Source organism: Streptomyces sp. NPDC043176 (genome assembly GCF_056436715.1).
In genome coordinates this window covers 1-115343 of record NZ_JBWKCA010000021.1, presented here as the reverse complement: position 1 = coordinate 115343, position 115343 = coordinate 1, and the positions used below count along the sequence as shown (strand labels likewise).

97 protein-coding genes and 2 pseudogenes (1 of these 99 running past the window's edge) are annotated in these 115343 nt (G+C 73.8%); 58 read left to right on the top strand and 41 right to left on the bottom strand.

Annotated elements, in window-relative coordinates; all coding sequences use genetic code 11:
- Window positions 1-1355, bottom strand: partial view of a SpoIIE family protein phosphatase gene (locus AC067A_RS28975; protein WP_479245426.1) — the 5' portion only. Its footprint begins 1057 nt before the window's first position; the window shows 1355 of its 2412 coding nt (coding positions 1-1355); its start codon is at window positions 1353-1355; its stop codon lies off the left edge, out of view.
- 313 nt (window positions 1356-1668) lie between these two features.
- On the opposite strand from AC067A_RS28975, the gene AC067A_RS28970 reads away from it, so the two are divergent.
- The 4 genes from AC067A_RS28970 to AC067A_RS28955 all read left to right on the top strand — a co-directional run bounded on the left by AC067A_RS28970 (window position 1669) and on the right by AC067A_RS28955 (window position 4343).
- On the top strand, window positions 1669-2100 hold the full coding sequence (locus tag AC067A_RS28970) for a hypothetical protein (protein WP_479245425.1): 432 nt from the start codon (window positions 1669-1671) through the stop codon (window positions 2098-2100).
- 148 nt (window positions 2101-2248) lie between these two features.
- Window positions 2249-3016, top strand: coding sequence for a GAF and ANTAR domain-containing protein (locus tag AC067A_RS28965; protein ID WP_479245424.1), 768 nt, complete (start codon window positions 2249-2251; stop codon window positions 3014-3016).
- Window positions 3017-3056: 40 nt separating this feature from the next.
- Window positions 3057-3800 (top strand): GAF and ANTAR domain-containing protein, encoded by a 744-nt coding sequence (locus tag AC067A_RS28960; protein WP_479245423.1) that lies wholly within the window; start codon window positions 3057-3059, stop codon window positions 3798-3800.
- A gap of 96 nt (window positions 3801-3896) precedes the next feature.
- Window positions 3897-4343 (top strand): DUF4383 domain-containing protein, encoded by a 447-nt coding sequence (locus tag AC067A_RS28955; protein ID WP_479245422.1) that lies wholly within the window; start codon window positions 3897-3899, stop codon window positions 4341-4343.
- A 25-nt stretch (window positions 4344-4368) separates the two neighbouring features.
- On the opposite strand, the gene AC067A_RS28950 is transcribed toward AC067A_RS28955, so the two are convergent.
- On the bottom strand, window positions 4369-4698 hold the full coding sequence (locus AC067A_RS28950; protein WP_479245421.1) for a MarR family transcriptional regulator: 330 nt from the start codon (window positions 4696-4698) through the stop codon (window positions 4369-4371).
- A 126-nt stretch (window positions 4699-4824) separates the two neighbouring features.
- Here AC067A_RS28950 and AC067A_RS28945 point away from each other — a divergent pair, with 126 nt between their 5' ends.
- Entirely contained in the window at window positions 4825-5199 is a 375-nt protein-coding gene (locus AC067A_RS28945) for an STAS domain-containing protein (RefSeq protein WP_479245420.1), read from the top strand.
- A gap of 75 nt (window positions 5200-5274) precedes the next feature.
- Here AC067A_RS28945 and AC067A_RS28940 read toward each other — a convergent pair whose 3' ends face one another.
- On the bottom strand, window positions 5275-6846 hold the full coding sequence (locus tag AC067A_RS28940) for a carbohydrate-binding protein (RefSeq protein ID WP_479245419.1): 1572 nt from the start codon (window positions 6844-6846) through the stop codon (window positions 5275-5277).
- 784 nt (window positions 6847-7630) lie between these two features.
- On the opposite strand from AC067A_RS28940, the gene AC067A_RS28935 reads away from it, so the two are divergent.
- The 5 genes from AC067A_RS28935 to AC067A_RS28915 all read left to right on the top strand — a co-directional run bounded on the left by AC067A_RS28935 (window position 7631) and on the right by AC067A_RS28915 (window position 11864).
- Entirely contained in the window at window positions 7631-8725 is a 1095-nt protein-coding gene (locus AC067A_RS28935; protein WP_479245418.1) for a globin domain-containing protein, read from the top strand.
- Window positions 8722-9558: a pyridoxamine 5'-phosphate oxidase family protein gene (locus AC067A_RS28930; protein WP_479245417.1), complete on the top strand. Its 837-nt coding sequence runs from the start codon at window positions 8722-8724 to the stop codon at window positions 9556-9558. Before AC067A_RS28935 ends, AC067A_RS28930 begins: the two co-directional genes overlap by 4 nt.
- 284 nt (window positions 9559-9842) lie before the next feature.
- Window positions 9843-10481 (top strand): DNA alkylation repair protein, encoded by a 639-nt coding sequence (locus AC067A_RS28925; RefSeq protein ID WP_479245464.1) that lies wholly within the window; start codon window positions 9843-9845, stop codon window positions 10479-10481.
- Between the two features lie 44 nt (window positions 10482-10525).
- Window positions 10526-11143 (top strand): TOPRIM nucleotidyl transferase/hydrolase domain-containing protein, encoded by a 618-nt coding sequence (locus tag AC067A_RS28920; RefSeq protein ID WP_479245416.1) that lies wholly within the window; start codon window positions 10526-10528, stop codon window positions 11141-11143.
- A 73-nt stretch (window positions 11144-11216) separates the two neighbouring features.
- Window positions 11217-11864 carry an alpha-ketoglutarate-dependent dioxygenase AlkB family protein gene (locus AC067A_RS28915; RefSeq protein WP_479245415.1) on the top strand — a complete coding sequence of 216 codons (648 nt, stop codon included), beginning with the start codon at window positions 11217-11219 and terminating at the stop codon, window positions 11862-11864.
- A gap of 226 nt (window positions 11865-12090) precedes the next feature.
- Here the strand turns inward: AC067A_RS28915 and AC067A_RS28910 are convergent, their stop codons facing one another.
- Window positions 12091-13089: a LacI family DNA-binding transcriptional regulator gene (locus AC067A_RS28910; protein WP_479245414.1), complete on the bottom strand. Its 999-nt coding sequence runs from the start codon at window positions 13087-13089 to the stop codon at window positions 12091-12093.
- Window positions 13090-13325: 236 nt separating this feature from the next.
- On the opposite strand from AC067A_RS28910, the gene AC067A_RS28905 reads away from it, so the two are divergent.
- Entirely contained in the window at window positions 13326-15626 is a 2301-nt protein-coding gene (locus AC067A_RS28905; protein ID WP_479245413.1) for an RICIN domain-containing protein, read from the top strand.
- 26 nt (window positions 15627-15652) lie between these two features.
- Here the strand turns inward: AC067A_RS28905 and AC067A_RS28900 are convergent, their stop codons facing one another.
- The 3 genes from AC067A_RS28900 to AC067A_RS28890 all read right to left on the bottom strand — a co-directional run bounded on the left by AC067A_RS28900 (window position 15653) and on the right by AC067A_RS28890 (window position 19696).
- Window positions 15653-18055 (bottom strand): ATP-binding SpoIIE family protein phosphatase, encoded by a 2403-nt coding sequence (locus AC067A_RS28900; protein ID WP_479245412.1) that lies wholly within the window; start codon window positions 18053-18055, stop codon window positions 15653-15655.
- 140 nt (window positions 18056-18195) lie between these two features.
- The gene (locus AC067A_RS28895; protein WP_479245411.1) at window positions 18196-19179 is read right to left on the bottom strand and encodes an ROK family protein; all 984 of its coding nucleotides are present in this window, start codon (window positions 19177-19179) and stop codon (window positions 18196-18198) included.
- Window positions 19180-19465: 286 nt separating this feature from the next.
- On the bottom strand, window positions 19466-19696 hold the full coding sequence (locus AC067A_RS28890) for a hypothetical protein (protein WP_479245410.1): 231 nt from the start codon (window positions 19694-19696) through the stop codon (window positions 19466-19468).
- Between AC067A_RS28890 and AC067A_RS28885 the strand changes: the two are divergent.
- Together AC067A_RS28885 and AC067A_RS28880 are read left to right on the top strand one after the other, a co-directional pair.
- A pseudogene (locus tag AC067A_RS28885) lies at window positions 19617-19787 on the top strand (ABC transporter permease); the annotation flags it as partial. The gene AC067A_RS28890 and the pseudogene AC067A_RS28885 sit on opposite strands and share 80 nt — an antisense overlap.
- Entirely contained in the window at window positions 19735-20130 is a 396-nt protein-coding gene (locus AC067A_RS28880) for a hypothetical protein (RefSeq protein ID WP_479245409.1), read from the top strand. The pseudogene AC067A_RS28885 and the gene AC067A_RS28880, both read left to right, overlap by 53 nt.
- A gap of 77 nt (window positions 20131-20207) precedes the next feature.
- On the opposite strand, the gene AC067A_RS28875 is transcribed toward AC067A_RS28880, so the two are convergent.
- From AC067A_RS28875 to AC067A_RS28865, 3 genes are read right to left on the bottom strand one after another with little or no spacing between them, the layout of a single operon-like run.
- Window positions 20208-20648, bottom strand: coding sequence for an SRPBCC family protein (locus tag AC067A_RS28875; protein ID WP_479245408.1), 441 nt, complete (start codon window positions 20646-20648; stop codon window positions 20208-20210).
- Between the two features lie 41 nt (window positions 20649-20689).
- Window positions 20690-21025 carry an ArsR/SmtB family transcription factor gene (locus AC067A_RS28870; protein ID WP_479245407.1) on the bottom strand — a complete coding sequence of 112 codons (336 nt, stop codon included), beginning with the start codon at window positions 21023-21025 and terminating at the stop codon, window positions 20690-20692.
- Window positions 21022-21486, bottom strand: a complete 465-nt coding sequence (locus tag AC067A_RS28865) for an SRPBCC family protein (RefSeq protein WP_479245406.1) — start codon at window positions 21484-21486, stop codon at window positions 21022-21024. The genes AC067A_RS28870 and AC067A_RS28865 overlap by 4 nt, the downstream gene beginning before the upstream one ends.
- An 899-nt stretch (window positions 21487-22385) precedes the next feature.
- Here AC067A_RS28865 and AC067A_RS28860 point away from each other — a divergent pair.
- Together AC067A_RS28860 and AC067A_RS28855 are read left to right on the top strand one after the other, a co-directional pair.
- The gene (locus tag AC067A_RS28860; protein ID WP_479245463.1) at window positions 22386-23552 is read left to right on the top strand and encodes an FUSC family protein; all 1167 of its coding nucleotides are present in this window, start codon (window positions 22386-22388) and stop codon (window positions 23550-23552) included.
- Window positions 23553-23694: 142 nt separating this feature from the next.
- Entirely contained in the window at window positions 23695-24255 is a 561-nt protein-coding gene (locus AC067A_RS28855) for a hypothetical protein (protein WP_479245405.1), read from the top strand.
- A gap of 83 nt (window positions 24256-24338) precedes the next feature.
- On the opposite strand, the gene AC067A_RS28850 is transcribed toward AC067A_RS28855, so the two are convergent.
- The 4 genes and pseudogenes from AC067A_RS28850 to AC067A_RS28835 form a co-directional block, all read right to left on the bottom strand.
- Window positions 24339-25130 carry a thioesterase family protein gene (locus AC067A_RS28850; RefSeq protein ID WP_479245462.1) on the bottom strand — a complete coding sequence of 264 codons (792 nt, stop codon included), beginning with the start codon at window positions 25128-25130 and terminating at the stop codon, window positions 24339-24341.
- A 165-nt stretch (window positions 25131-25295) separates the two neighbouring features.
- Window positions 25296-25868 (bottom strand): antibiotic biosynthesis monooxygenase, encoded by a 573-nt coding sequence (locus tag AC067A_RS28845; protein WP_479245404.1) that lies wholly within the window; start codon window positions 25866-25868, stop codon window positions 25296-25298.
- Window positions 25869-25985: 117 nt separating this feature from the next.
- Entirely contained in the window at window positions 25986-26327 is a 342-nt protein-coding gene (locus tag AC067A_RS28840) for a GNAT family N-acetyltransferase (protein ID WP_479245461.1), read from the bottom strand.
- A 54-nt stretch (window positions 26328-26381) separates the two neighbouring features.
- Window positions 26382-27293: pseudogene (locus tag AC067A_RS28835) on the bottom strand (pirin family protein); the annotation flags it as partial.
- A gap of 87 nt (window positions 27294-27380) precedes the next feature.
- Here AC067A_RS28835 and AC067A_RS28830 point away from each other — a divergent pair.
- Window positions 27381-27881, top strand: a complete 501-nt coding sequence (locus AC067A_RS28830; RefSeq protein ID WP_479245403.1) for a carboxymuconolactone decarboxylase family protein — start codon at window positions 27381-27383, stop codon at window positions 27879-27881.
- Between the two features lie 48 nt (window positions 27882-27929).
- Here the strand turns inward: AC067A_RS28830 and AC067A_RS28825 are convergent, their stop codons facing one another.
- Both AC067A_RS28825 and AC067A_RS28820 read right to left on the bottom strand, forming a co-directional pair.
- Window positions 27930-29342, bottom strand: a complete 1413-nt coding sequence (locus tag AC067A_RS28825) for a CBM96 family carbohydrate-binding protein (protein WP_479245402.1) — start codon at window positions 29340-29342, stop codon at window positions 27930-27932.
- Window positions 29343-29417: 75 nt separating this feature from the next.
- Window positions 29418-29912 (bottom strand): Lrp/AsnC family transcriptional regulator, encoded by a 495-nt coding sequence (locus tag AC067A_RS28820; protein WP_479245401.1) that lies wholly within the window; start codon window positions 29910-29912, stop codon window positions 29418-29420.
- A gap of 158 nt (window positions 29913-30070) precedes the next feature.
- Between AC067A_RS28820 and AC067A_RS28815 the strand changes: the two genes are divergently transcribed.
- Window positions 30071-31078, top strand: a complete 1008-nt coding sequence (locus tag AC067A_RS28815) for a DMT family transporter (RefSeq protein WP_479245400.1) — start codon at window positions 30071-30073, stop codon at window positions 31076-31078.
- Window positions 31071-32267, top strand: a complete 1197-nt coding sequence (locus AC067A_RS28810) for an amino acid aminotransferase (RefSeq protein WP_479245399.1) — start codon at window positions 31071-31073, stop codon at window positions 32265-32267. Before AC067A_RS28815 ends, AC067A_RS28810 begins: the two co-directional genes overlap by 8 nt.
- A 278-nt stretch (window positions 32268-32545) precedes the next feature.
- Here the strand turns inward: AC067A_RS28810 and AC067A_RS28805 are convergent, their stop codons facing one another.
- Window positions 32546-35920, bottom strand: a complete 3375-nt coding sequence (locus AC067A_RS28805; protein WP_479245398.1) for a pyruvate carboxylase — start codon at window positions 35918-35920, stop codon at window positions 32546-32548.
- Window positions 35921-36282: 362 nt separating this feature from the next.
- On the opposite strand from AC067A_RS28805, the gene AC067A_RS28800 reads away from it, so the two are divergent.
- Window positions 36283-37473 carry a serine hydrolase domain-containing protein gene (locus AC067A_RS28800; RefSeq protein WP_479245397.1) on the top strand — a complete coding sequence of 397 codons (1191 nt, stop codon included), beginning with the start codon at window positions 36283-36285 and terminating at the stop codon, window positions 37471-37473.
- 218 nt (window positions 37474-37691) lie between these two features.
- Complete coding sequence (locus tag AC067A_RS28795; protein WP_479245396.1) at window positions 37692-38861, top strand: esterase-like activity of phytase family protein; 1170 nt, start codon at window positions 37692-37694, stop codon at window positions 38859-38861.
- 64 nt (window positions 38862-38925) lie between these two features.
- Here AC067A_RS28795 and puuE read toward each other — a convergent pair whose 3' ends face one another.
- Window positions 38926-39837: an allantoinase PuuE gene (gene puuE, locus AC067A_RS28790; protein WP_479245395.1), complete on the bottom strand. Its 912-nt coding sequence runs from the start codon at window positions 39835-39837 to the stop codon at window positions 38926-38928.
- Between the two features lie 286 nt (window positions 39838-40123).
- Between puuE and AC067A_RS28785 the strand changes: the two genes are divergently transcribed.
- From AC067A_RS28785 to AC067A_RS28770, 4 genes are all read left to right on the top strand, one after another.
- Entirely contained in the window at window positions 40124-41104 is a 981-nt protein-coding gene (locus tag AC067A_RS28785; protein WP_479245394.1) for a LysR family transcriptional regulator, read from the top strand.
- Window positions 41105-41283: 179 nt separating this feature from the next.
- Entirely contained in the window at window positions 41284-42885 is a 1602-nt protein-coding gene (locus AC067A_RS28780; protein WP_479245393.1) for a M4 family metallopeptidase, read from the top strand.
- Between the two features lie 192 nt (window positions 42886-43077).
- A complete protein-coding gene (locus AC067A_RS28775; protein ID WP_479245392.1) occupies window positions 43078-44268 on the top strand; it encodes a 4-hydroxybenzoate 3-monooxygenase in 1191 nt (396 codons plus the stop codon).
- A gap of 206 nt (window positions 44269-44474) precedes the next feature.
- On the top strand, window positions 44475-46301 hold the full coding sequence (locus tag AC067A_RS28770) for a methyltransferase (RefSeq protein WP_479245391.1): 1827 nt from the start codon (window positions 44475-44477) through the stop codon (window positions 46299-46301).
- 106 nt (window positions 46302-46407) lie between these two features.
- On the opposite strand, the gene AC067A_RS28765 is transcribed toward AC067A_RS28770, so the two are convergent.
- Window positions 46408-47154 (bottom strand): IPT/TIG domain-containing protein, encoded by a 747-nt coding sequence (locus AC067A_RS28765; protein WP_479245390.1) that lies wholly within the window; start codon window positions 47152-47154, stop codon window positions 46408-46410.
- Window positions 47155-47467: 313 nt separating this feature from the next.
- Between AC067A_RS28765 and AC067A_RS28760 the strand changes: the two genes are divergently transcribed.
- Window positions 47468-48145 (top strand): class I SAM-dependent methyltransferase, encoded by a 678-nt coding sequence (locus tag AC067A_RS28760; protein WP_479245389.1) that lies wholly within the window; start codon window positions 47468-47470, stop codon window positions 48143-48145.
- Window positions 48146-48439: 294 nt separating this feature from the next.
- The gene (locus AC067A_RS28755) at window positions 48440-49396 is read left to right on the top strand and encodes a nucleoside hydrolase (protein ID WP_479245388.1); all 957 of its coding nucleotides are present in this window, start codon (window positions 48440-48442) and stop codon (window positions 49394-49396) included.
- A 125-nt stretch (window positions 49397-49521) separates the two neighbouring features.
- Here AC067A_RS28755 and AC067A_RS28750 read toward each other — a convergent pair whose 3' ends face one another.
- Window positions 49522-51117, bottom strand: coding sequence for a hypothetical protein (locus tag AC067A_RS28750; protein ID WP_479245387.1), 1596 nt, complete (start codon window positions 51115-51117; stop codon window positions 49522-49524).
- A gap of 389 nt (window positions 51118-51506) precedes the next feature.
- Here AC067A_RS28750 and AC067A_RS28745 point away from each other — a divergent pair, with 389 nt between their 5' ends.
- Together AC067A_RS28745 and AC067A_RS28740 are read left to right on the top strand one after the other, a co-directional pair.
- On the top strand, window positions 51507-52697 hold the full coding sequence (locus AC067A_RS28745; protein WP_479245386.1) for an aminotransferase class V-fold PLP-dependent enzyme: 1191 nt from the start codon (window positions 51507-51509) through the stop codon (window positions 52695-52697).
- A gap of 167 nt (window positions 52698-52864) precedes the next feature.
- Entirely contained in the window at window positions 52865-53167 is a 303-nt protein-coding gene (locus tag AC067A_RS28740) for a hypothetical protein (RefSeq protein ID WP_479245385.1), read from the top strand.
- Here the strand turns inward: AC067A_RS28740 and AC067A_RS28735 are convergent.
- A complete protein-coding gene (locus AC067A_RS28735) occupies window positions 53164-53712 on the bottom strand; it encodes a GNAT family N-acetyltransferase (protein WP_479245384.1) in 549 nt (182 codons plus the stop codon). The genes AC067A_RS28740 and AC067A_RS28735 overlap by 4 nt on opposite strands.
- Window positions 53713-53916: 204 nt before the next feature.
- Here AC067A_RS28735 and AC067A_RS28730 point away from each other — a divergent pair, with 204 nt between their 5' ends.
- The 10 genes from AC067A_RS28730 (at window position 53917) to AC067A_RS28685 (ending at window position 65207) form a co-directional block, all read left to right on the top strand.
- Complete coding sequence (locus AC067A_RS28730) at window positions 53917-55173, top strand: ATP-grasp domain-containing protein (RefSeq protein WP_479245383.1); 1257 nt, start codon at window positions 53917-53919, stop codon at window positions 55171-55173.
- The gene (locus AC067A_RS28725) at window positions 55170-56003 is read left to right on the top strand and encodes a Rossmann-like domain-containing protein (protein WP_479245382.1); all 834 of its coding nucleotides are present in this window, start codon (window positions 55170-55172) and stop codon (window positions 56001-56003) included. Before AC067A_RS28730 ends, AC067A_RS28725 begins: the two co-directional genes overlap by 4 nt.
- Window positions 56000-57106 (top strand): PLP-dependent cysteine synthase family protein, encoded by a 1107-nt coding sequence (locus tag AC067A_RS28720; RefSeq protein ID WP_479245381.1) that lies wholly within the window; start codon window positions 56000-56002, stop codon window positions 57104-57106. Before AC067A_RS28725 ends, AC067A_RS28720 begins: the two co-directional genes overlap by 4 nt.
- On the top strand, window positions 57103-58161 hold the full coding sequence (locus tag AC067A_RS28715) for a dipeptide epimerase (protein WP_479245380.1): 1059 nt from the start codon (window positions 57103-57105) through the stop codon (window positions 58159-58161). The genes AC067A_RS28720 and AC067A_RS28715 overlap by 4 nt, the downstream gene beginning before the upstream one ends.
- Window positions 58158-59417, top strand: coding sequence for an MFS transporter (locus AC067A_RS28710; protein WP_479245379.1), 1260 nt, complete (start codon window positions 58158-58160; stop codon window positions 59415-59417). The genes AC067A_RS28715 and AC067A_RS28710 overlap by 4 nt, the downstream gene beginning before the upstream one ends.
- Window positions 59414-60247: a class I SAM-dependent methyltransferase gene (locus AC067A_RS28705; RefSeq protein WP_479245378.1), complete on the top strand. Its 834-nt coding sequence runs from the start codon at window positions 59414-59416 to the stop codon at window positions 60245-60247. The genes AC067A_RS28710 and AC067A_RS28705 overlap by 4 nt, the downstream gene beginning before the upstream one ends.
- A gap of 88 nt (window positions 60248-60335) precedes the next feature.
- The gene (locus AC067A_RS28700; protein ID WP_479245460.1) at window positions 60336-61955 is read left to right on the top strand and encodes an ABC transporter substrate-binding protein; all 1620 of its coding nucleotides are present in this window, start codon (window positions 60336-60338) and stop codon (window positions 61953-61955) included.
- A complete protein-coding gene (locus AC067A_RS28695) occupies window positions 61952-62905 on the top strand; it encodes an ABC transporter permease (RefSeq protein WP_479245377.1) in 954 nt (317 codons plus the stop codon). The genes AC067A_RS28700 and AC067A_RS28695 overlap by 4 nt, the downstream gene beginning before the upstream one ends.
- Window positions 62902-63696, top strand: a complete 795-nt coding sequence (locus AC067A_RS28690) for an ABC transporter permease subunit (RefSeq protein WP_479245376.1) — start codon at window positions 62902-62904, stop codon at window positions 63694-63696. Before AC067A_RS28695 ends, AC067A_RS28690 begins: the two co-directional genes overlap by 4 nt.
- Window positions 63684-65207 (top strand): ABC transporter ATP-binding protein, encoded by a 1524-nt coding sequence (locus tag AC067A_RS28685; RefSeq protein ID WP_479245375.1) that lies wholly within the window; start codon window positions 63684-63686, stop codon window positions 65205-65207. The genes AC067A_RS28690 and AC067A_RS28685 overlap by 13 nt, the downstream gene beginning before the upstream one ends.
- Here the strand turns inward: AC067A_RS28685 and AC067A_RS28680 are convergent.
- From AC067A_RS28680 to AC067A_RS28665, 4 genes are read right to left on the bottom strand one after another with little or no spacing between them, the layout of a single operon-like run.
- Window positions 65116-66189, bottom strand: coding sequence for an acyl-CoA dehydrogenase family protein (locus tag AC067A_RS28680; RefSeq protein WP_479245374.1), 1074 nt, complete (start codon window positions 66187-66189; stop codon window positions 65116-65118). The genes AC067A_RS28685 and AC067A_RS28680 overlap by 92 nt on opposite strands.
- 29 nt (window positions 66190-66218) lie before the next feature.
- The gene (locus tag AC067A_RS28675) at window positions 66219-67205 is read right to left on the bottom strand and encodes an acyl-CoA dehydrogenase family protein (protein ID WP_479245459.1); all 987 of its coding nucleotides are present in this window, start codon (window positions 67203-67205) and stop codon (window positions 66219-66221) included.
- Entirely contained in the window at window positions 67205-68374 is a 1170-nt protein-coding gene (locus AC067A_RS28670; RefSeq protein WP_479245373.1) for an acyl-CoA dehydrogenase family protein, read from the bottom strand. The genes AC067A_RS28675 and AC067A_RS28670 overlap by 1 nt, the downstream gene beginning before the upstream one ends.
- Before the next feature lies 1 nt (window position 68375).
- On the bottom strand, window positions 68376-68570 hold the full coding sequence (locus AC067A_RS28665; protein ID WP_479245372.1) for a hypothetical protein: 195 nt from the start codon (window positions 68568-68570) through the stop codon (window positions 68376-68378).
- A gap of 45 nt (window positions 68571-68615) precedes the next feature.
- On the opposite strand from AC067A_RS28665, the gene AC067A_RS28660 reads away from it, so the two are divergent.
- Genes AC067A_RS28660 through AC067A_RS28645 form a run of 4 tightly spaced genes read left to right on the top strand, consistent with a single transcriptional unit; the run spans window position 68616 to window position 72353 of the window.
- Window positions 68616-69782, top strand: coding sequence for an acyl-CoA dehydrogenase family protein (locus AC067A_RS28660; protein WP_479245371.1), 1167 nt, complete (start codon window positions 68616-68618; stop codon window positions 69780-69782).
- Window positions 69779-70573 carry an SDR family oxidoreductase gene (locus tag AC067A_RS28655; protein ID WP_479245370.1) on the top strand — a complete coding sequence of 265 codons (795 nt, stop codon included), beginning with the start codon at window positions 69779-69781 and terminating at the stop codon, window positions 70571-70573. Before AC067A_RS28660 ends, AC067A_RS28655 begins: the two co-directional genes overlap by 4 nt.
- Entirely contained in the window at window positions 70570-71193 is a 624-nt protein-coding gene (locus AC067A_RS28650) for a TetR/AcrR family transcriptional regulator (protein ID WP_479245369.1), read from the top strand. The genes AC067A_RS28655 and AC067A_RS28650 overlap by 4 nt, the downstream gene beginning before the upstream one ends.
- Before the next feature lie 2 nt (window positions 71194-71195).
- A complete protein-coding gene (locus AC067A_RS28645) occupies window positions 71196-72353 on the top strand; it encodes an acetyl-CoA C-acetyltransferase (RefSeq protein ID WP_479245368.1) in 1158 nt (385 codons plus the stop codon).
- Between the two features lie 79 nt (window positions 72354-72432).
- Here the strand turns inward: AC067A_RS28645 and AC067A_RS28640 are convergent, their stop codons facing one another.
- Genes AC067A_RS28640 through AC067A_RS28625 form a run of 4 tightly spaced genes read right to left on the bottom strand, consistent with a single transcriptional unit; the run spans window position 72433 to window position 75918 of the window.
- Window positions 72433-73497, bottom strand: coding sequence for an NAD(P)H-dependent flavin oxidoreductase (locus tag AC067A_RS28640; protein WP_479245367.1), 1065 nt, complete (start codon window positions 73495-73497; stop codon window positions 72433-72435).
- On the bottom strand, window positions 73494-74267 hold the full coding sequence (locus tag AC067A_RS28635; protein ID WP_479245366.1) for a CoA-transferase subunit beta: 774 nt from the start codon (window positions 74265-74267) through the stop codon (window positions 73494-73496). Before AC067A_RS28635 ends, AC067A_RS28640 begins: the two co-directional genes overlap by 4 nt.
- Window positions 74264-75112: a CoA transferase subunit A gene (locus AC067A_RS28630; RefSeq protein WP_479245458.1), complete on the bottom strand. Its 849-nt coding sequence runs from the start codon at window positions 75110-75112 to the stop codon at window positions 74264-74266. The genes AC067A_RS28635 and AC067A_RS28630 overlap by 4 nt, the downstream gene beginning before the upstream one ends.
- Before the next feature lie 14 nt (window positions 75113-75126).
- The gene (locus tag AC067A_RS28625) at window positions 75127-75918 is read right to left on the bottom strand and encodes an enoyl-CoA hydratase family protein (RefSeq protein WP_479245365.1); all 792 of its coding nucleotides are present in this window, start codon (window positions 75916-75918) and stop codon (window positions 75127-75129) included.
- A 78-nt stretch (window positions 75919-75996) separates the two neighbouring features.
- Between AC067A_RS28625 and AC067A_RS28620 the strand changes: the two genes are divergently transcribed.
- The 4 genes from AC067A_RS28620 (at window position 75997) to AC067A_RS28605 (ending at window position 82191) form a co-directional block, all read left to right on the top strand.
- A complete protein-coding gene (locus tag AC067A_RS28620; RefSeq protein WP_479245364.1) occupies window positions 75997-76773 on the top strand; it encodes an SDR family oxidoreductase in 777 nt (258 codons plus the stop codon).
- A 26-nt stretch (window positions 76774-76799) separates the two neighbouring features.
- Window positions 76800-77711, top strand: a complete 912-nt coding sequence (locus tag AC067A_RS28615) for an SDR family oxidoreductase (protein ID WP_479245363.1) — start codon at window positions 76800-76802, stop codon at window positions 77709-77711.
- 986 nt (window positions 77712-78697) lie between these two features.
- On the top strand, window positions 78698-81520 hold the full coding sequence (locus AC067A_RS28610; RefSeq protein WP_479245362.1) for a helix-turn-helix transcriptional regulator: 2823 nt from the start codon (window positions 78698-78700) through the stop codon (window positions 81518-81520).
- Between the two features lie 188 nt (window positions 81521-81708).
- Entirely contained in the window at window positions 81709-82191 is a 483-nt protein-coding gene (locus tag AC067A_RS28605; RefSeq protein WP_479245361.1) for an ATP-binding protein, read from the top strand.
- 72 nt (window positions 82192-82263) lie between these two features.
- Here AC067A_RS28605 and AC067A_RS28600 read toward each other — a convergent pair whose 3' ends face one another.
- The 4 genes from AC067A_RS28600 to AC067A_RS28585 form a co-directional block, all read right to left on the bottom strand.
- The gene (locus AC067A_RS28600; RefSeq protein ID WP_479245360.1) at window positions 82264-84537 is read right to left on the bottom strand and encodes a M9 family metallopeptidase; all 2274 of its coding nucleotides are present in this window, start codon (window positions 84535-84537) and stop codon (window positions 82264-82266) included.
- A 326-nt stretch (window positions 84538-84863) separates the two neighbouring features.
- Window positions 84864-86366: a SulP family inorganic anion transporter gene (locus AC067A_RS28595; RefSeq protein WP_479245359.1), complete on the bottom strand. Its 1503-nt coding sequence runs from the start codon at window positions 86364-86366 to the stop codon at window positions 84864-84866.
- 246 nt (window positions 86367-86612) lie between these two features.
- On the bottom strand, window positions 86613-87752 hold the full coding sequence (locus tag AC067A_RS28590) for a mechanosensitive ion channel family protein (protein WP_479245457.1): 1140 nt from the start codon (window positions 87750-87752) through the stop codon (window positions 86613-86615).
- 105 nt (window positions 87753-87857) lie between these two features.
- Window positions 87858-88364: a flavin reductase family protein gene (locus AC067A_RS28585; RefSeq protein ID WP_479245358.1), complete on the bottom strand. Its 507-nt coding sequence runs from the start codon at window positions 88362-88364 to the stop codon at window positions 87858-87860.
- A 290-nt stretch (window positions 88365-88654) separates the two neighbouring features.
- On the opposite strand from AC067A_RS28585, the gene AC067A_RS28580 reads away from it, so the two are divergent.
- The gene (locus tag AC067A_RS28580; protein ID WP_479245357.1) at window positions 88655-90043 is read left to right on the top strand and encodes a DUF5685 family protein; all 1389 of its coding nucleotides are present in this window, start codon (window positions 88655-88657) and stop codon (window positions 90041-90043) included.
- A gap of 232 nt (window positions 90044-90275) precedes the next feature.
- On the opposite strand, the gene AC067A_RS28575 is transcribed toward AC067A_RS28580, so the two are convergent.
- Both AC067A_RS28575 and AC067A_RS28570 read right to left on the bottom strand, forming a co-directional pair.
- Window positions 90276-91499 carry a tetratricopeptide repeat protein gene (locus tag AC067A_RS28575; RefSeq protein WP_479245356.1) on the bottom strand — a complete coding sequence of 408 codons (1224 nt, stop codon included), beginning with the start codon at window positions 91497-91499 and terminating at the stop codon, window positions 90276-90278.
- 32 nt (window positions 91500-91531) lie between these two features.
- Entirely contained in the window at window positions 91532-95059 is a 3528-nt protein-coding gene (locus AC067A_RS28570) for a CHAT domain-containing protein (protein ID WP_479245355.1), read from the bottom strand.
- Between the two features lie 222 nt (window positions 95060-95281).
- Between AC067A_RS28570 and AC067A_RS28565 the strand changes: the two genes are divergently transcribed.
- From AC067A_RS28565 to AC067A_RS28555, 3 genes are all read left to right on the top strand, one after another.
- Window positions 95282-95716 (top strand): hypothetical protein, encoded by a 435-nt coding sequence (locus tag AC067A_RS28565; protein WP_479245354.1) that lies wholly within the window; start codon window positions 95282-95284, stop codon window positions 95714-95716.
- A complete protein-coding gene (locus tag AC067A_RS28560; protein WP_479245353.1) occupies window positions 95713-96624 on the top strand; it encodes a hypothetical protein in 912 nt (303 codons plus the stop codon). The genes AC067A_RS28565 and AC067A_RS28560 overlap by 4 nt, the downstream gene beginning before the upstream one ends.
- 67 nt (window positions 96625-96691) lie before the next feature.
- Window positions 96692-96913, top strand: coding sequence for a DUF6458 family protein (locus AC067A_RS28555; RefSeq protein ID WP_479245352.1), 222 nt, complete (start codon window positions 96692-96694; stop codon window positions 96911-96913).
- 446 nt (window positions 96914-97359) lie between these two features.
- Here AC067A_RS28555 and AC067A_RS28550 read toward each other — a convergent pair whose 3' ends face one another.
- Complete coding sequence (locus tag AC067A_RS28550) at window positions 97360-98898, bottom strand: FAD-dependent oxidoreductase (protein WP_479245351.1); 1539 nt, start codon at window positions 98896-98898, stop codon at window positions 97360-97362.
- A 300-nt stretch (window positions 98899-99198) separates the two neighbouring features.
- On the opposite strand from AC067A_RS28550, the gene AC067A_RS28545 reads away from it, so the two are divergent.
- The 3 genes from AC067A_RS28545 to AC067A_RS28535 all read left to right on the top strand — a co-directional run bounded on the left by AC067A_RS28545 (window position 99199) and on the right by AC067A_RS28535 (window position 104554).
- Window positions 99199-100983: an N-acetylglutaminylglutamine amidotransferase gene (locus AC067A_RS28545; protein ID WP_479245350.1), complete on the top strand. Its 1785-nt coding sequence runs from the start codon at window positions 99199-99201 to the stop codon at window positions 100981-100983.
- A complete protein-coding gene (locus AC067A_RS28540) occupies window positions 100956-102989 on the top strand; it encodes a S9 family peptidase (protein ID WP_479245349.1) in 2034 nt (677 codons plus the stop codon). The genes AC067A_RS28545 and AC067A_RS28540 overlap by 28 nt, the downstream gene beginning before the upstream one ends.
- A 98-nt stretch (window positions 102990-103087) precedes the next feature.
- The gene (locus AC067A_RS28535) at window positions 103088-104554 is read left to right on the top strand and encodes an aminotransferase class I/II-fold pyridoxal phosphate-dependent enzyme (RefSeq protein WP_479245348.1); all 1467 of its coding nucleotides are present in this window, start codon (window positions 103088-103090) and stop codon (window positions 104552-104554) included.
- Between the two features lie 156 nt (window positions 104555-104710).
- Here the strand turns inward: AC067A_RS28535 and AC067A_RS28530 are convergent, their stop codons facing one another.
- On the bottom strand, window positions 104711-105997 hold the full coding sequence (locus tag AC067A_RS28530) for a peptidase dimerization domain-containing protein (RefSeq protein WP_479245347.1): 1287 nt from the start codon (window positions 105995-105997) through the stop codon (window positions 104711-104713).
- 220 nt (window positions 105998-106217) lie between these two features.
- Here AC067A_RS28530 and AC067A_RS28525 point away from each other — a divergent pair, with 220 nt between their 5' ends.
- A complete protein-coding gene (locus tag AC067A_RS28525) occupies window positions 106218-107111 on the top strand; it encodes an SDR family oxidoreductase (RefSeq protein WP_479245346.1) in 894 nt (297 codons plus the stop codon).
- A gap of 175 nt (window positions 107112-107286) precedes the next feature.
- Window positions 107287-107658 (top strand): PRC-barrel domain-containing protein, encoded by a 372-nt coding sequence (locus tag AC067A_RS28520; protein ID WP_479245345.1) that lies wholly within the window; start codon window positions 107287-107289, stop codon window positions 107656-107658.
- Window positions 107659-107822: 164 nt separating this feature from the next.
- Here the strand turns inward: AC067A_RS28520 and AC067A_RS28515 are convergent, their stop codons facing one another.
- Both AC067A_RS28515 and AC067A_RS28510 read right to left on the bottom strand, forming a co-directional pair.
- Window positions 107823-109553 (bottom strand): thiamine pyrophosphate-dependent enzyme, encoded by a 1731-nt coding sequence (locus tag AC067A_RS28515; RefSeq protein WP_479245344.1) that lies wholly within the window; start codon window positions 109551-109553, stop codon window positions 107823-107825.
- 183 nt (window positions 109554-109736) lie between these two features.
- Entirely contained in the window at window positions 109737-111323 is a 1587-nt protein-coding gene (locus tag AC067A_RS28510; RefSeq protein ID WP_479245456.1) for an FMN-binding glutamate synthase family protein, read from the bottom strand.
- 163 nt (window positions 111324-111486) lie between these two features.
- Here AC067A_RS28510 and AC067A_RS28505 point away from each other — a divergent pair, with 163 nt between their 5' ends.
- Window positions 111487-111945 (top strand): ATP-binding protein, encoded by a 459-nt coding sequence (locus AC067A_RS28505; protein ID WP_479245343.1) that lies wholly within the window; start codon window positions 111487-111489, stop codon window positions 111943-111945.
- 376 nt (window positions 111946-112321) lie between these two features.
- Here the strand turns inward: AC067A_RS28505 and AC067A_RS28500 are convergent, their stop codons facing one another.
- A complete protein-coding gene (locus AC067A_RS28500) occupies window positions 112322-112600 on the bottom strand; it encodes a WhiB family transcriptional regulator (RefSeq protein ID WP_479245342.1) in 279 nt (92 codons plus the stop codon).
- A 142-nt stretch (window positions 112601-112742) separates the two neighbouring features.
- Here AC067A_RS28500 and AC067A_RS28495 point away from each other — a divergent pair, with 142 nt between their 5' ends.
- Together AC067A_RS28495 and AC067A_RS28490 are read left to right on the top strand one after the other, a co-directional pair.
- Window positions 112743-113573 carry a DUF1206 domain-containing protein gene (locus tag AC067A_RS28495; protein ID WP_479245341.1) on the top strand — a complete coding sequence of 277 codons (831 nt, stop codon included), beginning with the start codon at window positions 112743-112745 and terminating at the stop codon, window positions 113571-113573.
- A 293-nt stretch (window positions 113574-113866) separates the two neighbouring features.
- The gene (locus AC067A_RS28490) at window positions 113867-114292 is read left to right on the top strand and encodes an SsgA family sporulation/cell division regulator (protein WP_479245340.1); all 426 of its coding nucleotides are present in this window, start codon (window positions 113867-113869) and stop codon (window positions 114290-114292) included.
- Between the two features lie 196 nt (window positions 114293-114488).
- On the opposite strand, the gene AC067A_RS28485 is transcribed toward AC067A_RS28490, so the two are convergent.
- Window positions 114489-114911, bottom strand: a complete 423-nt coding sequence (locus AC067A_RS28485; RefSeq protein ID WP_479245339.1) for an ATP-binding protein — start codon at window positions 114909-114911, stop codon at window positions 114489-114491.
- Window positions 114912-115343 lie beyond the last annotated feature (432 nt).

Genomic DNA, 115343 nt, shown 5'->3' with positions numbered 1-115343 from the left:
CAGGTGATCGTGTCGGTGACGAGGTTCCAGGACGCCCATCCCAGGTTCCCCAGCCGCTGCATGTCCGCGAGCCGCCGTGTCTCGCGCGCGCTGGTGTCGTGGCGGATCCACGACACCACGAGCCGGCCGCCGAGCCGGGAGGCGCGCACCGAGTACACGGACTCCTCCTGTACGCCGGCGCTGACCTCCACGTAGGTGAAGGGCTCGCCCTCGTAGACCTCCCCCGTCGCCAGCGTCTCCAGATAGCCGTTCCACAAGGCGGTGCCGGCGACCGTGGGGTACGTCTCCAGGATCCGCCGTCCCACCAGTTCCCCGCCCTGCCGCCCCGCCACGTCGACGGCCTCGCGCGTCGCCGCCTCGATCACGTAGTCCTCGACCTCACCGGTCTCCGACCGCAGGGGCGTGAGCAGCGCCGCCGCGCCCGACAGGGCGTCGAGGACCGTCTGGACGGACCTGACGTCCTCCTCCGCGGGCGCGGGGGCCCCGTGCGGCCGCCGGTCCTCCCGCAGGGGACCGCCGCACAGCCGGACGGCGCGCCGCAGCAGCGTCCGCGTCCGCGGGTCGAAGGGGCCCGGGACGTTCCGGAGGAAACCGACGACCGTCGTCCTGGGCGCACTGCCGGGCACGGGGATCCAGGCCCGCGAGGGCCACCGGTCCGGCGGGTCCCCGATCAGCAGGTGGTGGGCGGCGTCCCGTGCGGGTTCCTCGAGCCAGACCGCCTCCTGGACGTCCGCGGCCTCCAGAGGGGCGACGCCCGCCAGAGGAGGGACGTGGCTCCACTGTTCGGCGAGCGCGTCGTCGATGCCGGCACTGCCGACGAGTTCCAGGCTGCGGGCCGCCGTCAGCGTGTAGATCATCACGGCGTCGACGCCCTCCGTGTCGCCCAGCGTCGACCGGAGGAGCTCGGCGACGTCGTCCGGGGGGCGCGCGTGTGCCAGCCCGTGGGCCAGACGGGCGAGTGGCGCCGTCCGCTCCCCGCCCGCCGGGGAACCGCCGACGAGGTAGCGCCCGGCGTCGAAGGGGGAGGGGTTCCCCTCCTGGGGACTGCCGGGCGAGGTCGCCGCGGGCGCGGGGTCGGGGGGCACCCCGACGCGGCCCAGGGTGATCCAGCATTCCTCCAGGAGCGTCCGCCGGTGCTGTCCGGCGCGATCGAGCAGCAGCCGGTAGGCGGCGTCCGCCGACAGCCCCGCCCGCGCCATGACGACGCCCTTGGCCCGTTCGAGGACGGCCGTCATCGACGCGCCGCTCTCCAGGTCGACGACCTCGGCGCGGAGCCTGGCCACGACCTTGGCCAACGCCAAGACCTCGGAGGCCCTGCCTTCACCCGCGTCGGGCGTCACGGAATCGCCCTCCATACGTCCGAGCATGCCACGCCGGGCCCGGCCCGCATCCCCGGATGGGGGTAACGGTCCGCGCCGCCGCGTCCGTTCCCTGTCGATCCGTCCTGATCCGTGACTCGCGTGTACCCCGCGGCCCGGTCCGGTGTGGGATGGTGAAAGGGAGGAACCAGTCGGTCCCGACGCTCAGTGAACCCTCGGCGACCCGCCACCGCGGGACGCCCCCGTGGGTCGCGCGCCTCGCGGCTCGTCGAGCCGTATCACGCACGGCATGCACCGTGCTCCGGGCGGCCTGGCTGCCCTGGGCTCCACCCCTCCTAGGTAGAGCCCGATGAACTCCTACCGCGTACAGATCCAGATATTCGGTCCTCTCGCCGTCCTGACCCTGCGGGACGGGGAGGCGGGGAGGTCGCCGGACGAGTGCCGCCGCCTGCTCGCCCGGGACCTCGACGTGCTGCCCGGCCGCATCGCGTACGTCGTCCTGGACGCCGGCCCGCCGGGACCGGGGCTCGCGGGCCCGGGCGCGGTCGCCCAGGTACGCCGCTGGGCCCTGGACCGGTCCGTCCGCCTCGCGACGGTCGGTGACCGCGGCCCGTCGCGCGCGGTGCCGGTACAAGCCGGTTCCGCACCTCTGATCCACCGCGAAGCGGCCCTCCCCACCGCCGTGCGCCTGCGTCGCGCGCTGTCCGACCGGGCGGCGCTCCAGCGCGTGGACGGGGTCCGCCGGGCCTGGGAGGAGGGCCGTCCCCGCTCGACCGCCTGAGGCACGCCCGACCGGCCGTCCGGCGTTCCGTCGCCCGTCCCGGGGGACGCCCGTCGCCTGTCGGGTGACACACGATCGGGCCGGGGCCGAATCGACGGGCCGTATGCGGGAAGATGCCGGTGGGGACCGCCGGGCGGAGGTGAAGAGTGTGGGCGAGATCCAGCCGCAGGGCGACGGGCGGCACGCCGACCCCTGCGCGCTCTCCGGCACGGAGCGCACGAAGCACCTGTCGGACCTCTTCTCCGTCGAGGGTGTCGCCGCCACCGATGCCCCGGCCGTCCTGTGCCGGGCGTGCGTGGACCTGCTCGACGTCACCGGCGCCTCCATCTCCCTGTACGGCGGCGGGGACGCGGGGGCCGTCTGGTGGTCCAGCGACCAGGTGGCCGGTCAGCTGGCGGAGACGCAGTACACCCTGGGCGACGGCCCCTGTCGGACCGCGAGCAGCGCGGCGGCACCGGTGCTGGCGTCGGACCTGACCGAGGGGCCTGACGCCCGGCGGTGGCCGGTCTTCGCGCAGCTGGCCGTCGAACTCGGCGTGCGGGCCGTCTTCTCCCTGCCGCTGGGTGCGGGCGGACTCGCCATCGGCACCCTCGACCTGTACCGGGACAAGCCGGGTCCGCTCTCCGAACAGGACCAGTCGTTCGCGTTCCCGGTGTCCGAGGCCATCACGACCGCTCTGCTGTCCCTGCACAGCGCGCAGGAGGGCCCTGACGCCCCGTTCACACCGACCTGGCTGGACGGGGCGGAGAACGATCACGAAGAGGTCCACCAGGCCACTGGAATGATCATGGTTCACCTCGGGGTCGACCCCGAATACGCACTCGCCCGACTTCGGGCCCACGCCTTCGGCCATGCCCAGAGCGTGACCGAGGCGGCTCGCGACGTCATCGCCGGGAGAATCAGGTTCCATGAGTAGGCCCGCCATCCGGCCCGAGCAGAGAAGGGGTGATTCCGGTATGAATCGCGAACAGCAGCTGACCGAGGCCTTCGTGAGCCTCACCGACACCCTCTCCGAAGACGTCGATCCGCTCACCCTGCTGCGGCGGCTGGTCGACCACTGCGTCCGGCTCGGCCCGGTGGACGCCGCCGGGGTCATGCTCACCAACGCCCGGGGGCGACTGCGCCCGGTCGTGGCCACCGAGGACCGCGTCCAGATGGCCGAGCTCTTCCAGGCGCAGATCGCCGAGGGGCCGTGTGTCGACGCCTACCGGACGGGAAGTCAGGTCCACGCCGTCGACCTCGCCGCCGAGACGGAGCGCTGGCCCGCCTTCGTCCCCGTCGCCCGCGCCGCCGGCTACGCGAGCGCCCACGCCCTGCCGCTCCAGGTCCACGACCAGACCATCGGCGCGCTCAACCTCCTCGCCCGCGTCCCCACCCGGCTCGACCCGTCGGACACCCTCCTGCTGCGGGGCCTGGCGAGCGCCGCCATCGCCGCGGTCGTCACGTGGAACCGCGAAGCCCTGCGGCCCTCGGACGTCGTCACCCGCAGTCAGGCGGCGCTCTCCGCGAAGGCAGTCCTCGACACCGCCGCCGGCATGATCGCCGCCACCGAGGACATCACCCCGCGCGAGGCCGCCCGACACCTCCACGCCTACGCCGCCCGGCACCACCGGCGCCCCACCGACGTCGCCGAGGAGCTCGTGCGCCGCCGCCTCGCGGTCGCCTCGGTCACGGGCGAGACGCCGTCGGTTGCCCCGTGAACGCCGCCCGTCCCAGGTAGCCGGCCGGGCGATCCGGGGTAGACGCGGGGCGGACGGGCGTCCGCCCGTCACGGCGACCCTCCGGGAGGACCCGTCATGAATGCGACTCGACGCTCCGTCGCGGCCGCTGCGCCCGTGAGGGTGGCGGCGCTGCTGATCGGGGCCGCCTTCCTGGTGGTCGGCATCCTCGGCTTCGTGCCGGGCGTGACCACCGGCTACGACGCGATGACCTTCTCCGGCCACGACTCGGGGGCGGAGCTCTTCGGCGTCTTCCAGGTCTCCGTCCTGCACAACGTCGTCCACCTCCTCTTCGGGGTGGCCGGCCTCGCGATGTCCCGGACCGCGCTCGCCGCGCGTTCCTTCCTCGTGGGCGGCGGAGTGATCTACCTGGCGCTGTGGCTGTACGGCCTGGTGATCGACCGGGACGGCGACGCCAACTTCGTCCCGGTCGACAGCGCTGACAACTGGCTGCACTTCGGTCTCGGCATGGGGATGCTGGTCCTCGGTCTGCTGCTCGGTCGGGAGCGCCGCTCCCGGTGGTGAGGTGTCCGCGTGCGGTGGGGCGGGGTCACCGGTCGCCGGGCAAGGTGGCGCCGGGAGGGTCGGCGAGGAGCGCGAGGAGGCCGGCGATCTGGTGGTCCGATTCGGCGGGGTGCCGGAAGCGGGAGCCCCGGACGATGCCGTAGTGGTTGCGGCGTCCGTCGTCGGCGCGGCTGCGCACGAGGTAGCCGGCCGCTTCCAGGTCCGCGACGATGGCCTGCACGGTCCGCTCGGTCACCCCGCAGTTCGACGCGATGTCGCGGAGCCGTATGCCGGGGTCGCGGGAGATGGCCAGCAGGACGCGGGCGTGGCTGGTGAGGAACGTCCACCCCGAGTGGGGATCCCGGGTTTCACCCATGGATCCATCGTGCGCCCGAGCGGGAGGCCCCGCAATCACCCGAAGCGATTTTCCGGAGAATATTGACGCATAACTCTATGAAGTGGACAATTTCAGACGTAGTGTCGCCTCGGACGAGGAGGGCTCATGACTTCCTTTCCGGAAGCCCCGCGCGTCGTTTTCCCGTCGTTCGGGGCGGACGGCGCGGGCATCACCGTGTCCACGCGGTCGAACGCCGGCAGGACCGTCGTCAGCATCGGCGGAGAGCTCGACATCGCCGCGGCCATGGAGCTGAGGGCCGCACTGGCCCGGGCCATGGCGACGTGCGAGGCCGGCCGCGGGATCGCTCTGGACCTGTCCGAGGTCAGCTTCTGCGACTCGACCGGACTGAACACCCTTCTCCGCGCGCGCCAGCGGGCCCTCAGGGAGCACCGCGCCCTGACCATCACGGCCGCCAGCCCCCAGGTGATCCGCATCCTTGAGATCACGGGCGCCGCCCACCTCTTCGCCGAAGGAGCGTGACCTGCCCCGGTGACCCCCGCCGTCGGCCTCGGCACGGACCGCCGAGGCCGACGGCGGGGGTTCATCGGAGGGGGGTCACCAGGTGACCGTGCGGCCGCCGAACGCCGTGACGAGCCGTCCGTCCGCGGCGTAGGACCAGCTCAGGGCTCCGGAGTAGGAGGAGCAGCGGGAGCCGTTCGTACCGGACCAGAACTGGTTGGAACCGTCGACGTCTCCGACGAGGCGGTCGTTCGTGCCGCTGGAGCTGCGGCAGGAGGTGTTGCCCCGGAAGACCGAAGTGCCCGCGTCGAAGGAGAAGTTGCGCTGGGCGTTGTCGACGCTGATGTTGTTCGAGACCGCCATCCCGCCCGGGTTGCTGTTGTACGTGAAGCCGTGCTTGCCGTTGTGGAAGGCGATCGTGCGCCGGACCACGTGGTCGACCGCGATGTCCTCGCCGCCGAGCTTGAAGCCGTTGCGGTCGCCGGCGCCGGCCTGGGAGCCGTCGCTGAGGGTGCCGTTGTCGTAGGCGAGGGAGTCCTCGATGGTCACGACGCCGATGGGGCCGGTGTCGGGCTTGGTGTAGAGGTCCCAGCCGTCGTCGATGTTGTGGTGGGACACGGCGTACCGGAAGACGTTCCCGGAGCCGACGGTGAGCTTCGCGGCGAACCCGTCGGCGTCCTCGCCGTCGGAGTCGGCGTTGTCGTGCGACTCCGCGCTCAGCACCAGGTTGTTCGACGGCCACTGCTCCCGCGGCGTGGTGGAGGCGATGCGGCCGAGCTGGAGGCCGGTGTCGCGGTTGAAACGGGTGACCGTGCGCTCGATGACGTTGTTGCTGCCGCCGACGTAGATGCCGTTGTCGCCGGCGCGCTCGACGACGAGGCCGTTCACGTGCCAGTACGACCCGTTGAGGACGAGGCCGCGGTTGGCCGGGTCCTCCGTCATGGCGGAGAAGTTCAGCACCGGCGTCTCGCCGGGGTAGGCGGCGAGCCTCTTCGGGGCGCCGGGGGTCCCGCTGTTGCCGGCCGGGACGGTGACGGGCGTGGAGTGGCGGTAGGTGCCGCCCCGGAGGTGGATCGTCCCGCCGGCGGCGACACGGCTGATCGCCGAGGTCAACGTCGTCGGGTCGGACAGCGTCCCGGTCGCGCCGTCCGTGCCGTCGGGGGCGACGTACAGCGCGCTGCCCGTGGGCGGCGGCGCGTCGGTCGTCGTGACGTTCAGGGAGTCGACGTTGGGCAGGCCGGCGGCGGTGGTGGGCGTGAGCCGGACGGTGTTGGCGCCCGCGTTCAGCGACACGGTGAAGGTCTTCGTGGCCCAGGTGGACCAGGCGCCCGTGGCGTCGAACGACGGTGTCTGCACGGTGGAACCGTTGACGACGAGGCCGGCCGGTCGCGCCGTGGTCGTCCCGTTGGCGAACCGTACGGCGAGCGTGGCCGTACCGGCGGCGGAGGCGTTCACCGTGAACTGCGCGTACGCGCCGGTGGCGTTGGTGCCGTTGCAGAACCCGCTGCCGGAGTATCCGGACCAGTCCGAGTCGATGGTGCCGGTGCAGACGGCGGGGGAGGCCTCGGCCTCGTACGAGGTCGACGCGGCGTGCGCCGTGTTCACGGACAGCGCGACGAGCGTGCCTGCCAGCAGGCTCACGCAGGCGGTGACGGATCGCAGGTGCATCTGGGGGCTCCAGGAGGGGGATGGGCGGCGTTCCGGACTGGACGAGAAAGCGCTTTCTCGGGAAGCTAGAGGTGTCGTCGTGGACGCGTCAATGGTCAGGTAGGTGTCCGTTGTTCATATGGGTGAACATTTACGAGCCACCTTCGATTCCTTCCTCGCCCCCTCGCCGCGGCAGCCCGGCCGACGGCAGCAGGACTCCGCCCGCGCCCGACGCGCCCGCGCGGCGGCGCTCGTGAAGACCCGCTGGGCAAGTGTGGAGAAGTCCGGGGCGCCCGGTGAGCTTTCCGTCGGCGAATCATCGCCAGGCGCCGCGCCCGGCGCCCCCTCCCTCCTCCGATTCGCCGCGAAAACCCATCTGACCTGCAGAAACATGGCTCCTCAAGGAGCGGAAGCCGTCATTCTCCGAATTCATGAACCCGGGGTATGGTCGGCCCCGCTCACCCGGTCGGCACGCGTCCCACCCTGTCAGCGGTACGGGGAAACCCGGCGCGTGCGGACCCCGTGCGCCAAGACCGACCGCAGACGTCCGAGGCGAGGCAGACCGATGGAAGCTCCGACCACCCCGTCGGCCGCCGGCCACGGCTCCGGTTCCGAAGGTCAGCAGGGTGGCTGGTTCGCGCGAGATCACCAGGCGCCGGTGACAGGCCGCCGGCCGACGCCGCCGGAGGCTCCGCCTCCGCCCCACCACGGCCGGGCGGCACCACGGGAAGCCCCGTCTCCGCCTCGGCGCCACCCGGCGGACCCGCCGGAGGTCCCGTCCGACACCGAGCTGCTGCGCCGCACGATGGCCGAGATCGAGCCGATCGCCGACCGCGTCACCTCGTACTTCTACGCCCTCCTCTTCCTGCGCCACCCCGGCCTGCGGGAGCTCTTCCCGGCGGCGATGGACGCCCAGCGGGACCGGCTCTTCAGGGCGCTGCTCATCGCCGCGACCCACGCCGACGACACCGCCACGCTGACTGCGTACCTCACCCACCTCGGGCGCGGGCACCGCAAGTACGGCACCCTTCCGGAGCACTACCCGGCCGTCGGTGAGGCCCTGCTCGGTGCCCTCGCCCGCCACGCGCCGCTGAGCTGGGGACCGCGGACCGAGGCCGCGTGGGTGGGGGCGTACACCACGATCTCCCAGATCATGATCGACGCGGCGGCCGCCGACGAGCTCCGCGCCCCCGCCTGGTGGCAGGCGGAGGTGGTCGCCCACGACATGCGCACCCGGGACATCGCGGTCGTCACGGTCCGGCCCGACGGGCCCTACCCCTTCCGCGCCGGGCAGTACACGTCCCTGGAGACCCCCTGGTGGCCGAGGGTCTGGCGGCACTACTCCTTCGCCTCCGCGCCCCGGTCCGACGGACTGCTGTCCTTCCATGTCAAGGCGGTACCGGCCGGCTGGGTCTCCACGGCGCTCGTCCACCGCGCCCGCCCGGGCGACGTCATCCGGCTCGGTCCTCCCGCCGGTTCCATGACCGTGGACCACACCACCGGCACCGGGCTCCTGTGCCTCGGCGGCGGCACCGGCATCGCGCCCATCAAGGCCCTGGTCGAGGACGTGGCCCGGCACGGACGGCGCCGCTCCGTCGACGTCTTCTACGGGGCGCGCGGGAACCAGGGCCTGTACGACATCGACACGATGCTCCGGCTCCAGCGGACGCACCCCTGGCTGTCCGTCCGTCCGGTCGTGGACGACGACTGCGGCGGCCCGCTGTCCGGCGGACTCCCCGAGGCCGTACGGGAGTCCGGCCCCTGGCACACCCACGACGCGTACCTGTCGGGACCGGCGGGCATGATCCGCCGCGGCGTCGACACCCTGGTGGGGATCGGCGTCCCCGCCCACCGCATACGGCACGACTCCATCGAGGAACTGGTCGGGGCGACGAGTTGAGCACCTTCCCACCGGCCGGGCAGCGGCCGACCGAAGCGCCGCGGGTCCGCCCCGGCAGTGACGGCGAGCACCGGGTCCAGCGGCGCCTGGGCACCACCGGGCGCGCGGACCGCTTCTACGACGAGCAGGTCCTTGACCGGCTGAACCGCCGCATGCGCGAGTTCGTGGCCCGGCAGGAGATGTTCTTCCTCGCGACCGCCGACCGGCACGGGGCGTGCGACAACAGCTTCCGCGCCGGACCGCCCGGCTTCCTCCACGTCCTGGACGACACCACGCTCGCCTACCCCGAGTACCGGGGCAACGGCGTCCACGCCAGCCTCGGCAACATCGAGGAGAACCCCCACGTCGGCCTCCTCATGGTCGACTTCCTCCGGGACCGCGTGGGCCTCCACGTCAACGGCCGGGCCGGCAGCGTCGCCGACGACGAGATCCGCCGTGCCCACCCCCGCCTGCCGGCCGACGAGGTGCCCGGCCGGAAGGCCCTGGTCTGGGTGGTGATCACCGTCGAAGAGGCCTACATCCACTGCGCCAAGCACATCCCCCGCCTCCAGAAGGCCCCCGCCCGCGGTACCGGCCGTCCCTGGGGAACGGACGACGCCAAGCGCAAGGGCGGCGACTTCTTCGGAGCCGCCGCCGAAGCGCCCGACCGCGGCCCCCTCCCGCCGGCGCCCCGCCCCGACGCCACCGCGCGGCGGGCCGACGCCAGCCCGTGGCGCGCCGAGGCCGAGAGGGCGCTGGCGAGGGCCGAGCGGTACGACTCCGTCGGCGCGGGCGGGGTCGTCGGGGCGGAGGCGTTCAGCGGCTGGTTCACCAGGAGCGCCACCCCCGCCTGACCACCGACCGGCTGCAACGGACCCGCGTCCGCCACCGTGTTCCGGGTCCGTCGCCGTGACGGCGTGGGCCGCCGTGGCCCGCGTACGTCATCGCGCCCGCATGGGCTGTCGTGTTCCGGGTCCGTCGCCGTACCGTGTGGCCGCCGTGTTCCGCGTACGTCACCATGACGGCGAGGGCCGCCGCCGTGACCCGCGTACGCTGCCGGCCGCCCGCGCGTCGTACGCTGAAGCCCGCACGTGACGGACGGGAGGCCGAGGTGGCCGAGACGGTGTTGGCCGAGGTGATGGCCGAGCTGGCCGCGCTGGAGGACCCGAGGGCGCGGGCCGTGAACGAGCGGCACGGCGACGACCACGGCGTGAACCTCGGCAAGCTCCGCGCGCTCGCGAAACGACTGAAGACGCGGCAGGACCTCGCCGACGAGCTGTGGGACACGGACGACACCGCGGCGCGCCTGCTCGGCCTCCTCGTCTGCCGGCCGAAGGCCTTCGGCCGGGACCGGCTCGACGCCATGGTGCGCGAGGCGCGTGCCCCCAAGGTCCACGACTGGTTCGTGAACTACGTGGTGAAGAAGAACCCGCACGCCGAGGAACTCCGGGTCGCCTGGTCCGCCGACCCCGACCCCGTGGTCGCGAGCGCCGGCTGGGCGCTCACCACCGAACGCGTGACCAGGAAGCCCGACGGCCTCGACCTCTCGGGGCTGCTCGACGTCATCGAGGCCGAGATGAAGGACGCCCCGGACCGCCTCCAGTGGGCCATGAACCACTGCCTGGCCCGGATCGGCATCGACCACCCCGAACACCGCACGCGCGCGATCGCCGTCGGCGAGCGCCTGGAGGTGCTCAAGGACTACCCGACCTCCCCGGGCTGCACCTCCCCGTTCGCGCCCGTATGGATCACGGAGACGGTCCGCCGGCAGGGGTGATTAATTCCGTACCGCGCCGGTCGCCGGACGTGCAGACTCGCCCCATGGCAGACATGACGGCGTTCCACGACCAGATCGGCGACTGGGCGGCAGGCGGGTCCGGCGACACCGCGAGGGACCTGGCCGTGGGCCTGGAGCTGCGTACCGCCGTCCTCCTGGAGGGCCCGAGCGACCTCGCGGCCGTGCGGACGCTCGCCGCGATGCGGGGCCGGGACCTCGCGGCCGAAGGCGTGTGCGTCGTCTCGATGGGCGGCGCGATGAACGTCGCCCGGTACGCCTCGCTGCTCGGCCCGCCCGGACTCGGCCTGCGCCTGACCGGTCTCTGCGACGCCCGCGAACAGCCGTACTACGACCGCGGCCTCCGGCGCGCCGGCGCATCCCCCGAGGACGTCTTCGTCTGCACGGCGGACCTGGAGGACGAACTCATCCGCGCCCTCGGCCCGCCCGCCGTCGAGGAGATCATCCGCGTCGAGGGCGACCTCCGTCCCTGGCAGACCTTCCTCCACCAGCCCGCCCAGCACGGCCGGCCCCGCCACCGGCAGCTGCGGCGCTTCCTCGGCACGAAGAAGGGCCGCAAGATCCGCTACGGCACCCTCCTGGTCGAAGCCCTCGACCCGAGCCGCCCGCCGGCCCCCCTCGCCGACCTCCTGGACAGCCTCTGACCCCGCGGACACCGCAGGAGCCCCCACTCTCCGGATTCGCTCATGTGTTCGGTTTATTGATTATGCTGGCCCCGTGACCGCAGCACGATCCGACCTGCCCGGACTCCAGGGATCCCTCTTCGACCAGGGCGACGACATCCGGTTCGGGCCGCTGGACGGGATCCGGCGGACCGGGCTGGACGGCGGCGCCTGGATCGACCACCTCCCCGGGTGGCTGCACGGGGCCGACGCGCTGTTCGAGGAGCTGGCCGCCCGGGTGCCGTGGCGGGCCGAGGAGCGGCCGATGTACGACGACGTGGTCGCCGTACCCCGACTGCTCGCCCACTACCGCGAGGGTGCGCCACCCCCGCACCCCGCCCTGACGGAGGCGCGGGAGGCGCTCGGCGCGCACTACGCCGCCGAACTCGGCGAACCGTTCGCCACCGCCGGCCTCTGCCTCTACCGCGACGGGCGCGACAGCGTCGCCTGGCACGGGGACCGCACCGGGCGCTCCGCCACCCACGACACGATGGTCGCCATCCTCTCCCTCGGCGACCCCCGCGACCTCGCCTTCCGTCCCCGGTCCGGCGGCCCGACCGCCCTCCGGCTCCCGCTCGGCCACGGCGACCTCGTCGTGATGGGCGGTTCCTGCCAGCGCACCTGGGAACACGCCGTCCCCAAGACGACCCGCGCCGTCGGACCGAGGATCAGCGTCCAGTTCCGGCCGCGTGGGGTGCGCTGAGGGCGCGGTGCGCGAGCGGTGCGCCCTCAGCGGGCGACGAAGGCGATGCGGCCCGCCGGCGGCCTGCCGCACCGGCGCCGCGAGGAGGGTTGCCACGGGGCCTGCGAGGAAGGTTGCCACGGGGCCCGCGCGGAAGGTCGCCACGGAGCCCGCGCGGAGGCCCGATCGACGCGACACCCTCCATCCCTGTCCGGAACGTCCGGCAGGGCCCTGAGGCGGACACTTCCTAAGCCGCGGGCCCGGTGCTGTCGCGGACGACGAGTTCGGGGCGCAGGAGCCTGCGGGGGACCGGGGAGGGGCCGGGGGCCGTGCGGTCGCGCAGGAGCAGCTCGATGGCCTGCCGGGCCATCTCGCGCTTGGGCAGGGCCACGCTGGTGAGCGCGGGCCGCGACAGGAGGCCCTCGGGGCTGTCGTCGAGTCCGACCACCGAAAGGCCCCGCGGCACGGGCCGGCCCGCCTCGCGGGCCGCCACGAGGGCTCCGGCGGCGAGGACGTCATGGGTGGCGAAGAGCGCGGTCGTCTCCGGCGCCGCCGCGAGCGCCGCGTGCGCGGCGGCGATGCCGCCCCGGAACGACGGTTCGGGCGCCAGGTGGACCGCCCGGTCCGGGACGGTCACCCCGTCGACGGCGAAGGCGCGCCGGAACCCCTCCACGCGCACGGAGTGGGCGGGGCTGGCCAGGACGGCCACCCGCTCGTGCCCGAGTTCGCGCAGATGGCGCCCGGCGAGGTAGCCGCTGTGCTCGTAGTCGATGGTGACCACGGGGAACCGCTCGGGCACGTCCGTCTCCCACGCGCAGAGGACGACGGGGAAGCGGGCGTGGGCCAGCAGCGGCAGGTGGTCGATCAGGTCCTGGTCGCCCGCGATGAGGAGGGCGTCCACCGACCGGCTCGTCAGACCGGCCAGATGGCGCCGGGCCCGCTCCCCGTCCCGGCGGGTGGTGCAGAGCAGCAGACGGTGACCGTGCTCCTCCAGGACGTCCTCGACCGCCTCCACCAGGTCCGCGTAGAAGGCGGTGACGACGGTGGGGACGAAGAGGCCCACCGTTCTCGTGCTGCCGGTCGCCAGCGAGCGGGCCACCAGGTTCGGCAGGTACCCGAGCTCGTCGATCGCCGCGCGCACCCGCGCCTCTGTGGACGGCCGGACCGCGACCCTGCCGCTGATGACGTTGGAGACGGTCTGCTTCGTGACGCCCGCCCGCTCGGCCACGTCCTGCATCGTCACCATGGCGCGCCCTCGTTCTGCCGATCAAAGACCAGGGCACCGTAACCGCGCCTGATCGGCTGGTCAAGGGCGTGATCGGCCGGTCAGGGGTGTGAACGCGCTGCGCACAGGGGGCGGTTGATGCTCGGTACGGAACGAGCGAATTCTGCTCCACATCTTGTTTTACCGGTCAAATGAGCCGTACGTTCTGCGCCGAGCTGCTCGCTGCCACGCGGTCCCCCCACCCCTAAGGAGCACCTGTGCCAGGCACCCGGAGGAGACTGGTCGGCGCCCTCGCCGCCACGACCATGGCCATGGCGGGCGGCGGCGCTCTCACAGCGCCGCCGGCGTCCGCCGACGCGTCCGCCGCCATGCACCACGTCGCCGACGCGTCCCCCGTCCCCACGTACCACGTCGCCGACGCGTCCGCCGTCCCCGCCTACACCGTCACCGTCGGTTCGAAGGGTTCGTGGACCCGTCCGGACGACACGCCCGCCGCCCCCTACATCGACAAGGACGGCACGTTCTACTTCCAGCAGGCGCACGCCCTGTACGCCGCGAACGACCCCCGCAAGTGGACCTTCTACACCGGCACGGACTTCGACACCGCCACCCGGTCCGGCGCGATCAGCGACGCGGTGAACCCCGCCAACTCGGCGGACAGGAACAACGACACCACCTGGCGGTGCAACAACAGCCCCACCGGCGTCGAGGCCACCGCCGCGCCCGCGGGCTCGTCGTACGCCCACCGGAACTACTGCGACCTGGCGGGCGTGTGGGTCGATCCGGACACCGGCGACTGGTACGGCCTCGTGCACAACGAGTTCACCCCCCAGCCGTTCGGCGACGGCGTCCACTACGACGGGATCGACACCGCCGTCTCCAAGGACCAGGGCCGGACGTGGACCGTCAAGGGCCACGCCATCACCTCGCCGTACAGCACCGAGCGGGGCGACACCGCCGCCTTCCCGCAGCAGACCTACCACTACGGCGACGGCGACCAGCGGCTGTTCGCCGACACGGCGTCGGGCTACTTCTACGCCTTCTACGGTTCGCGCGTCGTGGAGAAGGGCGGCGGCTGGAAGGCCTTCCACGCGCACGTCGCCCGCTCACCGATGTCCGCCAAGCTGGCCCCCGGCTCCTGGCAGAAGTGGTACGACGGAGCCTGGTCCCAGCCCGGCGTCGGCGGCCGGGAGAGCAACATGGTGCCGGTCGGCGCCACCGGCACCACCGGCTACACCCCGGTGTCCGGCGAGTACGACCCCGCCACCGCCGGCACGGTCGGCCAGCAGGTCGCGGCCGGCAGGATGCCGCCCACGTCACCGCTCTTCGTCATGGACATCACCTACAACGCGTACCTGGGTCTCTACATCGGCCAGCCGCAGGCCGTCGACCAGAGCGGCAAGGCGCCCCAGCAGATCTACGCCACCACCGACCTCACCACCCAGAAGTGGTTCCTGCTCGGGGACACCGGCAGCCACACCAACGCCTCCTGGTACCGCTGGTTCCTCGACAGCGTGAACAAGACCGGCTCCGGCATCGTCGGCAGGAACTTCCGCTCCTACTGCTCGTTCGGCTGCTCGGGCGGATCGTCCGGCGAATACGTCAACCTCACGGTCGGCTCCTCCGCCCCCGCCGCACCCGTCGACACGAGCAGGACGTACCGGATCTCCGGCGCCGGCGGCCGCGTCCTCGCCCAGGTCTCCGGCGGCACCGCCACGACCTCCGTGGCCACCGCCACCGGATCCGCCCTGGAATCATGGGTGTTCAACGCCAACGGCGACGGCTCGCACCGCATCTCCAACGCCTCCACCGGACAGCTCCTCGGCGTCGACTCCACCACCACCGGCCAGCGCGCCTGGGGCACCAGGCCCACCGTCACCGCCATGCCGCCCGGCGGACCGAGCGTCGGTCAGCAGTGGTTCGTCATCCCCGGCGCCTCCGCCGCCGACGGCACCGCGACCGGCGCGTACCGGCTCGTCAACCGCTACAGCGGACTCGTGATCGGCCTGTCCTCCGACGCGGCACGCCTCGCCGAGACCGTCCCCACCCGCAGCTGGACCAACACCACCGGCAACGCCGTGGGCGGGACCCGCGGAGCCGCCGAACAGACCCTGACCCTCACCCCGACCGGCGCGGCCCCCGGCGGCGTCGCCGACGGTCCCCACACCCTGGTCACCGGCGGCAAGGCCCTCGACGACCCCGACCACAGCACCACGGCGGGCACCCAGCTCATCACCTGGACCCCGACCGGCAACGCCAACCAGACGTGGAACCTCACCCGGAACTCCGACGGCTCCCACACGCTCGTCAACGCCGAGTCGGGACTCTGCGCGGACGTCGAGAGCGGCTCCACCGCGGCGGGCGCCAAGGTGATCCAGTGGACCTGCACCGGCGGACAGAACCAGCGCTGGAGCCTCACCCCACTGGCCAACGGCACCTACACGGTCGCTTCCCGCAAGAGCGGCCTGCTGCTCACGACGGCCTCGACCGGCAACGGCTCCGCGGTGACCCAGCAGCCGGACACCGGCACACCGCGGCAGCAGTGGACGATCACCTGACGTGACGGCGGGGCCCCGCCGCCGCGTCAACCGCGCGGCGGCAGGGCCTGCTCGGTCCAGATCGTCTTGCCCGAACGCGTGTACCGGCTGCCCCACCGGTCGGTGAGCTGGGCGATCAGGAAGAGACCCCGGCCCCCCTCCTCCGTGGCGTGGGCCCGGCGCATCCGGGGCTGGGTGCCGCTGCCGTCGGAGACCTCGCAGATCAGTGACGCCGCCCGGATCAGACGCAGCCCGACCGGCCCGCCCGCGTAGCGGATCGCGTTGGTGACCAGCTCGCTCGCCACCAGCTCGGTGGTGAAGGCCAGTTCGTCCAGATCCCACCGCGACAGCTGGGCGAGGACGCGCGCACGGGCCTCGGCCACCACCGACGGGTCCGCCGCGAAGGTCCATGCGACGCTGTCGGACGCGGGAACCCCGCGGACCGAGGCGAGCAGCAGCGTCACGTCGTCCGACAGCGGGCCGGGCACCAGGTCCCGGACCACCTCGGGCCCCACCTCCTCAAGGGGTCTGCCCGGAACCAGCGCCGCCGACAGCGCGTGCCGGAGGGCGGCCATCCCCTCGTCCAGATCCGCGTGGCCGCGCTCGATCAACCCGTCCGTGTACAGCGCCAGGAAACTGCCGTCCGCCACCTCGACCTCGACGGGCTCGAAGGGCAGGCCGCCGACCCCGAGCGGGGGGCCGGGACTGAGGTCGACGTACACGACGCCGCCGTCCGGGGCCACCAGCGCGGGCGGGGGGTGCCCCGCGCTGGCCACGAGGCACCGCCGGGTCACCGGGTCGTACGTCATGTACAGACACGTGGCGCCGAACGACCCGAAGGCGATCTCGGTGCCGGGCGGCCGCATCGCCTGGGCCCCGTCGGCGTCGATGGCGAACTGGGACACGAGGTCGTCGAGGTGCGTGAGCAGCTCGTCGGGTTCGAGGTCGAGGTCCGCCAGGGTCCGTACGGCGGTCCGCAACCGCGCCATCGTCGCCGTGGCCTGGAGCCCGTGCCCCACCACGTCCCCGACGACCAGCGCGACCCGGGCGGAGGACAGCGGGATGACGTCGAACCAGTCCCCGCTCACCCCGGTGGCCGTGTCGGTCGGCAGGTAGACGCTCGCGGTGTGCACGGTCGGGGTGTCGGTCGAGGACGAGGGCAGCAGGCTCCGCTGGAGACCGACCGCGGCGTTCCGCTCCCGGGCGTACCGGCGCGCGTTGTCCACCACCAGGGCGGCGCGGGAGGCGATCTGCTCCAGGAGGGCGAGGTCCTCGCCGGTGAACGGCGGACGGTCCTCGCCGCGGCCGACCCTGATCCGACCGAGCAGGGACCCCCGCGCGCGCAGCCACGCGCTCATGCCGTACGCGCTCCCGAGCGCGTCGTGCGGTTCCACCCCCTCCTGCGCCGGGTCCGACCACACCCGGCCCGACAGCGTCCCCCCGGTGTCCACCGCGACCATCGCGCCGGTCGCGAGCCCGCCGGGGGACGCGCCGGGTCGGGTGCCGGGACCGGGGGTGGTGCCGGCCACCGCCGTCCGGCGCAGGGCGTGGTCGTGATGGAGCTCGGGGGCCGGCTCCTCGTGCGTGAAGACGGCCTCGGTGACGTCGACGACCGCGACGTCGGCCAGCGCCGGGACGAGGACGTCCACCAGATCCCGGGTGGTCTCCTCGGCGGAGAGGTTCGTGCTCAGCACCGTCGTCGCCCGGTGCAGCAGGTCGAGACGGCTCTGCGAGAGCCGTTGCTCCGTCACGTCGACGAACAGGGCCGTCACTCCCATGACGAGCCCCTTCGCCCCCTGTAGGCGGAACGCGGACAGCGCCATGGTCCGCCCCGCCCCCGGATCGACCTGCGTGCGGACCTCCACGTCGATGCCGACCAGCGGGATCCCCGTCGTCAGGACCTCCCGCAGCCCCGTGTCGATCACCCGGGCGTCCGCCTCGCGCAGGAAGTCGCCCAGCCGCAGCCCGTACAGATCGCCGGGCACGCCCGAGTAGGGAAGGAGGTGGGTGTTCGTCCGCACCAGCCGCAGCTCGTTGTCCAGCACCGCGAGGCCGATGCGGTCCTGGAGGAACAGCTCCCGCATGAAGGCGTGGCCCTGGCGCCACTGGGAGACCAGCACCCTCGGCGCGCCGATCACCAGGAACTCCCGCGCCTGCCCGGTCCGCTCGCCGTCGACCAGCGGCAGTACGCGGAACTCCACCTCGCCACCGCCGTCCGGCGCCAGCTCCGCCCGTCCTTCCCAGACCGGCCCGTCACGCTGCTCGAGGACCTTGCGCCAACGCGCGGGCACGGCGAGGAGATCGCGGACCCTCCGGCCGTGCAGGTCCTGCGCCGAGCACCGCAGCAGGCTCTCCGCGGCCGGCGTGCACCTCAGAATGGTCCCCCTCGCGTCCACCACGAGCCCGGCCGAGTGCCCCGCGTCGAGGGGGTCGTCGCTCCCGGGAGTCATCAGGGTCCACACTCCCTCCGGCGCCTGGGCGGCCGGGAACGCCACCCACCACCACTCTGCCCCCGCACCCGCCCCTCGGCGCGCCGTACTCCTCCGAATGGCCGGGGAACGGACGGTGGGGGAGTGGCACGTGGCGGGCCTCAGCGCGCGGCAGGCCGGAGCGACGGCGTGACGTCCGCCGCCCGCCAGGCGGCGAGCCCCGCTCCCAGGCAGCCCGCCCGGTCCCCGAGCGCAGCGCGCACCACGTCGGGCCGCCGCTGGAAAGAGAGCCGGCGGGCGAGGGCGGCGCGCAACGGGTCGAGGAGGAGACCGCCGGACTCGGCGAGACCGCCGCCGATGACCACGACCTCGGGCGCGAGCAGTGTCGCCGCCGTGGCCAGCGCCGCCGCCAGGGCGTCGACGGCCCGGTCCCACACCGCACGGGCGTCGGGGTCCCCCTGGACGAGCATCGCCGCCACCTCGGCGGCGCCGTCGACCTCCCTCCCGGAGCGCGCCGTGTACGCCGCGCCGACCGCCGCCGCCGACGCGACGGTCTCCAGACAGCCCCGCCCGCCGCAGGCGCACGGGGCGCCGTCCGCTTCGACGACGACATGGCCCAGCTCGCCCGCGTAACCCCCGGCACGTACCGCGCGCCCGTCGCTGAGCACGGCCGCGGAGATGCCGGTCCCGATGGGGACGAACCACGCGTCCCGCGCGCCCCGTGCCGCGCCGAGGCGGCATTCGGCGTCGCCCCCGGCCCGTACGTCGTGCCCGAGTGTGACGGGCAGCCCCGTCGCGCGTTCGAGGACGGCAGCGAGCGGCAGGTCGCGCCAGCCGAGGTTGACGGAGTGGACCGCCGTCCGCGTCTCCTCGTCGACGATGCCGGGGACCACCACGCCCGCGTTGCGGACGGTCAGTCCCCGCGCGGCGGCGCTCGCGTCCAGGCCGCGCAGGACCGCGGTGATCTCGCCCACGACGGCCTCCGGACCCGACCGCCGGGGCGTCGCCGCGCGCACGCCGTGCAGGGTGTTCAGGTCGCGGTCGAGCAGGGCGCCCTTCATCCCGGTCCCGCCCACGTCCAGCGCGATGACGCAGTCGCGCCCGCCGGCCCCGTCACGCTCGGCGGACATCGCTGTGCTGGGCATACCTGACGGCTCCTTGTGAGAACGGTGCGCGCACCGAGGATTTCGATGCGTGAATCTGCTCGTAAAGTCACGCATCGGCGCAACTTCGAGCATCTTGGGTGTGAGGGTACGAGGGCGCGGCCTGCCCGTCCAGGGGTGGCCGGGCGCACGGCCGACGACATCGTCGCCGCCGCCCCCGGAGCCTCGTCATGACCCCCACCAGCACCCCCGCACCGACCTTCAAGGGCTCCGGGGGCGACGGCGGCCGCGCGTCGCGCCGACCCGCGTTCCTCTCCGGCGTCGGCGGTCAGAACATCAGCCTCATCGGAGCGCTCCTGGTCGTCCTCGCCCTGTTCGGCGTCCTCGACGACGACTGCCTGAGCCTGTCCAACATGCAGGTGATCGCCGAGGCGGCGACCATCACCGGACTCCTCGCCATCGTCCAGACCGTCGTCGTCATCTGCGGCGGCCTCGACATCTCCGCCGGCTCCCAGGTCGGCGTGGCGTCCGTCGTCAGTGCGATGGTCTTCACCACCACGGGCTCGGGCGCCTTCCTCGGCATGGCGGCCGCCGTCGGTGTCGGCCTCCTCGTCGGGGCCCTCAACGGCGTGGTCATCGTCTACGGACGGGTCAACCCGACCATCGCCACCCTCGCCGGGCTCGCCGCCTACAAGGGCCTCGCCCACCTCCTCTCCGACGGCCGCGCTCACCGCCGTCGCGCTCACCGCCGTCGCGCTCACCGCCGTCGCGCTCGGCGGCGCCGCGCTCGGCGGCGCCGCGCTCAAGGGGGGCAAGGGCGGCATCGGCGGCACCCTGCTCGCGGTGGCGCTCCTGGGCTGTCCGGAGAACGGCCTGATCGTCCAGGGCATCAACACCTTCTGGCGGAACGTCGCCCAGGGCGCCCTTCTCGTCATCGCCGTCGTCATCCAGCAGCGCCGCGGCGGCGAACGCGCCGTCGGCCTCCCGCACTGACGACTCCCGCCCCTGACCGGCCGGCCGCGCCTTGCGCGCGACACCGGCCCTCCGAGGGGCGGGAGTTCGCCGATCCGCTAATGCCAGTTGCTGATCCTGACGTCGCGCGGGGCGGGCTCGCCCTCGCCGGTCTCGACCAGCTTCTTGAGGCTCATGAGGAACGTGGCCCACTTGGTGCTGCAGTGGTACATGAACTCCACGGGCTGCTGCCAGCCCGCGTGCCGGAACAGCACGATCGTGTAGCCGTCCTCCTCCTTGAGGTCGAAGTGGACGTGGGTGCCGATCCACTCCTCGGGGCCGTCGACGACCTCCCACCGCACGCGCTCGTCGGGCTTGGCTTCGAGGACCTTCATGTCGAACCCGCCGGGCTCGAAGCGGAAGCGGATCACTCCGCCGACGTCGGGATCCCCGGTCGTGTCCTCCGTCCACCAGCTCGCCAGCCCGTCGACCGTGGTCAGGGCCGCGTAGACGGCGTCGGGGGTCGAGGTGACTCCGATCCTGTGCAGGATGTCCAGCATGGCGCTGCCTCTTTCTCGTGAGTGTTGCGTCCCTCGTGGGATCAGTCGTCCTGGCCGCGCTCGATCGCCTCGGCGAGGCGCTTGATGCGCTGCAGCCGGGCGTCCCAGGCGGTGCCGACCGAGGTCAGCTGCGCCACGGCGCGGGCGAGTTGGGCCTCGTCGACCTCGTAGCGGCGCTCGCGTCCGTACGGCTTCACGTGGACCAGCCCGACCCGGTGGAGGACGCCGAGGTGCTTGGCGACCGCCTGGCGGGTGATGGGGAGGTGCTCGCTCAGCGTCGTGGCCGTCCCGCCGCCGGTCAGCAGCAGGTCGAGCATCCGCCGCCGGGTCGGGTCGCCGACCGCGGTCCAGAGCTCGTCGTCGACGGTGACGTTCACGGCGTCGACACCAGCCGGGCCACGTACGTGACCAGGCGGGGCAGGAAGTGGTCCCATCCGGAGACGTGCTCGCGGTACTGCTCTTCGAGCACGGCCGCCTCCCAGCCCTTCTCCCGGAACCCCGTCTCGGTGAACCGCAGCAGGGTTCCCGCGCCGGACGGGATCAGTTCGAAGACCACCAGGAGCGAGTTGGCGGGCGTCGCGGCCTCGGCCCGGTCGTACACCCAACGGAAGGAGAACCGCCGCGGCGGGTCCGCCTCGACCACCGTCACCGGCACGACGTTCGCGTCCGGTGAGGTCCGGTCGCCGAACGTGATGACCCCGGTGCCTCCGGGCACCGGCTCCAGCTCGGCCTCGTCCGGCCACCACTCCCGCAGGTGCTCGGGCCTGCTGACGACCTCGTAGACCACCTCGGGCCGCGCGTCGATGTGGATCTCGCGCTCGATGCTGCCGCGTTCCATGCTGCTCTCCCAGTCTCTCGCAACCTTTGGTTGCGTAACAACTCTAGGGCCGGCCCGCGGCATGTGCAACATCTGGTTGCGTTAAAGGAGTGGTCGGAGGTGGCCCGGGAGGGCGACCGGGGGCCACACCGGTGTCGGCGTCCCCCGTCGGCCCATCCGCCGCTGGACGGGGCCGGCGTCGGCCGCCACCCCGTGGAGGAGGGTCGTCCTGCCGATCCCGCAGGGGCCGCGGAACCCGAACGCTCCGGGGCGGGGCACGGCTCCCGGGGCCCGTCGTCTGTCGGGCCGGTGGTCTCAGTGGTTCCAGTGGTCCCGCTCCGGGAGTCGGACCCGCAGGTCGGGCGGGCCGGCGATCGGGCGGGCGTCCGCCGGGCGCAGCCCCGTGAAGGAGCACGCGTACGCGACCCGCCGGGCCGGTTCCGCGACGACGTCCGGCGAGCCGAACGCCGCAGCCCTATGCGGGGGCGCCCCGCTCCGGACCTCCGGATCGGCCCCCTGCCCGAGCCGACGCCGGACGTCCTCACCATCGCTCCCGTCCCAGCCCACGCCGGCCCGGCCATCCCCGCGTGTCATCACCGCGCCCCTCCCCGGCGACCGGCGGGCTCCACGAGCCCGACCCCCACACGGGTCCGACACCCGACGGCCGCGGGCAGGCCCGGCCTGCGGGAAGCGGCGGCCCCGCGTGGGATCCGTACACCTGGGCAGGCGTTCCGGGGCGGCCGGGTGCGTCCGGGCAGGCGCCGGGCCGGGCCCGTATGGAGGGCAGTGCGGGGACTCCGGTGTGCGCGAGGGGCGGGGGAGGGAAGGGGTGACAGGCGCGGATGGAGCGGGACGGCGGCGGCGATGGGAGGCGGCGGGTGGCACGACGCGGCGTGCGGAGCGGGCGGTACACGGAGACCGTGGGGCGGTTGCGGCGTGATCCGTTCGTCGTGCAGACGGTCCGGTCGACGGCGGCGGCGACCCTGTCGTACCTCGTGGCGCTGTGGCTCAGCAGCGAGCCGGCGCCGCTGACCGCGCCACTGACGGCACTGCTCGTCGTCCAGGTCACGCTGTTCTCGACGCTCACCACCAGTCTGCGCCGGGTCAACTCGGTCGTCGTCGGCGTGCTCATCGCGATCGGGTTCAGTGCCGTCGTCGGGCTCTCGTGGTGGAGCCTCGCCCTGGTCATCCTGGCCTCCCTCGTCGTGGGGCGGCTCGTGAAGGTCGAGGAGTTCGTCCCGGAGGTCGCGATCAGCGCGATGCTGGTGCTGGGGGTCACCCAGGTCGCCCACACCGCGTGGGACCGGGTCCTGGAGACCCTCATCGGGGCCGTCGTCGGGCTGCTGTTCAACCTGGTGCTGGCCCCGCCCGTCTGGGTGGACACGGCGGGGGACTCCATCGAGGACCTCGCACGACGGATGCGCCGGCTGCTGCTCGACGTGGCGGAGGAGTTCGCCGGCGCGCCCCCCGTCGAGCGGGCGGTGGCACGGCTGCAGGAGGCGCGACGGCTCGACAACGACGTCGCCGACGTGGACGCCGCGCTGCGCACCGCCGAGGACAGCCTGCGCTTCAACCCGCGCGTGAAAGAGGGCCTGTTGCACCGCATAGTGCTGCGTACGGGCCTGGACACCCTGGAGATCTGTGCCGTCGTGCTGCGCGTGCTCACCCGGACCCTGGCCGATCTGGCGAAGGAGCGGTCCGGCGCGGACCTGCTGCCCCGCCGGACCGCGCTCGCCGTACAGGAGACGGCACAGCACACCGCCGACGCCTTCGTCAGCTTCGCCGTGCTCGTCACGGCCTCCGGCAGCGAGGCGGCCGAGGCCGCCGAGGAGCGGCTCGCGGGCGAGCTGCGGGCGGCCCGTGCCTGCCGGGGCGGCGCGGCCGACCTGCTGCTCGCCCTCGCCCTGCGGGACCCCGACCGCTGGCAGCTCTACGGAGCCCTGCTCGCCGAGATCGACCGCGTCCTCGACGAACTCGACCCCGAACACCGGGGCCGGCGTCTCTTGGAGGAGCTCGACCGGCACGGCCGCGAACGCCGGGGCCGTCTGACGGCACGCCGTTTCCGGCGTGCCTCGGCGCGGGCCTGAACCCTCGGCATCCCCGAGGGTGCCATTAATGGCTCGCCATGGCACCATGGATGTGCCAACATGGCGCCATCGATGGCGCGCAGTGGGCTCACGAGCCGAACGGCGCGCCTTCCGGGGGCATCGGGGAAGCAGGGGGACGGTCATGGGAGCAGCACGCAGCCGACAAGGGGCGCCCGGCGCCTCGGCCGCCTTCGCCCGCTTCGTGCTCTGCGGCGGCGGGGTGGGCGTGGCCTCCGGTTTCGCCGTGGGGGCGGTCGCCGCCTGGATGCCCTGGGCCGCGGCCAACGCGCTGGTCTCCGTGGTCTCCACGCTCGTCGCCACCGAGTTGCACGCGCGCTTCACCTTCGGCACCGGCGGCCGTGCCACCTGGCGCCAGCACGCGCAGTCGGCCGGAGCCGCGGCAGTGGCGTACGCGGTGACCTGCGCGGCGATGCTCGTGCTGCAGGAGCTGGTGGCGGCCCCCGGCGCGCTGCTCCAGCAGGTCGTGTACCTCTCGGCCTCCGCCCTCGCCGGTGTCGGCCGGTTCGCGGTGCTGCGCCTCGTCGTCTTCGCCCGGACCCGCTCGCGTGCGGCGGCCGCCGTCCCTGTCACCCGGACCCGCTCGCGTGCGGCGGCCGCCGTCCCCGTCGCCCGGCCCCTGCGCGCGGCCGCGGCCCTGCCCCCCGCGCCGACGGGCCCCGAGGGGCTCTGCCGGGCGGCCTGACCCTTCCTGGTGGCCCGGCCGACCGCACCCGCCGGGGACCGGTCCGGCGCGAACGGACCTGGGGCCGGTCCCGGTGGACGGGCTCAGGGGCGGGGCTGCGGGCGGACAGTGAGGATCTGTTCGGCCTGGCCGACGGGGCCGTGGACGTCGTGCAGGACACTGCTGGTGAGGCCCTGGCCCGTCGGGCCGAAGGTGACGGTGGTGTCGAGGCCGGTCCACGGGCCTTCCGGCCGGCGGTGCAGATGGATCGTCAGGTCGAGGTTCGGGAACATCCAGACGGTGGGGTCCTGTTGGACGGCGATGCCGTTCGCGGTGTCCACGAGCGCGATGTACGAGGCGAGGGGGCTGCTCGCCTCGCCCGCCACCAGATCGAGCGGCGAGGACAGCCATGCCGTCGCGCGGCCCCTGCGGGTCTGTGGGGCCCGCCGGACGTCGATGGACGACACGTACCCGCCGTGCCACTCCGCGTCCATCGCCCAGCGGGGGAGCGTCTCGGGCGCGGGCAGCGGCTCGTGCGGACTGTCGGCCACGGGCGACGAGTCCAGGGAGGCCAGCAGCCACGCCCGCGCGCGGACCACGGCCCGGCCGCCGATGGTGACGGTGGCCTCGAGGAGTTCGATGGTGCGGCCGGGGCGGACGGTCTCCACCGTGACCTCGCACTCGTCGAGGGCGATCCGGCCGAGGATGTCGTAGCTGATCCGGCCGAACACCAGACCGTCCGGCCGATCCGCCACGTGGCGGTCGAGGACGTGCGCGACGAGCCCGGCGAGCGGGCTGAAGTGCTGCTCGTCGGTGCTCCACGCCCCGCCCGCGTGTGCCGTGGGCTTGAACCGGTGCTCGCCCGTCCGCTCGTAGTAGCTCTCGCGGGCCGTCATGCCGGTGCTCACGGTGTCCGTCTCCTCGGGGTGGTGCCCGCGCCCGCGGACAGAAGGATGTATCACTCATGCATCCTAGGGAACGTGCGGGGCCGCCCACCATCCCCGCCCCCCCGGCCGCTACGAGGCCGGGCCAGGGGCATCCACCCTCCCCGCAGCCCCGTCCTACGAGGTGAGCCAGCGGCGCAGGACCCTGCTGACGGCGGGCATCGCCGCGTACGTCATGAGCACGTTGAACACACAGGCCATGACCGCGCTGCTGACCAGCAGGGGGAGCGCGGTGAGGTGCGGCGTGAGGAAGAGGCCGCCGAGCACGGAAATGGGGTAGATCGCCAGCGTCGCGCCGATCGCCATCTTCCACCGCGGCGGCGCGGGCCGCGTGGAGCCCGGCTTGGCGAACCAGGTCTCCATGCCGGTCAGGGTGCGCCGGGCGATCTCGGTGTGGTGGTGCCCGTCGCAGTCGGCGAACCAGGCCGCGCGCTCGGGCGACTCCTGCCAGGTCCGGCACGCCTCCGCGTCCCGGAAGCGGTGGACCAGGAACCAGGGGGCGTCGCCGCCGGAGGAGCGGAAGAAGCCGTACCCGAGATGGCCGGGGAAGGCGGCCGCGCTCTCCAGGATGCCCTCGGCCCACCGCTCGAAGGCCGCTTCGTGGCCGGGCTCCACCCGACGGGCTATCAGCAGCGTCACCTCGCCCGTGTCGGCGGGGACGGTGGTGTGCTCCAGGCTGACCGCGGTCACAGGAACTCCTCGTGATCACGCCGCGCCCGTCCGCACTCTACGCGTCGCACGCCGGGGGGACCAGCGGTGGCCGGGTGCGGTCGGGCGGGTCCCCCTCGGCCGGTGGGGGGCGGGGCGTCAGCGCTTCAGCCGGGTGTCGAGCCAGGTCAGCACCTCGGGGGTCACCGGGGCGGTGATGTCGGCGAACTCCTCGTGCTTCTTGAGGAACTTCGCCACGTACGGGCAGACCGGGACGATCCGCATCCCGGAGGCGCGCACGTCGGTCAGGGCCTGCTCGATCAGGACCGAGGCGAGCCCCCGGCCGGCGTAGGCGTCGTCGATCTCGGTGTGGAAGAAGACCCGCCGGTCGTCGCGGTCGCGGTACGCCGTCAGGCCTGCGCGCTGCTCGTCGACGAGGATCTCGTAGCGGTGGCGGGCGTCGACGCGACGGACGACGGGGGTGGTGGTCTGCTCGCTCATGGCGGTCCTTCCGGTACGGCTTGCGGTGTCTCCGTGCGGAGTTCGGCGGTGGGACGGGTTCTTGCGCGGGGTGATGACGGCGTTGGGCAGGGCGGGGGCGGGCAGTCGGTCGCCGGGGTGGCCGTCGACGGCGCCGAAGCGGTCGGAGGCCCGCTCCCACGCGTCCCGGGCCTCGACGATGTCCTGGTGGTCGCGGCCGACGAAGTTCCACCACATCACGATCTCCTCCTCGAACGGCGGGCCGCCGAGCAGGATCGTCCGGGCCGGGCGGTCGGACGTGTTGACCAGGGTGAGGCGGGTGCGGCCGGGGGCGGCGTAGCCGAGCGCGGCGGGGAGGAGGGAGGTGCCGTCGAGGAGGACGGCGCCCTCGTCGACGAGCAGGCCGTGCTCGAAGCCAGGGTCCACGTCCAGGGTGACGGCCGCGCCGGCGTCGACCAGGAGTTCGGCGCCGAGGAGCGGGGTGAAGGTGCGCACCGGGGAGGTCTCGCCGGCGAGCGTGCCCAGGAACACCCGGATTTCCGCCCCGTCGACCCGGAGGGGCCGGGGGGCGTGGTGCTGGAAGTCGCGCGGCGCGTGCCGGTGCTCGTCGGGGAGGGCGACCCAGAGCTGTACGCCGTGCAGCACGGTCGTGTCGGGGGTGGACACCTCCGTGTGGCTGATGCCGTGCCCGCCGGTCATGAGGTTGATCTCGCCGGGACGTACGAAGGCGTGGGTGCCCAGGCTGTCGCGGTGCTCGATCTCTCCGGCGAACAGCCAGCTGACCGTCTGCAGGCCGGTGTGCGGGTGCGGGGCGACGTCCATGCCGCCGGACTCCGCGACCCGGTCGGGGCCGTAGTGGTCGGCGAAGCACCAGGCGCCGATCAGCGTGCGGGCTCGCTGTGGCAGGGTGCGGCGTACGGTCATGGCGCGCGGTCCGCCCAGGGGAACGTCCCGGGCGGTGAGGATCTCGATCTCGGTGTCAGCCATTTCCCAGCCCCTGCGCCCTCATGTAGTTTCGTTTTCAACAAGTATGGATGATCATCGTCCCGATGACAACCGACGAAGGAGCACAGGGTGAGCGAGACGGCTGAGACCGCGACGGCGTCCGGAGCCGGCGGCCGGGTCTACCTCGACAAGCGGAGCCCCACCGCGTACCAGGCGCTGGTGAGGACCGCCGACGCCGTACGGACGACGGCGGCCGAGGCGGGCCTCGACCGGATCCTCGTCGAACTGGTCAACCTCCGCGTGTCCCAGCTCAACGGCTGCGCCTACTGCCTCGACGTGCACACCCGCGCCGCGCTGCGGGCCGGCGAGACCACCCGGCGCCTCGGCGTGCTGCCGGCCTGGCGCGACACCGAGCTCTTCACCGCCCGCGAGCGCGCGGCCCTCGCCCTCGCCGAGGCCACCACCCGTCCCGCCGACGCGCTCGCCCAGGAACGGGCGTACGACGAGGCGCGGCAGGTGCTGGACGAGGGCGAGATCTCCGCCGTGATCTGGGTGGCCATCGCCATCAACGCCTTCAACCGCGTCTCGATCCTCAGCAAGCACCCGGTGCGGGAGGCCCCCGCCTCCTGATCCCCGCCCGCTGCCCCGCCGACGCGGCGGACCGTCGCGCGGCGGCCGTCAGTGGCAGCTGCCCGAGCCGTGGTCGTCGAACGTCCTGCCCGCCTCGGGCACGAACTGCCAGTCGTAGCCGTCGGCGCGCAGGGTCAGCTTCAGGACGCCGAAGGTGTCGTCGTTGCGGGCCTCGCTGTTCGGCTGGACGGTGCCGAAGTCGTACAGGCCGGCCCCGCCGCTGCCGACGACGAACTGCCGCACGCCGCGGGCGTCGTCCTTTCGGCCGCTCGGGTCCTGCGGGGCGAAGCGCTCGTACTGGTGGTTGTGGCCGGTGAGGATGACCTCGGCGCCGTGGTCGTACAACGCCTTGACCAGCGGACCCGTCGCGGGGTCGGGGCCGTTGCGGGAACTGGAGGACCAGCGCGCCCTGTGCCAGTACGCCACCGTGCACGGCTTGTCGCTGGCCGCGAGATCGGCGCGCAGCCACTTCTCCTGAGCCGACCCGGCGGCCATGTCGATCTCGGAGTTCAGCGAGACCACGTGCCAGTTCCCGAGGTCGTACGAGTAGTAACCACGGTGCGCGGGACCGGCGTTGGCACCGAAGTAGTCGTAGTACCCGGCCGCGCCGGGGGTTTTGTAGTCGTGGTTGCCCGGGGCCGGCATCGTGCGCGCCTTGTGGCGGCCCCATGTGGGCTCGTAGTACGTGGCGAAGTCCGAGGCGGAGCCGTCGGGGTAGGCGTTGTCGCCGAGAGCGACGACCGTGCCGGAGATGTGGTCGAGCAGATCGGCGGTCGCGGAGTCCTTGGAACTCGGCGTGGCGATGTCACCCGCGCCGACCAGCACCGGCACCGGATCGGCGGGCGGCGGGAAGGCCGTGGCGGTCCTCGACGGCGTCGGCCTGGCGCCGGTCTCGATCACCAGGCGCGGCGCGGTCGCACCGGTCTCGCGCGAGTCGTAGTGGGCCCCGTCCGCGTTCGGTGACGTGACGCCGATGTCGAAGGTGCCGTCGCCCTTCACGTACGGGGTCACGTCGACCTCGTACCAGGTGCCGGGGGCGACCGCGCCCAGGGTGCCGAGGACCGGCCCGTCGACGGCGGGCCGGTCGGCGTAGGTGACGGCCGTCTCGGACCACCGGGCGCCGGGCATCGCGCGGAACGTGCCGCCGTTGACGCCCCCGGCACCGGCGGCGGCGTCGACGTGGATCCGCAGCGTCGCCCGGGTCACCGGCCCCGTGACGCCGGTGACGTCGAACCGCAACAGGGTCTCCTTCACCGGGCTGTGATCCACGTCGAGCTGTCGTGAGGTGCCGTGGTTCGTGGTGGGGTTCTCGCTGTCGACGTACGTGTCCGCGGTCGCGACGAACGAGGTGTCCGCCGCCGAGGCGGCGGGTGCGAGGCCGGTCAGGGCCGTGGCCGCCAGGGTGGCCGTGGCGAGGGTGCCGACGAGGGCCGCCTTCGGGCCCTTCCGCAGAGGCAGCATGCCGAACCTCTCGATCGGGGGCGAGGCCCGCTCGGTCCAGCTTACGACGGGGCCGCGCCGGCCTCACCCGGACCTTCAGCCGCCCGATCCGCCCGGGCGGGGGCGGGAGGGGACGCCCGGCCGCGGGTACACCCGGGACTGCTTGACGCTGCCGAAGGCGAAGCTGGACTCGATCGACGCGATGCCCGGGATGGCGTGGATCCGGGTGCGGACGAGGGCCTCGTAGGCCTCCAGGCTCTCGATGACGACCCTGAGCAGGTAGTCGCTGCTCCCGGCCATCAGGTAGCAGTCCTGGATGTGGTCGATGAGGCCGACGTGCTGCTCGAACACGTTGACCGCCTCGGCCGTGTGGCGCTCCAGGCGGATCCGCACGAAGACGGTGATCGGCAGTCCGAACGCGACCTGGTCGACGGTGGCCGTGTAGCCGCCGATCAGGCCCGCGTCCTCGAGGCGGCGCACCCGGCGCAGGCAGGGGGAGGGGGACAGCCGGATCCGGTCGGCGAGGTCCTGGTTCGACAGGCGTCCGTCCGCCTGCAACTCGTGGATGATCTGGAAGTCCACGGCGTCCATGGGCTCTCCTCGGCTGAACTTGGCAGAATCTGCCCTAACGCTATGCCTGGAGGGCATAACTGGCAATCATCTGCCCTGCCCGAAGCTCTAACGTTGCCGGTCGGGGCACCACCGGACATCGGTACCGCCCGGAGGGCTTCGAGCGGGAGGAATGGTCGGTGGCCGCAACGCGATCGATGGGGGCGAGCACAGTGGAGGCGCCCGACGGGCGGACTCCGCACGACGGGCCGGGGACGCGCCCCCCGGCCGGAGGGATCCGGGGGCTCTCCCCGCACGCCGTGGGCACGATCGCGCTGCTCCTCACCGTCTCCATCTGGGCCGCGTTCGCGCTCAGCGCCCGCGCGCTGAGCAGTTCGACGCTCCTGCCGGCGGACGCGGCGCTGCTGCGCTTCGGCGTGCCCCTGGTCATCCTGGCTCCCGCCCTGTGGCGGCGCAGGCGCCGGCTGGCGGCCGTCCGGCCCGGCCCCGCGGTCAAGATCATCTGCGGCGCAGGGGTCCCCTTCTTCCTCGCCGCCATGTACGGCGGCTCGCTGACCTCGGCCGCCTTCGTCGGGGCGATCGTCCCCGGCATGGTCCCGCTCTTCGTGTCCGGCCTCATGGTGGCCGGCGGCAAGAGCGTCCCGCGCGGCACGCAGGCGACGGGCCTCGCGCTCATCGTGGCCGGCGTCGCGGCCCTGGTGTCGCGCCACACCACCTCCCTCGACGGGGACGTCCTCCTGGGCACCGGAACGCTGCTCCTCGCGAGCGGGCTGTGGGCCCTGTACACCGTGGGCCTGCGGGAAGTGGACCTCGACCCCGTCGGATCCATCGGACTGCTCTGCCTGCCGTCCTTCGCCGTCATCACGCTGCTGACCCTGACCGGGGTCCTGCCCACCGGCCTCGCCCGGGCGGAGGGCGGCGACATCGCGCTCTTCCTCGTCGTGCAGGGCCTGGGAGTCGGCCTGTGCGCGGGACTGCTCTACGCGTTCGCGATCCGCCGGCTCGGCCCCGAGCGAAGCTCCGTCGTCGGCAGCCTCAGCCCCGTCGCCGTCGTCCTGCTCGCCATGCCCCTCCTCCACGAGACGCCCACCCTGCCCGTCGTGGTCGGCGTCCCCCTGATCACCCTCGGCGTCGCGCTCGCCAACCGGCGCCGAACCCCCCGAACCAAGGTTTCCGTCGATGCTTGAGCTCCTTCCCGCCCCGCCCGCCGACCCGCTGTGGGACCTGACGGCCGAGTACGCCGCCGACCCGCGCCCCGAGCGCCTCGACCTCGTCCTCGGCGTCTACCGCGACCACACCGGCGTCACGCCCGTCATGGCGGCGGTCAAGGAGGCCGAGATACGCCTCGCGGAACGCTCCGGCTCCAAGGAGTACCTCGGCCTGTCGGGCAACACCGCCTTCAACCACGCCATGCTCGACACCGTCCTCGGCACCGAAGCCCTCACGTCGCGGGCGACGGCCGTCCAGACCGTGGCCGGCACCGGCGCCCTGCGCCTCCTCGCCGACCTCGTACGGCAGACCCGCCCCGGCACCACGGTGTGGATCAGCGACCCGGCGTACGTCAACCACCGCCCCATCCTCGAAGGGGCCGGCCTCACCGTCCGCACGTACCGGTGGCTCGGCACCACCGGCCGCCCGGACGCCGGGGACATGCTGGAGGACCTCCGCGCGGCGGGACCCGGCGACGTCGTCCTGCTCCAGGGCTGCTGCCACAACCCCACCGGCGTCGACCCCTCCTTCGCGACATGGGAAGAGCTCGCCGGACTCGCCGCCGCCAACGGCTGGGTCCCCTTCGTCGACCTCGCCTACCACGGCCTCGGCGACGGCCTCGAAGCCGACCTCAGCCCCACCCGCATGCTGGCCGAACGCCTCCCCGAACTGCTCATCGCCGTCAGCTGCTCGAAGAACTTCGGGCTCTACCGCGACCGCACCGGCTGCGCCATCGTCCTCGGCTCCTCCACGCGCGCGCTCCGCCACGTCGAGACCGCCCTGCAGAACGCCGCCCGCACCCTCTACTCGATGCCCCCGGACCACGGCGCCGCCGTCGTCGCCACCATCCTCGACGACGAGCGCCTCAAGGCCGCCTGGCTCGCCGAACTCGACCTCATGCGCCACCGCATCACCGCCAACCGCACCGACCTCGTCGCCCACCTCACCGTCCTCGGCCACGAGCACCAGGCCCGCGCCCTCGCCCGCCAGAAGGGCATGTTCTCGATGCTTCCCCTCAGCCCCGACCGGATGCGCCACCTCCGCCACCAGTCCGCCGTCTACGGCACCACCTCGGGCCGCATCAACATCGCCGGCCTCCCCGCCCACCGCATCCCCTCCCTCGCCCACGGCATCGCCGCCGCCCTGGGGGCACGCTCCGGGGCGTGATCGAGATCGTCTTCGGGCCGACGACCTGACGCGGGTACCGTTCGCGCGTTCGCCGGTCGAGGAGCTGGTGCACAGTGTCCCGGTCCTGGCGGGGACGCGCAGGACGGTGTCGGCGCCCGTCGCCGGGTGCCGAGAAGACCTTCCGCCGTGCGCGCCCGCGACGGCCACGATTTCGTCACCGCTTGATCCGAGCCGGGCCGGCGAGCCCCGGAACACGAGGTTCCGAGGCCGCCGGGGTCCGTGGCCGGGACGGCCGCCGTCCCGCGACCGCCGCGGACTCACGCGATCTCGACGAGGAGGTCGCCGCCTTCCACCTGCTGGATCCTCGAGATGGCCAGGCGGACCACCCGCCCGCTCCGCGTGGCGGTGATCGACGCCTCCATCTTCATCGCCTCGATGGTGGCCACCGTCGCACCGGCCTCGACCTCGTCGCCCTCGGCGACGGCCGGCGTGACGACGCCCGCGAACGGCGCGGCGACGTGCCCCGGGTTCGACCTGTCGGCCTTCTCGGTCACCGGGAGGTCGGCGGCGGCCGCGTCGTCGCGGACCTGGATCGGCCGCAGTTGGCCGTTCAGGGTGGACAGGACGGTGCGCATGCCGCGTTCGTCGGCCTCGCCGACGGCCTCCAGCTCGATGAGCAGCCGCACGCCGGGCCCGAAGTCGACGCTGTACTCCTTCCCGGGGCGCAGCCCGTAGAAGAAGTCCTTGCTGTCGAGCACGCTGGTGTCGCCGTACGCGTGCCGGTGTGCCTCGAACGCCTTGGTCGGGCCGGGGAAGAGAAGGCGGTTCAGCGTGGCGCGCCGGTCCTCGGCGAGGCCGGCACGGTCCTCCGCGGTCAGGTCGCGCGGGGGCTTGGGGGCGGGGCGCCCCGCCAGGGCCTTGGTGCGGAACGGTTCCGGCCAGCCGCCGGGCGGAGTGCCCAGCTCGCCGTGCAGGAAACCGATGACCGAGTCGGGGATGTCGAAGCGGTCCGGTGCCGCCTCGAAGTCCTCGGGCGCGACGCCGGCGCCGACGAGGTGCAGCGCGAGGTCGCCCACCACCTTGGAGGAGGGCGTGACCTTCACGAGCCGGCCCAGCATCCGGTCCGCGGCGGCGTACGTCGACTCGACGTCCTCGAAACGGTCGCCGAGGCCCAGCGCGACGGCCTGCGTGCGCAGGTTGGACAGCTGTCCGCCGGGGATCTCGTGGTGGTACACGCGCCCCGTCGGCGAGTCGAGGCCCGCCTCGAAGGGGGCGTAGATCTTCCGGACGCTCTCCCAGTACGGCTCCAGGTCGCCCACCGCCTGGAGGTCCAGCCCGGTGGGCCGCTCGGAGTGGTCGGTCGCGGCGACGATCGCCGACAGCGACGGCTGGGAGGTGGTGCCCGCCATGGAGGCGACCGCGCCGTCCACGGCGTCCGCACCGGCCTGGATCGCCGCGAGGTACGTGGCGAGCTGGCCGCCCGCCGTGTCGTGGGTGTGGAGGTGGACCGGCAGCTCGAACTCCCGGCGCAGCGCCGAGACCAGCCTGGCCGCGGCGGGCGCGCGCAGCAGGCCGGCCATGTCCTTGACCGCGAGCACGTGCGCCCCGGCGGCGACGATCTCCTCGGCGAGCCGCAGGTAGTAGTCGAGGGTGTAGAGCCGCTCCGCGGGGTCGGAGAGGTCGGCGGTGTAGCAGAGCGCGACCTCGGCGATCGCCGTCCCCGTCTCCCGTACGGCGTCGATGGCGGGCCGCATCCGCTCGACGTCGTTCAGCGCGTCGAAGATCCGGAAGATGTCGATGCCGGTGGCGGCGGCCTCCTGCACGAAGGCGTCCGTCACCTCGGTCGGGTAGGGGGTGTACCCGACGGTGTTGCGGCCGCGCAGCAGCATCTGCAGGCAGATGTTGGGGACCGCCTCGCGCAGGGCGGCCAGCCGCTCCCACGGGTCCTCGGCGAGGAAGCGCAGCGCGACGTCGTAGGTGGCGCCGCCCCAGCATTCGAGGGACAGCAGCTGCGGCAGGGTGTGCGCCACCGCCGGGGCGACGGCGAGCAGGTCCTTCGTCCGCACCCGGGTCGCCAGGAGCGACTGGTGGGCGTCGCGGAAGGTGGTGTCGGTGACGCCCAGGGTGGGCGCGTCGCGCAGGCTCCGCGCGAAGCCCTCCGGACCGAGCGAGGCCAGCCGCTGCCGGGATCCGGCCCGCGGCTCTCCGTCGGGCAGCCGGGGCAGCTTCGTGGCCGGGGCGATCAGTTCGGGCCGGGGGCCGTGCGGCTTGTTGACGGTGACGTCGGCGAGGTAGGTGAGCAGCTTCGTGCCGCGGTCGGCCGAGTGGCGCGCGGTGAGCAGGTGCGGCCGCCGCTCGATGAACGCCGTCGTGACGCGGCCCGCCTGGAAGTCCGGGTCGTCGAGCACGGCCTGGAGGAAGGGGATGTTCGTGGACACGCCGCGGATGCGGAACTCGGCCACCGCGCGACGGGCCCGGCCGACGGCGGTCCCGAAGTCCCGGCCCCGGCAGGTCAGCTTGACCAGCATCGAGTCGAAGTGGGCGCTGACCTCCGTGCCCGCGTGGGTGGTGCCGCCGTCGAGCCGGATGCCCGAGCCGCCGGGGGAGCGGTACGCGCTGATCATGCCGGTGTCCGGGCGGAAGCCGTTGGCCGGATCCTCCGTGGTGATCCGGCACTGCAGGGCGGCACCGTGCAGGACGACGGACTCCTGGGTGAGCCCGAGGTCGGACAGGGTCTCGCCGGCGGCGATGCGCAGCTGCGACTGCACCAGGTCGATGTCGGTGACCTCCTCGGTCACCGTGTGCTCGACCTGGATGCGCGGGTTCATCTCGATGAAGACGTGGTTGCCGTCGGGGTCGAGGAGGAACTCCACGGTGCCCGCGTTGCGGTAGCCGATCCGGCGGGCGAACCGCACGGCGTCGTCACAGATGCGCTGTCGCACCGCCGGGTCGAGGTTCGGGGCGGGTGCGAGCTCGACGACCTTCTGGTGGCGGCGCTGGAGCGAGCAGTCGCGCTCGAACAGGTGGATGACGTTGCCCTCGCCGTCGGCGAGGATCTGCACCTCGATGTGCCGGGGCTCGACGACGGCCTTCTCCAGGAACACGGTCGCGTCGCCGAAGGCGGACTCCGCCTCGCGGGCCGCCGCCTCGATGGACTCCCGCAGCGCCGCCGGGTCCTCGACCCGCCGCATGCCCCGGCCGCCGCCACCGGCGACGGCCTTGACGAACACCGGGAACCCGATCTCCTCTGCCGCCGCCACCAGCTCGTCCACGTCCGTGGACGGCGCTGAGGAACCGAGTACGGGCACGCCCGCCTCGCGGGCGGCGGCCACGGCGCGCGCCTTGTTCCCGGTCAGCTCCAGGGTCTGCGCGGAGGGACCCACGAAGGTGATGCCCGCCTCCTCGCACGCGCGCGCGAGCTCCGGGTTCTCCGACAGGAACCCGTAACCCGGATAGACGGCGTCGGCACCCGCCAGACGGGCCGCCCGGATGACCTCCTCCACGGAGAGGTACGCCCGCACCGGATGGCCGGGCTCACCGATCTCGTACGCCTCGTCGGCCTTGAGCCGGTGCAGAGAGTTGCGGTCCTCGTGCGGGAACACGGCCACGGTGCGCGCCCCCAGTTCGTAGCCGGCGCGGAACGCCCGAATCGCGATCTCCCCGCGGTTCGCTACCAGCACCTTGCGGAACATCCTGATCCCTTCAGCCTGCCGGTGACGAGCCCTACGGGGGCGCCGTACGTCCCTGTGTGCGCACCGCCCCGAGGGAGGCACCCACCCGCGTCGCGCCCGGCTCGTCCCGGCAACGCCAAGGGCAGCGCCACGGCCTTCTGAAGGTCCCACGACAGTGACATGACTCATCGCCACCACGCGGTGCGCACAGGACACGAAGCGACCGCCCGGCGGAGCGCGGGCCCGTGGGGACCACCACCCGGCACACGGTCCTGGGCCGGATGGCGTACCGGGCGGGCGGGGCCCGACGCCCCGTCCGATGCTGAGGCGGACCCCCTGCACCGGGTGTTCCTCCCGCCCGCCCTCACCGTGAAGGAGTCTCCGTGTCGGCACGCCCCGAAGTCCGCTCCCGCCCGCGCGCACGTCTGCGTCCGTCCGTCGCAGGCCTGGTCGCGTCCGTGGCGCTCGCCGCCCTGGTCCAGCCCGCACAGGCCGCGGGCACGCCGCCGCACCCGGACAAGGCCCTGCGCAAGGAGCTGGACGACCTGGTCCGCACCGCGGGCGGGCCCCCCGGCGTGATCGTGCTGCTGCGGCGGGGCGACCGGACGACGGTCTACCGGGCCGGCGTCGCCGACACGACGACCGGCCGACCGCCGCACGTGACCGACCACATGCGGATCGCGAGCGTCGCCAAGGCCTTCAGCGGCGCCGTCGCCCTGCGCCTGGTGGACCGGCACGAGCTGAGCCTCGACGACACCATCGGCGGCCGCCTGCCGTCCCTGCCCGCCGCATGGCACCAGGTGACGCTCCGCCAGCTGCTCGACCACACCAGCGGGCTGCCCGACTACTCCAGGGCCCCGGCCTTCATCGCCGTCCTCCAGCAGGACCCCCGACACCACTTCGACTCCCGCCGACTGCTCGACTTCATCGCCGACAAGGACCTCGACTTCGCGCCGGGATCGAAGTACGCGTACTCGAACTCCGACAACATCGCCGTCGCCCTGATGGCCGAGGCGGCCACGGGACGGCCGTACGAGCGCCTCCTCGACCACCTCGTGTACCGGCCCCTCGACCTGCGGCAGACCAGCCTGCCCCAGGGGTACCGGCTGCCGCGTCCGTACCTGCACGGCTACGACGTGACTCCGCCCGCCCCGCCGGAGGACGTGAGCGAGCTCATCGGCGCCTCGGGCGTGTGGGCCTCCGGCGGCATCGTCTCCACGCCGAAGGACCTCAACCGCTTCATCCGCGCCTGGGCCGGCGGACACGACTTCCTGTCGAAGGAGACCCGCCACCAGCAGCGGACCTTCATCCCCGGCGCCGCATCCGAGCCCGCCGGCCCCGGCGTCAACTCCGGCGGGCTCGCGATCTTCCGCTATCGGACGCGGTGCGGCACGGTCTACGGGCACACCGGCAACACCCCCGGCTACACCCAGTTCGCGGCCGCCACCGCCGACGGTCGGCGTTCCCTCACCTTCTCGATCAACACCCAGACCAGCAAGACCGTCAAGCCGGAGCTGCTGGCCAAGGTGCGGGCCGTGCAGGAGGACTTCGTCTGCGCCCTGCTGAAGCACTGACCACGAGGGGCCCGGCGCCCCCCGGGCCCCTCGGCCGCCGCCGAGGCGGAGGGCGTCGGGCGGCGCTTCCGGCGGCTGGGCGAGGGCCGGAGCCCCGGTCTCCGCCGGCGCGCGCCCGCGTACACCGGTGGCGTTCGTCCGATGGCAGGTCGGAAAGCGGCAGGAGTACCCGGTTGGGTGACTGCGGGGTCGTGCCGGCCACGGGCAAGATCATCGGCATGACTTCATCTCTGGCGCGACGCGCGTGCGCCGTAGCCCTGCTCCTGACCTCGACGCTGGCCCCCGCGGTGGCGGCCGCCGCCCCGACCGACGGAGGCGGCCGCCCGTCGGAGCGGGCCGCGCAGGCACGTCTGCTGGGCGAGAGGATCGTCCCGTACAAGCTCGACTTCCAGGGCACCACCGTCGGCGGCTTCTCCGGCGTCGACCGCAACCGGTGCACCGGCGAGTACGTGTTCATCAGCGACGACCGCTCCTACCTGCAGCCCGCGCGCTTCTACACCGCCAGGCTGGACGTGGACGCCGACGGCGTGCACTCCGTCGACTTCACCGGCACCCACCCGTTCCTCCAGGAGGACGGGTCGGTCTACCCGTCGCCGTCCGCCGCCGACGGCAAGGCGGTCGACCCGGAGGAGATCCGCGTCGACCCGCGCAGCTGCCACTACTGGTGGGCGCAGGAGGGCGACCGGCCCAAGGCGGTGGGCGCCGGTCCGGTGATCCAGCCGTCCGTCCGGTTCGCCGACGCCACCGGCGCCCACCTCGGGCAGCTGCCCCTGCCGTCGAACTACGAGGTCACCATGGAGGAGCGCGGGCCGCGCCGGAACCAGGCGATCGAGGCGATCACCTTCGGCGCCCAGGGCCGGATCGTGACCAGCGCGGTCGAGGGCCCGCTGATCCAGGACGGCCCCGTGCCGGACCTGGAGCACGGCGCGCTCGTCCGCGTCACCCGGCAGACCCGGAGCGGCCGGGTCCTGGGGCAGTTCGCGTACCCCCTCGAGAAGATCTTCGCCGCGTCCGACCCGACCAGCCCCTGGGCCCCGGACACCGGAGTCCCGTCCCTCCTCGCCTTCCCGGACGACCCCGACCGCTACCTCGTGCTCGAACGCACCTGGGTCGCCGGCTCGGGATACAAGATCCGCCTGTACGACGCCACGACCCGCGGCGCGACCGACGTCCAGGCGATGGACTCCCTGGCGAAGCGGCCCGTCGTACCGATGCGCAAGAAGCTCGTCGCGGACTTCCACACCCTCGGCCTCTCCACCGTCGACAACACCGAAGGCATGACGTGGGGCCCGGACCTGCCGACCGGTGAGCGCTCGCTGATCCTGGTCAGCGACGACAACTTCACCGACGAGGCGGTCACCCAGATCGTGGCCCTCGCCGTGCGCTGAGTCGCCGGCATCCCGCTCCACCGCGCCTCCACCGCCTTCCGGCGCGGTGGAGGCGCGGACGCGTTCAGGAGCCGGGCGGGTGCGCGGCGAGCCAGTGCCGGGCGATCTGCTCCCGGGTGGCGACCCAGGCCCCGCCGCGCTGGGCGACGTACGTCAGGAAGCCGTCCAGCGCGCGCACCCGGCCGGGCCGGCCGATGATCCGGCCGTGCATGCCGACGCTCATCATGCGGGCGGCGCCGTCCCCGCCCTCCGCGCGCAGCGTGTCGAAGGTGTCGACGAGGTACGCCAGCATGTCGTCGGCGGTCGTGAACCCGTGGACGATCAGGAACTTGAAGTCGTTCACGTCGAGGCTGTACGGCACCACGAGGTGCGGCCGTCCGGCCGCCTCGACGTAGAACGGCAGATCGTCCGAGTAGTCGTCGGAGTCGTAGAGGAACCCGCCCTGCTCGACGACGAGCCGCCGTGTCGCCGGGCTCGTGCGGCCCGTGTACCAGCCGACGGGCCGGCGTCCGACGAGCCGCTCGATCGTCGCGGCCGTCCGTGCGATGTCGGCACGCTCCACGTCCTCGGGGACGTCGCGGTAGTCGATCCAGCGCCAGCCGTGTCCGGCCACCTCCCAGCCCGCCGCTCCCATCGCGCGCGCCGCGTCCGGATTGCGCTCCAGGGCCTGTCCCACGGCGTACACCGTGAGCGGCACGCCGTGCGCCGCGACCGTGCGGTGAACGCGCCAGAACCCGGCCCGCGAGCCGTAGGCGAACATCGACTCGACGTTCAGGTCCCGACCGCCGGTCACCGGCGGCGCACCGACCACCTCGTGCAGGAACCCCTCCGACGCCGCGTCCCCGTCGAGGACGTTGTGCTCGCCGCCCTCCTCGTAGTTGAGCACGAGACTGACGGCCACCCTCGCCCCACCCGGCCAGTCCGCCCGCGGCGGCTCGGCCCCGTAACCGACGAGGTCGCGCTGGTTCTCCGACACGCGCGGCACGCTACCCCCGGCCACCCCGCCCCCGGCCGCCGCGCCACGCGACCGCGCGGCGACCCACCCGCCTGGCCGCTCCGCCGGAGGACGGCGCGGCGGCGTGATCCGGCGGGCGAGCTGCCGGTGCCGGTGCAAAGGGATGGCATGGGCACGTAGATTTTGCCGTCCCGTGGTTGCCGCCCGGACGGGGTCGTCGGAGGCTTGGTGACCATGCCCCCGGGCAGCTGGTACTGCTGGTCACGGGGGGTGCGCAGGGCCCCTCCGCCCTGAGCGGGGAATGTTCATGCACCTCGAGTTCCGGCACCTCCGTGTCCTGCTCACCGTCGCCGAGGCCGGCAGCATCCGCAAAGCCGCCGCGCGGCTCCAACTCTCGCAGCCGGCCACGAGCGCCCAGCTGAAGAGGATCGAACAGGAGCTGGGGGGACCGCTGTTCACCCGCAGCGCGGAGGGCGTGAAGCCGAACGAGAACGGGCAGTACGTGCTGCGGTGCGCACGTGACCTGGTGGTCGGCTTCGACCGGTTGCGGGAGCACGCGCGGTCGGCCGCGGAGGCGGACCGGGGCACGGTCGCGCCGCTGCGGGCGGGCGGAACCGCCGGCTCCCTGGTGTCGCTGCTGGTGTCGGCGCTCTTCGAGCTCGTGCCGGAGGACCGGCTCACCATCGACGCCCGCCGTTCCGTGCACTCCCTGGCCAAGGCGCTGAGCCTGTCGAAGTGCGACATCGCGGTGTTCGGCGAGCTCCCCGGTTTCCCCCTGCAGGTCGGGGAGTCGGTGGCGACGCGCACGCTGCTGCGCGAGCCCGCCTTCGTCCTGCTCGCGGAGGACCATCCGCTGGCGGACCGGGAGCGGGTCAGCCTGCGTGACCTGAGCGGCGCGGAATGGGTCATGCCGGAGGCCGACGAGAGCGGCGTGCACGCGTACCTCCACCTCACCTGCCAGGCCGCGGGATTCACCCCCCGCATCGCCCACGTGACGCCGGACCTGTCCGTGGCCAGGATCCTGGTCGCCGGCCGGCGTGCCGTCTGCGGCGTCTGGCCGAGCGCCGAGGTCCCGGCCCAGGGCACCGTGCAGCGGCCGCTCGTCGACGTACCGTTCCACCGGCGGTTGCGGCTGGCCTGGAACACGGAGTCGGTGCCGCCCGTGCTCGCCGACGCGGTGGGGGAGCGGCTGTCGGCGGCGTACCTGTCGCTGGTGCGGCAGCGACCGGAGTACCTGGCGTGGTGGGAGGACGGCGGCGAGGAGTTCGCGCTCGGCGCGGACGGCTGACCGCGGGGCGGGCGGCGGGGCCCGCGGGTGCCCCGGCCGCGGCGTGGGTCCCGCACCGTATAACTCCCCGGTTGTATCCCCTCTGGGATCACGTCAGGAGCATGTCACCCGGTGAACACTTCGCGTCAACGTCCGAGGACGTCGTCACCCCCCACGACGAGCGAAGGAAACACCCCGTCATGCCGCGTCCCCTCCTCGCCCTCTCCACGATGGTCGCCGCCGCCGTCATCACCACCGGAGCGGCGGCCGTCCCCGCCTTCTCGCAGCCCGCCCCGGAGCGAAACGGTTCCTCCGCCCGCGACACGGCGATATCCCGCGCCGAGGCGAACGTGGCCCGGCACGCCGACGCGTTCGGGTTCGGCGCGGGCCAGGCGCTGCGCGTCAAGGACCTCGTGATCGACGCCGACGGCACCCAGCACGTCCGCTTCGACCGGACCTACCGCGGACTCCCCGTGGTCGGCGGCGACTTCGTCGTCCACCAGAAGGCCGACGGCTCGCTGAAGGGTTCCACGCACGCCAGGGCCCACAAGGTGGCGCTCGCCTCCGTGACCCCCGCGGTCGACGCGCAGGGGACCGCGGCCGGCGCCCTGAAGCGTTCGAGCGGGCTGGTACGCGACGCCCGGTCCACCCCCGAGCTGATCGTGTGGGCCGCCGACGGCACCGCCCGCCTGGCCTGGCGCACCACCGTGCAGGGCCTGGGCGACAAGGGGCAGCCGCACGGCGAGGTCTTCGTCACCGACGCCACCACCGGCGCCGCCATCGAGAACTACGACGCCGAGCACCAGGCGACCGGGACCGGCCACTCCGAGTACACCGGTGACATCACCCTGGACACCACTCTCCAGGCCAACGGCACCTTCGCCCTGATCGACCCCCTGCGCGGCCACGTCACGAAGGACGCCCGCAACGTCTCGTCCTCGTCCCTGAACAGCTCGTCCGGCACCCTGTTCACCGACGCCGACAACGTCTGGGGCGACGGCCGGAAGTTCTCCACCGACCGCGCCACCGCCGCCGTCGACGCGCACGCCAACACCGCCAGGACGTACGACTACTACAAGAGCACCTTCGGCCGGAACGGCATCAAGAACGACGGCCGCGGCGCCACGGTCTTCGTCCACGTGGGCACCAACTGGGACAACGCCCAGTGGTCGGACTCCTGCTTCTGCATGATGACCGGCGACGGCAACGGCACGGTCGACCCCGAGCAGGTCGACCTCGACACCATGGGCCACGAGATGACCCACGGCGTCACCTCCGCCACCGCCAACCTGCGCTACAGCGGCGAGTCCGGCGGCCTCAACGAGGCCACCAGCGACATCTTCGGCACGATGGTCGAGTGGTACGCCGGCAACGCCATCGACACCCCCGACTACCTCTTCAGCGACCAGTCCACCCCGCCGTGGCTGCGGCGCATGGACAAGCCCTCCCTGGACGGCCGCTCGGCCGACTACTGGTCGAAGTCCGTCGGCCGGCTCGACGTGCACAACTCCTCGGGCGTCGGAAACCACTGGTTCTACCTCGCCAGTGAGGGCAGCGGCACCAAGACGATCAACGGCGTCACCTACAACAGCCCGACGTACAACGGCTCCACCGTCACCGGCATCGGCAACCAGAAGGCCGCAGCCGTCTGGTACCGGGCCCTGACCGTCTACATGACCTCCACCACCGACTACAAGGGCGCCCGCGCCGCGACCCTGAACGCGGCGAAGGACCTCTACGGCGCCACCGGCACCGAGTACGCCGCCGTGGCGGCGGCCTGGGCCGCGGTCAACGTCCTCTGACGCCGCGCTGACGCGCGGAAGCGCCGTCCGATCCGATCACTCCTCGGGCCCCGCCGTGACGGCGGGGCCCGAGCGTCGTCACGACGGGGTCCGAGCCTCGTCACGGCAGTGGAGAGTCCTTTTCCCGTGGAATGTGGCATTCGGGTGATGTCTGGCGAGTGACGTACTTTCCCGTGCCTAAGATCCACTTTTGTGACAGAGAGTCAACACAGCGCATCCGGCCGGGAATCGGCCGACGTCGTCATCCTCGGGGCCGGTCCCGCCGGGCTCGTCCTCGGCAACCTCTTACTCCGGAGCGGGATCGACTGCGTCGTCCTCGAACGCACGGGGCGGGAGCACGTCCTGAACCGGGCCCGGGCCGGGTTCCTCGCCGCCCACACCGTGCGCGTGCTGCGGCGCCACGGCCTGGACGAGGGACTGCGGCGGCGGGGACGAGAGCACGGCGTCTGCGAGTTCCGCACCGAGGACGGGCGCTTCCGGCTGGACTACCGGCGGCTCGGCACCGGCGAACCCCACACGGTCTACCCCCAGCACGAGCTGGTGGCCGACCTGCTGACCGCGTACACCGCCGCCGGCGGACGGATCCGCTTCGACACCGAGGCGGTGGAGGTCGGCGGAGCCGACGGCGACCGCCCCTGGGCGGCGGCACGGGAGCCGGACGGGCGGACCGTTCGGTGGGGGGCGAGGTACGTCGCCGCCTGCGACGGCCGCCACGGCGCCGGGCGCGGTTCCCTGCCGGACGGGGCCGTGCGGCACCGCCGCGACCACGGCGTCTCCTGGCTGGGACTCCTCGCCGAGGCACCGCCCAGCCTCGACGCCGTCGGGTACGCGACCCACCCCCGAGGCTTCGCCGGGCACATGGCCCGGACCGCCGACATCACCCGCTACTACCTCCAGTGCGACCGCGGCACCCCCGCCGGCGACTGGAGCGAGGAGCGGATCTGGGACGAGCTGGAGCTGCGGATGCGCGGCTCGGAGTACGGTCCCCTGCGGCGGGGGCGGATCCTCCAGCGCGGCGTCGTCGACCTGGAGTCGGACGTGCTCGCATCGCTCCGCCACGGCTCCCTCTTCCTGGCCGGTGACGCGGCCGGCCTCATCAGCCCCGCCGCCGCCAAGGGCGCGAACCTCGCCGTCCTGGAGGCCGAACTCCTCGCCGAGGCCCTCGCCGACGACCTCCACCGCGGTGACCCCGGCCCGCTCGACCGCTACTCGGACCGCTGCCTGACGCACATCTGGCGCGCGCAGGAGTTCTCCCACTGGATGATCCGCCTCCTCCACGGCGCACCGCCGTTCCAGGAAGGAATGCGCAGGTCCCGCATGGAGTCGCTGCGGACGTCCCGTGCCCACCAGGACTGGTTCGCCGAACAGTACGTCGGCGTCTGACCTCCGCACCGCCCTTCGGGGCCCCGGCCCACCGGCCGGGCTTGGCCGGAGGGCGGCGTCCGACTTCCGCTTCCCACCTTCCGAGGCTCCGGTCCATCGGCCGGGCCGGCTCCCCGCGTCGGCGTCCGGCCACCGCCCTCGCCTTCACGTCCCGGTCGTCGGCCGGGGCCGCTCCCTTCCGCCCGTTCTCCCGAGGATGCCCGCTGATGATCACCCCTGCCCTCGCCCCCGGTCTCGCGCCCGAAGACGTCCAGCGCCTGCGCGCGACCGCCGAGTTCGTCCGGGACCAGGAGACCTCCGTCCTGCTGTCCCGCGTCCTCCCCGGCCTCGACGGTCCCGAGCTGCGAGCGGTCGCGGACCGGTGCGGTTTCGCCCATGCGGCACTGCTGGTCTTCCCGCCGGACCGGCCGGGGCTGCGGGCCGGACTCGCCGCGTGCGGGCTCCCCGACGAGGCCGGGTCCCGGCCCAGCGTCGTCGTACGCGACCGGCTCGCGGAGCGTCACGGACTCGACGCCGCCGATCTTGACGTAAGGATTCTCCGGCCCGCGGTGCACGGTCCCTCCGGGGAACGCCGCGCGGTCGAGGTGTTCGCCCTCACCGCACCGCCCGCCTCCCCGCTGGCCGCCCTCGCCGTGCACGAACGCGACCACGACCACGAGGCCCACCTGGCCTTCGACGTGGACCGGCCCGATCCCCTGGTGCTGCGCGGGCTCCGAGCGTGCCTCGCCCGGCACGGGGCGGTCGCCGACGGCGGCGGCTACAACCCGCACGAGGACGGGACCGTCTTCTACTTCGCGACACCCCCCGGAACGAAGACCGACTACCGGCGCATGGAGCTGTACGCGAGCGGCGACCACCGCGACCTGCTCGCCGAGCACCTCGCCGAGCGTCCGGCCCCGGCAACCGGTCCGGGAACCGACCCGGCAACCGATCAGGAGGCCGACCCGCACACCGGTCAGGAGACGGGCCCCCGGACCGGCCAGGAGATGGACGCACGGATCGACCAGGAGGCCGACCAGGAATCCCGTGCGGCGGAAACGCTCCTGCGGCTGATGACCGGCGCCTGGACCACCCAGGCACTCGCCACCTGCGTGGCCCTGCGGCTGCCGGAGGCCCTGAGCTCGCACGCGTCCCTGAGTGCGCGGCGGCTGGCGCGCGAGGTCGGGGCACGTCCGGAGGCGCTGGCGACGCTGCTGCGGTACCTCGCGATGGTGGGCGTCGTGACCGAGCACGAGGACGGCTTCCGCCTCACGCGTCTCGGCCGGCTCCTGCGCGAGGACGCCGCCGGTTCGATGCGGCCCCTGGCGGTGATGTACGGCGGCCCGTTCTACCGGTCCTTCGCGCATCTGGACCATGCCGTGCGGACCGGTGAGCCGGGCTTCGAGCACCTCTACGGCGAGAACCACTTCGACCACTTCGCCCATGACCCCGGCCTCGCCGCCACGTTCGACCGCTCCATGGCCGCCGGTTCCCGGATGTTCGACCCGCTGCCCTCCCACCCCGTACTCACCGCGGCCGCGTCCGCCCCCGGGGCCCGCACGGTGATCGACGTCGCCGGCGGCACCGGCGAGCTCCTCGGGCGGGTCCTCGCCGCCCATCCTCCGCTGCGCGGGATCCTCCTGGAACGCCCGCACGTCGTGGCCGCCGCGCGGGACCGGCTCACCTCCGCCGGGGTCGGCGACCGGTGCGCCTACCGGGTCGGCGACTTCGCCGACGTACCGGCCGCCGGCGACGTCTACCTGCTCTCCCGGGTCCTGCACGACTGGGACGACGAGCGGTGCCGCGAGATCCTGCGTCACCTGGCGCGGGCGATGCCCCCGCACGCCGGTCTCCTCGTCGTCGAACGCCTGCTGCCCACCGACGCCACGCCGTCCCTGGCGACCGCCTGGGACCTGCACATGCTGTGCAACACGGGCGGCCGCGAGCGCCGGGCCGACGAGTACGCGCGGCTCTTCGAGGCGGCCGGCCTCACGCTCGTCGGCCACCGCCCCCTCCCGCTCGACGCCCACGTCCTCCACGCGCGGAAACGCTGACGCCACCGCAGGGGCCCGGGCGCCGGGCCCCGGCGGCGGAGCCTCCCGTACGGCGGAGCCTCCCGTACGACGCGCCCAGCACCGCACGGGAGGCCGCGCCGCGTGGTTACGACGACTTGCCGAAGTGGACGACGAACATGCCGTTCTCGAGATACGGCTTGGTGACGTAGAGCTCGTGCTCCCCGGTGCCGGCGTTGCGGGCGACGCCCGCGAAGACCTTCTCGCCGAGGAACGCGGCGTTGGCCATGATGCTCTTGGCGATGACGCCGAGGCAGCCCTCGACGCCCATGTCGCCGGAGATCTCGGCGGAGAAGTCGACGGCGAGGGTCGGTTCCTTGAGGACGAGACAGATGTCGACGGTGGTACGGGAGGGGAGCGAGAGGTCCGCGGGGAAGCGGACCCGCATCACCGAGCCGCCTTCGAAGCCGCCAAGTTCGACGCGAGAGGCCGGAGCGGGCTCGAAGTCGGCGCAGTAGGTGTCCGGTGACACCTCGGTGAGCCGGAAGTCGATGCCCGCCGAGGCGACGGGCGCCCCGTTCCGGAACACCGCCACCTCCGAGAAGGTGAGCAGGGTGTCGCCGAAGCCCACCTTCTCCGTGTGGATGTCCGTTCCGGTCCCGGGCCACATGAGGAGGTCGCCCGAGGTGGCCTTCCCCACCGGTCCGATCCGGACCCTCAGCTCGGTGTCCGTGGATCCCGGTTCGGGACGCGCGCACGCGCCCATTCCGCCGATCACCACGCAGTTGTTCCTGACGTGCGGCGCGAATCCGCGGCCCCTGAGGGTCACCACCGTGCCCTCTCGTCCTTCGGCTGGTTCGACGGAATCGATGGACACGGCCTTACGGGTCAGCATGTGATGCTCCTCCTCGCGCGTTCGCGGTGCGTCGACGTGGGTCGGCGCCGCCGGAGTCCGGGGCGTCGGACGCCGTACCGAGTGAACCGACCCACGGGCGCCGGAACGGGGAACCCGGCTGCCGGTGCACTCGAACGGGGCGGCAGAAACGAAAAGCCACGTCTGTTCGGTCGGTAGCACGGACGGGTGACGATGCGCCGGGGCGCACGCGCCGGTGTTTCCCACAGGCGTGGGCCGGAACTCCCCGGGCGGGCGGGCCGTCCGTGGTACGAACCCCGGGTACGCACGCACTCCAGGACGGAAGGGGCTCGGAATGGGACACGACGGCGGGAAGGGGCGCACGATGTCGGCGGCGGAGTTGTTCGACGGGCTGGGGATCGAGTACGAGAGGGCGTTCGTGCGGCTGCCCGAGCAGGTGGCGGCGGTGGAGTGGCTCGTCGCGAGGCTCGGGGAGGGGGCCAGGGTGCTCGACGTCGGCAGCGGCACCGGGCGGCCGGTCGCCGAACTCCTCGTGCGCGCGGGGTGCGAGGTGACCGGCATCGACGTGTCCGGCGAGATGGTGGAGCTCGCGGGCACGCAGGTGCCCGGAGCACGCTTCGAGCAGTGCGACGTGCGGGCCTTCGAGGCCCCGGAGGCCGGCTTCGACGCGGTGTGCGCGTTCTTCCCGCTGATGATGATGAGCCGGGCGGAGGCGGCCGCCACCCTGAAGCGCATGGCCGGCTGGCTGGCACCGGGCGGTTTCCTCGTCACGGCGACCGTGCCCGCGGACGTGGAGGACGTCGAGATCGTCTGGATGGAGCGCACGGTCAAGGTCTCCAGCTTCTCGCTGGAGGAGTACGTACGCCTCCAGCGGGAGGAGTGCGGGCTCGACGTGCTGCACCACGCCGTCTCCGTCTTCGCCCCGGACGACGACCGCGCCGCCCCCGAGGAACACCTCTTCACCTACGCCCGCCGCCCCGCCCCCGCGGACGAACCGGCCCCGCCGGCCTGACGACCCGGAGCCACGCCCGCCCTCCCGAGCGAGCGGAGGGCGGCGCGCCGGCCGCCCAAGGGACACGACCCCGGCGGCAGTCCACCCTCGGGTGCCGCCGCCGGACACCGGGCGCACCGCCCCCGGCAACCGGCCCACCATCTCCCGGACCGGCGCGGCACCGCACCTGACCGGCGAGCGCCGGCGCGGTCGAGGACGCGTTCCCGCACGGTCGGCGGCCTCGGTCGCCGAGCCGTACGCGGGCGCCGGAGCCGGGTCCTTCGTCCGGAGGGGCGGGTGTGGGACGGTGGAGGCATGCCGGTTCCTGTGATTCTCGACTGCGATCCCGGTCACGACGACGCCTTCAACATCCTGCTCGCCGCGGCGCATCCCGCCGTGGAACTGCTCGCGATCACCACGGTCGCGGGGAACCAGACGCTGGAGAAGACCACGCTGAACGCGCGGCGGGTCTGTTCGGCGGCAGGGATCACGGGTGTGCCGATCGCGCCGGGGCGCGACCGGCCGTTGCACGGACCGGGCCGGGTCGCCGAGAACATCCACGGGGACTCAGGTCTGGACGGGCCCGGCTTCGCGGAGGGCGAGCCGGACGTGCCGCGGGACCCGCGGGACGCCCTCGCCCTCATCCGGGACACCCTGCTCGCGCACCCGGCGCCGGTGACGCTCGTGCCGACCGGGCCGCTGACCAACGTGGCCGCGTTCCTCCTCGCCCATCCCGAGCTCGCCGGGCGGATCGGGCGGATCGTGCTCATGGGGGGCTCGACGGGGTGGGGCAACACCACGCCCGCGGCCGAGTTCAACATCCTGTGCGACCCGGAGGCGGCGGACATCGTCTTCCGCAGCGGTCTGCCGGTGACGATGTTCGGACTCAACGCGACCCACCAGGTACGGGCCACCGCCGAGGTCGTCGCCCGGATCGCCGTGCTCGGCACCCCGCTGAGCGGCCTCTGCGTCGACCTGCTCACCTACTTCGCGTCCACCTACCGCGAGGTGTACGGCTTCGACGCGCCCCCGCTGCACGATCCGCTCACGGTCGCCCACCTGATCGACCCGTCGCTGTTCCGGCTGACCCGGGCGGCGGTGGCGGTCGAACTGAACGGCACGCACACGCGCGGCGCGACGGTGGTGGACCTGCACGGGGTGACGGGCCGGCCCGCCGATGTCGAGGTGGCCATGGAGGTCGACACGGACGGGTTCTGGGACCTGATCGTGGAGGCCGTACGCGCGCTCGGCGGCCCGGCGCGCCCGGACTAGGAGGGCCTTGTCGATCGGGCCCCGCGAGCCCGACATGACCGGCAGGACACCCCCTGGGGGAATCCCCTCCCCGAGTACCCGGAGGGAGCGGCGCTCCGTCCGGGTACGGCGGGAAGGTCCGGGTGCTACGGCTGGGCGCCGAGCCAGCTCAGCTTGTGCCCGTAGAGCACCCGCTGGCAGTAGTCCGTGCCCACCGGGTCGGCGGGGTCACGGGTGGAGGTGCAGTCGGCCGCCGAGCCCGGGCGGTGCTCGGAGAGGGACCACAGGCGGCCCGTGCCGCGTTCGACGTAGAGGTCCTCGGCGCCGCGGGCCGTCTTGACGGCCTGGCCGTCCTGGACCAGCCGGCCGCTGCTCCAGCGGTAGCGCCAGAGGTTGCCGGGCTCGTCCGTGCCCTTCGACTCGTTGACGTACAGGGTGCCGTCGACGGCCGCCGCGCCCTGCGCGCCGCCGTTGGTCAACGGCAGGTAGTTGGCCCAGCCTTCGGCGGTCACGTCGGCCGAGCGCCCCTCCAGGGCGGCCACGGGGAAGGAGGCGATGCGACCGGTGGACGGGTAGCCGCTCTCCGGACGGCAGTACTCGCCCATGAGCAGCCGGTCGGGGGTGGTGCTGCGGTCGAGCGAGATGTACGACGCCTTCGGGGCGCCCGTCGCGACACACGCGTAGGAACCCGCCGGGTTGCTCTGCGTCGCCTTGAACTTCCACGCGGCGACCTGCGGCATGACGTAGCGGTAGCCGAAGCTGTACCAGACGTTGTCGTGGCGGCCGACCTTCGTCCTGTCCTCGACGTTGGCGGTGGTCTTCACGCCGTCGGTGTCCGAACCCATCGCGTCGTGCGTGCTCGGGATGCCGTCGGGGTCCAGGTCCATGATGTAGCGCATGTCGAAGACGCGCAGGCCGTTGCGGGTGTCGGCGACGTACAGGTAGTTGCCGTACCAGACGATCCCGCCGGCGTGGACGCCCTTCTGGATCGGGTACTCGGCGGCGTGCAGCCCGTCGAAGGAGACGTGGTCGGCCGAGTTGACGTAGGTCCAGCCCAGCAGGACGTGCCGGTACTTGATCTCGGGGCTGCCGGTGGCGGGGTTGGTCCGGCTCTGTACGAAGGTGATCCGGACGCCCTTCTGGTTGCAGGCGTCGTTCGCCTCCAGCTCGGCCGTCGTGCAGTCGCCGGCCGCCGGGTTCGGGTCGGTCTCACGGCCCGGGTCCCAGCCGTCGTACGAGGCGAACAGCTGGATGTTCCCCGCCTCGCCCCACAGCTCGTTGTCCTTGGCGTCGGAGACACCGGTGAATCCCTGCGGCACCCACTCGCGCGACGTCGAGTCGTCGCTCTGCAGGCAGTACTTGATGTCGGGGTCCGCGGCGGTGCCGAAGGGGTCGCGGGAGCACCACGGATCCACCGTGCGGTTCGCCCCCGCCAGCAGGTTCTGCACACCCGACTTGGGGAGCACCGAGTCCAGGCGCGTGACCCGGGTGGTGGTCTCGGAGTTCAGCGCGCCCGGCGACATCGTGAAGTCGCCCGGCGAGGCCGCGCCCCCGGGCGAGGTCCAGGCGGTGGCCGCGAGCGGCGAGGGAGCGGCTTCGGCGGCCAGGGGCTCCTGGACCGTGGAGTCCGTCGCGTCCCGCGGCGCGTTCTCGGCCCGGGCCGGGGCCGCGAGGCCGGTCAGCGCCAGCGACGCCGCGGCGGCTGCCGTGACCCACGCGCGACGTATTCGCCTTGAGGGCATGTGCGGTTGCCTCCGTTGCTCATGTGCCGGACAAGTCGAACGGAGGCTTCCAGAACGTCCGAGCGAAACGCAAACGAGATCGTTGTACCGGCAACACAGCTCGCTCCGGCGGTGGTTGATGCCGATTTAGGTGTATCGCGCGGCGGGAGGGAGGGTGCCGTCGGGCGCCGAGGAGGTGGCGCGGGGCCCTTCGGCGTGACGCCCGGCGCAAGACCTGCCATCGATCCGCACAGGATCCACACGGTGGCCGCCCGGAGCGCTCGGGCGTACCGCCGGGCGCGAGGGTCATTCCGCCACGACCGCCAGGGTGGTTTCGGCCGTGGGCGGCGAGGGCGCGGTGGCCGGGACAGGGGGTCGCCGACGGTGCGCGCGGCGGTATCTTCCAGGGCATGGCCAGTGAAGACGAACAGGGTGACGAGTCGCTCGACGGCACGGGTGGGCCGGCGCCGGCAGGGGCGTTCCCCGGGGGCGGCGAGCTCTTCCGGCTGGACGCGCGGGTGGCCCACCTCAACCACGGGTCCTTCGGAGCGGTCCCGGTCCCGGTCGCCCGGGTCCAGCGGCGGATCGCGGCCGAGGCGGCCGGCGATCCGGACGCGTTCTTCCTGGGTGTCGGGGACCGCCTGGCGGCCGCCCGCGGCCGGATCGCCGACCGGCTCGGCGCCGATCCGGAGGGGATCGCGCTCGTCACGAACGCGACGGAGGCCGCGCATCTGGCCCTCGACGCGCTCGGGCTGACGCCCGACGACGAGGTCCTGGTCACCGATCACGGCTACGGCACGGTGGTCGACGCCGTGGCCCGCAGGGCCCGGCTCGTCACCGTCCCCCTCGACCCGAGGCTGCCGGACGAGGACGCGGTGCGCGAGGCGGTGCTCGGCGCGGTGACGTCCCGTACCCGGGTCGCGGTGCTCGACCAGATCACCTCGCCCACCGCGCGGATCGTCGCCGGGCCGCGGCTCCTCGCGGACCTCGCCGAACGCGGGGTGACCACCGTCGTGGACGGCGCCCACGCGCCCGGCATGCTCGCCGATCCGCTGGAGGGCGGGCCGGACCTGTGGTTCGGCAACCTGCACAAGTGGGGGTTCGCGCCGCCCGGATCCGCCGTCCTGGCGGTCGCGCCCGCCCTGCGGGACCGGGTGCCCGCGCCGGTGCCGTCCTGGGAGGACCACCGCGGGTTCCCGCGTGCCGTGGAGTACCGGGCCACCGCCGACTACACGGGCCTGCTCGCCGCTCCCGAGGGCCTCGACCTGATCGCCGCACTCGGTGCCGAGCGGGTACGGGCCCACAACAGCGCCCTCGCGGCCCACGGCGCCGAACTGCTGGCCGGACTGCCGGGCGTGACGCCGCTGCCGGCCGACGACCGGCTCGCCCTGCGGGCCCTGCGCCTGCCCTCCCGGTTCGCCCGGACCAAACCCGAGGCCGAGGCCCTCCGTGAGGAGATCATGGCCCGGCTCGGCTGCCGGGTCCTCATCTGGCCGTGGCCGGGTGGCGGCGGCATCCGCGTCTGCGGCCAGATCTACAACCACCCCGCGGAGTACGAGCGCCTTGCCCGGGGCCTGAGGTCCCTGCTGGACGGCGCCTGACGACGGGCACGCCCCCTGGGGTTCCGCGGAAGGGCCGGCGGCGGGGTCCGTCGTCGGCCCCGTCCGACGAGGAGGATCGGGTCCGACGACGTGAGCCGGGCCGGACGGTGCCGTGGCTGCGACCACCGTGCGGCCCGGAGCGCGGGGCGGGTTCAGGCGGCCCGTCCGTGCTCGCAGGCGTCCTCGACGCCGTACGTCTCCCAGGCCGGGAAGTCGTCGTCGGCGGGGACGGCCTCCCCGGGCGCCGGCAGGCAGGCCTCCAGCGCGGCGCGCAGCGCGTCGGTGCGAGGTCCGGTGCCGATGAAGACGAGCTCCTGCCCCTGCGTGGTGTCCGGGCCGAGGGCACCGGACGGTTCGAGGAGGGCGACGGCGCCGGACGGTTCGAGGAGGGCGACGGCGCCGTCGACGGTGATCGGCGCCAGGCGGGGCGGGAGAAGCAGAGCCAGGCGGGACTTTCCGGACGGGCTTAGGGCAGGGGGATCTCGAAGTGGACGGTGCCGACGCCCGGGCCGTGTTCCCCGGTCGTGCGGGCGTCGAAGACCTCCTTGGCCATGCTCCGCCAGAAGGACTCCGCGCCCTCGACGTCGACGTTGGTGTGGAGGTAGACGCTGTCGTAGCCGGGGGTCGCGGCGACGAAGGCGCAGGCCCGGTCCACGAGGGTGCGTGCCAGGCCCCGGCGTCGGTGCTCGGGGTCCACGTAGACCCGGACGAGCTGTGCGGTGGTGCCCGAGGGGTAGCGCTCGGCGAGCCACCGGGGGTGCGGCGGGTGGGCCGGTCCCGTGGAGCGGACGCCGGTGGTGGCGACCACCTGGTCGCCGTGGGTCGCGACGAGCAGCAGGTGGCGCGGGTCGCCCAGGTAGGTGCTCTCGATCTCGACGACGTCGCGGTGCCATTCGGGCACGTAACCGTAGCCGAAGTCCCGGTAGACGGTGTCGAGCATGAGTCGGCGGGCGCCCTCCAGGTCGGCGGGCCCGGCGGGGCGCACGGTGTAGGGCGGGTGGGGGGCGTGGTTCATCCGAACCTCCTGGGCGGGTGGGGGCGGGCCCCCGGGCGGGCGTACGGCGGCAGGCGGGCGTCTCGCACGCGGGAAAACCGGCCTTCCTGGATGACAATGAAAACGATTATCGATAAGGTCCCCTTCGGTCAAGCGAACGCGCCCTGCCCGGCGCTGCCCGCATGACCGCTTCGCACCTCAACCACGCTGTGAAAAGGGGAAGTCGTGGCTCATCTGTTGATGGTCGAGAGCTGGGTCGGGTCCATGAGCAGGCTCCTGCCGAGAGCCATGCGCGAGGCGGGCCACGGGTTCACCTTCCTGACCCGCGACCTGCACCACTACCTGCGCTCCGCGCCCGAGGGCACCGCCCACCCGCTCCTCGCGGCCCGCCACGTGCTCACCGCGGAGACCAACGACACCGACGCCCTGCTCGCGTTCGCCGAGCGGGCCCACGGACTCCTGCGCTTCGACGGCGTCGTCACCTCCTGCGACTACTACCTCCCGGCGGCCGCGCGGATCGCCGCACGGCTCGGACTGCCCGGCCCCACGCCCGAGGCCGTAGGGAACGCCTGCCGCAAGGACGCCACCCGCCGGGTCCTCGCCGAAGCCGGCCTCCCGGGACCGCGGTTCGCGGTCTGCGCGGACTGGGCCGAGGCGGCCGCCGCGGCACGCGACATCGGCTACCCGCTGGTCCTCAAGCCCGTGGACCTGTGCGCCGGCATGTTCGTGCGCCGCGCCGACGACGAGACCGCCCTCGCCGAGGCCCACCGCGCGCTCGCCGCCTTCCCCGTCAACGCCCGCGGACAGCGCCGCGACCCCGTGGTACTGCTCGAAGAACTCCTCGAAGGCCCCGAGGTGAGCGTCGAGACCGTGTCGTACGACGGAACGGCGCACGTCGTCGGCGTCACCGACAAGAGCGTCGGCGGCGCCCCCGCGTTCATCGAGACCGGCCACATGTTCCCCGCCGCCCTGGACCCGGCGGACGCCGAAGCGGCCGCGGAGACCGCGCGCCGGGCGCTGAAGGCACTGGGCCTCGACGGGGTCGTCGCCCACACCGAGATCAAGCTCACGGCCGACGGCCCCCGCCTCGTCGAGGTCAACCCCCGCCCCGCCGGCAACCGCATCACCGAACTCGTCCGCCACGTCACCGGCATCGACCTCGCCGCCGCCTGCGTGGACGTCGCCCTCGGCCGCGAACCGGACCTCCGCCGCCGGGCCACCGGACTCACCAGCGCCGCGATCGGCTTCCTCGTACCCGACCGGGACGGCGTCCTGGAGGGCGTCGACGGCGCCGACGCGGTCCGCGCCGCGGGCGACCTGCTGGAACTCCGGCTCGCCGACCCCGGAAAGACCGTCAGGACGGCCGGCAGCAACAACGAGTACCTCGGCCACGTCATGGCCGGTGACGCGCGGGGCCCCGCCGCCCGCGACCGCGTCGCCACCCTCGTCGCCCAGCTCCGCCCCCGGGTGGTGACCCGATGACCGCGCTCACCGAACCGCCCTCCGCCGCCGCCTCGTACGACGACCTCGTCGCGCGCGTCCTGGCCGGCGACTACGGTCCCGACCCGCGCACCCGGCGGATCTCGGTGGCCTTCACCACCCGGCAGGCCGTACGGCACGAAGGGCGCGCCTCCGGCTACCGCAACGAGGTGCTGAGCCTGCGCCTCGCGGAGGCGGTGGGATCCTGCGCCGTCGAACCGGGCGAGCTGCCCGACGGCGCCGTCGAGGAGTGCGTCGGCGCCGACGTCGCCCGCCTCCTGGAACACGAGCTGACGCCGGTCCGGGTCGCCGCCCTCGACGCGTACCTCATGCACGCCCTGCCGCACGGCCCCCGCAACGGCGGGCACCCCTGCCCGCTGCCCGCCGGCACGTCACTGGAGAAGTCCCGCGCCCGCGCCGAGGCCGTGGTGGACCTCGTCGGGGCCGCACCCGGGCAGACCGTGCTCGTCGTCGGCGTGGTCAACTCCCTCCTGGAGGCCCTGCGGTCGCGCGGTCTCGGCTACGTCCCCTGCGACCTCAAGGGCGGCACGACCGAATGGGGCGAGCCGGTCCGCACCGACGCCCTGGCGGAGCTGGAGCACTGCGACGCCGTCCTCGCCTCCGGCATGACCCTCGGCAACGGCAGCTTCGAGCCGCTGCGCCGGCACGCGCGGCGCCACGGCGTCCCCCTGGTGATGTTCGCCCAGACCGGCAGCGCGGTCCTGCCGCGCCTGATCGGCTCGGGCGTCACCGCGGTGTGCGCGGAACCGTACCCCTTCTTCTGGCTGGACGGCGGCCAGGGAACCGTCCACCGCTACGGAGGCACCCTGTGACCACGGCCGTCCTCGGCTCCGCGCGCACCGCGGGAAACCGGGAGCTCCTCGCCCTGCTCGGCCGCACACCACTCGCCCGCGTCACCGCCGACCTGCCCTGCCCCCAGCCCGGCTTCTGGGCCAAACTCGAAGGGCTCGGCGTCGGCGGAATGAAGGCGCGCGCCGCCGTCTCCATGCTGCTGGGGGCCGAGGAGCGCGGCGAACTGCAGCCGGGCGCACCCGTGGTGGAGTCCACCTCGGGGACGCTCGGCATCGGACTGGCCTTCGCCGGACAGGCCCTCGGCCACCCGGTCGTGCTCGTCGGCGACATCGAGCTGGAGCCCTCGATGCGGCAGCTGCTGCGCGCGTACGGCGCCCGCCTGGAACTCGTCGACCGCCCGGCGGCCGAAGGCGGCTGGCAGGCCGCCCGGCTCGCCCGACTGCGCGAACTGCTCGGGCGGCTTCCCGGCGCGTACTGGCCCGACCAGTACAACAACCCCGACAACACCGCGGGTTACGCCTCCCTCGCGGCCGAACTCGCCACCCAGCTCGACCACCTCGACGTGCTGGTGTGCAGCGTCGGCACCGGCGGCCACAGCGGCGGGATCATCGGACCGCTGCGCCGCCACTGGCCCGCCCTGCGGCTCATCGGCGTGGACGCCACCGGTTCCACCATCTTCGGCCAGCCCGCCAGGCCCCGCCTCATGCGCGGCCTCGGCAGCAGCATCCATCCCCGCAACGTCGCCTACGACGCCTTCGACGAGGTCCACTGGGTCGGCCCCGCCGAGGCCGCCGACGCGTGCCGCCGACTGGCCCGCTCCGCCTTCGTCAGCGGCGGCTGGAGCACCGGCGCCGTCGCCCTCGTCGCCGCCTGGGCCGCCCGCGTCCACCCCGGAGCCGTCGTCGCCACCGTCTTCCCCGACGGCCCCCAGCGCTACCTCGGCAGCGTCTTCGACGACGACTTCACCACCGCCCACGGCGTCGACCCGGCCACCGCCGCCACCCGACCCGTCGAGATCCCGCACCCCCGGGCCGTGGAGGCCACCGGCTGGGCCCGCTGCGGCACCGTCACCGATCCGCTCGTCCACCGGCCGAGCACCACGATCCCGGAAGAGACCCCGTGAAGTCCCGACAGCGCACCGTACGACTCGAACTCGCCGAGCCGCTGCGCATCTCCCGCTCCACGATGGCCGCCCGCGAGGCCGTCTGGCTGACCGTCGAGCACGACGGGCGGCGCGGCCACGGGGAGGCCGTCACCAGCGTGTACTACGGACTCGACGCCGGCACCCTGGAACGGCTGCTCCACGCCGCGTCACAGTGGCTGAACGGCTTCCGCGACCCGGAGACCGCCCTGGAGGCCGTACGGACCGGCACCCGGCCGCCCGCCCCGCCGGCCGTCACCGCCGCCGTCGAGTCCGCGCTGCTCGACCTCGTCGGCAAGCGCGCGGACGCCCCGGTCCACCGGCTCCTGGACCCCCGGTCGGACCCGCCCCGCGCCACCACCGCCCGCACCCTCGGCATCAGCCCGCCGGAGCGGGCCGCGGCCCGGGCGGCCCGCCTCGTACGCGACGGATTCACCGTCCTCAAGGTCAAGGCCGGCGCCCCCGACCCGGGCGACGACCTCGCCCGCGTCCGGGCCGTCCGCACCGCGGCGCCCCACGCCCGGCTGCTCCTCGACCCGAACGGGGCGTGGACCGTCCAGGAGGCCGAGCGGCTGCTCCCGCACTTCGCGGAGCTGGGCGTCGAGGCCGTCGAGCAGCCCCTGGCCCCCGGCGACCCCGAGGCCCTCGCGAAGCTCGCGGAGCGCTCCCCGCTCCCCGTCATCGCCGACGAGGACGCCGTCGACCTCGAGGACGCCCGCCGACTCGCCGGACGCGTCCAGGGGATCAACGTCAAGCTGGCCAAGTGCGGCGGCGTCAGTGCCGCCCTCCGCATCGCCGAACTGGTCGCCGGCACCGGCACCGGGCTGATGCTCGGCTGCCTCACGGCCAGCACCCTCGGCATCGCCCCCGCCGTCCACCTGGCCGACCGCGCCCGCTGGGTCGACCTCGACGGCCACCTGCTGCTCGCCGACGACCCCTGGGCGGGCATCGGCGGCACCGACGGCACCGTGCGGGCGAGCCGGCACCCCGGTCTCGGCGTACGCGAGCGCGCCGCCGCCGGGGAGGTCCGGACGTGAGGGCATGGCACGAGATACGCGGCTTCCCGATAGCCGTCCGGCTGCTGCTCCTCAACCAGCTCGGCGTCAACACCGGCTTCTACCTGCTCGTCCCGTACCTCGCCCTGCACCTGACCGACGACCTCGGGATGTCGGCCGCCGTCGTCGGCATCGTGCTCGGCGTGCGCAACCTCAGCCAGCATGGCCTGTTCCTCATCGGCGGCACCGCGTCGGACCGGCTGGGAGCGCGCGGCGTCATCATCGCCGGATGCGCCCTGCGCACCGTCGGCTTCGGACTGTTCGCCCTCGGCGACGGACTGCCCGTGCTCCTCGCCGCGTCCGTGCTCAGCGGCCTGGCCGGCGCCCTCTTCAACCCGGCCGTGCGGGCCTACCTCGCCCTGGAGGCGGGAGAGCGCAAGGCCGAGGCGTTCGCCCTGTTCAACGTCTTCGCCACCACCGGCGCCCTGATCGGACCCCTGCTCGGCAGCGCCCTGCTGCTCGTCGACTTCCGCGCCTCCGCGCTCACCGCGGCCGGGATCTTCGCGGTGCTCACCGCCGCCCAGGCCCTGGTGCTGCCGCCCCGCCGGGTCGTCCCGACCGGCAACAGCGTGATGGGCGACTGGCGCGAGGTGCTCGGCGACCGCGGGTTCCTCGGCTTCGCCCTGGCCATGGTCGGCATGTTCGCCCTGGAGAACCAGCTGTACCTGCTGCTGCCCGACGCGGCCCGCCGCGCCACCGGGTGGGACGGCGCCGCGAGCCTCGTCTTCCTCGTCGGCACCCTCGCCCATCTCGGGCTCCAGCTGCGCCTCACCGCGACCCTCGAGGAGCGCGGAAGCAGAGCGCGTTGGATCGGCGCCGGGCTCGTGCTGATGGGACTGTCCTTCCTCCCGCCGGCGGCCGTCCCGGGACACGACGGCACCCCCGACGGCCTCGTCGACGCGACGGTGCGCGTGCTGCCCGTCCTGGTCGGCGTCCTGCTGCTGAACCTGGGCGTGATGCTGGCCCAGCCCTTCGTGATGGAACTGATCCCCGCCTTCGGCCGGACGGAACTCACCGGCACCTACTTCGGCCTGTTCTACGTCCTCTCCGGCATCGCCGCCGCCGCCGGCAACGCGCTCGTCGGCTGGGCCATGGACGCCGGCGACCGCACGGACGCCTCCTGGCTGCCCTGGGCCTGCTGCGTCGCCTTCGGCCTCGCCTCCGCCGCCGGCGTCGCCCTGCTGCACCGCCGCCGCGTCCTGCCCGCCCGCCCCACCGCCGCACCGGCCACCGCATGAGGAGCACGCCGCTCGTGACCGTCACCACCGCGAACCTGCTCACCGACAACCCGGCCCTCTACGAGGCCCGCTTCCCCGACCCCGAACGCCTCGCCGGACGCTGGACCGAGGACTGTCTCCGCCGGTACGGGGCGCCCGGTTCCCGCGTCCTGGACATCGGCTGCGGCACAGGCCGGGACGCCGCGCACCTTCACCGGGCCGGCCGCACCGTCACCGGCGCCGACCTGTCCGAGGCGATGCTCGCGCACGCCCGCGTCCGGCATCCCGGCCCCGCGTACGTCCGGGCGGACCTGCACGGCTTCGACCTGGGGGAGCGCGGCTTCGACGCGGTGGTCTGCCTGGACAGCGCCCTCCTCTACTGCCACACGAACGACCAGCTCGACGGCTTCCTGGCCTCCTGCCGCCGTTCCCTCGCCCCGGACGGCCTGCTCGTCGCCGAGATGCGCAACGGCGCCTTCTTCCTGGGCCGCACGGACCTCCTCACCGCCCCGGCCGCCGCCGGATTCACCTGGCAGGGCACCGCCTACCGCTCCACCACCACCCTGTCCGTGGACAGGGCGGCCCAGCTGCTGCGCCGCACGCGGGTGTGGACCGCGGACGACGGCTCCCCGCCGGTCGAGCAGCGGTCCGCGTGGCGCCTGCTCTTCCCCCAGGAGCTCCGCCACGTCCTCGCGGCCCACGGCTTCGAGGTGCTCGCCCTGTACGACGGCCCGGGCCCGCGCACCGACCCACGGTGGCAGGAGGGCGACCTCCCCGCGCCGACGGCCGACGGCGACCGGCTGCATCTGGTCGCCCGCCGCGTCGCCGCTCCCGCCCCTGAAAGCCCCTGAACGCTCCTGCACGCCCCCTGAGGCCCCCATACCGACCGTTCGCACCACAGCGAGGAACACCGCTTTGAACACCACCGTGAACACCGCCATGAACCACTCTCCCGCCCCCGAGCGCACAACCGACGATCCTCGCTTCCCCGGGCTCCGCAGACGGGGCTTCCTCACCGTCGCCGCCGGTGCCGCGGGCCTCGGCGCCCTCGCCCTGACGGGCTGCGACGCCACGGGACCGGCCGCCGACACCGCGAAGTCCACCACCGAGGCCGGCGGCGAGCCGCGGCGCGGCGGACGCCTCCGCGCCGCCTTCGCCGGCGGCGGCGCGAGCGAGACCCTCGATCCGCACCTCGCCAACCTCTTCGGGGACGTGGCCCGTGCCAAGGCCCTCTTCGACAAGCTCGCCGACCACGGCCCCGACCTGTCCGCCCGGCCGCGCCTCGCCACCCGGTGGGAGCCCAACGCGAGCCTGGACCGCTGGAAGGTCACGCTGCGCGAGGCCGCCTTCCACGACGGCACGCCGGTCACCGCCGCCGACGTCCTGCACAGCTACCGGCGGATCACCGACCCGAAGAAGGCGTTCCGGGCCAAGGCGTCCCTGGAACCCATCGACCTGAAGGCCAGCCGCGCACTGGACGAGCGGACCGTCGAGTTCGTCCTCAAGCGGCCCACCGCCGAATTCCCCAACGTGCTGGCCGCCTTCGGCGCGTACGTCGTGCCCGGGAGGGAGCAGGACTTCGACCGGAACCCGGTCGGCAGCGGCCCCTTCCGCCTCGTCTCCTTCGCCCCCGGGAAGTCCGCCCTCCTCAGGCGCAACGACGACTACTGGGACGGCGCCCCGTACCTGGACGAACTGGAACTCGTCGTCGCCAACGAGGAGTCCGCCCGCATCAACGCCCTCCTCGGCGGCCAGATCGAGTACGCCCACGAGCTCGCCCCCACGACCGCGCGGGCCCACGAGGGCCGGGGCCGGGTCGAGATCGTCCGCCTCCGCAACAGCACCATGCAGGCGTTCGCGATGAAGACGGACCGCCCGCCCTTCGACGACAAGCGGGTACGGGAGGCGTTCTTCCTGATCGCCGACCGCGCGGAGCTGGTCGCCGGCGCCCTGTCCGGCGCCGGAGAGATCGGCAACGACCTGTTCGGAAAGGGCTACGAGTACTACGACGCGAGCCTGCCCCAGCGGGAACAGGACCTCGACCGGGCCAGGGCGCTGCTCAAGGAGGCCGGAGCCGAGGGCCTCCAGGTCACCCTCGACACCTCGCCCGTCGCCGCCGGGTTCACCGAGGCCGCCACCATCTTCCGCGACCAGGCCGCCAAGGCCGGCGTCACCGTCACCGTGAGGACCGGCAGCAAGGACAGCTACTGGAAGGACGTCCTCGACTCCGGCACCTTCTGCTCCTACCGCTCCGGCGCCATGCCCATCGAAGCGCACATCTCCCAGCGCCTGCTCACCGAATCCACCACCAACGCCACCAAGTGGCACCACAAGGACTTCGACGCCCTCTACCAGCAGGCGCAGTCCACCAAGGACAAGGCCGCGCGCACGGCCGTGTACGCCCGCATGCAGCGCCGGCTGCACGCCGAAGGCGGCTTCCTGGTCTGGGGCTTCGCCGACTGGATCCTCGGCACCGCCCGCCGCGTCCGGGGCGTCGAGACCAAGGCGCCCGCCAACTCCCTCGACTGGGCCCGCTTCGACAAGGTGTGGCTCGCGTGACCGGACCACGGTCCTGGATCGCCCGGCGGCTGCTCCTCGGTGCGGCGCAGACGGCGGCCGTCGTGCTGCTCGTCTTCGCCCTCACCGAGGCGCTGCCGGGCGACGCCGCCGTCGCCCTCGCCGGCGACCAGCCCGACCCGGAGCGCATCGCCGCCCTCCGCGAGGCGATGGACCTCGACCGGCCCGCGCTCGAACGCCTCGCGGACTGGACGGCCGGACTGGCCCACGGAGACCTCGGCACCTCCCTGGCCTCCGGGCGGCCCGTCGGCACGTACATCGCCGACGGCTTCGGACCCACGCTGCTGCTCGCCGCCCTGACGTTCGCGCTCCTCGTCCCGGCCGGCCTCGGCCTCGGGGTCCTCGCCGCCCGCCACGAGGGCGGGTTCGTGGACCGGCTGGTCAGCGCGGTGACGCTCGGCGTGTACGCCGTGCCCGAGTTCGCCTTCGGCATGCTCCTCGTCACGGTCCTCGCCCTGCACCTCGGCTGGGTCCCGCCGACCGCCGTCGGCTACGGCACCGACCTCCTGGCCCACCCCGCCGCGCTGGTCATCCCCGTCCTCGTCCTGCTCTCGCGCCCGGTGTGCTCCCTCGCCCGGCTGGTGCGCGCCGGCATGATCGACGCCCTGGACTCGCCGTACGCGGCACACGCCCGCCGCTACGGCGTCCCGGGCCCGCGCGTCCGGTACGGCCACGCGCTGCCCAACGCCCTCGCGCCCGCCACCCAGCAACTGGCCCGCACCGTCGACTGGCTGCTGTGCGGGGTCGTCGTCGTGGAGGCGCTGTACGTGATCCCCGGCCTGGGCACCGTCCTGATGAACGCCGTCGCCGAACGGGACGTGCCCGTCGTCCAGGGCCTCGCGGTCGTCTTCGGCGTCACCACCGTCGTGCTCAACCTCGGCGCGGACCTGGTCGCGCGCCGGTTCGCCCCGCGGGCGGAGGCGGCCGCGTGAAGTCCCGTTTCGCGCTCGGCGCCGCCGTCGCGGGCATTCCCCTCGCGCTGGCCCTCCTCGGACCGCTGTTCGCCGACGGCCCCGGGCCCCGAGCCGCCTCCTTCGCGCTCGGCGGCGGACACCCGCTCGGCACCGACTTCGTCGGCCGTGACGTCTGGGACCAGGTCCTGCTGGGAGGGCGATCGGTGGTCCTCGTGGCGCTGGCCGCGACCGCACTCGCCTATCTGATCGCGTTCCCCCTCGGCGTCGTCAGCGCCCTCACCCACCGCGCCTGGCTCGAAGAGCTGCTAATGCGGCCGCTCGACGTGCTGCTCGCGGTGCCGTCGCTGCTGATGATCCTGCTCGTTGCCGCCGTCCTCACCCCGGGGGCCGCCGGACTCGCCCTCCTCGTGGCGCTGGTCAACATCCCCGACGCCGCCCGCATCGTCCGTGCCGCGGCGGCCGAGGCGGCGTCACGCCCGGCGGTCGAAGCCCTGCGGATGCAGGGGGAGACCTGGTGGCGTACCGCCGTCGGCTACGTCGGCAGGTCCCTCGCCCGCACGCTCGTCGCCGACGCGGGCGTACGGCTGACCGGTGTGCTGTACCTCGTGGCCACCGCGGCGTTCCTCGGCGTCGGCGTCGAGCCGGACGCCGCCGACTGGGCGGTCATGGTGGACCGCAACCGCACCGGGCTGTTCGTCCAGCCCTGGGCCGTGGTCGTGCCCGCCCTGCTCATCGTCGCCCTGACCATGGGCGTCAACCTGCTCGCGGACGCCGGGCTGGAGAAGAGGAGACGGACGTGGAAGCCGTGAAAGCCGTCGCCGAGATCAAGAACCTGCGCGTGGAGATCGGCGGCAGGGCCATCGTCGACGGGGTCGACCTCCGCGTGCTCCCCGGCACCGTCACCGCGCTCGTGGGCGCGTCCGGCAGCGGCAAGACGACCACGGGCCTCGCCCTGCTCGGCGAATACCCCGCGGGTGCCGTCGTGTCCGGCGACGTCCGCGCGCCCGGCGGCCTCGTCGGCCACGTCCCGCAGCACCCGGCGGCCGTCCTCAACCCCGCCCGCCGCGTCGGCGCCCTGCTCCGGGACCTCGCCCGCCCCCAGGTACGGCACCTGCCGTGGCGGGAGCGCCGTGCCGCCCTCCACGAGCGCGTCCTGCGGGCCCTGGCGCAGGCCCGGCTCCCCGACGCCGAGGCGATGCTGCGCCGCTACCCCCACCAGCTGTCGGGCGGCCAGCAGCAACGCGTCGTCCTGGCGCAGGCGCTGCTGCTCGGCGCCGGGGTGATCGTGGCCGACGAACCGACCACGGGCCAGGACCCGTCGACGAAACGGGGCATCGTCGAGCAGCTCGCCGCCGTGGCACGGGAGGGGATCGCCGTCGTCCTCCTCAGCCACGACCTGGACGTCGTCCGCGCGCTCGCCGACGAGGTCCTCGTCCTGCGGGACGGCCGGGTGGTGGAGTCCGCGCCGGCCGAACGCCTGTGGCGCGCGCCCCGCCACCCGTGGACGGCCGAGCTCCTGGCCTCCGCTTCCGGCACCGGCCGCGTCGAGCCGGTGTCCGGGGGCGCCCCGACCCTGGAGGTGGGCCCCCTCACCGCGCGCCACGGCCGGACCGCCGTGCTCCGTCTGCCGGGGCTCAGCCTGCACCCCGGCGCGTGCCTGGCCGTCGTCGGCCGCTCGGGCAGCGGGAAGACCACCCTGGGCCGCTGCCTGGCCGGGCTGCACCGGCATCACGACGCCGACGTGCTCCTCGACGGCGTCCCCCTCCCGCGCAGCCTGCGGGACCGCACCCGTCAGCAGCTCGCCGCCGTCCAGTACGTCTTCCAGGACGCGCGCGCCGCGTTCGACGAACACCGCCCCGTCGTCCACCAGGTGGCCCGCACGGCCGTCCGGCTGCGCGGGGCGGCCGAGCCGGACGCCCTGGCCGAAGCGCTCACCACCCTCGCCGCCCTCGGCCTCGCCGAGAAGCTCGTCCGCCGCCGCCCCGGCGCGCTGTCGGGCGGAGAACTCCAGCGCGCGGCCCTGGCCCGGGCCCTGCTGGCCCGGCCCCGCGTGCTGATCTGCGACGAGATCACCTCCGGCCTCGACACGGTCACCCGCAAGGGAATCCTCGACACGCTCGCGGCCCTCGTGCGCGACCGCGGCGACCTGTCCCTGATGCTGATCACGCACGACCCGGCCACGGCCGCGCTCGCCGGCCGGGTCGTCGCGCTGGACGCCGAAGCCCTCGTCAGTCCGCCGGCAGACCGAGTTCCGCCGCCAGGCGGGCGCGATGCCAGGCGGGCGGGCCGAAGAGCCGGGTGGAGCCGTGGGCGCGCTTGAAGTAGCGGTGGGCGTCGTGCTCCCAGGTGATGCCGATGCCGCCGTGGAGCTGGATCATCTCGCCGGCCACCGCGGAGAACGCCTCCGAGCAGGCCGACTTGGCGGCGGCGGCGAGCCGGGGCAGCTCCGGGCCGCCGTCGGCGGCGGCGAAGGCCGCGCCCAGCGCGGCGGAGCGGGCGGACTCCACCAGGACGTACGCGTCGGCGAGTCGGTGCTTGACCGCCTGGAAGGAACCGATGGGGCGGCCGAACTGGATCCGCTCCCCGGCGTAGGCGAGCGTGATCTCCAGGCAGCGTGCGGCGGCACCCACCTGTTCGGCGGCGAGCGCCGTGCAGGCCAGGTCCAGGACGTCCGACAGGACCCGGTCGCCGCCGCCCTCGGCGCCGACGAGCCGGCCCTCCGCTCCGGTGAGCACGACGCGCGCCTGAGCCCGCGTGGAGTCCATCGTCACGGACGCCTCGCGGGCGACTCCCGGCCCGTCGGCGGACACCTCGAAGAGGGAGACGCCCGCCTCGGAGCGGGCCGCCACGAGCAGGAGCCCGGCCTCCGCGCCGTCGAGTACGTGCTCCTTGGCCCCGGTGATCCGCCAGGTCCCCCCGCGGCCGGGGTGGGCCCGTGCCCGTACGGCGGACGGGTCCCAGGAGCCGTGCTCGGCCCACGCGAGGGTGCCCACCACGACGCCCGAGGCGAGCCCCGGCAGGAGGCGGGCGCAGGCGTCGTCGTCGCCGGACGCGAGCAGCGCCCGCACCGCGAGCACCGCGGAGCCGAGGTACGGGACGGGGCTCAGCTCGCGGCCCAGTTCCTCCATGACCACGGCGGTCTCGAGGGCCCCGCACCCGGCGCCGCCGTACTCCTCCGGGACGGCGAGCCCCGCGACGCCGACCTGCCGGGTCAGCGGCCGCCATGCCGCGGCGCCGGGATGGCGCCCGAGCACGGCCCGCACGGCGGATCGCAGTTCTTCCTGTTCCTCGGTCGGCCTCACGCTTCTGCTCCTCTGGGTGCCGGGCGGCTTCAGGAGGCGAGGACACGGGCGCGGCAGGCCGCGGGCGTGCCCCAGGCGTCGCGCAGCGGGCGCGCCTTGCGGATCCACAGGGCGAGGTCCAGCTCCTCCGTGTAGCCGACGGCTCCGTGGAGCTGCAGGGCGGTGCGGGCGGCGGCGTACGCGGCCTCGCCCGCCGTGAGCTTCGCCGCGGCGATCTCGGCGGAGCGGTGGCCCGCCCCCTCCGCCAGGGCCAGGGCGGCGGAGTGGAGCAGCGGCTGGGCGAACTCCAGGGCGATGAGCGCGTCGGCGAGACGGTGCTTGACCGCCTGGAAGGAGCCGATGGCGACGCCGAACTGGCGCCGCTGTCCGACGTACTCGACGGTCCGGTCGAGGAGGGCGCGGCCGAGGCCGAGGCACTGGGCGGCGGTCGCCAGGGCGGCGACCTCGGCGGCGTGCGCGGTCGCGGCGGCCACGGCCGGGCCCTTCGCCAGGACGGCTCCGCCGAGCGGGCGGGCCAGCCGCCGGGCCGGGTCGGCCGAGGGCTGGACGGGTCCGGCCCCCTCGGCCAGGCGCACGGTGTCCCCCTCGACGACGAGCACGTCGTCGGCGGCGTCCGCGTCCAGGGCGTAGGGCCCGCCGAGGGCCGGCACGCACAGCGAGACGACCGCCTTGCCGTGGGCGATCCGCGGCAGCAGGGCGGCGGCCCCGGCGTCGCCGAGCCGGTCGAGGAGCGCCGCCGCGGCGACCGTCTCCACCAGCGGGCCGGGCACGGCGTGACGGCCCAGCTCGGTGAAGGCGACGGTCGTCTCGACCGGCAGGGGGCCGAGGCCGTCGTGCCGGTCCGGTACGGCGAGGGCGAAGACGCCCGCCTCCGCGAGCCGCGTCCAGAGCGCCCGGCCGGGAGCGGTGTCGCCGGCCGCCCAGGCGCGTACGGTTCCTGGGGTGTCGGCCGCGGCGAGCAGGGAGTCGAGGGAGCGGGCGAACTCCCGCTGTTCGTCGTCGAGGAGGAACCGCATCACCGGCGTCCCTTCGGGAGGCCGAGCAGCCGCTCGGCGATGATGTCGCGCTGGATCTCGTTGGTGCCGGCGTAGACGGGTCCGGCGAGGGAGAAGGTGTGGCCTTCGGCCCAGCTGCCGTGCGCGGGCGCTTCGGTGGCCTCGTCGGACAGTTCGCCGTACGGTCCCAGGAGGTCGAGGGCGGTCTCGTGGAGCGCGATGTCGAGCTCGGACCAGAAGACCTTGTTGAGGCTGGACTCGGCGCCGATCGTGCCTCCGGCGGCGATCCTCGAGGCGTTGGCGTAGGTGAACAGCCGGTAGGCGCGGGCTCCGACGACCGCGTCGGCGACCCGGTCGCGCAGGGCGGTGTCGCCCGGGTCGGCGTTCTCCCGCCACAGTCCGGTCAGGCGTTCGGCGGCGGCCGTGAACCGGCCCGGGCTGCGCAGGGTCAGCCCCCGCTCGTTGCCCGCGGTGCTCATCGCGACCCGCCAGCCCTGTCCCGGCGCGCCGATCACGTCCTCGTCGGGCACGAAGACGTCGTCGAGGAAGAGTTCGGCGAAGGCGGGCTTTCCGTCGAGACGCCCGATGGGGCGTACGGTCACCCCGTCGGCGCCCAGCGGGAACATGAGGTACGTCAGGCCCTGGTGCGGCCTGGCGGTGTCGGGGTCGCTGCGGAACAGGCCGAAGGCGCGGTCGGCGAAGGCCGCCCGGGACGACCAGGTCTTCTGGCCGTTCAGGAGCCAGCCGCCGTCGGTCCGGCGGGCGGTGGAGCGCAGCGAGGCGAGGTCGGAGCCGGACTCGGGCTCGGACCAGGCCTGGGCCCAGACGACCTCGCCGCTCGCCATGGGGGGCAGGACGCGGGCGCGCTGCTCGTCCGTGCCGTGTTCGAAGAGGGTGGGGGCGAGGAGGCTGATGCCGTTCTGGCTGACCCGGCCGGGGGCGCCGGCGGCGTAGTACTCCTCCTCGTGGATCAGCCACTGGAGGATCGTCGCGCCCCGGCCGCCGTACTCCTCGGGCCAGGAGACCACCGACCGGCGGTCGGCGAACAGGGTGCGCTCCCATTCCCGGTGGGCGGCGAATCCCTCCTCCGTCTCCAGGGAGGGCAGCGGGGTGCGGGGCACGTGGGTGGTGAGCCAGGCGCGGGCCTCGGCCCGGAAGGCGTCCTCCGCCGCGGAGAAGTCGAGGTCCATGTCAGGCTCCCGCCCCCCGGGCGTGCGGGGGGCGCTGCCCGGAGTGCCACGGCGTCGCGTGGGGGCCGACGCCGCCCAGCGCGGCGGGGGCGGTCTCGGTGTCGCGGTGACCGGGCCGGTCCCTGGTGGCCTCGGCCGCGTGGCCGAGGCGTGCGTAGCGGACCGGCGCCGTGGGCGCGGTGCGGGCAGCGGACATCCGCCCTCCTTCCCTAACAAGTGTTTGGTAGGTTAACGTACGGCCATGAGCGACGTCGAGGAGTTCCGCAGAGAGGTCCGCGGCTGGCTGCGCTCCCACCTCACGGGCGACTTCGCCGCCCTGCGCGGGCGCGGCGGCCCCGGACGGGAACACGAGGCGCACGCCGAACGCCTCGCCTGGGAACGGCACATGGCCGCCCACGGATGGACCTGCGTCGGCTGGCCCGAGGAGTACGGCGGACGCGGCGCGACCCTCGAACAACAGGTCGCCTTCCACGAGGAGTACGCCCTCGCCGACGCCCCCGCCCGCGTCAACCACATCGGCGAGCAGCTCCTCGGCCCCACCCTCATCGCCTTCGGCACCCCCGCACAGCGCGAGCGGTTCCTCCCGCCGATCGTCGCCGCCGGGGAACTCTGGTGCCAGGGCTACTCCGAGCCCGACGCCGGCTCGGACCTGGCCAACGTCCGCACCCGCGCCGAACGGGACGGCGACCACTGGGCGGTCACCGGACAGAAGGTGTGGACCTCGCTCGCGCACGAAGCCGACTGGTGCTTCGTCGTGGCACGCACCGAGCCCGGATCGACCCGCCACCAGGGCCTGTCCTACCTCCTCGTCCCCCTGGACCAGCCGGGCGTCGACATCAGGCCGATCGTCCAGCTGACCGGCACCTCGGAGTTCAACGAGGTCTTCTTCGACGGCGCCCGCACCCACGCCTCCCACCTCGTCGGCGCCGCCGGCGACGGATGGCGGGTCGCCATGGCCACCCTCGGCTTCGAGCGGGGCGTCTCCACCCTCGGCCAGCAGGTCGGATTCCGCCGCGAGCTGGAGTCGGTCATCGCGCTCGCCCGGCGCAACGGCGCCGCCGCCGACCCGCTCATCCGCGACCGGATCGCCCGGGCCTGGATCGGCCTGGAGACCATCCGGTTCAACGCGCTCCGCATGCTCGGCGGCGTCGCGGCCGGCGCCCCCGGACCGGAGGCGTCCATCGGGAAGATCTTCTGGGCCACCTGGCACAGGGAGCTCGGCGAACTCGCCATGGACGTCTGCGGCGCCGACGGCATGCTCGCCGCCGGCGGGCCCTACGACCTCACCGACTGGCAGCGCCTGTACCTGTTCTCCCGCTCCGACACCCTCTACGCCGGCTCCAACGAGATCCAGCGGAACATCATCGCCGAGCGCGTCCTCGGCCTGCCCAAGGAGGTCCGCCCGTGACCGCCCCGCACACGCCTCCGGCCTACGTACCGGGCCACGGCCTGCTCGCCGGCCGCACCGCCGTCGTCACCGCCGCCGCGGGCGCCGGCATCGGAGGCGCGACCGCCCGACGGCTCCTGGAAGAGGGCGCGAAGGTCATGCTCTCCGACGCCCACGCCCGCAGACTGAAGGAGTCCGAGGCCGGACTGGCCGCGGAGTTCGGCGCCGACCGCGTCGCCGCCCTCCCCTGTGACGTCACCGACGAGACCCAGGTCGCCGCACTGCTCGACCTCACCGTCGAGCGCCACGGCCGCCTCGACGTCGTCGTCAACAACGCGGGCCTCGGCGGCACCGCCGACCTCGTCGACATGACCGACGAACAGTGGGACAAGGTCCTCGACGTCACCCTCAACGGCACCTTCCGCTGCACCCGCGCCGCGCTGCGCCGCATGAAGGCCGCCGGCGCCGGGGGCGTCGTCGTCAACAACGCCTCCGTGGTCGGCTGGCGCGCCCAGAAGGGCCAGGCCCACTACGCCGCCGCGAAGGCCGGAGTGATGGCCCTCACCCGCTGCGCCGCCCTGGAGGCCGCCGAGTACGGCGTACGGGTCAACGCCGTCTCCCCGAGCCTCGCCATGCACCCGCACCTGGTGAAGGTCACCACCCCCGAACTCCTGGAGGAACTGACCTCCCGCGAGGCCTTCGGGCGCCACGCCGAGCCGTGGGAGGTGGCCAACGTGATCGTCTTCCTGGCCAGCGGCTACTCCTCCTATCTGACGGGGGAGGTCCTCTCCGTCAGCAGCCAGCACCCGTGAGACCGGCGCCGGAGCGGCGCCGCGAGATCCTGGACACGGCGGCCGAGGTGTTCGCCGCCCAGGGATACGACGCCACCAGCGTCCGCCGCATCGCCGACGCGGCCGGCCTGCTCGCGGGCAGCCTCTACTACCACTTCGACTCCAAGGAGTCGATGCTCGACGAGATCCTCCGCGCCTTCCTGGACGAGCTGTGGGCCCGGTACGACGCCGTGCTCGCCGCCGTGCTCGGCCCCCGGGAGACCCTGGAGGCCCTCGTCACCGAATCGTTCCGGGAGATCGACCGGCACCGCGCCGCCGTCGCCATCTACCAGAAGGAGTCCAGGCACCTGCGGGAGCAGCCGCGCTTCGGCTACCTCGCGGGCTCGCGGCGCAGGTTCGAGGAGGCCTGGCTCACGACCCTGGAACGCGGCGTGGCCGCCGGGGTCTTCCGCACCGACCTCGACGTCCGGCTCACCTACCGCTTCGTGCGCGACACCGTGTGGGTCGCCGCGTCCTGGTACCGGCCGGGCGGACAGCACAGCCCGGAGGAGATCGCCCGCCAGTACCTGTCGACGGTGCTGGAGGGAATCGCCCTCCGTGACGGACATCGGACGTACGGACGTCGCGCGAAGAAGGAGTGACCATGGCCGAGGCCTACATCGTCGAAGCGGTACGCACCCCCGTCGGCCGGCGGAACGGCGGACTGTCCGCCGTCCACCCCGCCGACCTCGGCGCCCATGTGCTGAAGGCGCTGATGGAGCGCGCGGGCGCCGACCCGGCGGCCGTCGAGGACGTCGTCTTCGGCTGCCTGGACACCGTCGGCCCGCAGGCCGGCGACATAGCCCGCACCGCCTGGCTGGCCGCGGGCCTGCCCGAGGAGGTGCCCGGCACGACCGTGGACCGCCAGTGCGGCTCCTCCCAGCAGGCCCTGCACTTCGCCGCGCAGGGCGTCCTGTCCGGCACCCAGGACCTCGTCGTGGCCGGCGGCGTGCAGAACATGTCGATGATCCCCATCGCCTTTGCCGGCCGCCAGGCCGCCGATCCGCTCGGCCTCACCGAGGGCCCGTACCTCGGCTCCGCGGGCTGGCGCGCCCGCTACGGAGACCAGCCCGTCAACCAGTTCCACGGCGCCGAACTCATCGCCACGAAGTGGGGCGTCTCCCGCCGCGACATGGAGGAGTTCGCCCTGCGCTCGCACCAGCGGGCCGCCCGCGCCATCGACGAGGGCCGCTTCGACCGGGAGATCGTCGCCTTCGGCGACGTCACCACCGACGAGGGCCCGCGCCGCGACACCACGCCGGAGAAGATGGCCGGCCTGAAGCCGGTGGTCGAGGGCGGCCGGATCACCGCCGCCGTGTCCTCGCAGGTCTCCGACGGCGCCTCGGCGATGCTCATCGCCTCGGAACGCGCCGTACGGGAACACGGACTGACCCCGCGCGCCCGCGTCCACCACCTCTCCGTGCGGGGCGAGGACCCCATCCGCATGCTGTCCGCGCCCATCCCGGCGACGGCGTACGCCCTCAAGAAGGCCGGCATGACCCTCGACGACATCGACCTCGTCGAGATCAACGAGGCCTTCGCCAGCGTGGTCCTCGCCTGGCTGAAGGAGACCGGCGCAGACCCCGACAAGGTCAACGTCAACGGAGGCGCCATCGCCCTCGGCCACCCCCTCGGCGCGACCGGCACCAAGCTGACCACCACCCTCCTCCACGAACTGGAGCGCACCGGGGGCCGCTACGGCCTCCAGACCATGTGCGAGGGCGGCGGTCAGGCGAACGTGACGATCATCGAGCGTCTCTGACGCTCCCGGGCCCGGCGGCGAAGCCCCGCGCCACGCGCGTGACCGGTGCGGGGACCCCCGGGGTCCCCGCACCGGGACGTCAGTCCTTCGCGGACAGGGCGTCGAGCGTGGCGCGGGCCTCGGACATGAGGCGGTCGACGAGTTCGGCGCAGGACGGCAGGTCCTCGATCACTCCGGCGACCTGACCGGAGGCCATGACACCGAGATCGGTACGGCCGTCCACCATGGACGCCTTGAGCAGCATGGGGGTGTTGGCGGCGAGCAGGACCTGGCTCCACGTCAGGTCCTTGCCGTGCCTCATGGCCAGGCCGTCACGGATCATGCCCGTCCAGGTCATGCCGGACTCCCGCCGGAAGGCCGACGCGTGCCGGACCGCCCGCAGCAGCGAGGCCGCCCGGCCCGAGCGCTCCAGGGCGTCGACGAGTTCCGTCCGCAGCATCCGGTGCGGCAGGCCGTCCACCTTCGTGGTGACGGTGACGTCCTTGACGGCCGCGGCGAGATAGCGGGCCTTCACCGGGTCGGGGACCGTGCTGTCGGAGGTCAGGAGGAAGCGCGTGCCCATGGCGATGCCGGCCGCGCCGTAGGCCAGCGCCGCGACCAGGCCCCGGCCGTCGTGGAAGCCGCCGGCCGCGACGACCGGGACGTCCACGGCGTCCACGACCTGCGGGAGCAGGACGGTGGTGGCGACGCTCCCGGTGTGGCCGCCGCCCTCGCCGCCCTGCACGATCACCGCGTCGGCGCCCCACGCCGCGACCTTCTCGGCGTGGCGCCTGGCGCCGACGGACGGGATGACGACGACCCCCGCGTCCTTGAGCCGCGCGATCAGTTCTCGGGAGGGCGCGAGCGCGAACGAGGCGACCCGCACGCCCTCGTCGATGATGATCCGCACCCGCTCGCCCGCGTCCCCGGCGTCCGCCCGCAGATTCACACCGAACGGCGCGTCCGTACGGGACCTGACCTCGCGGACGGCCGACCGGAGCTGCCCGACGGACATCGTCGCCGACGCCAGGATGCCGAGCGCGCCCGCGTCGGCGGCCGCCGAGACCAGGCGGGGGCCCGCCACCCACCCCATGCCGGTCTGGACGACGGGGTGGCGCACCCCGACGAGTTCGGTCAGGCGGGTGGGGATCGTGACGTCGCTCATGAGGGCACCTCCCGGTCGCGCAGACCCTTCGGGTCGATCGCCTCGCGGATCAGGCGCAGTTCCTCCGCGGTCGGCTCGCGGGTGTGCGGCACGTCCTGGGGGACGGTCAGCGCGAAGCCGGTCGCCTCCCGGACCTGCTCGACGGTCACGCCCGGGTGCAGGGAGCGCAGCCGCATCGACCGGTCCGGCGTCTCGAAGTCGAGGACGCCCAGGTCGCTGACGACCTCAGGGAGGCGGTGGTAGCGGGTCGCGGAGGGGCCGGCCGCGGCGGCCCGGTCGTGTCCGACGCCGGACACCATGTCGACCCGCTCGACGAAGACGCGCGGCGAGTGCTTGGGGACCCAGTAACTCGTGGGGTTGTTCAGCGAGTTGACCGGTGCGCCGCGCACACCGAGCAGCTGGCGCCTGGGACGCGCCCAGTCTCCGATGCAGCTGATGTTCTGGTTGCCGTACCGGTCGATCTGGCTCGCGCCCATCATCACGTGCCGCCGCCCGGTGGTGACGAGCGCCAGGTGCTGTCGGTACGGCAGCCAGCCCTCGACCACCCCGGGCGCGGCGCCCACGGCGGGCACGTCGCCGACGAGCAGCGCCTCGCCGTCGGTCAGCAGCAGGTCGGGGGAGAAGGTCAGCCTCGCGAGGCGGGCGCCGACCATCGGGACGGTGCCCATCGGACTGGCCAGGACCTCGCCCGCGTCCCGCCACACCTCGGCGCAGGCGACGACGCAGTACTCGGCCCGCGTCGCCGTCGTGGCCGTGTCGGTGCCGCTCATGCTTCCTCCTCGTGGAACGCCGCGACCGCGGCCTGGTAGGCGTCCTCGTCACCGGACAGGAAGCGGGCGGTGAACTCCCGCCATCCCTCCGGGTCGCGGGCCGCCCTGACGTAGGCGCGCTGGAAGGCCTCGTCCCGGTCGTAGTCGGGGGCGCAGGAGGTGAAGTGCGCGCCGTTCGGGGTCTCCACCACGCCGTCGACGAACGCGCGCTTGAGCAGCAGCGACTGCGGACCCGCGTCCTTGAGCAGCTCGGCGGTCTCCACGATGCGCTCGCAGGAGACGTACGCGGTGTCCGCGGCCTCGCAGAACAGGTCGTCGAAGTACGGGTCGGGGCCCAGGTACTGACCGTTGCCGTGCGCGTCGGCACGATTGAGGTGGACCAGCGCGGCGTCCAGGCGCAGCCCGGGGACCGCGACGAGCTCCTCGCGGTCCTCGTACGGGGACGTGATCGTGCGCAGCCGCGGGTTGACGGTCATCACGTCGGAGCCGAGCCCGGCCCGGACGGGCATGAAGGGCAGCCGGTGCACGGCGGCGGTCAGCCCCCACATGACCATCGCCTCGTCCAGCTCCACCAGTTCGAGGGAACCGCGCTGCCGGGCCGCGCCGAAATGCGGCTCCAGGGAGATGGAGTCGAGCGTGGCGAAGGCCGCGACCAGCTTGCGGATCCTCCCGGCGGCGCAGAGGAGGCCGACGTCCGGGCCGCCGTACGAGACCACGGTCAGATCGGTGACGTCCGACCGCAGCAGCGCCCGTACCAGCGCCATCGGCTTGCGCCGGGAGCCCCAGCCGCCGATGCCGATCGTCATCCCGCTGCGGAGCCGGCCCACGACCTCCTCGGCGGTCATCGTCTTGTCCCTGCTCACGGCTGCGGCTCCTTGTCCGTCTCGACGGTGAGGTCCCTCACGCCGGTGGCGTCCTTGCCGAACGCGTCCCGGACGCGGTCGGCGACGCCGCTGAGGTTGGCCTCGAAGGTGAAGCCCTGCTCGAAGCGGTAGCTGCGGTGGACGTCCACCGGGTCGATGCCGTTGATCGCCGCCTTGGCCAGGCGGATCAGCTGTCCGTCCTTGGCGGTGATCTCCCGGGCCAGTTCGAGCGCCGCGTCGAGCAGGCGCTCGCGCGGCACGACCCGCCAGACCGAGCCGTGCCGGTGCAGCTCCTCGGCGGTGACCGTGCGCGAGGTGTAGTACAGGGCCCGCATGAGCTGCTGGGGGACCAGCCGCGCGAGGTGCGTGGCCGCGCCGAGCGCGCCCCGGTCGAGCTCGGGCAGGCCGAAGGTCGCGTCCTCGGAGGCGACGATCGCGTCGGCGTTGCCGACCAGGCCGATGCCGCCGCCGAGGCAGAAGCCGTGCACGGCGGCGACCACCGGCACCTCGCAGTCGTAGACCGCGGCGAAGGCCTCGTAACAGCCGCGGTTGGCACCCAGGAGGGCGTCGTGTCCGGCCGTGCGCCGGATCTCCTTGATGTCGACCCCGGCGTTGAACCCGCGGCCCTCCGCGGTGAGCACGACGCAGCGCACCTCGGGATCGGCTCCGGCGGCGCGCAGGGCGGCGGCGAGGTCGTACCAGCCCCGCACGGGGAGGGCGTTGACCGGTGGGAAGTCGACGGTGACGACGGCGATGCCCTTGTCCGGGGCGGAGGTGGAGACACCCATGAGCAGATCAGCTACCTTTCCACCAAACGTTTGTTAGGTGGAAGATAGCAGCGGTTCACGCGCTGCGGGAGGTGTCCATTGGCAGTCACCATCGACCTGTCGGGATCCGTCGCCGTCGTCACCGGCGGCACGCGAGGCGTCGGCTCCGGGATCGCCAGAGCGCTGCTCGAAGCCGGTGCGGACGTCGTGACCTGCGCCCGGAGGGAACCCCACGAGCCCGTGGAGGCGGCCGGCCGCACGGCCCGCTTCCTCCCCGTCGACCTGCGGGACCCCGAGGCCGTCGCCGGCTTCTTCGACCGGGTACGCCGTGACCACGGACGGCTCGACACCCTCGTCAACAACGCCGGAGGAACCCCCTACCGGATGCTCGGCGACGGAGAGGCCGAGCGACACGCCCGGGTCGTCGGACTGAACCTCGTCGCCCCGCTGACCGCCTCCCTCGCCGCGTACGACGTGATGCGCGGCCAGCCCGGGGGAGGAGCCGTCATCATGATCGGCAGCGTCAGCGGCACCCGCCCCTCCCCGGGCAGCGCCGCCTACGGCGCCGCCAAGGCCGGCCTCGACCACCTCGCCCGGTCCATGGCCGTCGAATGGGCGCCTCGGATACGCGTCAACACCCTCGTCCTCGGCATGGTGCGCACCGAACTCTCCCACCTCCACTACGGAGACGAGGCCGGCGTCGCCGCCGTCGGCCGCACCGTCCCTCTCGGCCGGCTCGCCGAGCCCTCCGACGTCGGCGACGCCTGCGTCTTCCTCGCCTCCGACCGTGCCGCGTACATCAGCGGCGCCAGCCTCCACGTGCACGGGGGCGGGGAACGCCCCGCCTTCCTGGACGCGGCCACCGCCGACCACTGAACCCCACCGAAAGGGACTCGCCCACCATGACTGGACTCTGCGACGGACGCGTCGTGATCGTCACCGGAGCCGGCCGCGGACTCGGCCGCGCGCACGCGCTCGCCTTCGCCGCCGAAGGCGCCAAGGTCGTCGTCAACGACCTCGGCGTCGGACTCGACGGCACCGGCGGCGGCGCCGCCCCCGCCCGGCAGGTCGTCGACGAGATCACCGCCATGGGCGGAGAAGCCGTCGCCCACGGCGGCGACATCGCCACCGCCGACGGCGCCGCCTCGCTCGTCACCACCACCCTGGACGCGTTCGGCCGCCTCGACACCCTCGTCAACAACGCCGGCTTCCTCCGCGACCGCATGCTCGTCAACCTCGACGAGGACGACTGGGACGCCGTCATGCGCGTCCACCTCAAGGGCCACTTCCTGCCGCTCAAGTACGCCACCGCTCACTGGCGCGCCGAGACCAAGGCCGGGCGCGTGCCCGACGCGCGCGTGATCAACACGAGCTCCGGCGCGGGGCTGCTCGGCAGCGTCGGCCAGGGCAACTACGCGGCCGCCAAGGCCGGGATCGTCGGGCTCACCCTCGTCGCCGCCGCCGAGACGGCCCGCTACGGCGTCCACGTCAACGCCATCGCCCCCGCCGCCCGCACCCGCATGACCGAGCAGACCTTCGCCGAGACCATGGCCGCGCCCGGCGGCACCGCCTTCGACGCCATGGCCCCCGAGAACGTCTCCCCCCTCGTCGTCTGGCTCGGCTCCGCCGCCTCCGCCGGCGTCACCGGCCGCGTCTTCGAGACGGAGGCCGGCCGCATCACCGTCATGGAGGGCTGGCGGCCCGGACCCACCGCCGACAAGCACGCCCGCTGGACTCCCGCGGAAGCCGGCGCCGCCGCCCGCACCCTCCTCGCCGCCTCCGCACCCCCCCACCCCGTCTACGGCACCTCCTGACCCCCCGCGCCCCCGCCTTGCGCACTTGCGCCCACGCCCCCGCGTTGTGGCCGCGCCCCGCGCGTTGTGGGCGATCGTTCCGTCGGGGCGATGCCCACCCCCGCGCCCCCACGCCGCGGGCTTGCGCCCACGCCCCCGCGTTGTGGGCCGCCCCTGCCCGTTGTGGGCGATCGTTCCGCTGGGGCGGTACCCGCCCTCGCGCCTTCGCCCCGCCCGTTGTGGGCACTCGTCGCGCTGGGGCGGTGCCCACCCGCAACCGCCGGTGCCCCGCGCGTTGTGGGCGATCGTTCTGCCGGGTGGTGCCCACCCCGGCGCCTCGGCCCACCCCCGTTGTGGGCAATCGTTCCGCTGGGGCGGAACGGGTGGGCACAACGGACGGCGCCCTTTGCCGGGCCTAGGCTTTCGGGCCCGAACCCGCACCCGGTGCGCACCGGACTGTGGGTGCGGGCCAGGGCACGGGGGCGGAGGCGCCGCCGAGGGCGCCGTCCCGTGTGCCCACCCGTCCCGCCCAGCGGGACGATCGCCCACACGGCAGCGGGCGAAGGCTCACACAGCGGTGGGCGACAGCCCAGGCAGGCGTGGGCCCGTGCGACAGCGGGTGCGGGCTCACACGGGGCGGGGGCGCGGGCGCACACGGCAGCGGGCGAAGGCCCACACAGCGGTGGGCGACAGCCCAGGCAGGCGTGGGCCCGTGCGACAGCGGGTGCGGGCTCACACGGGGCGGGGGCGCGGGCGCACGCGGCGGCGGGCAAAGGCGCACGCGGCGGCGGGCGCGGGCGCACACAGCAGCGGGCGCACACGGCGGTGGGTGGAGGCGCACGCGGCGGTGGGTGGAGGTCCGCACCGCTTCCGCGTCGTCCGGTCGTCCGCCGGGGCGGGCCCGCTTAGGCTGGAGGGGCCGGGGGCGTCCGAGGGGCGAGGTGGGTGAGCGCGTGGCGGGGTCACTCGGCCGGGGAGCGGCCACCGCGGTGGGCACGTTCCGTTACGTGGGACGCCGCCGTGAGCTGGACCTGCTCGTGGCCGCGGTGCGGCAGCCGCCCGCGGTGGTGCTGATCGAGGGCGAGGCGGGGATCGGGAAGTCGAGGCTGGTCGGCGAGGCCGCCGCGCTGTGGCGGGCGGAGGGCAGGCCGGTGCTCACCGGGTTCTGCCAGCCGCTCCGCGAGCCCTTCCCGTACGGACCGGTGTCCGACGCGCTGACCAAGGCCGGCCCGTGGCTGCCGGACGGCCTGCCCGACGCGGTCGGCGCGCTGGTCCCGCTCCTGCCGGGCCTCGCGGACCGACTCCCCACGGCGACGTCCGAGCGGGGAGGGGACCAGGCCGAACGACTCCGGCTCGTCCACGGCGTGCGCGCCCTCCTCGCGGCCCTGGGGCCGACCGTCCTGGTCGTCGAGGACATGCACTGGGTCGACGAGGCCACCCGGGACCTGCTCCTGCTCCTCGCCCGCGACCTGCCGGAGGACCTCACCCTCGTCCTCACCTACCGCGCCGAGGACCTGCCCCCGGACACGTCGGTGCTCGGCGCGGCCTACCGCCACCCTTCGGGCGCCGGCGGCGCGGTGATCAGGCTCGGGCCGCTCACCCAGGAGGAGGTCAGGGAACTGGCCTCCTCGGCGCTCGGCCCGGTCGCCACGCCCGCCCTCGCGGCCGCGCTGTACGAGCGCAGCGAGGGCCTGCCGCTGGTCGCCGAGGAGGACCTGCTCACGCTCGCCGACCAGGGAGGCACGCTCGACCAGCGGGACGCGGTCCGCAGCCTCCGGGACACCGACGTGCCCAAGGGCCTGCGCGAGGCCGTCACCGAACGGCTGGCCGGTCTGTCGCCGGCCGGCGCGGCCGTCGTCGACGCCGCGGCCGTGCTCGCCGTCCCCTCGGACGAGGCCCTGCTCGCCGCGGTCGCCGGGCTCGACGCCGAGACCGGCACCGACGGGCTGGTCGAGGTGCTGGGCAGCTCGCTGCTCCGCGAGACGGAGGACCACCGGTACGCGTTCCGGCACGTGCTGGCCCAGCAGGTCGCGTACCGCCACATCCCCGCGCCGCGGCGGAGCCGGCTGCACGGGTCGGCCGTGGCGGCGCTCCAGGAACTGACTCCCGCGCCGCTCGTGCAGATCGCCCACCACACCCTGGCCCTCGGCGACCGCGCCGGGTGGCTGCGGCGGGCCGAGGAGGCCGCCGAGCAGGCCGCCGCCGTCGGCGACCAGGGCACGGCCGCCACACTGCTCCACCGGATCCTCGACGAGCCCGGACTCGACACCGAGCGGCGCTCCCGCGCGGCCACCGCGCTCGCGAGGATCGCGTACAACGGCGTCGACTTCACCTCCGCCGCGCGGCTGCTGCGACGCCTGGTGGAGGACCCGCACCTGCCGAGGGCGGTCCGCGGGGAGATCCGCACCGGCCTCGGACTGCTGCTCCTGAACGAGTCCGCGTCACCGTCGTGGGTCCGGGAACTCGAACTCGCGGTCGAGGACCTGTCGGAGCGGCCCGTGACGGCCGGCCGGGCGATGCTCGCCCTCGCGCTCAACGAGCGGGCCGGCCCGGCCTGGTCGGCACGCTGGATGGAGCGGGCCCGCCAGGCGCTCGACGACAGCGGTGACGAGGCCCTCCAGGCCGCGGTCGACGCGACGCGCCTGACCCTCCTCAGCTGGCAGGGCGACCCGGCGCTCTGGGACCTCCTCGACGCCCTCCCGCGGGACGCCGACTCCCCGGCGCAGCTCTGGCAGACCGCCCGGGCGCTCCACAACGTCGCCGAGGCGGCCATCGCGCTCGGGCACGACGTCCGCGCCGCCGGCCTGGTCGAGGAGAGCAGGCAGCAGGGCCGCCGGGCCGGCGCGGTGATCGTGGAGTGCTACGGGCGCGTCCTCGAACTCTGGCTGGACACCCTCGGCGGCCGCTGGGAGGGCCTGGAGGACCGCTTCGACGCCCTGATCGCCGCGTACCCGGGCATCAGCGTGCTCCACGCGGAGCGCCTGCTGTCCCTCGGCACGATGGCGTTCGCGCGGGGGCAGCGCGAGCCGGCCCTGGAGCACTTCGACCGGGCCGCGAAGCAGGGAGCACGCCAGATCGCCGTGAGCACCGAGCTGCGCGGCACCGCCGGTCTCATGTCCGTCCGGCTCGCGCAGGGAGCGGCTGAGGAGGCCTGGGCGGCGGCCGGGACCGCCCTCACCGTGCTCCGCGGCGCGCAGGCCTGGACGAAGGCCACGGGCCTCGTCCCCGTCGCCGTCGAGGCGGCCCTCGCGAGCGCCGACCGCTCCGCCGCCCAGGAGCTCGTCGAGGAGGCCGACCGGGGGCTGCGGGGCCGCGACGCCCCGGCGGCGCGGGCGGAGCTCCACGTGGCACGCGGACTGCTCCGCCTCGACGCCGACCCCGCGCGCGCGGCGGAGGAGTTCGGCGCCGCCCGCCGCGCATGGCGGGACATCGGGCGCCCGTACGAGGTCGCCCGCGCCACCGAGCGCCAGGGCCACGCGCTCGCCGCCGGGGAGCCCGCCGACGCGGCGGCACTCCTGGGCGCGGCCGCCGACGCGTACTCCGCACTCGGCGCGCAGGCCGACGCCTCCCGCTCCCGGCACCTGCTGCGGGACCTCGGACTCACCCGGCCCGACACCCCGGGCCGCCGCGGCTACGGGGACCGGCTCTCCCCCCGCGAACACCAGGTGGCGGAGCTCCTCGCCACGGGCGCGACCAACCAGGTCATCGCCGACACCCTGTACCTCTCGCCGCGAACCGTCGAGAACCACGTCGCCAGCGTCCTGCGCAAGCTGCGCACCACCCGCAAGGAAGTGGCGGCCGCGCTCGACGACCCCGCCCGGGATACCTGAGGCGCCGCCGGACCGGGCCGGATCCGAGGACCCCGCCCGGGATACCTGAGGCGCCGCCGGGCCGGGCCGGATCCGAGGCCCCGCTCCCGGCTTGCGTACCCCTAAAGCCCCCGACCCGGATTGTTTCCGTACCCCCCGGCCCGCACTGTGGAGAGCGGGGGAAATCGTCCGCAGTCCCGGGAGACCCGATGCATGCCGTCCCGCACCTCCGTCCGGTCGACCTCGCCGAGAACCGGTCCGTCCTCCGTCCGACGCGGTGGCCGGACCTGTCGTGCACCGAGCGGCGGTCCGCAGGATGCCTGACGGCCGCGACCGCCGCCTCGGTGCCGGTGCTGCGCCGGTTCGCCCGGGGCGTGGCGGCCCGCTGGGGGCTGCCGGCGGGGATCGACGACAGCCTGCGACTCGTGGTGAGCGAGCTGGTGGGCAACGCGGTCCGGCACAGCGGCGGTCCCGACGTGGCACTCTTCCTGTCCGCCGGCCTCTCGACGCTGGCCGTCGAGGTCAAGGACAACGGCCGCTGGCGGCCCCGTGCCGCCCGACCCCGGCACGACGGCGACCTCGCCTGCGGCGGCCGGGGCCTGGACATCGTCGCCGCGTGCGCACTGCGCTGCACCGTCCACACCAGGCCCGGGGGGACCCACATCGTGGCGGAACTCGCGCTCCGGGACTGAGGGAGCGGGACGGGGTGCCGTCCTGCCTCCTCGCGACGTCCGCCGGTGCCCGGCGGGCACCGGCGAAACGGTTCAGCCGACCTGGGTGGAGAGGCTCACGCCGCTGAAGTCCTGCGCGGCGGCGAGGCTGAAGTACACCCAGCCGGACGGCGGGTCGTCGATGGTCAGGGTCTCGCTGTTCCCCGCGTGGACGGACTTCGCCCGGTAGCCGGTGGTGGTGGCCCAGCTGCCGCCGCCGTAGTAGAGGTCGGCGTCGCCGGTGCCGCCGCTGCTGGTGATGGTCAGCCGCTTGACGCCGGCCGGCAGGTGGACGAAGTGGTAGCTGTAGTTGCCCCTGGAGGCGCTGAGGTCGTCGCGGCGGCAGTTCTGGTCGAACTGACGGGCGTCGGCGAGGGTGCAGAGGGGGGCGGGGGCGGCGGCGTCCGGCAGCGGGCCGCAGTCGGCGGTCGCGCAGTCGGTCGTGAGCCAGGTCGCGAAGTCCGCGTCGTAGCGGGTGCCGATGGTCTGCTTCAGGAAGGTACGGGCTCCGGTCCAGTCACCGGTGCGGTACGCGCCGAGTACGGTCCGGACGTCGGCGGGGTGCTTCTGGAGCATGTAGCGGACCGCGAGGAAGCCCCAGCGGTAGACCCGGTTCGAGTTGACCTCGGGGTCCTCCTCCTGGCCGTAGACGGTGTCGAAGAGGTCGCTGAGCCTGTACGTCAGCCTGCCGGCCTCGGCGATCGCGTCGGCGTTGCGCTCGTTGCGGTAGCCGTACGAGATGTTCTCGGCGATGCCCTCGACCCACCAGATGGTTGGCGTGGTCATGCCCGCCTCGAAGTCGCCGTGCATGTTGTACCGGCCGTCGAGGTAGTGGGTGTACTCGTGGTTGAGGTTCCAGATCTGGAAGTCGGGGCGCAGCCAGTCGGCCTCGTGGGCGATGAAGCGGGCCTGGTTGCCGGGAGCGGCCGGGTCGCCCTCCTCGTACATGCCGCCGTTGTCGACATCGATGTCGTAGACGGCCCAGGCGTACAGCGCGTACTGGGTGTAGTCGTCGAAGGCGACGACCTCCAGGTCGGTGTTCACGTCACCGGGGATCGCGCCCTTGTCGCCGATGATCCGGTGGAAGTAGGCGTCCTGGTTGACCAGGCTCGCGCAGGTGCTGTCCAGCTGTGCGGGGGACATGTCCTGGGCGCGGATCTCCAGCCCGGAGTTGCAGGTGCGCTGGATCGGCAGGACCAGGGGAAGGACGCGTGCGCCGAGGTCGCAGATCGCGTAGGCCGCGCAGTTGCCCCGGTCGTACTGGCGCGTGTACCAGCCCAGGTTCATGGTGATCGGCGCGGTGGGGCCGACGTTCGGGTACCGGTTGATCAGGTCCTTCAGCAGCGGCCGGACCCGGTCCTTGAGCTCGGGGACGTCCAGCGCGTAGCCGAGGTAGCGGCCGACGTTGCTCACGACGTCCAGGCGGTTCAGCTGGGCCTCGTTGCGCCGGACGAAGCCGGCCCAGGTGTCGAGGACGGACGGGTCGGCCTTGAGGGCGGCCCGCCAGCCTCGGCCGTCGTCCTTGGCCTTGAAGCCGTTCTCGACGACCCACTCGACGTGCTGCACGGCCAGGTTCATCTGGCCGGGCCAGGTGCCGTCGTAGCTGCCGAGCAGCCACTTCACGACACCGGCGTACCGGCCCGCCTCGTGGGTGCTGTCGATGAGCGTGACGACCTCGTTGAGGATCGCGCCGTTGGCGTCGGTGACGTCCTTGCTGCGCGGGGCGGCGAAGAAGGCGTCCAGCGCGCCGCGTGCCGCGTCCCGCAGCGCCGGCCCGTAGGCGCCGACGGCGTCCGCGTGGTTGTCCTGCACGTAGTAGCCCGCCCGCAGGAACATCACCAGCTGTCCGGTGGACGCGCGGTTGTCGCCCGCGTACGTGGCGGAGGCGTCGCGCAGGGCGTCGGCGACGGTCACCATCTGGGATTCGCGGAACGCCTTCCGCGCGTCCTCCCCGGTGAGGCCGAACAGCGGGTAGGTACAGGTGATCTGGGGGAGGGCCTTGAGCTGCTGGACCAGCGCGCCGCCGGTGGCGTTGACGACACCGGAGAGGTCGCCGCACGCGTCCGCGGCGGCGGCCGACGACCGCTTGCCCGTCCTGGCGCCGGGCGCGGGCGGCGGGCCGGACTCCTCGGTGCCGTCCTGTGAGGAGAGTCGGAAGCGGGGGTTGTCGCTGATCGCGTGGGGCGACTTGGGGACCGGGATCGCCCGCGGCGCCGTGGGCGCCGCCTCGCGCGCGATCGCGCCGGCGGGCGCCGTGCCGCCGAAGGGGACGGCCTGGCTCTGCGGCGCGAACAGGCCGAGGGTGAGGAAGACCGCTGTACCGAGCACGGGAAGTCTTCGCGCACGGGTCTTCGATATCCGGAAGGGACGCATCTGTGGGGGCCTCCGGGGCCGTTGTGGCCACGTGCTGGGGCAGCACGAGCAGTTGACGTGTGACATGTAAAATTTCACATGTCGCATTGTTCGGGAAGACCCCGGACGGGATTCGTCGACTGCCGCGAAGGAACGGCGGGGGAGAGCGGCCCCTCGCCCCGCGCGACTACTCGGTCCGCGACGCGGCGGCGGAGGGGGATCGGCAGGCCCGGACGGCGCCGCCGGACGCTCGGGCGGCCCGGACGGCGAGGGCGCCGTCCGGGCCGCCGCGGGCGTCGGCGTCAGCCCGCCGCGGTGAGTTCACCGCTGAGCGAGTCGTGCAGTTTGGCGCTCGGCTTGTTGAGACCCGTGATCTCCACGGTCTTCCCGCGCTGGGCGTACCGGTGCTCGATCGCGTCGAGCACGGCCACGGAGGAGGCGTCCCAGACGTGGGCGGCGGAGAGGTCGATGACCACCTTCGCGGGATCGCCGGCGTAGTCGAAGCGGCCCACGAGCTCGTTGGAGGAGGCGAAGAACAACTGGCCGGTCACCGCGTAGACGACCTGCCCGCCGTCGGGGTCCGTGACCGCGGTGACGTCCGCGAGGCGGGCGACGCGCTTCGCGAAGATGACCATCGCGGTGACCGACCCCGTGACCACGCCGACGGCCAGGTTGTGGGTGACGACGACGCACGCCACGGTGACCACCATGACGGCGGTCTCGCCCTTGGGCATCCGCCTCAGCGTCCTGGGCGCGACGGAGTGCCAGTCGAAGGTCGCGAAGCAGACCATCACCATGACGGCGACCAGCGCGGCCATCGGGATGTCGGAGACGACCGGCCCGAAGACGATGCACAGCACCATCAGGAACACGCCCGAGAGGAAGGTCGACAGGCGGGTCCGGGCACCCGAGACCTTCACGTTGATCATCGTCTGGCCGATCATGGCGCAGCCGCCCATGCCGCCGAAGAAGCCCGTCACGATGTTCGCGACACCCTGCCCGACCGCCTCCCGCGTCTTCGACGAGCGGGTGTCGGTGATCTCGTCGACGAGCTGAGCCGTCATCAGCGACTCCATCAGACCGACGAGCGCCATGGCGAAGGCGTACGGGGCGACGGTCGCCAGGGTGTCGAGCGTGAAGGGCACGTCGGGCAGCCCCGGCACGGGCAGCGAGGACGGCAGCGCGCCCTTGTCGCCGACGGTCGGCACGGCGATGCCCGCGGCGACCGTGATCACGGTGAGGACCACGATCGAGACCAGCGGAGCCGGAACCGCCCTGGTGATCCTCGGGAACAGCACCATCAGCGCCAGACCGGCCGCGAACAACGGATACACCGCCCACGGCACGTCCCACAGCTGCGGCACCTGGGCCATGAACACCAGGATCGCCAGCGCGTTGACGAAGCCCACCATCACCGAGCGCGGGATGAACCGCATCAGGCGGCCCACGCCCAGCGCGCCGAGCGCGATCTGGAGCACCCCGGCCAGGATCACCGCGGCCACCAGGTACCCGAAGCCGTGCTGCCGGTTCAGCGGGGCGATGACCAGCGCCACCGCCCCCGTCGCGGCGGAGATCATCGCGGGCCGTCCGCCGACCACGGCGATCGTGACGGCCATGGTGAAGGAGGCGAACAGGCCGATCGCCGGGTCCACCCCCGCGATGATCGAGAAGGAGATGGCCTCCGGGATCAGCGCCAGCGCGACCACCAGGCCACCCAGGACCTCGGTGCGCAGCACCTTCGGCGACAGCCGGGACGGACGGAGGGAACGCAGCCGCGCGGGCACGGAAAGAGCGGAGTCGGGCAAGGGGAACAGACCTGTCGGGCGGGCACACCGCCGGCGGGCAGGCGAGCGTACGGGGGAGGGGACGACCCTCCACGGTACCGGCGCCGCGCCCGGGCGGAGCACGGCCCCCGTGGAACGGCGGGCCTGTGACGAGGGGGTACGCGACGGGAGACGGATCCCGAGGCCGCCGACCAGGGCGACCCCGCGCGCCGCTCCCTGCGGGAGAAGGCCTGACGGCGCCCTCCGGCCGGGCCGGTGGGCACGCGTTCAGTCCCGTGGCGTGTCCGCCGGCCGGCCGGGACTCCGGACCTCGCCGCCCGCCCCTCGCTGCCGCGGTGCCAGGGAGTCCTCCCCCGGCCGGTCCAGGGCGGCGGCCGCGGGAGCGGTGACGACCTTGGGGAGCGCGCCCGGATGCTCCCGCGCGAGCCAGGCGACGAGCTCCTCCCGTACGGCACAACGGGTCGTCCACAGGTTGTCCGCGTCCTTCGCGGTCACGATCGCCCGCACCGTGATGCCGGTCGGCGAGGTGTCGGTGACGGCGAGGTCCCAGCCCCGCCCGTCCCAGGTGCCGCACGTCGCGAGGAACTCCCGGAGGTGCGCCCGCATCAGCGTGACCGGCGTGCTGTGGTCGCAGTGGACGAAGACCGACCCCGTCATCTCCGCGCCGCCGCGCGACCAGTTCTCGAACGGCCGCGAGGTGAAGTACGAGACGGGGAGGGTGACGCGCCGCTCGTCCCACGTCCGGACCGTGAGGAACGTGAGGGTCACCTCCTCCACGAGACCCCATTCGCCGTCGACGACGACGGTGTCACCGATGCGGACCATGTCGCCGAAGGCGATCTGGAAGCCGGCGAAGAGGTTGCTCAGCGTCGACTGGGCCGCCACGCCCGCCACGATGCCGATGATCCCGGCCGAGGCGAGCAGGGACGTGCCCAGGGTGCGGAAGGAGGGGAAGGTGACCAGGGCCACGGACGCGGCGAGCACCCCGACGGCGACGGACACCACCCGCATGATCAGCGTGACCTGCGTACGGACCCGGCGGAGCCGCGCCGCGTCACGTGACCGGCCGGCGTACCGCGCGTACGAGGACTCGACGACGGCCGCCACCGTCCGCACCGCCAGCCAGGCCCCGCCGCCGATCAGGCACAGCAGCAGGACGTGACGCGTCACCTCCATGTGCTCGGCCAGCGGCGCCCGTCCTGCCGCCACCGGAGAGGTCCATCTGAGGAGGGCGGCGATCAGCACGACGAACAACGGCGTACGGCAGCGGCGCAGCAGCCCCCAGAGCGGGGTCTCCGGATGCCGCGCGTCGGCGAACCGCGCCAGCAGGTCGGCCGCCCGGCAGACGCCCAGGGCCACCAGCGCCGAGCCGCCCACGGCGATCGTCAGCCGGATCCAGCTCTCCATGTACTCCCCCCAGTCGGTGAGTCGAACAGAACTCCTGTACGCCTCGCCGCCGACGGGCACGCCAAACATCCGCGCGGCATCCCGGCCGCGCGTCACACCACCGGATCAGGCGGGGTGCCCGGGGGAGAAGCCGTCCGCGTCGCTCAGGACGAACAGGCGGGTCCCGGCGCGGCCGGTCCCGGTCGCTCCCTCGTGGCTGCCCTCGGCGACCGGCGCGAGCAGGAAGCCCACGTGGTCCCCACCGTCGAACCGGGCCTCCACCTCGCCGGTGAACCAGCTCAGACAGTCGGTGAGGACCGGACTGCCGTCGTACCCCGGCTCCCAGCGCACGTCGACGAACTTGTCGACCTCGTCGCCCGTCTCCTCGCCGAACAGCCGCGCCGTCTCCCGGTGCTCCGCGCCGAGGAGGTGCACCGTCAGATGCGACGCCCGGCAGGCGACCCGGTAGGTGCGGTTGGCCCGGGACAGCCACACCGTGAAGCGAATCGGGTGGAGGGAACTCTGCGACGCGAACCCGACGAGACAACCGGCCCGCTCACCGTCGGCCGCCGTCGCGGTCACGACGTACATAGGGAGGTCGAGCAGTGTGGTGAACGCGTCCAGGGCCGCCACGGTCAGTCCTTCCCGCCTGTCGCCTTCGACCCAGAATAGCCAACGGCCCGGCCGCTCCCGCGAGCACACGGAGAACGCGGCCCCGTTTCCCGAAGGGCGCCTCGCCGATCCGAGCCGGAACCGTCGTACCGGCCCTGGTCGTGCACAGGAGGAGAGCATCTAGGATGTCGGCCGCGCGCCGATGTCACACGCGGTTGACGTTTCGCGAGGTCGTGCCCCGTGCGCGGTGTCGCGGCCGTGAGCCGCCGGCCGGGTGCGCGCGGCGGTTGTTTCTACGGGGGAGAACTTCGGTGTTCGGAATCATCAGGCCATGCCGTCATCGCCTGGGCGAGGGCTTGCGTACCGAGTGGATGGCCCATCTGTGCGGGTTGTGCCTGACGTTGCGCAGCGAGTACGGGCAGTTCGCGCGGGTGGCCACCAACTACGACGGCCTGATCGTCTCGGTGCTGACCGAGGCGCAGTCGGAGCGGTCGGGGGACTGGCGGCGGGGAGCCGGTCCGTGCCCGCTGCGCGGGATGCGGTCGGCGGACGTGGCGCAGGGCGAGGGCGCGCGGCTGGCGGCGACGGTGTCGCTGGTGCTGGCCGCCGCGAAGATACGTGACCACGTGGCCGACGGCGACGGCCTGGTCGGGCGCCGCCCGGTGGCGCTGGCGGCCCGCCGGATCGCCCGCGGCTGGGACCGCGCCGGCGCGGCGGGCGGTGAACGGCTCGGCTTCGACACGGCCGTGCTGCTCGGGGCGGTCGAGCGCCAGCCGGAGGTCGAGCGCTCGACCGGCCCCGGCGGCTCGCTGCTGACGGTCACGGAGCCCACGGAGACGGCGACCGCCGCCGCCTTCGCGTACACCGCCGTCCTCACGGACCGCCCGGGCAACGCCGAACCGCTGGCGGAGGCCGGCCGCCTGTTCGGCCGGCTGGCACATCTGCTCGACGCGGTCGAGGACCTGGACGCGGACGCGGCGTCGGGCGCGTGGAACCCGATCGCCGTGACCGGTGCGACCCGCGCCGACGCGCGCCGGCTGTGCGACGACGCGGTCCACGGCATCCGACTCGCCCTGTCCGACGCCAACTTCGTCGACGGGCGCCTCGTGCAGGCGCTCCTGGGCGTCGAGTTGGAACGCGCCGTCGATCGCGTCTTCGACCCTCGGCATCGTCACCACCAGCCCCGCCGCCAGGCCCGGACCCTGCGCATGCTGCCCTGGCTGGGGCGCCGAACGGAGACGGGCGCGCCCTCGGAGGCCGGGACGGGCGAGGCCTGCGGCGTCGGCGTCCTCGCGGGCGTGGCACGCGAGGGCGGCCCCATGGCGTCGGGCCGACCGGCGGACGGGCACTGCCGGCGGTGTCGGGAATGGCGCCGGCTGTGCCCTGAATGCGGTCTGTGCCACGGCTGCTGCCGCTGCGACGACGGCCAGGACGACGGCGAGCCCATCGAGTTCGGGGACGGCAACCGGGGCGGCGGTTCGAATCGCGACGGTTCCGGCGGCGACGGCTGGTTCGGCGGCCGTGGCGGAGGCCAGGGCGGCGGCAACGGCGGCGGCAACTGGGGTGGTTCTTCCGGCGGTTCGGGTGGCGGCCACGGGTCCGGTGGATCCGGCGGTTCGGGCGGCTCCGGTGGTTGCGGCGGCGGCTCGGGCGACGGCTGCTGCAACCCGTGCAAGTGCTGCTGCGACTGCTGCGACTGACGTTCCGGCGCTCAGGCGCTCAGACGGCCAGGCGCTCAGGCGGAGTGACGATCAGGCGGAGTGACGGGCAGGGACAGGCGGGCATACGCAGCGACCGGCGGACCGGCCGCCTGACCGGCCGCCTGTGACCGACTTCCGGACCAGCCGCCGGACCGACCGCCTGACCGAATTCTGACTGGCCGCCAGACGGCCGCCTGACCGTCTGGCCGACCGCTCACCGCGTCGCCCCGCCCTACCCGTTGTCGTCCCGTAGCCACGCCAGCCTCTCCTCGGCCGCCCCCTGGCGGGGGTGCCCCGGGCCGTAGATGCGGCGGTAGTCGCGGACGCAGCGCTCGAGGAGCGCTGTGGCCTCGGCGTACCGGCCCACGTCGATCAGGACGTTGGCGAGGTTGTCCCGGGTCGACACGGTGATCGGGTGGTCCTCGCCGTTCAGGGCGACGCGGCCGGCCAGGACGTCACGCAGGACGGGGACGGCGTCCTCGTAGCGCTCCATGGCGTGCAGGACGGCCGCCAGGTTGTTGCGCGCCGTGAAGGTGTTCTCGTGGTGACGTCCCACGGTCGCCTCGAACGACCGGATGACGGCGCGGAGCTGTGTCTCCGCCTCGGTGTGACGATCCAGCCGGACGAGTACGGCGCCGAGGTTGGCCCGGGCGGCCGCGGTGCGCTCGTGATCGGGACCGTATCGCCGCTCGAGCCGGGGCAGGAGGCCTCTCAGCGCGCGCTCGCACTCCTGGTGGCGGCCGCACTTGAGCAGCGAGGCGGCGTGGGAGTTGGCGGCGGTCAGGACGTCCGGGTGGTCGGGCCCGAGCAGTCTGGTGCGCCGCTCCAGCACGTCCCGTTGCAGCGGTTCGGCCTCGGGGGCGCGCCTGAGGTCCTCCAGGACGGCGGCCAGCCCGGCCGCGCTGCGCAGGGTGTCGGGGTGATCGCGGCCCAGGGTGTCCGACCGGCCGCGGAAGGTGTCGCGCCAGGCCGATTCGGCGAGTCGCAGCTGTCCCGTCTCGTGGAGTGCGTCGGCGAGTTCGGCCGAGGTGCGCAGGGTCTCCTCGTGATGGGGTCCGAGGACCGTCCACTGGCCTCGGGCCACCTCCTGGTAGTACGCCACCGCCTCCTCGCCGCGCCCGGGGACCGAGGCGAGGACCCGGGCCAGATCGCGCACCGCGTCGAGCGACTCCGGGTGCTCGGGACCCAGGCGCTGGACGACGCCGCGGGCTCGCATGGTGTGCCACTCCTCGGGGGAGATCTCGATCCTCGCGATCTCCTCCTGCGGCCTGCCCTCCGTCACCTCGGTGACGGTGATGTGGGCGCCGCCCGGCCGGGCACGACGGGCTCCCCGTTCCCGCTCCTGCTCCCGTTCCCGCTCCTCGTCGTGCCCGGACGGTTCCGCCGCGTCCGTCGCACCGCTGGCGGAGTCCTCCGCGTCGCCCTGAGCGGCCTTGCGCCGCCACCACCGGCTCATCGTGACTGTGTCCTCTCGTCCGTGTGAGTGCCTCAGGCACCCGCGTGTACGTGGGCGGCCCACAGGCTGGGGCCGGCGGCGAACGCGGCGCGGCACTCCCGGAGCGCGTGGTGCAGCGCGACCGCGGTCCTGCCGACGTCGAGCGCCGGCCCGTCGTCGCCGTCGGCGGTGCGCAGCCTCCCGTAGAGGGCGCGAGTGACACGGACGGCCACGGCGTCGTGCACCGGCCACAGCGTCCCGACGGCGTGGGGGTATCCCGCGAGCTGGAAGGCGGAGGTGATGTGGATGGACTCGTCGGCGAGGTCCCCGTCGGCGCGCGCCGTCTCGCAGGCCGACAGCACCGCGAGCCGGGCGGCCGGCAGGTCCAGCCGGGCGATCTCCCGGACGGTCAGCGGCCGTGTCCGATGGTCGTGCACGAGGAGCCGGCCCGCCGAGGGGTCGGCGGGTTCGCTGACGCCGTGGCAGGCGAAGTGGACCCAGGGGTGTTCCGGCAGAGCGGCCATGACCCGTTCGAAGGTGGCCCCTTCCCCGTGCAGCACGTCGACCGGCAGCAGCGCGCGCAGCGCCTCCACCTCGCGCCGTGCCCCGCCCAGCGGCCGGGCTCCCGGGGTGTCGGGCAGCGCCACGGCGAGGAGCCGGCCGGACGGCCCCGGGGCGGCGGCCCGGTCCCGGGCGTACCGGAGGGCCCTGACGGTCGGCGTGTACGAGGAGACCACCCGGTCCATGACGGTCCGCGGTCCCGCCCCCGCCGCGCCCTCGCGCGGCAGTACGGTCGCGGTGCCCTCGCGCGGGGGAGCGGACCGGGTGCTTTCGCGCGGCGGTACGGTCGCGGTGCCCTCGCGCCGGGGAGTGGTCCCGGTGCTTGCGCGCGGCGGCACGGTCCCGGTGCTCTCCGGAGGCCGCGCCGCTTCCGTGCCCTCGTGCGGCGGTACGGCTCCGATGCTGTCGCCGTGGTGACCTGCCGCGTGCAGGGGCAGGGCGGCCAGTGCCCCGCCCGGCGACCACCACAGCCGGGGCGGCTCGCCCGCGGCCGTGGGAGCGCCGGACAGTCCGAGCCGGTCGAGCACGGGACCCGTGACGTGGTCCCAGGTCCAGGCCAGGACCTCGGCGACGGTCCGCTGGGCCGCCTTGTCGCGGGCGGGGTCCATCGCGTCGGCGAGCGCGCGCCGGAGCCGGTCCGCCTGCTCGCCGACCGCGTCCGGCGTGGCCCGTGGGAGCGGGACGAGGAGGACGCCCTCCGGACGCAGGACCAGGGCGTCGCTCCGGTAGCCGCTGCAGTAGGCGAGCACCACCGGCCCCTCCTCGGCGCACGCGAGCAGGGCGCCCTCGTCCGGCGCGGCGAGGAAGTCGGCGAAGCCCGGCGCCCGCCGGATCTCGGCCACGAGCTCTTCCAGGCCGCTCGCCAGGGCGTGCCGCTGGTCCGTGGCCCGCGGCAGGCGGCCAAGAGACGTCTCCGCCGCGTCGGTGGCGTCCAGCGCGTCGAGCCGGTCGCGGAGGGAGACGAACCGCTCGGCGAGGGCCGGATGGGCGCCGCGCAGCCGTCCGACCCCGTCCCGGGTGTCCATGGCCCGGCTCAGGAGGACTCCCCGGCCCTGCTCCAGGAGCGACACCGCGCGTTCCGGACGTCCCGCGTTGACCGCGCACGCGGCTGCCTCGGCCGCGAGGCCCCGCACCCGGGACAGGCCACGCTCCTGGTCGCCGCGGGCCAGCCGGCGGGACGCGGCGAACGGCAGCAGTTCCAGGGCCGCTTCGTGGCCGCGCAGGGCCTCGGGCCAGCGGTGACCGGCCGCCGCGGCCGCTCCCCAGTCCCAGGCCGCGAGCACCCGCTCGTAGGCGGGCATGGTCTTCGTGCCGGCGGCCTGCCGGTAGGCGTCCTCGGCGGCGCGCAGCACACCGGGGTCGCCGTCCCGGTGGTGCAGGGCGCGTAACGCGTCGCCGTACGCCTGTAGGAAGGTGCCGTGCGCCGTGCCGCCCTCCGGGACGGCCCACACGGCGCGGCCCAGATCACTGACCGCGCGCTCCAGCAGCCCTTCGCGCGGGTGGTGGTGATGCAGCGTCAGCCGTGCGGAGCCGACGTTCGAGAGCACCAGTGCCAGCGCCGGATCGCCGTACGGCACGTGCTCGGCGGCCTCCTCCAGGAGGGCGATCGCCTCGTCGAGGTCGGCCGAATCGGTGTTCACCCCGAACCGCGCGCGCAGGGCGTTGGCCAGGTGGTTCAACCGGTCCGCCCGGACGACGCCGCTGTCGGGGGCCGCCGTCAGGGCGCGACGGGCCGCGCCGACCGCCTCGTCGGCGGCGGACGTGTCGCCGGTCGCGTCGTGCCAGCTCTGCAGGACGACGCCGAGGTTGGCGAGGCGCACGACCTGCGCGGGGGCGGCGGCCGGAGTCGCGTCGAGCGCGTCCCGCGCCAGCCGGGTGGCCTCGCGCAGGGAGTCCAGGTCGTCCGTCTGCAGGGCGCGTTCCCGCAAGGTGACGGCGAGGTTGGCCAGGGTGTCGGCGTACGGGCCGGTGCCCGGCCGCTGCCGGGCCAGGGCGGACCGCAGGACGGCCACCGCCTCGTCGAGCACCGCCCCGTCCCCGGTCGACTGGGCCAGCCGGTGCAGGGTGTTGCCGAGGCTGTTCATCCTGATGGCCCGCTGGGGCGCGCGGTCGGCGTACAGCGGCAGGGCTTCGCGCAGCAGAGCCGCGGATTCCCGCAGCAGCGCGGGATCTCCGTCGCCCTCGGCGGCCAGGCGCAGGGCGACGCCCAGGCCCGCGAGCCGCTCGGGACGGTCCGGGTGGCCGTCGTGGGTCTCGGCGAGCGCGGTGCGGTGCACCTCCAGCATCTCCGCGCGGTGCTCCTCGTCGGTGTCGTGGTCGTGCCACTGGCGCAGGCCCTGGGCCAGGTTCGCGAGCACGAGCGGACGCACCCGGCTGTCCGGCGGGCTCTCGCGCAGCACGGTCCGCCACAGGTCCAGGGCCTCGCGCAGAGCGGCGGTGTCGCCGCTGTGCCGATAGGCGCTGTGCAGCGCCGTGGCGAGGTTGTTGCGGTAGCCGGAACGGTCGGGCGAGCCGGGCGGAAGGATCTCCAGCGCGTCCCGCAGGGCGTGCGTCGCCCGTGCGAGGTCCGTCCCGTCCCCGTCTCCCCGGCCCTCGGCGCCGTCGTGTGCGCCGGTCCCGTGGCGTTCGCACAGGGCCTCGCCGAGCGAGGCGAGCGTCTGGGCGCCGGTCGTGGCGTCCTGCGGCAGGTCCGCGGCCCGGTCGAACAGCTCGACCGCCCGGTCGAGGTCGCTCGCCCGCCGGTGGAGGTCGAAGCGCCGGCGGTACGCCAGGGCCAGGAGGACCACGTCCTGGGGGCGTACGCGGTCGACGGACACCCGCTCGTGGCCGAAGGCGATCAGCTCCTCCACATCACCCGGAGCGCCGCTCAGTTGCCACCGCTGGTGCAGGGCGAGCAGGAGGTTGCCGGCGCGGGCCGGCACGGAGGAGTCGGCGGGCCCCGCGGCCGCGAGCTCCCGGCGGTACGACCGGATGGCCTCGTCGAGCGCCGCGCGGTCGCCCGTCCTCAGGTGGTGCAGCAACAACCCATCGGCACCGGGTCGTTCGTCCGGTCCTCCCGCTGCCTTCGCATCCGCCGCGCTGACCACGACCACCCCCGGTTGACGTCGCCCCGGACCGCGCGTCCTCATGCGCCTCCCGTGCCCCGGCCCGTGTTCACGATAGCCAAGAATCCCTCGGACGGACGAGGTCCGGCCGTACAATCGGCGCGACGTGACAACCGGCGTCCGAGGGGGAGCGGGAGCGTGGCGGACACGGCCGACGGGGCGGACCCGGGTGACGCGCGGCTCGGGGAGCTCTGTCGCCGGCTCACGGCCCCCTCCTCCTCGTCGGAGTTCGACGCTCTGGGCGAGCCGGGGGCGAGGCTCGTCGAGGCGATCGTCTCCGCCCTGCGCGACGGCCGTTCCCGGCAGCAACTGGCCGATCACCTGGACGCGTTGGAAGAGCTGCTCCTGGCCGCGGGACACAGCGCAGGGCTCGGCTCGTACCGCACGACGCCCCCGCCCTCCGTCCCCGGTTTCCAGAGCCTGCCGGTGGCCGGACCGGGGTATTCCGCGCTGTACGTGCTGGCCTGCCCCGCGGGCCGGTGCGGGCGCGTGGAGGCTCCGGACACCGACGCACCGGAGCGGCCCGCCTGCGGCGTCCTCGGCCGGCCGCTGAACGAGGTGCCCCTCCGGTGACCAGCGCCTTCCTCAGCGCGTTGGGGGGCCGGATCGCCGAGCGGTGGCTGACGCTGCTGGCACTTCCCGGGCTCCTCTTCGTCGCCGCCGTCACCACGGCGACCGTGCTCGGACACGCGCACTGGTCCGACGCCGGGAGGCTGCGGGCCTGGCTCGACACCCTGGCGGCCTCCCCGGCGTCCCGGAGCGCCGGCACCGTCGCCCTCGTGGCCCTGGGGGTCGTCCTCGCCGCGGCCGCGATCGGCGCGGCCGCCCAGACCCTCGGCGCCGGCGTCGAACTGCTCTGGTGCGCCGGACCCCGCGGGCCCCTGCTGCGCCGCCTCGCCGACCGCCGCCTGCGCCGGTGGCGCGCCGCCGACGCCGCCTTCCGTGCCGCGCTGGTCACGGCCGGCCGGGCCCGCATCGCCGGGTCGGACGACGCCGACCGGCTCGCCGGCCTCGCGGAGAGCCGCCTCGCCGAGCGCGACCGCGTCGCGGCCGCCGCGCCGCGCCATCCCTTCGGCATGGGCGACCGGCTCGCCGCGCCCGGGCAACGGCTCTGGCGCGCGTACCGCCTGGACCTGGCGGCGGCCTGGCCTCACCTGTGGCTCCTCGCCGACGACGGCATCCGTGCCGAACTGCACGCCGCCCGCGTACGGTTCTCGGCGGCGGCACGCCTGTGCGCCTGGGGCGCGGCCTATCTGGTGCTGGGCCTCTGGTGGTGGCCGGCCGCGCCGGTCGGGATCACCGCCCTCGTCGCCGGCCACCTCCGCGGCCGGGCCGCCGCGGACGCCTTCGCCGAACTCACCGAAGCCCTCGCCGACCTCCACGTCCGCGACCTGGCGGCCACCCTGGGCATCGACTCCCCGTCGGGCATGGACCGCACGCTCGGCGAGCGCCTCTCCCGGGCCCTGCGCAAGCCCGCCTGACGCGGTCGGGGTAAGAGCCGAGGACCGGGGTACGCGGGAGAGGTCCGACCCGACAAGGGAGGAAACCATGGGTCTCGGAGTCTGCATCATCCTGATCGCCGTCGGAGCCATACTCACCTTCGCGTCCGACTGGGAGCTCGACGGGGTCAACGTCGACCTGGTCGGGCTGATCCTCATGGCCGTCGGCATCATCGGCACCGCCGTGTACACGAGCATCCTGCGCCGCCGCCGGATGGTCGTCCCCCCGGTCGCCCCGACGATCACCGACGACGGGCGGGACCTGCGCTGACCCTCCGGTGAGTCTCGCCCGCCGGTGACCGCCTGAGGCGGTGTCACCGGAGGGCGCCGGGGCACGCCCGGCTCCCCGAGGACCACGAGGACCACGAGGACCACGAGGACCACGAGGACCACGAGGACCACGAGGAGCGTACGGACTCCGAGGCGAAGGGCCGGGAGTCCGGCCCTCTCGTCCGGCCCTCTCGTCCGGGCCGTGCCGGCGGTCCCCGGGCAGCCCCGTACCGAAGAAGACGACCGGGGCCTCACGGACACGGGCCGGCTGCGCCGCCGGAGCGGCACCGCCGTCGCCGATCGGGCGGGCGGCGGAGCCGTAGGCATGGCCGCCCGCCCGGGTGAGCGCCGTCGCCGAGCAGGTCCGGTCGTCGAGCTCGGGTCGGGAGTCCCTCGGAGCGTGGGACGAGGGGGTGTTCATGGGGCAGGGGCCCGCGGGGGAGGGCGTCAGGCGGACTCGTCGGTCCCGGGAAGCGGCAGCGGTTCGAGAGGGCGGACGGCCGGGCCCTGGAGCACGGAGCCGTCGGGGGCGAAGCGCGAGCCGTGGCAGGGGCACTCCCAGGCGTGTTCGGCGTCGTTGAAGAGCACCAGGCAGCCCAGGTGGGTGCAGCGGGCGGACACGGCGTGCAGGGCGCCGCTCTCGTCGCGGGAGACCGCGCAGCGCCGCCCTCCGACGCGTACGACGGCTCCCGTGCCGGGCTCGATCTCCTCGACGCTGTCGACGTGGGAGGACCGCAGCCGGTCGCCCACGAAGTGCTTGAGGACCGCACCCTGCACCTTCAGCAGGGAGGGAGCCTCCCGGGCGTGGAGACGGCGCGGATCGTAGAGGGAGGCCCACGGCGTCTCCTCGCCCGTGATCAGCGCGGTGAGGAGCCGGCCGGACATCACGCCGTTGCTCATGCCCCAGCCGCCGAAGCCGGTGGCGACGTACACGTGCCGGGAGCCCGGGTGGAAGGGCCCCACGAACGGGACGCCGTCCGTCGTGGTGTTGTCCTGCGCCGCCCACCGGTGGGTGATCCGCGCGTCCGGGAAGTGCTTTCCGGTCCACGCCGCCAGCTTCCCGTAGCGCTCGCCCACGTCGCCGACTCCCGGCCTGAACTTCTCCCCGGTGACGATGAGCAGGCGCCGTCCCTCGCCGTACGGAGCGGTGCGGACCGACCGGGTGTTCTGATCGGGGGTCAGGTACATGCCCTGCGGGTCCTGGTCGGCGGGAAGCGCCGCCGCGACCACCAGCTCACGGTGCGGTTCGAGCCGGGAGAACAACAGCGCCCGGTCGAAGACGGGATAGTGCGTGGCGACGACGACGTCGCGGGCCACGATCCCGAACCCGCTTTCCGTGGTGAGCCGGCAGGGTTCGCCTTCGTGGAGCGAGACGACCCGCGTGCGTTCGTGCACGACCCCGCCGCGCCCGACGAGGTCGGCGACGAGGGCCAACAGGTACTTGCGCGGATGGAACTGGGCCTGGTGGTCGACGCGGACGGCTCCCGCCACGGGGTACGGCAGACCGGTGTCGGAGACGACCGAGGCCGCCAACCCGGCCTCGCGCGCCGCCTCGGCCTCGGCGCCCAGCCGGTCCGCCGCGTCCGCCGACCCCACGTACGCGTAGGCGGGCAGCCGTTCCAGCTCGCAGTCGATCCCCAGCTCCGCCGCGACCCGGTCCACGTGCTCGACGGCCTCCTGCTGCGAGCGCGCGTACTGCCGCGCTCCCTCCACGCCGAACGACCCGCGCAGCCGGGCGTAGAGGAGGCCGTGCTGGGCCGAGAGCTTCGCGGTGGTGTACCCGGTGACTCCCGCGGCCACCCGGTCGGCTTCGAGCAGACCGACCCGCAGGCCCGCGCGCGCGAGCTCCCAGGCGGTGCTGATGCCGGCGACACCGGCGCCGACCACCGCCACGTCGACCTCCAGATCACCGGTCAGGGCGGGGTGCTGCGGCCCCGTCCCGGTCTCCATCCAGTACGACTCGTCCGTGCCGGGCAGATGTGTCATGGCAGAGCTCTCCCGTTCCGTGCGGGGGTCCGCGCAGAGCCGGTGCGGATTCCGGCGTGGATCTGCGCGGAGCCGGTGGGGAGCCGGTGGGGGCCGCCTCGCCGCCGAACCGGCGTCGACCTCCGCGCCCGCTTCCCTGACCGGGCGCCTGCCCCCTGACCGGGGATCCAGACGTCCGTCTCCACGCCGCCGCTCGGCGGTGACGCGTGGATCGGGCCGGAACGGGCATCCGCAGGACAGTCCGAGCAGCCGATTCGAGGGAGTTTCATCCATGTGCCCGACCATCGAGGAAGGTCCCGAATGTGCGGCCTGAGCGGTGAGATCCGCTTCGACAAGGGTCCGCCCGACCTGGCGGCGGTCGAGCGCATGACCGACCGGATGGCGGCCCGCGGTCCCGACGGCCGGGGCCTCTGGTCACAGGGGGCCATCGGCCTCGGACACCGCCGTCTGAAGATCATCGACCTGTCCGAGCGGGGAGCGCAGCCGATGACCGACAGCGAGACCGCGCTGACGTGCGTCTTCAACGGTTGCATCTACAACTACCAGCAGCTGCGCCGGCAACTGCGGGGCCTCGGACACCACTTCGTCACCGGCTCCGACACCGAAGTGGTGATCAAGGCCTACCACCAGTGGGGCCGCGACTTCGTCCACCATCTCGTCGGCATGTTCGCCATCGCGCTGGTGGAACACGACACGGGCAGGCTCGTGCTCGCCCGTGACCGGCTCGGCATCAAACCGCTGTACCTCGCCGAACGCCCCGGCCGACTGCGCTTCGCCTCCACCCTGCCGGCCCTCCTCGCGGGCGGCGGGGTGGACACCACCCTCGACCCGGTGGCGGTCCACCAGTACATGAGCTGGCACGGGACGGTCGCGGCCCCGCGCACCGTACTCGCGGGCGTACGCAAGCTGCCGCCGGCGACCGTACGCGTCGTCGAACCGGACGGGACGAGTCGTGACCACCGCTACTGGCAGCCCTCCCACACGCGCCGCGGAGCGTTCGCCGGCATGGACCCGGCCGACTGGCGGGACGCCGTCCTCGACGCGCTCCGCACGGCCGTCCGCCGGAGGATGGTGGCCGACGTGCCGATCGGCGTCCTGCTGTCGGGCGGCCTCGACTCCAGCCTCATCGTGGCCCTGCTGGCCGAGCAGGGGCAGAAGGACCTGGCGACGTTCAGCGTGGGCTTCGAGACGGAGGCGGGCGAGGAGGGCAACGAGTTCGCCTACTCCGACCAGGTCTCGCGCCACTTCGACACCGACCACCACCAGCTGATGGTGCCGTCGGACCGGGTCTCCACCGCCCTCGGCGGCGCGATCGCCGCGATGAGCGAGCCGATGGTGAGCCACGACGTCGTCGCCTTCCACCTGCTGTCCGAGCTGGTCTCCAAAGAGGTCAGCGTCGTCCAGAGCGGCCAGGGCGCCGACGAGGTGTTCGCCGGTTACCACTGGTATCCCGCCTTGGCCGAGGTCGAGCGCGAGCAGGAACCCCGGCGCTACGAGGAGGTCTACTTCGACCACTCCCACGCCGACCTCGCCAGAATCCTCCAGCCGCACATGCTGCCCGACCACGACACGTCCGCGGAGTTCGTCCGCACGCACATGGCGGCGCCCGGAGCCGAGACCGCGCTGGACGCCGCTCTCCGGCTCGACACGCACGTCATGCTCGTGGACGACCCGGTCAAGCGGGTCGACAACATGACGATGGACTGGGGCCTGGAGGCGCGGGTGCCCTTCCTCGACCACGAACTGGTCGAGCTGGCGGCCGCCTGCCCACCGGAACTCAAGCTCGCCGAAGGCGGCAAGGGCGTCCTCAAGCAGGCCGGACGCACCGTGCTGCCACGCAACGTCGTCGACCGGCCCAAGGGCTACTTTCCCGTGCCAGCGATCCGGCACATGGCGGGTCCCGTCCTCGAACGCGTACGGGACGCCCTGTCCGCACCGGAGGCCCGCGCACGCGGGCTCTTCCGCGGCGACTACGTCGCCTCGTTGCTGGCGGCGCCCGACGAACACCGGACGAACCGGGGAGCGAACGCCCTGTGGCAGGTAGCGTTGTTGGAGACATGGCTTCAGACGCACGGAATCAACTGACGGACGAGCCCGTGTCGACGGCTCCCGTCGTGGGGCCGCTCGCCGACGCGGCCGGTCCGCGGGACCCCCCGGGTCCGCGGGTCGCCCACGGCTGCTGGTATCCGTCCCCGGACCCGCGCGGCGAGCAGGTGGCCTTCATCTGCGACCGGGAGGGCGCGCCCCAGCTCTGGGCGGGGCCGGTGGGAAGCGACGACGTGCACCTCCTGGACACCGGGCCCGACCACGTCACGGAGGTCTCCTGGTCCCCGGACGGCCGGTGGATCGCGTACACCGTGGCACCCGGCGGGAGCGGCCACACCCGCGTCCTCTGCCTCCGTCCCGACGGCTCGGGCCGCCGGATCCTCGCCGGCGCGGAAGCGGGGACCTCGGCCTACCTGGGGTGCTGGACACCCGACGGCTCGGCCCTGGCGGTGACGGTCGCCGAGCCCGTACGCGAGCGGGCCGGCCCGCTCACCGACGCGGACCGGCCCGCCGACTGGACGGTACGGGACGGACACGCCACCCTCCTCGACGGCGTCCGCCCCGGTGGCGCGGACGGGAGGCGGGCGCCCGTCCACGACCGGCTCACGGCGTACCTCGTCGACCCCGCCGCGGTGAACGCGCCCGAGCTCCTCGCCGACGAGACCGAGGCCGCCACGCTCCGCGTGTGCGACATCAGCCGGGACGGCCGCCTGGCCCTGCTGCGCCGCGGCCCCCGAGGACGGCGCGAGGCCGTCGTCGTGCGCCGCGCCGACCGGACGACCGCGTGCGTCCTGCCGGTCGCGGACGGTGACCCCTGGATCGGCCGCTTCTCGTCCGACGCCCGCACGGTGTGGCTGCGCAGCGATCACGACCGGGAGTTCGCGGCGCTGCTCGCGGTCCGCCTCGACGACGCCGACGAGCTCAAGGACCTCTCCGTGGTCACCGCCCGCGACGCGTGCGACCTGGAACTGCTCGCCCTGGTGGAGAACGGCCGGGGGGCGGCCCTGGCCTGGAACGACGGAGGGACGAGCGCGCTCGAGATCCTCCCCCTGGCCGACGGGCGGAGCGAGCCGCCCGCGCCGCGCGGAGTGGAGCTGGCGCACGAGGTCGTCACCCGGGTGGCGCCCGCCGGGCCGGACGGCATCGTGGTGGGACTCTCGGGTTCCCGGCGCCGCCCCGGAGTGTGGTCCGTACCGGCCTCGGCGCCCCCCGCGCGCACGCCGTGGACGGCGAGCGACACCGCCTCCGTGCCCCAGGGGTTCCCGCCCGTACGGCCCGTGCCCCTGCGCGCCACGGCACGGGACGGGCTGACCCTGGGCGGCTGGTACTACCGGGCCCCCGGTCGCGGCCCCGGCGAACGGGCGCCGTGCGTCCTGCACCTGCACGGCGGCCCGGAGGAGCAGGAGCGTCCGGTGTTCGATCCGCTCTTCCAGGAACTGCTGGGCCGGGGTCTGGACGTCTTCGCCCCCGACGTCCGCGGCTCCTCCGGCTGGGGGCGCTCCTTCGTGGACGCCGACCTGGGAGAAGGCCGCTTCGCCGCGATCGACGACGTCGCGGACTGTGCGATGCACGCCGTCGCCGCAGGCCTCGCCGACGCTCGCCGCCTCGCCGTGATGGGCCATTCCTACGGCGGCTACCTCACGTCGGCCTCGCTCGTGTGGCACCCCGAACTCTTCCGTACCGGCATCACCGTGTGCGGCATGTCGGACTTCGCCACCTTCTTCGCCGGCACGGAGCCGTGGCTCGCGGAATCCGCCGCGCACAAGTACGGCCACCCCGAACGGGACCGAGCGCTCCTGCGCGCCCTGTCGCCCATGAGCCGCGTGGACGAGCTGCGCGTCCCGCTGCTCGCGGTGCACGGAGAGCACGACACGAACGTCCCGCCCGGCGAGTCCGAGCAGATCGTCACGGCCGCACGCGCGCGCGGGCTGGTGGCGGAACTGCTGCTGCTGCGCGGCGAGGGCCACGACTTCCGGCGCGCCGACAACCGGCGGCTGTTCCGCCGCACCGCCGCGGAGTGGATGCGGCGCTGGCTGCTGGACTGACGCGAGGCGCCCCCGGCCCCCGAGAGCACGCGTGGAGAGCGGCCGGGGACGGACACGGAGTGTGTTTTCGTCCCTTCGCGGCGGGAATCCGGACAGACATGGATCATTCCAAGGCACCCGTCCTCGACGCGCTGGCCGCGTACCACGCGGAGCACCAGACCCCGTTCACCCCGCCCGGCCACAAGCAGGGGCGCGGCGCGGACCCCCGCGTCCGCGCCGTCCTCGGCGACAGCGTGTTCCGGTCCGACGTCCTCGCCGTCAGCGGCCTCGACGACCGGACCTCGTCCAAGGGCGTCATCACCGCGGCACAGGAACTGATGGCGGACGCCGTGGGCGCCGAGCACACCTTCTTCTCGACCTGCGGCAGCTCGCTCTCCGTCAAAGCCGCCATGCTGTCCGTGGCCGGGCCCCACGAGAAGCTCCTCGTGGGGCGCGACGCCCACAAGTCGGTGGTGGCCGGCCTCGTACTCGCCGGAATCGTCCCCGTCTGGGTCGACCCCCAATGGGACCCGGAGCGCCACCTCGCCCATCCGCCGTCCGCCGAGGCCTTTCGCGCCGCCTTCGCCGACCACCCCGACGCCCGGGGAGCCCTGGTCACGACCCCGACGCCGTACGGCACCTGCTCCGACCTGCCCGGCATCGCCGAGGTGTGTCACGCACACGGGGTGCCCCTCGTCGTCGACGAGGCGTGGGGAGCCCACCTGCCCTTCCACCCGGACCTGCCGACCTGGGCCATGGACGCCGGCGCGGACGTGTGCGTCACCTCCGTGCACAAGATGGGCTCGGGCGTCGAACAGAGCTCGGTCTTCCACCTCCAGGGCGACCTGGTCCGACCCGAGGTCCTCAAGAACCGCGAGGACCTGCTGGGCACCACCAGCCCGTCCGCCCTCGTGTACGCGTCCCTGGACGGCTGGCGCCGCCAGATGGTCCAGCACGGGCACGCCCTCTACGACGACGCCCTGGCCGTGGCCAAGTCCCTGAGGGCACGGATCGACGAGATCGACGGGCTGCACGTCCACGGCCGCGACGACTTCTGCGGGCCCGGGCGCGCGGCCGACCTCGACCCCCTCCAGGTCATCGTCGACGTCAGCGCGCTCGGCACCAGCGGCTACCGGATCGCCGACTGGATCCGCGCACACCACCGGATCAACCTGCACCTGTCCGACCACCGACGCACCAGCGCCCAGCTCACGCACGCGGACGACGCCTCGCACGCCGACGCCCTGATCGCCGCCCTGACCGACGTCGTCGACCACGTCCACGAGCTGCGCCCCGCGCCCCGGCCCGCCGTCCCCGACCCGGCGGAACTGCGTCTGGAACAGGCCATGCTGCCTCGTGACGCCTTCTTCGGACGTGTCGAGCAGGTCCCGTGGGAGAAGGCCGTGGGCCGCATCAGCGCCGAGATGCTCACGCCCTACCCCCCGGGCATCCCGGCCGCGCTCCCCGGCGAGAGGCTCAACGCCGAGGTCCTGCGCTATCTGCGCAGCGGTGTCGAGGCGGGCATGGTCGTACCGGACGCGGCCGACACCGAGGTGAAGACCGTACGCGTGACGGTCGAGGACTGAACGCATCCGTCGGCGGCCGGGGACCGGCGCCGCAGGACCGGGTCCCGCGGCCGGGGACTGACGCACAGGCCCCGCAGGACCGGGTCCACCCATGGGCGGCCGAGGACGGCCACCGCAGGACCGAGCTCATCCGTGTCCCCACGTGCCGCGGTGCCGTCACCGCCCCGCCGCGGCCTTCTCCCGCAGGCGCGCCCAGGCCCGCTCGCGTACGTCCGGACGCAGAAGGACGTCGACCGCCGTGCACGCGAGCGCCTCCGCCGCGGCCAGCATCACCCGCCGGGCCCGCGGTCCCGCCGCCGCCTCCGCGAACTCGGGCGTGTGGTCGGAGGCCTCCGGGCCCATGATGGCGATCCACGGGTGGATCCCGGGCACGCGCGTGCTGACGTTCCCGAAGTCGGACGACCCCAGGTACACGCCCGCCGTGGGCTCCGACAGGCGGATGCCGGCCCTGTCGAGGTGTCCGGCGAACAAGGACGACAACACCTCGTTGTCACGGAAGTGCTCGTAGCGCCCTCCCACGTCGGTCACCTCCACCTCGGTACGGGTGGCCAGCGCCACGCCCCGCGCGCACGAGCGCAACTCCTCCACCAGCGACTCGAGGGCCGACGTGGTCTCCCCGCGCAGTCCGAACAGGCCTTCCGCGTAGGCGGGGACGAGGTTGGTGGCCCGGCCGCCGTCCGTCACGATCCCCTGCACGTGCGACCCCTGCGGCAGCCGTCTGCGCAGGACGTCGAGCGTGTTGAAGAGCTGGATCAGCGCGGCCAGGGCGTCGATCCCCTCCGTCGGGCTGCCCGTCGGGTGCGCGGCGCGGCCGTGGAACCCCACCCGTACCTGCGCGCTGGCCGTCAGCGGCGCCCACGCCCAGTCGTGGACCCCCGGATGGAACATGAGAGCCGCGTCCACGTCGTCGAACAGTCCCGCCGCCACCTCCGCGACCTTGCCGCCGCCGCGCTCTTCCGCGGGTGCCCCGACGGCCAGCAGCGTCCCGGCGACCTGTCCCCGCCCGTCGACCCGTCCCCGCCCGTCGACCCGTCCCCGCCCGTCGGTCCCTCCCCGCCCGTCGAGAGCGGAGCCGGCCGCGAGTGCGAAGCGAGCGGCGAGTGCGGCCCCCAGCCCCGCCGCGGCGATCAGGTTGTGGCCGCACGCGTGCCCGAGAAGCGGCAGAGCGTCGTACTCCATCAGCAGCGCCACGGACGGCCCGTCCCGAGCCCCGGCGGGCGCTCCCGTGCGGGCGACGAACGCCGTCTCCAGCCCGGCCACCCCGCGTCGCACCTCGAAGCCCTCCCCTTCGAGCTCACCCGCCAGCAGGCCGGCCGCCCGGTGCTCCTCGTACGCCGTCTCCGGGTCGCCGTGCAGCGCCAGGCTCACCTCCCACAGCCGTTCCGCGCGGACGGCCACCTCCTGTCCGATTCGGGCGTACAGGGATTCCGGCGTCTCCGCCACGTGAGCCTCCTCGGGACGTCACCCCCGCGTATTCCACGATGGCAGACGGGGGCATGCCGCGCGCTCACCGTCGGGGGAAGGCCCGGGCGCCCTCGTGACGAGAGGCTCTGGCCAGCAAAGATGGGTGAAATGTCCGAAACATGGGAAGTCGGGATTCTGTGTCAGGCCTCGTGTCGCCCAGGCGACCGGGCACAGGAGAAGAGGAGAACAGGAGCACCGGATGTCCTCTACCGAGCAGCCCCGCGTCCCCGACCCGGAGACGCGTCATCCCCGTCCGCCGCAACCGGAGCAGGAGCAGTCCCCGCCTGGCGCGACCGAAGCCATGACGCCCCGCCCCGATCACGGGGAGGAGTCCTATCGCGGGCACGAGCTGCTCCTCGACCGGGTGGCGGTCGTGACGGGAGGGGACTCGGGGATCGGCAGGGCCGTCTGTCTGGCGTTCGCGCGGGAGGGGGCGGACGTCGTGTTCACCCATCTCGCCGAGGAGCGGGACGACGCCGCCGAGACGGAACGGCTGATTCGTGAGGCGGGCCGCACTCCGCTGGCCGTCGTCTGCGACATCCGCGACGAGGGCCGGTGCGAGGCGTTGATCGAGCGGGTGGTGGCCGAGTTCGGCCGCGTCGACCTGCTCGTGAACAACGCGGCGTACCAGATGGCGCAGCCCGACGGCATCGAGGCCATCAGCACGGAGCAGTTCGACCGGGTGATGAAGACGAACCTCTACGGCATGTTCTGGCTCACCCGAGCGGCGCTCGCCCACATGCCGCGCGGTGGCTGCGTCATCAACACGACGTCGGTCCAGGGCTATCAGCCCAGTCCGCACCTGCTCGACTACGCGATGACGAAGGCCGCCATCGTGTCCTTCACGCACAGCCTGGCGCAGATGGTCGCCGAACGGGGCATCCGTGTGAACGCGGTCGCCCCGGGGCCCGTGTGGACACCGCTGATCCCTTCGACCATGCCGGACGTGGCGGACTTCGGGAGCCAGTCCCCGCTGGGGCGCGCGGCGCAGCCGGCCGAGATGGCACCCGCGTACGTCTTCCTGGCGTCGCCCGGATCCAGCTACATCACCGGCGAGATCGTCAACGCCACGGGCGGGACGCCCCTGCCCTGACGGCACCGGGTCGGAAGCGAGGACCCTCCGGCGGAGCGCGAGATCGGGTGCATGGGTCGCCGGGACCGGGGAAGGCGGAGCCCGAGCGGGGCACGCCCGCTGTGAAAGGCACACGGAAGAGAAGGACGGCCCCGATCCGACGGCCGTCCTCGTCCACCGGAGGAGTTGTTTTCGCGTGACTGAGCACGTGTGGAACTACAAGTCGACCTCGGGCCACCTGGCCGGAACGGATCTGACCGGCTACAAGGTCGAGGCGACCGACGGCAGCATCGGCAAGGTGGACAAGCACTCCGACGAGGTCGACGACGCCTATCTGGTCGTGGACACCGGGGTCTGGATCTTCGGCAAGGAGGTCCTCCTTCCGGCCGCCACCGTCGTTTCGATCGATCCGGACGAACAGAAGATCTTCGTCGACCGGACCAAGGGACAGGTCAAGGACGCTCCCGAGTTCCACCGCGAGAAGCACCTCGGCGATCCGGAGTACCGCCGTGAGCTGGGCACGTACTACGGACTCGGAGGCCCCCTCGGGGGCGGCCCTGCGGTCTGACCCCGTGGGTGAAGGAGGGCCCGGACTCGTCGAGTCCGGGCCCTCCGCCATGCCGGGGGCGCGAGCCGCCGCTGCCGCAGTGCCGCCGGCCGGGGGCCGTAGCCGCCGCAGTGCCCCCGGCGCCGGCGCCGCCGCAGCGCCGCCGGCAACCGGGGCTCCGCCGCTCAGCCGGTGCCCGACGGCAGGTTCTCCTTGATCTTGGCGATGGCGAAGCCCCAGCCCTGGGACACCGTCGGCTTTCCGGGCACGGCCACTTCGGCGGGGTTCGTCACCACGTCCAGGAGCACCGGACCGGGGACGGCGAGAGCCCGCCGCACGGCCTCGTCGAGTTCCCCGGGCTCGGTGACGCGGATGCCGGTCAGCCCGAGGGCTTCGGCCACCGCTGCGAAGTCGGGGTTGTCGAGGACCGTCCCGAACTCGGGAAGGCCGGCTTGCTCCTGTTCGAGCTTGACCATGCCGAGACGGCGGTTGTCGAAGACCACGAGCTTGACCGGGAGCCGCTCGGACCGGATCGTCATGAGGTCGCCGAGGAGCATGCCGAGGCCGCCGTCGCCGCAGAGGGCCACGACCTGGCGGTCCGGTGCCCACAGCTGGGCTCCGATGGCCTGGGGCATGGCGTTGGCCATGGAGCCGAGGTTGTACGAGCCGATGAGCCGGCGGCCGCCGCGCATCCTCACGAAACGGGAGAGCCAGACCGTGGCCATGCCGGTGTCGGAGGTGAAGATCGCGTCGTCCGCCGCGTGCCGGTCCACCGCGGCCGCCAGCGCCTCCGGGCGGATCTCTTCGACCCGGTTGTCGAACATCGCCCGCACCCGGCCGAGGAGACGCTTGTCGTGCCGGGGGTCGGCCAGGTCCGCCTGGCCCTCCTGCCACCGCAGGAAGCGTTCGCGGGCCTCGTCGAGGTGGGACCGGGAGTCGATCGGGGTGAGCAGCGGCAGCAGGGCCCGCAGCGTCGCACCGACGTCCCCGGCCAGCCCCACGTCCACGGGGACCCGGCGGCCCAGCCGCTCCTCGCGGACGTCGATCTGCACGACCTTGCAGTCCCGCGGGTACCAGTCGCGGTAGGGGAAGTCCGTGCCCAGCAGGATCAGCGTGTCGCAGGTGTCCAGGGCGTGCGCGGCGGCCGGATTGCCGATCAGGCCCGTCTGGCCGACCTCGTACGGGTTGTCCTCCTCGAAACCCTCCTTGCCCTTGAGCGTGAGCACCATCGGAGCCGCGAGGAGCTCGGCGGTCCGCAGCACCTCGTCGCGGGAGTCCCGGGCACCGAGACCCACGAGCAGCGTGACCCGTGAACCGGCGGCGATCACCTCCGCCGCCTCGACCAGCGCCGGGTCGTCGGGCCGGGTCACGGCCGGCCGGGGCAGCGCGAACCGGGGCGGCCGGTCGTCCTCGACCTTCCGGTCCCCGAGGTCCCCGGGGACGGTCAGCACCGCCACGCCCCTGCGGGTCACGGCCGCCCGCACCGCGGACTCCAGCATCCTCGGCAGCTGGTCGGGAGAGGTCACCGTGGCCCGGTAGACGGCGACGTCCCGGAACAGGAGGTCGTTGTCCACCTCCTGGAAGTAGTCGCCGGCCATCTCCGACAACGGCACCTGGCCACAGATCGCCAGGACCGGGGCGCCGCTCTTGGCGGCGTCGTACAACCCGTTCAGGAGGTGGACCGAGCCGGGCCCCACGGTGCCCATGCAGACCCCGAGCCCGCCCGACAGCTGGGCGAGCGCGCCGGCGGCGAAGGCCGCCGCCTCCTCGTGGCGGAAGCCGGTCCACTCGATGCCGTCCGTGGTCCGGATGGCGTCGGTCAGGGGGTTGAGGGCGTCGCCGACCACGCCGAAGACGTGGTCGACACCGATGTCCGCCAGACCCTCGACGATCACCTGGGCAACGGTTCGAGTCATGGGATCTCCTCTCACGAAGGGCGACGACGGGTCACCCCGGGGTGACCTGGTCCGGGTACGGCGACCGACGGGTCGCCGGGCGAACCGGTCGGGACGGATGGCGACGGGTCACCGGCCGAACCGGGCCGGGAACGGCGACCGACGGGTCGCCGGGGGAACCGGCCCCGGCAGGGTGGCGACGGGTCACCGGAGCGTGAAGCGGTCCGGGTGGGCCGCCTTCCAGTCGCCTGCCCACGAAGCCGGAACGGATGCCGTCGCGAGGAGCTGCCCGGGTGCGAGCGGCGCGTACAGCTCGGCGTGGGACCGGACGTCGTCGGGCCCGACCCGGCGCAGCAGCATCCCGGGCTCCAGGCCGCCCGGGTCGTCGACGCCCATGGCGGCCATGATCTGCAGGGCGCTCTTGACGGTCGCCTCCTGGAAGCGCTGGACCCGGCGCGCCTTGTCCTCGACGTCCAGGGCCCGGGCCCGCCGGCGGTCCTGGGTGGCGACCCCGACGGGGCAGGTGTTGGTGTGGCAGCGCTGGGCCTGGACGCAGCCGAGGGCGAACATCATGGCCCGGGCTGAATTGGTGTAGTCGGCACCCTGGATCAGCCGCTTGACGATGTCGCTGCCGGTGGCGACCTTGCCGGAGGCGCCGATCCGGATCCGGTCGCGCAGGCCCGTGCCGACGAGGGCCCGGTGTACCGTCGCCAGCCCCTCGGTGAGGGGGAGCCCGACGGTGTCCGCGAACTCCAGCGGCGCGGCCCCGGTGCCGCCTTCGGCGCCGTCGACGACGATGAAGTCGGGCGTGACGTCCTCCTCCAGCATCGCCTTGCAGACGGCGAGGAACTCGCGTCGCGATCCGACGCACAGCTTGAACCCGACCGGCTTGCCGCCCGCGAGCTCCCGCATCCGGCCGACGAAGCGCACGAGTTCCCTGGGGGTCCGGTAGACGCGGTGGTACGGCGGGGAGAACACGGTACGGCCCTGGGGGACGCCCCGGACCTCGGCGATCTCCCGGCTGACCTTGGAGCCGGGCAGGACGCCCCCGATACCGGGCTTGGCGCCCTGACTGATCTTCAGCAGGACACAGGCCACCTGGTCGAGGGCGGCCTTCTCGGCGAACCTCCGCGGATCGAAGCCGCCGTCCTCCGTGCGGCAGCCGAAGTACCCCGTGCCGATCTCCCACACGAGGTCCCCACCGGGAGCCAGGTGGTGCACCGATATCCCGCCCTCGCCGGTGTCGTGGGCGAAACCCCCGCGCCGGGCACCCTCGTTCAGGGCACGGACCGCCCTGTCCGACAGGGAGCCGAAGCTCATCGCGGACACGTTGAGCAGGGCCATGTCGTAGGGCCTGGCGCAGTCGGGTCCGCCGATCCGGACCCGGGGCGCGTCCGTGGGCACCGGGCGCGGGGACATGGACGGGACGAGGTGGTCGGTGCCCGGCCGGTCCAGCTCCCGTTCCGTCCCGAAGGGGTCCTCGGCGTCCGTTCCCTTGGCCCGTTCGTAGACGATGGAACGCGTGTCCCGGTCGAAGGGCGCCCCGTCGACGTTCCGCTCGACGAAGTACTGCTGCACCTCGGGACGGATCGCCTCCATCGCGTACCTCAGGTGCCCCAGGACCGGATAGTTGCGCAGGATCGAGTGGCGCCGCTGAAGCAGGTCGTACGACGCCACCGCGGCGAGCAGGATCGCGGGCCCGGCCGCGCACCACCACCACGGGGACACCAGGACCGCCAGGAGTACGGTGACGAGGGCGGCGACGGCCGGGAGGCCGGCGAGAAGAAGCATCGGCATGCGGGCCGTCTGTCCCGGATCGCCGGGACCACGCCGCTGACGACGGCGACAGGACGTGATCCCCGTCGCGGGCGGTGTGGAAACCGTGAGGAGGGGAAAGGCGGAGTACGAGGTGCTCAGCGCGCCCCGCCCACCGTACGAGGGGAGTGCCAGGTCCATGACGGACGCCATCACCGCGGACCGTGCCGCACCGGAGTCCCTGCTGTCCGCGAGCGCCGTGTTCGACAGCGACGGCGGAGCGATCGGGACCGCCCGCGCCTTCACCGCCGACTTCCTCGCGGCCGCCACGTCCCCGCGGCGGGAACCGCTGACGGAGGACCGTGTCGACCTGGCGAAGCTGGTGGTCAGCGAACTGGTCACCAACGCGATCCTGCACGCCTCCGGTCCCTGCCGACTGCTCCTCGAGCTGCGTCAGGGCGCCCTGGAGATCTCGGTGTTCGACCGCGCGAGGGCCACCCTCGTGCCGCGCGGGCACGACCCGCGCCGGATCGGACAACACGGCCTCGAGATCGTCGTCGCCGTGTGCGAGACCGTGGCCGTGGAGCCGGCCGCCGAGGGCAAGCGGGTCCGGGCCGTCCTCTCCCTCCTGCCGGCGGGGGCCCGGGCGGGATCCTGACGGGCCGGCGCCCGCACCGGGCGGCCCGGGTACGGGCGGAGGCACGGGCGGCCCGGGTACGGGCGGAGGCACGGGCGGACCGGGCTTGACCGTCGGCGACCCTGCGGGGAGGTGACCTCGCAGGGTGGTTCGCCGCAGGGCCGCAAGGACATCGCCGCAACCTCGCCGGGTCGTCGCCGGACCTCAGCAGGGGCCTCGCCGTGGCCCCGTGCGTCACCGCAACCCTGTCAGACGCCGTGACCTCGTACGTCACGACAACCCGGCCAGACGCCGCGACCTCACACGTCGCCGCAGCCCGTAAGACGCCGAACCCCCGTAAGACGCCGAGCCCTTGGGAAGGGCCGGAATCCCACGGGGGGACGGACGTCGCCGCGGATCAGTGCCGCTCGGCGGAGGTGCGACGCGACCGCCGCCGCACGGAGCGGCGTTCGCTCTCGGTGAGGCCGCCCCACACTCCGGTCACCTCCCGGGAGTCGTCCATGGCCCAGCGCAGGCACTCCGCCCGTACCGGACAGTGCCGGCAGACCTCCTTGGCCTCCTCGGCCTGGGCGATCGCGGTGGGGCCCACCCCCACCGGGAAGAACAGGTCGGGGTCCACCTCCCGGCAGGCCGCGGCCGCCCGCCAGCTGTCGATGTGGCCTGCCCGGGTGTCCATGGGGTCCTCCTGGTGAATGAGTCGGGGCTTGTCCCTCTTCGCCTCACCGCGCGTCCGCGGTCGAAACGGCCCGGCGGGGATTCGTCCCGCACGGACAGGGCAACCGGAGGTCGACCGAGAGGAGTGAGAGGAGTGAGTCGACATGACCATGGAGAAGGGGCAGGCGCGCGAGACGGCGGGAGAGGTCGGCGGCGAGGCGGTACGGGCGGGCGCCCGGGCCGGCTTCGCGGCGCGGGGCTTGCTCTACCTGCTCGTCGGAGCACTGGCCGTACGCATAGCCCTGACGGGGACGGGTGACCAGGCCGACCGGGGAGGGGCCATCGCGCACATCGCCGGCACCGCGTTCGGTGCCGTCCTCCTCTGGGCCGTGGGCATCGGCCTCGCCGGCATGGCGGTGTGGCGGCTGGTGGAGGTGCTCTTCGGAGCGGCGGGCCCCAAGGGGCACAAGGCCTCCCGGCGCGCCTTGTCCGCCGGCCGCTGCGTCTTCTACGCCGGCTCCGCCTTCCTGGTCCTCTCCTTCGCGGTGGGGGAGCGGGGAAGCGGTGAGGGTTCCACCGACCGGCAGAGCCGGGACATCACCGCCCGTCTGCTCGAACTCCCGGGCGGCCGCTGGTGGGTCGGGGCGGTCGCCGTCGGCTTTCTGGCAGCAGGTCTGTGGATCGTGGGGCGCGCGGTCCTGCGCAAGTACTGGAAGCACCTGGCGCGGGAGCGCCTGAAGACGTACCAGCGCCGCTTGATGGACGTGACGGGCGTGGCCGGCGGCATCGGGCGCGGCCTCGTCTTCGCCGCGCTCGGCTTCTCCGGCGTGAAGGCGGCGATGGCCTTCGACCCCCGCGAGGCCAAGGGCATGGACGACGCCATCCGTTCGTTCGCGCAGGCTCCGGCGGGCCCCTGGCTGCTGCTCGCCGTGGCCGTCGGCCTCGTCCTCTTCGGTGTCTTCTCCTTCGGCCAGGCGAGGTGGCGCCGGTTCTGATCCCCTGCCGACGCCGCGACCCTGTTGACGCCGTGACTCGGCCGAGGCTGTGACCCGGCCGCACGTCACCGCGCCCCCGCCCGACCCGGCCGCCCCGGCCGACCCGGGCGGGGGCGCGGTGACGTGCGGCCTGCCGACACCACGCTCCGGACGAAGACGCGAAGGCGGGGCCGGTCTTCACGAATCCGATACAGGATCGGCGCATCCATCCGCCGGGCACGAGGTGTGACAGGGACGTGACGGGTCAGGCGAACAGTGCACCCCCTCGCCACGCCACCGAGCCGGAGGTCACCATGTCCCAGTCCGCCGCCACGCCGCTTCCCGCACCGCGCACCCTCACCCGGCACATGACCATGGAACTCGTCGCCCCGGACGCCGCGGTGCCGATCGACACGACCGTCCGCTACGCGTCCCGGGACCCCCACGCACTGAGCATCGCCTTCCACCTCCCGGGCCTGAGTCCCGTCGTGTGGTGCCTCGACCGGGAGATGGTCCTCACCGGGTCGCACGATCCCACCGGGCTGGGAGAGATCCACCTGAGCTCCGCCCCCGGCGGCGACCTCCTCATCCGGCTCGGCCGGGCAGGGGAGTGCGCGACGGTCCGGTGCGACCGGGACCGGCTCACCCGCTTCGTACGCGAGACCTTCCTCCTGGTCCCGCAGGGCACCGAGGAACGCCACATCGACTGGCAGCCGCTGCTCGCCTCCCTCAGGCGCTGACACACGACGTCCGCCATCCACGACGGCGCCACGCGCCGAGGGGGTGCCTTGTCGATCAGGCCGGAGCGGGGAGCCCCGCGAGGCCGACCTGATCGACAAGGCACCCCCCTCGGCGCCTCGCCAGGGCGATGAAGCCCCTCGGCAGCGGACTCGCGGGGAGACCGGAGGCCGGTCTCCCCGCGAGTCCGCTGAGGTCTCAGGACGGCCGGCGGGGCGCGGGTGGCCGGAAGCAGGCGGTGACGTCCTTCCCCCGCGGGCACGAGCGGGCCTGCCACTCGTCGGCGAGCGCGTCGATCAGGAGCAGGCCGCGCCCTCCGAGCGAACCGTCGTCGGGGCGACGCTGTTCGGGCACACGGGACGACGCGTCGTGCACGGTCACGTGCAGACAGTCGTCGTCCCGCGTCAGGATGAGCTGCGCGTCGCTGTGCGCGTGGACGTGGGCGTTGGTGACCAGTTCGGAGACGGTCAGGACGACCGAGTCCACCAAGTCCGGAGCCGTACGGTCCCAGCCGAGCGCCGCCAGATGCTCACGCGTCCAGTCCCGTGCCGTCTTCACGCCGCTGCTGATGGGCAGCGCACGCGCCCACCCGACAGCCCTCAGTGAGGGATCCTGCACCATGTCTCTCCTCCCGTCATCGGCACTGCATCACTTCGTCTGCCCGATATATGACGAAACATCACTGGATACGTGCCCTTCGTGATGACAGGAAACCCCAACAGGCGCCGAAACGCATGCCGATGGTGTCTCACCCGCGGCAACCGGTGCGCTGCCGGACAGGAACCCCGTATCGAAATTCGTCGGCATGGACTTCGCTCGCCCGGGTAGGCGGGCAGCCAACGGGCCACGGGTCCAGGGTCGTGACGAGCTGAGAGGGGAATGGTGTGACGGTCACCACGATGTCGACCACGGGCGCGGAGGTCGCGGCGGCGACACTGCCGGTGGTCCCCGACCCGCCGGCGGTCGCGCCCAAGGACGCGAGGGCCCTGTCGAAGGTCTTCTTCCGGGAGCTGGCGACGCTGGAGGAGGGGACGCACGAGTACCAGTACGCGC

What these genes read in the sequence shown, in the direction of transcription:
- AC067A_RS28970 (WP_479245425.1), top strand. Translation starts at nt 1,669, where the DNA reads ATGAACTCCTACCGCGTACAGATCCAGATATTCGGTCCTCTCGCCGTC.
- AC067A_RS28960 (WP_479245423.1), top strand. Translation starts at nt 3,057, where the DNA reads ATGAATCGCGAACAGCAGCTGACCGAGGCCTTCGTGAGCCTCACCGAC.
- AC067A_RS28955 (WP_479245422.1), top strand. Translation starts at nt 3,897, where the DNA reads ATGAATGCGACTCGACGCTCCGTCGCGGCCGCTGCGCCCGTGAGGGTG.
- AC067A_RS28950 (WP_479245421.1), bottom strand. Translation starts at nt 4,698, where the DNA reads ATGGGTGAAACCCGGGATCCCCACTCGGGGTGGACGTTCCTCACCAGC.
- AC067A_RS28945 (WP_479245420.1), top strand. Translation starts at nt 4,825, where the DNA reads ATGACTTCCTTTCCGGAAGCCCCGCGCGTCGTTTTCCCGTCGTTCGGG.
- AC067A_RS28940 (WP_479245419.1), bottom strand. Translation starts at nt 6,846, where the DNA reads ATGCACCTGCGATCCGTCACCGCCTGCGTGAGCCTGCTGGCAGGCACG.
- AC067A_RS28935 (WP_479245418.1), top strand. Translation starts at nt 7,631, where the DNA reads ATGGCCGAGATCGAGCCGATCGCCGACCGCGTCACCTCGTACTTCTAC.
- AC067A_RS28925 (WP_479245464.1), top strand. Translation starts at nt 9,843, where the DNA reads ATGGCCGAGCTGGCCGCGCTGGAGGACCCGAGGGCGCGGGCCGTGAAC.
- AC067A_RS28920 (WP_479245416.1), top strand. Translation starts at nt 10,526, where the DNA reads ATGGCAGACATGACGGCGTTCCACGACCAGATCGGCGACTGGGCGGCA.
- AC067A_RS28910 (WP_479245414.1), bottom strand. Translation starts at nt 13,089, where the DNA reads ATGGTGACGATGCAGGACGTGGCCGAGCGGGCGGGCGTCACGAAGCAG.
- AC067A_RS28900 (WP_479245412.1), bottom strand. Translation starts at nt 18,055, where the DNA reads ATGACTCCCGGGAGCGACGACCCCCTCGACGCGGGGCACTCGGCCGGG.
- AC067A_RS28895 (WP_479245411.1), bottom strand. Translation starts at nt 19,179, where the DNA reads ATGCCCAGCACAGCGATGTCCGCCGAGCGTGACGGGGCCGGCGGGCGC.
- AC067A_RS28875 (WP_479245408.1), bottom strand. Translation starts at nt 20,648, where the DNA reads ATGCTGGACATCCTGCACAGGATCGGAGTCACCTCGACCCCCGACGCC.
- AC067A_RS28865 (WP_479245406.1), bottom strand. Translation starts at nt 21,486, where the DNA reads ATGGAACGCGGCAGCATCGAGCGCGAGATCCACATCGACGCGCGGCCC.
- AC067A_RS28855 (WP_479245405.1), top strand. Translation starts at nt 23,695, where the DNA reads ATGGGAGCAGCACGCAGCCGACAAGGGGCGCCCGGCGCCTCGGCCGCC.
- AC067A_RS28850 (WP_479245462.1), bottom strand. Translation starts at nt 25,130, where the DNA reads ATGACGGCCCGCGAGAGCTACTACGAGCGGACGGGCGAGCACCGGTTC.
- AC067A_RS28840 (WP_479245461.1), bottom strand. Translation starts at nt 26,327, where the DNA reads ATGAGCGAGCAGACCACCACCCCCGTCGTCCGTCGCGTCGACGCCCGC.
- AC067A_RS28825 (WP_479245402.1), bottom strand. Translation starts at nt 29,342, where the DNA reads ATGCTGCCTCTGCGGAAGGGCCCGAAGGCGGCCCTCGTCGGCACCCTC.
- AC067A_RS28820 (WP_479245401.1), bottom strand. Translation starts at nt 29,912, where the DNA reads ATGGACGCCGTGGACTTCCAGATCATCCACGAGTTGCAGGCGGACGGA.
- AC067A_RS28810 (WP_479245399.1), top strand. Translation starts at nt 31,071, where the DNA reads ATGCTTGAGCTCCTTCCCGCCCCGCCCGCCGACCCGCTGTGGGACCTG.
- AC067A_RS28805 (WP_479245398.1), bottom strand. Translation starts at nt 35,920, where the DNA reads ATGTTCCGCAAGGTGCTGGTAGCGAACCGCGGGGAGATCGCGATTCGG.
- AC067A_RS28795 (WP_479245396.1), top strand. Translation starts at nt 37,692, where the DNA reads ATGACTTCATCTCTGGCGCGACGCGCGTGCGCCGTAGCCCTGCTCCTG.
- AC067A_RS28785 (WP_479245394.1), top strand. Translation starts at nt 40,124, where the DNA reads ATGCACCTCGAGTTCCGGCACCTCCGTGTCCTGCTCACCGTCGCCGAG.
- AC067A_RS28780 (WP_479245393.1), top strand. Translation starts at nt 41,284, where the DNA reads ATGCCGCGTCCCCTCCTCGCCCTCTCCACGATGGTCGCCGCCGCCGTC.
- AC067A_RS28770 (WP_479245391.1), top strand. Translation starts at nt 44,475, where the DNA reads ATGATCACCCCTGCCCTCGCCCCCGGTCTCGCGCCCGAAGACGTCCAG.
- AC067A_RS28765 (WP_479245390.1), bottom strand. Translation starts at nt 47,154, where the DNA reads ATGCTGACCCGTAAGGCCGTGTCCATCGATTCCGTCGAACCAGCCGAA.
- AC067A_RS28760 (WP_479245389.1), top strand. Translation starts at nt 47,468, where the DNA reads ATGGGACACGACGGCGGGAAGGGGCGCACGATGTCGGCGGCGGAGTTG.
- AC067A_RS28755 (WP_479245388.1), top strand. Translation starts at nt 48,440, where the DNA reads ATGCCGGTTCCTGTGATTCTCGACTGCGATCCCGGTCACGACGACGCC.
- AC067A_RS28750 (WP_479245387.1), bottom strand. Translation starts at nt 51,117, where the DNA reads ATGCCCTCAAGGCGAATACGTCGCGCGTGGGTCACGGCAGCCGCCGCG.
- AC067A_RS28745 (WP_479245386.1), top strand. Translation starts at nt 51,507, where the DNA reads ATGGCCAGTGAAGACGAACAGGGTGACGAGTCGCTCGACGGCACGGGT.
- AC067A_RS28735 (WP_479245384.1), bottom strand. Translation starts at nt 53,712, where the DNA reads ATGAACCACGCCCCCCACCCGCCCTACACCGTGCGCCCCGCCGGGCCC.
- AC067A_RS28725 (WP_479245382.1), top strand. Translation starts at nt 55,170, where the DNA reads ATGACCGCGCTCACCGAACCGCCCTCCGCCGCCGCCTCGTACGACGAC.
- AC067A_RS28705 (WP_479245378.1), top strand. Translation starts at nt 59,414, where the DNA reads ATGAGGAGCACGCCGCTCGTGACCGTCACCACCGCGAACCTGCTCACC.
- AC067A_RS28700 (WP_479245460.1), top strand. Translation starts at nt 60,336, where the DNA reads ATGAACCACTCTCCCGCCCCCGAGCGCACAACCGACGATCCTCGCTTC.
- AC067A_RS28675 (WP_479245459.1), bottom strand. Translation starts at nt 67,205, where the DNA reads ATGCGGTTCCTCCTCGACGACGAACAGCGGGAGTTCGCCCGCTCCCTC.
- AC067A_RS28670 (WP_479245373.1), bottom strand. Translation starts at nt 68,374, where the DNA reads ATGGACCTCGACTTCTCCGCGGCGGAGGACGCCTTCCGGGCCGAGGCC.
- AC067A_RS28665 (WP_479245372.1), bottom strand. Translation starts at nt 68,570, where the DNA reads ATGTCCGCTGCCCGCACCGCGCCCACGGCGCCGGTCCGCTACGCACGC.
- AC067A_RS28660 (WP_479245371.1), top strand. Translation starts at nt 68,616, where the DNA reads ATGAGCGACGTCGAGGAGTTCCGCAGAGAGGTCCGCGGCTGGCTGCGC.
- AC067A_RS28645 (WP_479245368.1), top strand. Translation starts at nt 71,196, where the DNA reads ATGGCCGAGGCCTACATCGTCGAAGCGGTACGCACCCCCGTCGGCCGG.
- AC067A_RS28640 (WP_479245367.1), bottom strand. Translation starts at nt 73,497, where the DNA reads ATGAGCGACGTCACGATCCCCACCCGCCTGACCGAACTCGTCGGGGTG.
- AC067A_RS28635 (WP_479245366.1), bottom strand. Translation starts at nt 74,267, where the DNA reads ATGAGCGGCACCGACACGGCCACGACGGCGACGCGGGCCGAGTACTGC.
- AC067A_RS28630 (WP_479245458.1), bottom strand. Translation starts at nt 75,112, where the DNA reads ATGACCGCCGAGGAGGTCGTGGGCCGGCTCCGCAGCGGGATGACGATC.
- AC067A_RS28625 (WP_479245365.1), bottom strand. Translation starts at nt 75,918, where the DNA reads ATGGGTGTCTCCACCTCCGCCCCGGACAAGGGCATCGCCGTCGTCACC.
- AC067A_RS28615 (WP_479245363.1), top strand. Translation starts at nt 76,800, where the DNA reads ATGACTGGACTCTGCGACGGACGCGTCGTGATCGTCACCGGAGCCGGC.
- AC067A_RS28605 (WP_479245361.1), top strand. Translation starts at nt 81,709, where the DNA reads ATGCATGCCGTCCCGCACCTCCGTCCGGTCGACCTCGCCGAGAACCGG.
- AC067A_RS28590 (WP_479245457.1), bottom strand. Translation starts at nt 87,752, where the DNA reads ATGGAGAGCTGGATCCGGCTGACGATCGCCGTGGGCGGCTCGGCGCTG.
- AC067A_RS28575 (WP_479245356.1), bottom strand. Translation starts at nt 91,499, where the DNA reads ATGAGCCGGTGGTGGCGGCGCAAGGCCGCTCAGGGCGACGCGGAGGAC.
- AC067A_RS28555 (WP_479245352.1), top strand. Translation starts at nt 96,692, where the DNA reads ATGGGTCTCGGAGTCTGCATCATCCTGATCGCCGTCGGAGCCATACTC.
- AC067A_RS28550 (WP_479245351.1), bottom strand. Translation starts at nt 98,898, where the DNA reads ATGACACATCTGCCCGGCACGGACGAGTCGTACTGGATGGAGACCGGG.
- AC067A_RS28545 (WP_479245350.1), top strand. Translation starts at nt 99,199, where the DNA reads ATGTGCGGCCTGAGCGGTGAGATCCGCTTCGACAAGGGTCCGCCCGAC.
- AC067A_RS28540 (WP_479245349.1), top strand. Translation starts at nt 100,956, where the DNA reads ATGGCTTCAGACGCACGGAATCAACTGACGGACGAGCCCGTGTCGACG.
- AC067A_RS28535 (WP_479245348.1), top strand. Translation starts at nt 103,088, where the DNA reads ATGGATCATTCCAAGGCACCCGTCCTCGACGCGCTGGCCGCGTACCAC.
- AC067A_RS28525 (WP_479245346.1), top strand. Translation starts at nt 106,218, where the DNA reads ATGTCCTCTACCGAGCAGCCCCGCGTCCCCGACCCGGAGACGCGTCAT.
- AC067A_RS28515 (WP_479245344.1), bottom strand. Translation starts at nt 109,553, where the DNA reads ATGACTCGAACCGTTGCCCAGGTGATCGTCGAGGGTCTGGCGGACATC.
- AC067A_RS28510 (WP_479245456.1), bottom strand. Translation starts at nt 111,323, where the DNA reads ATGCTTCTTCTCGCCGGCCTCCCGGCCGTCGCCGCCCTCGTCACCGTA.
- AC067A_RS28505 (WP_479245343.1), top strand. Translation starts at nt 111,487, where the DNA reads ATGACGGACGCCATCACCGCGGACCGTGCCGCACCGGAGTCCCTGCTG.
- AC067A_RS28500 (WP_479245342.1), bottom strand. Translation starts at nt 112,600, where the DNA reads ATGGACACCCGGGCAGGCCACATCGACAGCTGGCGGGCGGCCGCGGCC.
- AC067A_RS28495 (WP_479245341.1), top strand. Translation starts at nt 112,743, where the DNA reads ATGACCATGGAGAAGGGGCAGGCGCGCGAGACGGCGGGAGAGGTCGGC.
- AC067A_RS28490 (WP_479245340.1), top strand. Translation starts at nt 113,867, where the DNA reads ATGTCCCAGTCCGCCGCCACGCCGCTTCCCGCACCGCGCACCCTCACC.
- AC067A_RS28485 (WP_479245339.1), bottom strand. Translation starts at nt 114,911, where the DNA reads ATGGTGCAGGATCCCTCACTGAGGGCTGTCGGGTGGGCGCGTGCGCTG.